Source organism: Sphingomonas sp. OK281, assembly GCF_900115295.1.
Classification (GTDB): domain Bacteria; phylum Pseudomonadota; class Alphaproteobacteria; order Sphingomonadales; family Sphingomonadaceae; genus Sphingomonas.
In genome coordinates this window covers 1,261,743-1,377,085 of sequence record NZ_FOVZ01000001.1, presented here as the reverse complement: position 1 = coordinate 1,377,085, position 115,343 = coordinate 1,261,743, and the positions used below count along the sequence as shown (strand labels likewise).

General features: G+C 64.7%; 85 protein-coding genes and 1 pseudogene (1 of these 86 only partly in view). 39 read left to right on the top strand and 47 right to left on the bottom strand.

Going from position 1 to position 115,343, the window contains the following annotated elements:
* Nucleotides 1–1,760 carry the 5' portion of a TonB-dependent receptor gene (locus BM244_RS06035; RefSeq protein ID WP_093397967.1) on the bottom strand. 1,120 nt of this gene lie to the left of the window's left edge, so the window shows 1,760 of its 2,880 coding nt (coding positions 1–1,760); it begins with the start codon at nt 1,758–1,760; its stop codon lies beyond the left edge, outside the window.
* 284 nt (nt 1,761–2,044) lie between these two features.
* Here BM244_RS06035 and BM244_RS06030 point away from each other — a divergent pair, with 284 nt between their 5' ends.
* Nucleotides 2,045–3,397, top strand: coding sequence for an MFS transporter (locus BM244_RS06030; RefSeq protein ID WP_093397966.1), 1,353 nt, complete (start codon nt 2,045–2,047; stop codon nt 3,395–3,397).
* Complete coding sequence (locus BM244_RS06025) at nt 3,394–5,229, top strand: DUF8034 domain-containing protein (protein WP_093397965.1); 1,836 nt, start codon at nt 3,394–3,396, stop codon at nt 5,227–5,229. The genes BM244_RS06030 and BM244_RS06025 overlap by 4 nt, the downstream gene beginning before the upstream one ends.
* Here BM244_RS06025 and BM244_RS06020 read toward each other — a convergent pair.
* The 12 genes from BM244_RS06020 to BM244_RS05965 form a co-directional block, all read right to left on the bottom strand.
* The gene (locus tag BM244_RS06020) at nt 5,226–6,788 is read right to left on the bottom strand and encodes a carboxylesterase/lipase family protein (protein WP_093397964.1); all 1,563 of its coding nucleotides are present in this window, start codon (nt 6,786–6,788) and stop codon (nt 5,226–5,228) included. The two genes, BM244_RS06025 and BM244_RS06020, sit on opposite strands and share 4 nt — an antisense overlap.
* Entirely contained in the window at nt 6,767–7,657 is an 891-nt protein-coding gene (locus tag BM244_RS06015) for a LysR substrate-binding domain-containing protein (RefSeq protein ID WP_254784287.1), read from the bottom strand. Before BM244_RS06015 ends, BM244_RS06020 begins: the two co-directional genes overlap by 22 nt.
* A 31-nt stretch (nt 7,658–7,688) precedes the next feature.
* Nucleotides 7,689–8,627 (bottom strand): 5-dehydro-4-deoxyglucarate dehydratase, encoded by a 939-nt coding sequence (gene kdgD / locus BM244_RS06010; RefSeq protein ID WP_093397963.1) that lies wholly within the window; start codon nt 8,625–8,627, stop codon nt 7,689–7,691.
* Nucleotides 8,628–8,971: 344 nt separating this feature from the next.
* On the bottom strand, nt 8,972–10,117 hold the full coding sequence (locus BM244_RS06005) for an alpha-hydroxy acid oxidase (RefSeq protein WP_254784315.1): 1,146 nt from the start codon (nt 10,115–10,117) through the stop codon (nt 8,972–8,974).
* A 204-nt stretch (nt 10,118–10,321) separates the two neighbouring features.
* Entirely contained in the window at nt 10,322–11,008 is a 687-nt protein-coding gene (locus BM244_RS06000; protein WP_302847255.1) for a FadR/GntR family transcriptional regulator, read from the bottom strand.
* A 5-nt stretch (nt 11,009–11,013) separates the two neighbouring features.
* Nucleotides 11,014–11,769 carry a helix-turn-helix domain-containing protein gene (locus BM244_RS05995; protein ID WP_093398166.1) on the bottom strand — a complete coding sequence of 252 codons (756 nt, stop codon included), beginning with the start codon at nt 11,767–11,769 and terminating at the stop codon, nt 11,014–11,016.
* A gap of 52 nt (nt 11,770–11,821) precedes the next feature.
* Nucleotides 11,822–13,135, bottom strand: a complete 1,314-nt coding sequence (locus tag BM244_RS05990) for an MFS transporter (RefSeq protein ID WP_254784285.1) — start codon at nt 13,133–13,135, stop codon at nt 11,822–11,824.
* A complete protein-coding gene (locus tag BM244_RS05985) occupies nt 13,135–14,070 on the bottom strand; it encodes an alpha/beta hydrolase (RefSeq protein ID WP_093397960.1) in 936 nt (311 codons plus the stop codon). The genes BM244_RS05990 and BM244_RS05985 overlap by 1 nt, the downstream gene beginning before the upstream one ends.
* Before the next feature lie 31 nt (nt 14,071–14,101).
* Entirely contained in the window at nt 14,102–15,493 is a 1,392-nt protein-coding gene (locus BM244_RS05980) for an FAD-binding oxidoreductase (RefSeq protein WP_254784284.1), read from the bottom strand.
* Between the two features lie 8 nt (nt 15,494–15,501).
* Complete coding sequence (locus tag BM244_RS05975; RefSeq protein ID WP_093397958.1) at nt 15,502–17,688, bottom strand: TonB-dependent receptor; 2,187 nt, start codon at nt 17,686–17,688, stop codon at nt 15,502–15,504.
* 114 nt (nt 17,689–17,802) lie between these two features.
* The gene (locus BM244_RS05970) at nt 17,803–18,564 is read right to left on the bottom strand and encodes an SDR family NAD(P)-dependent oxidoreductase (RefSeq protein ID WP_093398163.1); all 762 of its coding nucleotides are present in this window, start codon (nt 18,562–18,564) and stop codon (nt 17,803–17,805) included.
* Between the two features lie 11 nt (nt 18,565–18,575).
* Complete coding sequence (locus BM244_RS05965; RefSeq protein WP_093398164.1) at nt 18,576–20,069, bottom strand: carboxylesterase/lipase family protein; 1,494 nt, start codon at nt 20,067–20,069, stop codon at nt 18,576–18,578.
* A gap of 155 nt (nt 20,070–20,224) precedes the next feature.
* On the opposite strand from BM244_RS05965, the gene BM244_RS05960 reads away from it, so the two are divergent.
* Entirely contained in the window at nt 20,225–21,091 is an 867-nt protein-coding gene (locus tag BM244_RS05960) for an SGNH/GDSL hydrolase family protein (protein ID WP_175518091.1), read from the top strand.
* Nucleotides 21,092–21,542: 451 nt separating this feature from the next.
* On the top strand, nt 21,543–22,652 hold the full coding sequence (locus BM244_RS23755) for an ABC transporter ATP-binding protein (RefSeq protein ID WP_093397956.1): 1,110 nt from the start codon (nt 21,543–21,545) through the stop codon (nt 22,650–22,652).
* Here the strand turns inward: BM244_RS23755 and BM244_RS05950 are convergent.
* The 3 genes from BM244_RS05950 to BM244_RS05940 are packed head-to-tail and all read right to left on the bottom strand — an operon-like array spanning nt 22,613 to nt 25,607.
* Nucleotides 22,613–23,461, bottom strand: a complete 849-nt coding sequence (locus tag BM244_RS05950; protein WP_175518089.1) for a carbohydrate ABC transporter permease — start codon at nt 23,459–23,461, stop codon at nt 22,613–22,615. The genes BM244_RS23755 and BM244_RS05950 overlap by 40 nt on opposite strands.
* The gene (locus BM244_RS05945; RefSeq protein WP_093397955.1) at nt 23,452–24,333 is read right to left on the bottom strand and encodes a carbohydrate ABC transporter permease; all 882 of its coding nucleotides are present in this window, start codon (nt 24,331–24,333) and stop codon (nt 23,452–23,454) included. The genes BM244_RS05950 and BM244_RS05945 overlap by 10 nt, the downstream gene beginning before the upstream one ends.
* Nucleotides 24,330–25,607: an extracellular solute-binding protein gene (locus tag BM244_RS05940; RefSeq protein ID WP_175518087.1), complete on the bottom strand. Its 1,278-nt coding sequence runs from the start codon at nt 25,605–25,607 to the stop codon at nt 24,330–24,332. Before BM244_RS05940 ends, BM244_RS05945 begins: the two co-directional genes overlap by 4 nt.
* A gap of 171 nt (nt 25,608–25,778) precedes the next feature.
* Here BM244_RS05940 and BM244_RS05935 point away from each other — a divergent pair, with 171 nt between their 5' ends.
* The 3 genes from BM244_RS05935 to BM244_RS05925 all read left to right on the top strand — a co-directional run bounded on the left by BM244_RS05935 (nt 25,779) and on the right by BM244_RS05925 (nt 29,844).
* Nucleotides 25,779–28,700, top strand: coding sequence for a TonB-dependent receptor plug domain-containing protein (locus BM244_RS05935; RefSeq protein WP_093397954.1), 2,922 nt, complete (start codon nt 25,779–25,781; stop codon nt 28,698–28,700).
* 87 nt (nt 28,701–28,787) lie between these two features.
* Nucleotides 28,788–29,207 carry an acyltransferase gene (locus tag BM244_RS05930; protein WP_175518085.1) on the top strand — a complete coding sequence of 140 codons (420 nt, stop codon included), beginning with the start codon at nt 28,788–28,790 and terminating at the stop codon, nt 29,205–29,207.
* A 211-nt stretch (nt 29,208–29,418) separates the two neighbouring features.
* Nucleotides 29,419–29,844 carry a hypothetical protein gene (locus BM244_RS05925; RefSeq protein ID WP_093397952.1) on the top strand — a complete coding sequence of 142 codons (426 nt, stop codon included), beginning with the start codon at nt 29,419–29,421 and terminating at the stop codon, nt 29,842–29,844.
* Nucleotides 29,845–29,998: 154 nt separating this feature from the next.
* Here the strand turns inward: BM244_RS05925 and BM244_RS05920 are convergent, their stop codons facing one another.
* The 4 genes from BM244_RS05920 to BM244_RS05905 form a co-directional block, all read right to left on the bottom strand.
* Complete coding sequence (locus BM244_RS05920; RefSeq protein ID WP_093397951.1) at nt 29,999–30,823, bottom strand: TauD/TfdA dioxygenase family protein; 825 nt, start codon at nt 30,821–30,823, stop codon at nt 29,999–30,001.
* Nucleotides 30,824–30,846: 23 nt separating this feature from the next.
* A complete protein-coding gene (locus BM244_RS05915) occupies nt 30,847–31,275 on the bottom strand; it encodes a DUF2147 domain-containing protein (RefSeq protein ID WP_093397950.1) in 429 nt (142 codons plus the stop codon).
* Between the two features lie 145 nt (nt 31,276–31,420).
* Nucleotides 31,421–32,566: a sensor histidine kinase gene (locus BM244_RS05910; protein ID WP_093397949.1), complete on the bottom strand. Its 1,146-nt coding sequence runs from the start codon at nt 32,564–32,566 to the stop codon at nt 31,421–31,423.
* Nucleotides 32,551–33,246, bottom strand: a complete 696-nt coding sequence (locus BM244_RS05905; RefSeq protein ID WP_093397948.1) for a response regulator — start codon at nt 33,244–33,246, stop codon at nt 32,551–32,553. The genes BM244_RS05910 and BM244_RS05905 overlap by 16 nt, the downstream gene beginning before the upstream one ends.
* Nucleotides 33,247–33,423: 177 nt before the next feature.
* Here BM244_RS05905 and BM244_RS05900 point away from each other — a divergent pair, with 177 nt between their 5' ends.
* The 3 genes from BM244_RS05900 (at nt 33,424) to BM244_RS23020 (ending at nt 35,478) form a co-directional block, all read left to right on the top strand.
* A complete protein-coding gene (locus BM244_RS05900; protein WP_093397947.1) occupies nt 33,424–34,098 on the top strand; it encodes an outer membrane protein in 675 nt (224 codons plus the stop codon).
* An 86-nt stretch (nt 34,099–34,184) separates the two neighbouring features.
* A complete protein-coding gene (locus tag BM244_RS05895) occupies nt 34,185–34,697 on the top strand; it encodes a hypothetical protein (protein WP_093397946.1) in 513 nt (170 codons plus the stop codon).
* 601 nt (nt 34,698–35,298) lie between these two features.
* Nucleotides 35,299–35,478, top strand: coding sequence for a hypothetical protein (locus tag BM244_RS23020; RefSeq protein WP_175518083.1), 180 nt, complete (start codon nt 35,299–35,301; stop codon nt 35,476–35,478).
* A gap of 442 nt (nt 35,479–35,920) precedes the next feature.
* Here the strand turns inward: BM244_RS23020 and BM244_RS05885 are convergent, their stop codons facing one another.
* Nucleotides 35,921–36,817 (bottom strand): BPSS1187 family protein, encoded by an 897-nt coding sequence (locus BM244_RS05885; RefSeq protein ID WP_093397945.1) that lies wholly within the window; start codon nt 36,815–36,817, stop codon nt 35,921–35,923.
* An 86-nt stretch (nt 36,818–36,903) separates the two neighbouring features.
* Entirely contained in the window at nt 36,904–37,362 is a 459-nt protein-coding gene (locus BM244_RS05880; RefSeq protein ID WP_217649088.1) for a hypothetical protein, read from the bottom strand.
* Nucleotides 37,363–37,644: 282 nt separating this feature from the next.
* Here BM244_RS05880 and BM244_RS05875 point away from each other — a divergent pair, with 282 nt between their 5' ends.
* From BM244_RS05875 to BM244_RS22560, 4 genes are all read left to right on the top strand, one after another.
* Nucleotides 37,645–38,343, top strand: coding sequence for a response regulator (locus tag BM244_RS05875; protein ID WP_093397944.1), 699 nt, complete (start codon nt 37,645–37,647; stop codon nt 38,341–38,343).
* 13 nt (nt 38,344–38,356) lie between these two features.
* Nucleotides 38,357–39,721 (top strand): ATP-binding protein, encoded by a 1,365-nt coding sequence (locus tag BM244_RS05870; RefSeq protein ID WP_093397943.1) that lies wholly within the window; start codon nt 38,357–38,359, stop codon nt 39,719–39,721.
* 424 nt (nt 39,722–40,145) lie between these two features.
* On the top strand, nt 40,146–40,940 hold the full coding sequence (locus tag BM244_RS05865; protein WP_139226871.1) for a retropepsin-like aspartic protease family protein: 795 nt from the start codon (nt 40,146–40,148) through the stop codon (nt 40,938–40,940).
* 228 nt (nt 40,941–41,168) lie between these two features.
* Entirely contained in the window at nt 41,169–41,594 is a 426-nt protein-coding gene (locus BM244_RS22560) for a hypothetical protein (protein ID WP_139226870.1), read from the top strand.
* A gap of 63 nt (nt 41,595–41,657) precedes the next feature.
* On the opposite strand, the pseudogene BM244_RS05860 reads toward BM244_RS22560, so the two are convergent.
* Both BM244_RS05860 and BM244_RS05855 read right to left on the bottom strand, forming a co-directional pair.
* Nucleotides 41,658–42,289 (bottom strand): annotated as a pseudogene (locus tag BM244_RS05860) (tyrosine-type recombinase/integrase).
* A gap of 186 nt (nt 42,290–42,475) precedes the next feature.
* Nucleotides 42,476–43,300 (bottom strand): hypothetical protein, encoded by an 825-nt coding sequence (locus BM244_RS05855; protein ID WP_093397942.1) that lies wholly within the window; start codon nt 43,298–43,300, stop codon nt 42,476–42,478.
* Nucleotides 43,301–43,383: 83 nt separating this feature from the next.
* Between BM244_RS05855 and BM244_RS05850 the strand changes: the two genes are divergently transcribed.
* From BM244_RS05850 to BM244_RS05825, 6 genes are read left to right on the top strand one after another with little or no spacing between them, the layout of a single operon-like run.
* The gene (locus BM244_RS05850) at nt 43,384–44,151 is read left to right on the top strand and encodes a DUF4129 domain-containing protein (protein WP_254784283.1); all 768 of its coding nucleotides are present in this window, start codon (nt 43,384–43,386) and stop codon (nt 44,149–44,151) included.
* A complete protein-coding gene (locus BM244_RS05845) occupies nt 44,148–45,362 on the top strand; it encodes a hypothetical protein (protein ID WP_175518081.1) in 1,215 nt (404 codons plus the stop codon). The genes BM244_RS05850 and BM244_RS05845 overlap by 4 nt, the downstream gene beginning before the upstream one ends.
* On the top strand, nt 45,359–46,315 hold the full coding sequence (locus BM244_RS05840) for an AAA family ATPase (RefSeq protein ID WP_093397941.1): 957 nt from the start codon (nt 45,359–45,361) through the stop codon (nt 46,313–46,315). Before BM244_RS05845 ends, BM244_RS05840 begins: the two co-directional genes overlap by 4 nt.
* Entirely contained in the window at nt 46,312–47,622 is a 1,311-nt protein-coding gene (locus tag BM244_RS05835) for a DUF58 domain-containing protein (protein ID WP_093397940.1), read from the top strand. The genes BM244_RS05840 and BM244_RS05835 overlap by 4 nt, the downstream gene beginning before the upstream one ends.
* On the top strand, nt 47,619–48,641 hold the full coding sequence (locus BM244_RS05830; protein WP_093397939.1) for a stage II sporulation protein M: 1,023 nt from the start codon (nt 47,619–47,621) through the stop codon (nt 48,639–48,641). The genes BM244_RS05835 and BM244_RS05830 overlap by 4 nt, the downstream gene beginning before the upstream one ends.
* Nucleotides 48,619–49,482 carry an RDD family protein gene (locus BM244_RS05825; protein WP_093397938.1) on the top strand — a complete coding sequence of 288 codons (864 nt, stop codon included), beginning with the start codon at nt 48,619–48,621 and terminating at the stop codon, nt 49,480–49,482. Before BM244_RS05830 ends, BM244_RS05825 begins: the two co-directional genes overlap by 23 nt.
* 64 nt (nt 49,483–49,546) lie before the next feature.
* On the opposite strand, the gene BM244_RS05820 is transcribed toward BM244_RS05825, so the two are convergent.
* Nucleotides 49,547–50,422, bottom strand: a complete 876-nt coding sequence (locus BM244_RS05820) for an AraC family transcriptional regulator (RefSeq protein WP_093397937.1) — start codon at nt 50,420–50,422, stop codon at nt 49,547–49,549.
* 128 nt (nt 50,423–50,550) lie between these two features.
* On the opposite strand from BM244_RS05820, the gene BM244_RS05815 reads away from it, so the two are divergent.
* A complete protein-coding gene (locus BM244_RS05815) occupies nt 50,551–51,297 on the top strand; it encodes an SDR family oxidoreductase (protein ID WP_093397936.1) in 747 nt (248 codons plus the stop codon).
* Nucleotides 51,298–52,330: 1,033 nt separating this feature from the next.
* Here BM244_RS05815 and BM244_RS05810 read toward each other — a convergent pair.
* The gene (locus tag BM244_RS05810; protein ID WP_093397935.1) at nt 52,331–53,074 is read right to left on the bottom strand and encodes an SDR family NAD(P)-dependent oxidoreductase; all 744 of its coding nucleotides are present in this window, start codon (nt 53,072–53,074) and stop codon (nt 52,331–52,333) included.
* Between the two features lie 86 nt (nt 53,075–53,160).
* On the opposite strand from BM244_RS05810, the gene BM244_RS05805 reads away from it, so the two are divergent.
* The 4 genes from BM244_RS05805 to BM244_RS05790 all read left to right on the top strand — a co-directional run bounded on the left by BM244_RS05805 (nt 53,161) and on the right by BM244_RS05790 (nt 59,338).
* A complete protein-coding gene (locus BM244_RS05805; protein ID WP_217649087.1) occupies nt 53,161–53,712 on the top strand; it encodes a TetR/AcrR family transcriptional regulator in 552 nt (183 codons plus the stop codon).
* Nucleotides 53,713–54,262: 550 nt separating this feature from the next.
* Nucleotides 54,263–56,956 carry a TonB-dependent receptor plug domain-containing protein gene (locus BM244_RS05800; RefSeq protein WP_175518079.1) on the top strand — a complete coding sequence of 898 codons (2,694 nt, stop codon included), beginning with the start codon at nt 54,263–54,265 and terminating at the stop codon, nt 56,954–56,956.
* An 88-nt stretch (nt 56,957–57,044) separates the two neighbouring features.
* Complete coding sequence (locus tag BM244_RS05795) at nt 57,045–57,317, top strand: hypothetical protein (protein WP_093397932.1); 273 nt, start codon at nt 57,045–57,047, stop codon at nt 57,315–57,317.
* An 86-nt stretch (nt 57,318–57,403) separates the two neighbouring features.
* On the top strand, nt 57,404–59,338 hold the full coding sequence (locus BM244_RS05790; protein ID WP_093397931.1) for a glycoside hydrolase family 3 protein: 1,935 nt from the start codon (nt 57,404–57,406) through the stop codon (nt 59,336–59,338).
* Nucleotides 59,339–59,371: 33 nt separating this feature from the next.
* On the opposite strand, the gene BM244_RS05785 is transcribed toward BM244_RS05790, so the two are convergent.
* The 7 genes from BM244_RS05785 to rhmD all read right to left on the bottom strand — a co-directional run bounded on the left by BM244_RS05785 (nt 59,372) and on the right by rhmD (nt 69,006).
* Complete coding sequence (locus tag BM244_RS05785; protein ID WP_217649086.1) at nt 59,372–60,691, bottom strand: glycoside hydrolase family 1 protein; 1,320 nt, start codon at nt 60,689–60,691, stop codon at nt 59,372–59,374.
* Entirely contained in the window at nt 60,688–64,113 is a 3,426-nt protein-coding gene (locus BM244_RS05780) for a glycosyl hydrolase (RefSeq protein WP_093397930.1), read from the bottom strand. The genes BM244_RS05785 and BM244_RS05780 overlap by 4 nt, the downstream gene beginning before the upstream one ends.
* Before the next feature lie 11 nt (nt 64,114–64,124).
* On the bottom strand, nt 64,125–65,213 hold the full coding sequence (gene rhaT, locus BM244_RS05775; RefSeq protein ID WP_093397929.1) for an L-rhamnose/proton symporter RhaT: 1,089 nt from the start codon (nt 65,211–65,213) through the stop codon (nt 64,125–64,127).
* Complete coding sequence (locus BM244_RS05770) at nt 65,206–66,123, bottom strand: amidohydrolase family protein (RefSeq protein ID WP_093397928.1); 918 nt, start codon at nt 66,121–66,123, stop codon at nt 65,206–65,208. Before BM244_RS05770 ends, rhaT begins: the two co-directional genes overlap by 8 nt.
* 84 nt (nt 66,124–66,207) lie before the next feature.
* Nucleotides 66,208–66,957, bottom strand: a complete 750-nt coding sequence (locus BM244_RS05765) for an SDR family NAD(P)-dependent oxidoreductase (protein ID WP_093397927.1) — start codon at nt 66,955–66,957, stop codon at nt 66,208–66,210.
* Complete coding sequence (locus BM244_RS05760) at nt 66,954–67,811, bottom strand: 2,4-didehydro-3-deoxy-L-rhamnonate hydrolase (RefSeq protein ID WP_093397926.1); 858 nt, start codon at nt 67,809–67,811, stop codon at nt 66,954–66,956. The genes BM244_RS05765 and BM244_RS05760 overlap by 4 nt, the downstream gene beginning before the upstream one ends.
* Nucleotides 67,812–67,821: 10 nt before the next feature.
* Nucleotides 67,822–69,006: an L-rhamnonate dehydratase gene (rhmD, locus tag BM244_RS05755; RefSeq protein WP_093397925.1), complete on the bottom strand. Its 1,185-nt coding sequence runs from the start codon at nt 69,004–69,006 to the stop codon at nt 67,822–67,824.
* A 91-nt stretch (nt 69,007–69,097) separates the two neighbouring features.
* Here rhmD and BM244_RS05750 point away from each other — a divergent pair, with 91 nt between their 5' ends.
* The 3 genes from BM244_RS05750 (at nt 69,098) to lldD (ending at nt 71,904) form a co-directional block, all read left to right on the top strand.
* Nucleotides 69,098–69,901 (top strand): IclR family transcriptional regulator, encoded by an 804-nt coding sequence (locus BM244_RS05750; RefSeq protein WP_254784282.1) that lies wholly within the window; start codon nt 69,098–69,100, stop codon nt 69,899–69,901.
* A 10-nt stretch (nt 69,902–69,911) separates the two neighbouring features.
* A complete protein-coding gene (locus BM244_RS05745; RefSeq protein WP_093397923.1) occupies nt 69,912–70,673 on the top strand; it encodes an L-rhamnose 1-dehydrogenase Lra1 in 762 nt (253 codons plus the stop codon).
* Between the two features lie 76 nt (nt 70,674–70,749).
* Nucleotides 70,750–71,904 carry an FMN-dependent L-lactate dehydrogenase LldD gene (gene lldD, locus BM244_RS05740; RefSeq protein ID WP_093397922.1) on the top strand — a complete coding sequence of 385 codons (1,155 nt, stop codon included), beginning with the start codon at nt 70,750–70,752 and terminating at the stop codon, nt 71,902–71,904.
* A gap of 109 nt (nt 71,905–72,013) precedes the next feature.
* Here the strand turns inward: lldD and BM244_RS05735 are convergent, their stop codons facing one another.
* From BM244_RS05735 to BM244_RS05715, 5 genes are all read right to left on the bottom strand, one after another.
* Nucleotides 72,014–72,907, bottom strand: a complete 894-nt coding sequence (locus BM244_RS05735) for an NAD(+)/NADH kinase (RefSeq protein WP_093397921.1) — start codon at nt 72,905–72,907, stop codon at nt 72,014–72,016.
* Between the two features lie 4 nt (nt 72,908–72,911).
* Complete coding sequence (locus BM244_RS05730) at nt 72,912–73,895, bottom strand: SPFH domain-containing protein (RefSeq protein ID WP_093397920.1); 984 nt, start codon at nt 73,893–73,895, stop codon at nt 72,912–72,914.
* A 24-nt stretch (nt 73,896–73,919) separates the two neighbouring features.
* Nucleotides 73,920–74,645, bottom strand: coding sequence for an NUDIX hydrolase (locus tag BM244_RS05725; RefSeq protein WP_093397919.1), 726 nt, complete (start codon nt 74,643–74,645; stop codon nt 73,920–73,922).
* A gap of 153 nt (nt 74,646–74,798) precedes the next feature.
* Nucleotides 74,799–76,157 carry a DUF3999 family protein gene (locus tag BM244_RS05720; RefSeq protein ID WP_093397918.1) on the bottom strand — a complete coding sequence of 453 codons (1,359 nt, stop codon included), beginning with the start codon at nt 76,155–76,157 and terminating at the stop codon, nt 74,799–74,801.
* A complete protein-coding gene (locus tag BM244_RS05715) occupies nt 76,154–79,054 on the bottom strand; it encodes a DUF2339 domain-containing protein (protein ID WP_093398155.1) in 2,901 nt (966 codons plus the stop codon). Before BM244_RS05715 ends, BM244_RS05720 begins: the two co-directional genes overlap by 4 nt.
* Before the next feature lie 410 nt (nt 79,055–79,464).
* Here BM244_RS05715 and BM244_RS05710 point away from each other — a divergent pair, with 410 nt between their 5' ends.
* Together BM244_RS05710 and pbpC are read left to right on the top strand one after the other, a co-directional pair.
* Nucleotides 79,465–85,209 (top strand): alpha-2-macroglobulin family protein, encoded by a 5,745-nt coding sequence (locus BM244_RS05710; protein WP_093397917.1) that lies wholly within the window; start codon nt 79,465–79,467, stop codon nt 85,207–85,209.
* Nucleotides 85,206–87,311, top strand: coding sequence for a penicillin-binding protein 1C (gene pbpC, locus BM244_RS05705; protein ID WP_093397916.1), 2,106 nt, complete (start codon nt 85,206–85,208; stop codon nt 87,309–87,311). The genes BM244_RS05710 and pbpC overlap by 4 nt, the downstream gene beginning before the upstream one ends.
* Nucleotides 87,312–87,534: 223 nt before the next feature.
* Here pbpC and BM244_RS05700 read toward each other — a convergent pair whose 3' ends face one another.
* Together BM244_RS05700 and BM244_RS05695 are read right to left on the bottom strand one after the other, a co-directional pair.
* Entirely contained in the window at nt 87,535–88,731 is a 1,197-nt protein-coding gene (locus BM244_RS05700; RefSeq protein ID WP_093397915.1) for a sensor histidine kinase, read from the bottom strand.
* Entirely contained in the window at nt 88,721–89,953 is a 1,233-nt protein-coding gene (locus tag BM244_RS05695; RefSeq protein ID WP_093397914.1) for a sigma-54-dependent transcriptional regulator, read from the bottom strand. The genes BM244_RS05700 and BM244_RS05695 overlap by 11 nt, the downstream gene beginning before the upstream one ends.
* Before the next feature lie 126 nt (nt 89,954–90,079).
* Between BM244_RS05695 and BM244_RS05690 the strand changes: the two genes are divergently transcribed.
* From BM244_RS05690 to BM244_RS05675, 4 genes are all read left to right on the top strand, one after another.
* Complete coding sequence (locus BM244_RS05690; protein ID WP_254784281.1) at nt 90,080–91,363, top strand: efflux RND transporter periplasmic adaptor subunit; 1,284 nt, start codon at nt 90,080–90,082, stop codon at nt 91,361–91,363.
* A gap of 8 nt (nt 91,364–91,371) precedes the next feature.
* On the top strand, nt 91,372–92,052 hold the full coding sequence (locus BM244_RS05685; protein ID WP_031395714.1) for an ABC transporter ATP-binding protein: 681 nt from the start codon (nt 91,372–91,374) through the stop codon (nt 92,050–92,052).
* 126 nt (nt 92,053–92,178) lie between these two features.
* On the top strand, nt 92,179–94,596 hold the full coding sequence (locus BM244_RS05680) for an ABC transporter permease (protein ID WP_093397913.1): 2,418 nt from the start codon (nt 92,179–92,181) through the stop codon (nt 94,594–94,596).
* Between the two features lie 11 nt (nt 94,597–94,607).
* Nucleotides 94,608–97,013 carry an ABC transporter permease gene (locus BM244_RS05675; protein ID WP_093397912.1) on the top strand — a complete coding sequence of 802 codons (2,406 nt, stop codon included), beginning with the start codon at nt 94,608–94,610 and terminating at the stop codon, nt 97,011–97,013.
* A gap of 292 nt (nt 97,014–97,305) precedes the next feature.
* Here the strand turns inward: BM244_RS05675 and BM244_RS05670 are convergent, their stop codons facing one another.
* Nucleotides 97,306–97,869: a TetR/AcrR family transcriptional regulator gene (locus tag BM244_RS05670; RefSeq protein WP_093397911.1), complete on the bottom strand. Its 564-nt coding sequence runs from the start codon at nt 97,867–97,869 to the stop codon at nt 97,306–97,308.
* A gap of 48 nt (nt 97,870–97,917) precedes the next feature.
* On the opposite strand from BM244_RS05670, the gene BM244_RS05665 reads away from it, so the two are divergent.
* Nucleotides 97,918–98,661, top strand: coding sequence for a glutathione S-transferase (locus BM244_RS05665; RefSeq protein ID WP_254784313.1), 744 nt, complete (start codon nt 97,918–97,920; stop codon nt 98,659–98,661).
* 206 nt (nt 98,662–98,867) lie between these two features.
* Here BM244_RS05665 and BM244_RS05660 read toward each other — a convergent pair whose 3' ends face one another.
* Together BM244_RS05660 and BM244_RS05655 are read right to left on the bottom strand one after the other, a co-directional pair.
* On the bottom strand, nt 98,868–99,761 hold the full coding sequence (locus BM244_RS05660; RefSeq protein WP_093398153.1) for an AraC family transcriptional regulator: 894 nt from the start codon (nt 99,759–99,761) through the stop codon (nt 98,868–98,870).
* Between the two features lie 231 nt (nt 99,762–99,992).
* Nucleotides 99,993–100,607 carry a TetR/AcrR family transcriptional regulator gene (locus tag BM244_RS05655; protein ID WP_093398152.1) on the bottom strand — a complete coding sequence of 205 codons (615 nt, stop codon included), beginning with the start codon at nt 100,605–100,607 and terminating at the stop codon, nt 99,993–99,995.
* 79 nt (nt 100,608–100,686) lie between these two features.
* On the opposite strand from BM244_RS05655, the gene BM244_RS05650 reads away from it, so the two are divergent.
* Nucleotides 100,687–101,622, top strand: coding sequence for an SDR family oxidoreductase (locus BM244_RS05650; protein WP_093397909.1), 936 nt, complete (start codon nt 100,687–100,689; stop codon nt 101,620–101,622).
* Between the two features lie 688 nt (nt 101,623–102,310).
* Here BM244_RS05650 and BM244_RS05645 read toward each other — a convergent pair.
* The gene (locus BM244_RS05645) at nt 102,311–102,736 is read right to left on the bottom strand and encodes a MarR family winged helix-turn-helix transcriptional regulator (RefSeq protein ID WP_254784280.1); all 426 of its coding nucleotides are present in this window, start codon (nt 102,734–102,736) and stop codon (nt 102,311–102,313) included.
* Between the two features lie 113 nt (nt 102,737–102,849).
* On the opposite strand from BM244_RS05645, the gene BM244_RS05640 reads away from it, so the two are divergent.
* A complete protein-coding gene (locus BM244_RS05640) occupies nt 102,850–104,331 on the top strand; it encodes an FAD-dependent oxidoreductase (RefSeq protein WP_093397907.1) in 1,482 nt (493 codons plus the stop codon).
* Between the two features lie 54 nt (nt 104,332–104,385).
* Here BM244_RS05640 and BM244_RS05635 read toward each other — a convergent pair whose 3' ends face one another.
* Complete coding sequence (locus BM244_RS05635) at nt 104,386–105,852, bottom strand: family 43 glycosylhydrolase (RefSeq protein WP_368086052.1); 1,467 nt, start codon at nt 105,850–105,852, stop codon at nt 104,386–104,388.
* 756 nt (nt 105,853–106,608) lie between these two features.
* Here BM244_RS05635 and BM244_RS23015 point away from each other — a divergent pair.
* Nucleotides 106,609–106,929, top strand: coding sequence for a hypothetical protein (locus tag BM244_RS23015; protein WP_175518077.1), 321 nt, complete (start codon nt 106,609–106,611; stop codon nt 106,927–106,929).
* Nucleotides 106,930–107,260: 331 nt separating this feature from the next.
* On the opposite strand, the gene BM244_RS05630 is transcribed toward BM244_RS23015, so the two are convergent.
* Nucleotides 107,261–110,407 carry a DUF3857 domain-containing protein gene (locus tag BM244_RS05630; protein ID WP_093397905.1) on the bottom strand — a complete coding sequence of 1,049 codons (3,147 nt, stop codon included), beginning with the start codon at nt 110,405–110,407 and terminating at the stop codon, nt 107,261–107,263.
* 256 nt (nt 110,408–110,663) lie between these two features.
* Complete coding sequence (locus BM244_RS05625; RefSeq protein WP_093397904.1) at nt 110,664–111,353, bottom strand: YoaK family protein; 690 nt, start codon at nt 111,351–111,353, stop codon at nt 110,664–110,666.
* Between the two features lie 347 nt (nt 111,354–111,700).
* On the opposite strand from BM244_RS05625, the gene BM244_RS05620 reads away from it, so the two are divergent.
* On the top strand, nt 111,701–115,177 hold the full coding sequence (locus BM244_RS05620; protein WP_093397903.1) for a DUF3857 domain-containing transglutaminase family protein: 3,477 nt from the start codon (nt 111,701–111,703) through the stop codon (nt 115,175–115,177).
* The last annotated feature ends 166 nt before the right edge of the window (nt 115,178–115,343 follow it).

The following is a 115,343-nucleotide window of genomic DNA, read 5'->3' as shown; positions in this document are numbered from 1 at the left end:
TAGAGTTCGGCGAACTTGTTGATATCGGGCACGATCCAGGCGGTCGGCGTGCCGTCAGGCGTATCGAGGCCCTTGCCGAAGCCAGAGAAAAGCGTCGTTGCCGCCGCGAGTTGCGCGGGCGTCAGCGTCTGCACAACGGACTCTCCCGACAGGCGCCGCTGCTCGGTCGAGCTGTAGTCGAACCGGCGCCAGTCGACGCCCACCTTCAGCTTCAACAAGGGATTGACGGTCCATTCGGCAAACGTCTTGGCGTTGGTGAAGCTGTTGCTGACGGTCTGCGGGCGGATGCGAACTTCCGACGTGCCGTTGACGAAGGCGAAGGTGTTCGGGTTCGTAAGGTCGACGCCCGGCCTGATGGTCGGAAACCGGGTGCGGAAATCGTAGAAGAAGTTCGGCGTATTGGCGGCATCGATCGTGACGGTCGACTGGATCGGGTTGCTGAACTTCGAGTCCGCATAACCGACGACCGCACCGATCTTGAAGTTCTCGCCGAATTTCTGGTCGAGCGTGCCGGTCACCTGGTAGAAATCGGTGACCAGCTTGTCGTAGCGCGACTGAGTGCGCAGATCGACGTTGTCGAACGTGCCGCTGATGATGTTGTTGTCACCATCGACCACGCCGTCGCGGATGATCGTCTGCGGCTTGCCCGTCCCGGACCGACTAAAGCTGATCGCCTGCAGCTGCGATTCCTTGCGCGTCCCGTCGAGCCGCGAATACAGTGCGTCGAGCGAGATCAGCGTCTTGGGTGTCGGCTGGAACTGGACTGATCCCGCTGCGCCAAGCCGCTTCTGGAAAATGTCGTAGCTTACCAAGCCGGGGATGCGCGGATGGTACAACCCGGTTGCGGGGTTCGGATCGTTGATCTGTGCGAGTGTGTAGCCCGGCAGCCGCGACGCCGCGTTGAACCCGGCATTGAACCCGCCATAGGTCCAGCGGGTGATGTTTGCGCCTTCCTCCTTGATCGCACGCTCTTCGTACGCGACCGACAGCAGCACGCCGAACCGGCCATCGTCCGTGGTCTTGGTGATGAGTCCCGAGATCTTCGGCGTCACCTTCTCGCGCAGATCGTTGTAGCTCGCACTCGCCGAGACGACCGCGGTCGCCTTCTTGTAGTCGAACGGGCGCGACGACTGCAGGTCGACGGTGCCGCCCAGCGAGCCTTCCTCGACATCGGCGGTCGCGGTCTTGCGGACTGCGATGCTGTTGAACAGGTCGGACGAGAAGATGTTGAAATCGAACCCGCGGCCACGGTTCACCCCGCCCGAATTGTCGGTGCCGCCGGTGGTGCCGATCGCTTCCATGCCGTTGATCCGGACGCGCGTGTAATCGGGACCGAGACCGCGAACCGAGATGTTCCGGCCCTCGCCGTTGACGCGGCTGATCGACACGCCGGGGATGCGCTGCAAGGACTCCGCGAGGTTGAGATCGGGGAATTCCGCGATGTCCTCCGCCTTGATCACGTCGACGGTCGCGGTCTGCGTGCGCTTGATGTTGATCGCGCTGTTGAGGCTCGCGCGAAACCCGGTGACGACGATATCGGGCACATCCGCTGCGAGCGGCGCGTCGGTCACGGTCTGCTCGGGCGGCAGGGCGGGGGAGGCGGGAGGCGTGTCGGTATCGGTGGTATTGCCAGCGGCGCGCGCTTCCTTCTGCGCGGTCGTTTCCGGCACGCTCTGGGCGTGGCCCATCGTCGCTAGCGAGCAGGCGACGATCGCGCTCGACATCGCCAACACGGATTTGAAGCTACGGATCCCGGTCATACTCACTCCCCTAACTCCGGCACGATGTGCCCGCTGCCGGCTTCGTTGGAGCCGGTCTGTCGCAATCTGTGTTAGGCCGGGTGCTGTCGCCTAAGCCAATCTCATTCCGACATCGATCGATGCGAACGGTGCACTGATCCGGCATCGGCATCTCGCTCCCGGTATCCGATCAAGTCCCGGCCTGACTGGATCAACCCGTTTTAGGACTTGGACCGTCCGCCTTCCGCTCGATACACCGGACCCGAACACTCGCGCAGATCGAGTGCCGGACAGGAGAGCGAAGCATGACGATCGCCGCAGCAGCCCCCGCTAGAGATGCGGTTGCAGGGGGCGTGGCCGAGCGCCCGACCGCGGTGCGCTACCGCGTGATCGCGCTGATTTTTCTGATCACGTCGATCAACTACGCCGACCGTGCGACCTTCTCGATCGCGGGCTCTGCGGCATCGACCGAGCTCGGGCTGTCGTCGGTGCAGACCGGCTTCATCCTGTCCGCGTTCGCCTGGGCCTATGTCCTCGCGCAGATCCCTGGCGGGCTGCTGCTCGACAAGTTCGGCACCAAGCGCGTCTATGCCGGCGCGATCCTGGCCTGGTCGCTGTTCACGGCCACACAGGGGCTGACCGGCTTGATCGCGGGCGTGTCCGCCGTCGCTATGTTGTTCGCGTTGCGCTTCCTCGTCGGCCTCGCAGAAGCCCCGTCCTTTCCTGGCAATGCCCGCCTTGTCGCCGCCTGGTTTCCCGGCGCCGAGCGGGGCACGGCGTCGGCGATCTTCAATTCGGCGCAGTATTTCTCGCTCGTCGCATTCGCACCGCTGATGGGCTGGCTGGTACACAGCTATGGCTGGCGCGCGGTATTCTGGGTGATGGGCGCGATCGGCCTGATCGCGACTGCGCTGTTCGTCCGCTACATCCACAGCCCGGTCCGCCATCCGAAGATCAACGCCGCCGAACTCGCGCATATCGAGGCTGGCGGCGGGCTGATCCGGATGGAGGACGCCGCCAATCGCCCGCAGGCCTTTTCGTGGACGAACCTGCGCCAGCTGCTCGCGAACCGGATGCTGCTCGGCATCTATCTCGGCCAGTATTGCATCAACGTGCTGACCTATTTCTTCGTCACCTGGTTCCCGATCTACCTCGTGAAGGAGCGCGGGTTGAACATCATGGAGGCCGGCTTTGCCGCCGCCGCACCAGCGCTGTGCGGCTTCGTCGGAGGACTAGTCGGCGGCTACACGTCCGACCTGCTGCTCAAGCGCACCGGCTCGATCGACATCGCGCGGAAGGTGCCGCTGGTGTTCGGGATGCTGCTGGCGACGCTGATCATCGCCTGCGTGTTCGTCGAGGCGGAGTGGCTGGTCGTCACGCTGATGGCGGTCGCGTTCTTCGGAAAGGGCGTCGCGTCGCTCGGCTGGGCGGTGATGTCGGACGTCGCGCCGAAGCAGCTCGCCGGGTTGACCAGCGGGGTGTTCAACATGTTCGGCAACGTCGCCGGGATCGTCACGCCGATCGTCATTGGGTTTATCGTCGGTGCTACGGGCTCGTTTGATTGGGCGCTGGTGTTCGTCGGCGCGCATTGCCTGCTGACGATCTTTTCGTTCCTGGTGATCGTCGGTCCTATCCGCCGTGTCGAGCTGGCCGCATGACCGTCGATCGCCGTACGCTGCTCGGGGGTGCCGCGGCCGCGCTCGCCACATTGCCCACAGCCGCTCGTGCTGCGCCAGCGACGTTGCGGGTTAAAACGCCTATGGCAGCGCCGGAATGGGCAGTCCTGCAACGCCGATTGCTCGCCGCCAATGCCGAAGCCTGCGAAGCGTTCTACGCAAAGTATGTCGACAGTCGCGGCTGGCTGCGCGTGTTCGAGCGCTGGGGTGCGAACGACGGTCCCGACGATGCGGCGGAAGCAACGAACGATTGGGCGATCCTCCACGCGCTGGGCGGTCCCGATCGTATCCGCGACCTGTACGCACGGGCGTGGGAGGGTCACCTCAAGCAGTTCACCGCAGCGCGCACGGTCGACGTGCCGATCGCTCTCAAGGGCATGTATTTCCGCGAGTTTCCCGTCCAGATGGACTGGCAGCATAACGCGGAAGGGCTGACGACCTTCGACATGATGGGGCTGTCCGGCCCGCGCGACCTGAAACTGATCGAGCGCACGCGCCGCTACGCCGATTTCTACACTGGCCGCGATCCGACCACGCGCAACTACGATCCGAAGCTGCGGATCATGCGCAGCCTGATGAACGGGAGCCGCGGGCCGATGCTGCGCCGCGCGACCGAACTCGACTGGGCAGGCGATCCGTTCGCGGCCGGCGAACGCTTCCACATGGAACATGGCGAGACGACCTACGCGCAGACGCTCGCGCATTATGCCGACTATGGCGACGTCGTCGGCGACAATCCGCTCAACCTGCAGGCGACGACGCTAGGGCTCAACGCGTACGCGCTGGGGGCAGGGGATCGATACCGGACCTGGGCGCTCGACTATCTCGACGCGTGGGTCGACCGGGCAAAAGCGAACGGCGACATCATCCCCAGCCGCGTCGGTCTGGACGGTATCGTCCCGCGCGACTGGTGGAGTGGCGTGTATGGCTGGGGCTTCTCGCCGATCGTACCGCAGACCGGCAAGCGCGAGAACCGCAACCGCGTCCCCCGCTCGGTCACCGCGTTCATGACCGGCACGCTGCTGTCCGGCGACCAGCGGTATATCGACGTCTGGCGCCGCCAGACCGCGCGGATCAATGCGCAGGCTAAGACGATAGGTGGTGTCCTGTCGACTCCGACGATGCACGGCGCGGACGGCTGGTATGGCTGGCAGCCCGGTCCGTTCAAGACCAACGGCTTCGAAATCTGGTACATGTCGCAAGCGCCGGCCGATCGCGCGGCTGCCGGCGATCATCCGTGGGTCAGCTTCCTGGAAGGTTCGAACCCGAGCTACGCCGTAACCGCGTTGCGCGCCGACCTGAAGGCGGTCGCCGACCGGGTCGCTGCGCGCGTGTCTGATCCGACAACGCCGGAAACTCGGCTTGCCGACTGGCCGATCGACATCAACCCGGCCAACGTCACCAGCCTCGTCCAACTGATGACCGGCGGCCTGCACATCGCCCGCCCGCCCTGGTCGAAGACCTCGCCAGCGCAAGGCGGCGTCCCGCTCCACTGCCGGCTCCGCTATTTCGATGCGGACCGCAAACGTGCTGGCGTGCCCGAAGACGTCGCTGCGCTGGTGCATACGCTGGGCGACACGACGACCGAGGTGACGCTGGTGAACCTGAGCATTAGCCAGCCGCGGACGGTGGTGGTGCAAGGCGGCGCCTATGCCGAGCACCGGATAGCCGCCGTGACGATCGACGGCCGCACGACCGACGTCGCCGGCGCGGCGTTCACGATCCGGCTCGAGCCCGGCGCCGGTGCGCGCTTGAGCCTGCGCATGCGCCGCTACGCCAACCGCCCGACGCTCACCTTTCCGTGGGACCGCTAGCCGCCAGGCTTGATATACGGCGCGACCGCGAACAGCAGGCGTTCCTCGCGCCGGGGGTCGTCTTCGATCCGCAATGCCCGATCGAAGATCATCGTCGACCGCCGCGCCAGGTCGTAATGCCGCCAGGCCGGCACGCTCGCACAGTTCGGATCGCCGGTCCGCGCCATCGCAATGAACGCATCCGCCATCCTCCCGGCAAGCCGCCGCACTTCGGCGCCGTCACCCGTCCGCGCGCTAGGCTCCCGCGTATTGTCGAACACCAGTCCGATATCGAGCGAATGGAACGCGCCAAGCACGCCGCCTGCTTCCGGCGAAGGAAAGTCGAGCTGATACATCCAGGTCGGCGCACCGATCTTCGCGCGTTCCTCCGCCTGGATCAGATGCCCGGGCCACGACCGACCCGCGGTCGACGCCGCCAGCAGAATCTGCCCCGGCGTCCTATCGGGATAGAGGTCGCGGTAGCGCGCGATGACGTGATCGGGCGCGAGGTCCTTGGTCATCTCCCGCACCAACCGCGCCGGTAGGTTGCCCCAACTCGTGTCGCCGCGCTTCAGGATCTCGCCGATCCACAACCCGGTCTCGTCATGCGTATTGCCGACGATCAGCGGGATATGCGCAGCCTCGCGCGGGGCGTCGGGAAAGAACGGATGACGCGTCAGCACATGGTGATCGAACGTCGAGGTAAAGCTGATCTCGCCCTTGCCCTCGATCGGATCGGTCGTCGCCATCGCCTCGACCAGCCGCTCGATCGGCAGCGCGTTTAGTGCCGCAAAGTCGCCCGCGCCGGCCTTCGCCATGAACGCCCGCGACCGGATCGTCGCGTGGTTCGGCCCCGCCGCCGTAACGTGCTGGCCGCTCATCGTCGCGGCGGCATGGAACAGCGGGCGCGCCTTCGCCATCGCCATCAGCGTCACGATCTTGGCGCCACCACCCGACTGGCCGAACAGCATCACCCGCCCCGGATCGCCGCCGAACGCCGCGATGTTGTCGCGCACCCATTCCAGTGCGAGGACGATGTCGAGATTGCCGACATTGCCCGACTCCGCCGGCCCGCCGAGCTGCGCGAGATACGCGTAGCCGAGCGCCGCCAGCCGGTGGTTCAAGGTAACGACCACGACGTCGCCGCGCCGCACCAGACTGCCGCCATCATACAGCGGATCGGACCCCGACCCGTGCGAATGCGCGCCGCCGTGGATATAGATCATGACCGGCCGTCGCGCTGCGTCGAGCGCCGGCGTCCAGATGTTGAGGAACAGGCAATCCTCGCTGGTCGGCTCAGCCGCCTTGGTCTGGGGCGAGGCCGCGCCGTAGCGCGTCGCGTCGGCAATATCGGTCCACGGCGTCGACGGCACCGCACGCGCAAACCGCCGCGTCCGCGTATCCGCGCCGTAGCGCACCCCGCGAAAGACCACCACGTCGCGGTCGACTGTCCCACGCACCCGCCCGTATCGCGTCGTCGCGACGGGGCTCGCCGGTACGCGCGCCGCGACCAGCGCCGGTGTCGCCGCGAGCCCGGCGAGCACCGCGCGCCGGTCGATCACGCCGCGGTCTCGGCGCACAGTCGCCGCATCGGCTCCAGCGCCGGGTTACTGTTGTCCCGCCGCCACGCCATGTGCAGCTCGACCGGCTTCTCGGGGTCGGTCGCCAGCCGGCGGAACTGCACGTCGTTCATGTGCAGCCCCGATGCGGATTCAGGCACGATCGCTGCGGCCAGCCCCGCATGGACGAGCCCCAGCATCGAATGGATCTGCGTCACGTGCTGGACATAGTGCGGCGACACGCCGGCCGCGTCGAACAGCCCGATAAGCATCTGGTGGAAATACCCCGCGCCCTGCCGCGCATACATGATCAGCGGCAGGCCATCGAAATCACCCAGTTCGAGCACCGCCTTCGCCTGTCGCGGATCCCCTGCGGGCAGCGCGACGACCAGCGGCTCGACCTGTACGCAGACGGTGTCGAACTCGTGACGATCGAGCGGCGGCCGTACGAAGCCGATGTCGATCAGCCCGGTCAGCAACGCATCGACCTGATCGGTCGTCACCATCTCGCGCAGTTCGAGGTCGATATTGGGCAGGCTTGCTCTCGCTTGCGCGACGATCTGCGGCACCAGATTATACCCCGACACGGCGGTGAAGCCGATCGCGACGCGTCCCGCATCGCCCTTCGCCACGCGCCGCGCCGACAGCGCCGCACTCTCCGACAGCCGGACGATCCGCCGCGCCTCGATCAGGAACACGCGACCGGCGGGGGTCAGGCTCACCTGCCGGCTGGTGCGCTCGAGCAGCGTCACGTCGAGGATCCGCTCGAGCAGCTGGATCTGTCGGCTGAGCGGCGATTGCGTCATGTTCAGGCGCTGGGCCGCGCGCCCGAAATGGAGTTCCTCGGCGGCGGCGACGAAGCAGCGAAGCTGGCTCAGTTCGAACATCATCGCCGCACTATCCGTTGGTTTTCGCCCGCTGTCACGCCGCCTTGGCGAGAGCAGCAGGGGCAACCTTCTCGATCAGCACGCGGAGCCGCTCGTCCTCGGCTGCGGACAGATCGGTCAGCGGCGAGCGCACCGGCCCGGCATCGCGCCCGACGACGCGCATGCCCGCCTTGACGATCGACACCGCATAGCCGCGGCCCTGGTTGCGCAGCGTGATGTACGGCAGCACGAAATCGCGGAGCTGGTTCAGCACCTCGATCCGGTCGTCGGCGCGCACGGCCTTGTAGAACGCCAGCGCCCATTCGGGCAGGAAGTTGAAGATCGCCGACGAATAGGTCGTCACGCCCATCGTCAGATACGGCGTCGCGAACGTCTCGGCGGTCGGCAGGCCTCCGATATAGGTCAGCCGGTCGCCCATCCGCGCGTAGACGCGCGTCATCAGCTCGATGTCGCCGACGCCGTCCTTGAAGCCGACGAGGTTGGGATTGCGGTCGCACAGTCCGGCGAGCGTCTCGTCGTCGAGGATCGCATTGTCGCGGTTGTAGACGATCACGCCGAGCCCCGTCGCCTTGCAGACCGCGTCGACATGCGCGGCAAGTCCTTCCTGCTTCGATCCGACCAGATAGGGTGGAAGCAACAACAGGCCGTCCGCGCCGGCCTTCTCCGCATCGCGCGCAATCCCGGTGGCGATCGCGGTGCCGTAGCCGCAGCCCGAGATCACCGGCAGACGCCCGCCGGCTTCGGCCACCGCGGCGCCGACGACCTGCGCGACTTCAGCTGGCGTCAGCGAGAAGAACTCGCCCGTGCCGCCGGCCGCGAACAGGCCGGACAGCTCGTGTTCGAGCATCCATGCGCAATGCTTGCGATACGCGTCCTCGACGAATGCGCCATCGGCATCGAAATGCGTGACGGGAAACGACAGCAATCCGCCACCAAGGCGCTGCGCCATCTCGGTCGGGCTCATGGTCGTCATAACGTGCATCCCCTCGATCGCCTGGTCCGCTTTCGCATGCGGCCGTGTCGGGGATCTTGGTAGGTCGTGCGACCATGCGGGTCCAAACCAAAGGCGCGCTCGATCGATGCGTCTAGTAGCTCAATCTTGGTGGGGCATCACCGTTCCTGCCGCGCCGCACCTAGTAGCATGTGCCTTCGATAGCGATGCTGACACTACTTAACGGTGGAATCGGGATCAGACTACAACCGGCCGCTTTCGAACAGCGTTCGCCGTAACCGGCCATCCGTTCATGCGGTCCAGCACGGGGCTGCGGCAGTACGCTAGGTGCTCAATGGGCGCTTCCTGCCGCAAATCAGCCCCTTCTACGTGCTTGCCGCCGCCTTCGACCAAGCCGGCCCGCTTGTTCGATGGCGGATATGGCGAGGGGATATGGACGCAATGTCGTTGATCCCTGCGAGCGTCAAAGTGCGCTCAAACTCTTGTCTCAGGAGCGTGAGCAAGCGATCGACGCCCTGCTCACCGCCCGCGGCCAAGCCATATAGATACGGGCGCCCGATCGAGCAGGCCGTCGCTCCCAGGGCAAGCGCCTTGACCACGTCCGAGCCCCGCCTGATACCACCGTCACAGATCACGTCCGGTGCGTCGCCAATGGCGTTTCGCACCGCCTCGATCTGATCGATTGGTGCGGGTGCACCGTCCAACTGACGCCCGCCGTGGTTAGAGATCATGACGCCGGTTGCTCCCGAGGTAATCGAGCGACGTGCGTCATCGGGGGTCATCACACCCTTGATCGCAAGCGGCCCGTTCCATTCGCGGGCAAGCCATTCGACCTCGCGCCAGCCAACCGAGCGGTCGAACTGGCCGCCGATATAGTCGAACAAACTCATCGGTCCCGATGACAGCGCATCGACCTTGTGACTGACGTTCGCGAGGTCGAACTTCGACCCGGCGAGCGCTGGGATGGACCAGGAGGGGTGGAGTGCGAAGCTGAGCAACGACCGGAGCGTCAGTTTTGGGGGCAGGGAAAGGCCGCTGACCCGGTCGCGTTCCCGATTGCCGGCGACCGGCGTATCCACTGTCAGGGTAAGTCCGTGGAAGCCCGCATCCCGACAGCGCGCCACGAACTCGGCGGTCAGGCCGCGATCTTTGAAGATATAGATCTGGAAAACCTTCGGCCCGGCAAAGGCTTGCGCGAGATCCTCCAATCGCGTCGTGCCCATCGTCGAGAGGCTGTAAAGAAGGCCGTGACGTGCCGCCGCGCGGGCTACGGCAAGCTCGGCATGACCATGAAACATGCGCGTTAGGCCGGTCGGCGATAGCATGAGCGGCCAGCGCGAAGGTTGCCCGAAGATCTTGGTTTCCGTCCGGATTTCCGACACGTCGTTGAGCACGTCGGGAATCAGTTCGTAGTCCGCGAAGGCAGTGATGTTCCGGCGCAGCGATCTCTCATCGTCCGCGCCGCCATCGATATAGTCGAAGATCGGCCTCGGCAGTCGTCGGCGGGCCATCAGGCGCAAATCGGCGACGTTGTTCGTACGGTCTAATCGCGTCATGTCTAACCCTGAACAGAGTAAGCCTGAAGTCGCTTGCTGCTAGCGGAACGTGCCCACGCAGGCGACGAATCGGTCTTGGCGCTCACCACCAAATGCGACCGTGCCAACGAACACGAGCGGTCCAAACGGGAAGGGCGATCTGTCGTCGGGGTTGCACCCCTAGAGTACGGCGCCGATCGACTGATCGAAATGCGCATCCATCAGGGCGTTTGCCGCGATAGCGTCGCGGTCGCCTATCGCGAACGCGATCTCCACATGGCGCTTTAGCACAATCGATCGCGCTTCTTCCGTGTGGCGAGTTTCCCAAGCTGCCGGTATCGCAATGGTCATCATCGGTTCGAACGATCGGACGACCTGTAGAAACAACGCGTTGCCACTCGCGCGGGCGATCGCCTGATGAAAGACGATGTCGTGGCGGGTTATATCAGCGATGTTGGTTGCGGAGGCCATCGCTTGCGCGGCGGTTCGTATGATGGCGGCGTCGGCGTCGCTGCGGTCGCGAGCGGCGAGTTCGGCAGTGCGTAGCTCGAGCGTTCGGCGGACGTCCCAGACTTCGGCGACCGATACCTGTGCCGTTGCTACCGCATGGTCGATCGAGGTTCCCATCACCGATCCGTCGATCGCGCCTACCCGCGCACGTCGCCCGTTGGCGACGTCGATCAGACGCAGTGCCGCCAGCGCGCCGAACGCCTCGCGCATCACCGCGCGGCTGACGCCAAGCTCGGTAGCAAACTGGCCCTCGCCCGGAAGCGTGTCACCGACCTTCATATCTTGATCGCGCATGTGATCGCGTACGCATCGTACCGCGCGATCAACCAGCGAGCCGCCTTCCTTCGGACGATCCATCATCTTCATGCCGCGAGCTGCAACGCGCGGAGGCGTGTGGGCGGCACGCCAAAGCGGCGCGCGAATGCGCGGGTGAAGCTTGCATTGTTCCGATAGCCGCAGCGATACCCGATCGCAGATACCGGCAAATCGGTCGCCAGCAACATGCCGCGCGCACCAGACAAACGCTTGTCGGAGATCGCGTCAGCGACGCTCGAGCCGAACATCTGGCGGAAGCCGCGGGTGAGCTTTGCGCGATTGAGACCACAGGCACGCGCGACCGTATCGAGCGTCAGTTTTTCCTGCCAGCGATCGTCGATCAGCTGCCGTGCTGCGGCGAGACGGCGCGCGTCGCGTTCGGACAGGTCGCCGGCGCCATCAGCCGATATCAATGCACCCTCGTGCAGGCAGGCGAAGCTAGCACAGAGCAATTCGATGCTCTTGGCGAGGCACAGCGTATCGCGCGCCGGCTCGGGCAACGGGCAATCGCGCAGCGAGAGCACCAGCGTGCGCAGCTCGGTCGGCAGGTGCCATATGGCGCGAGGGCCGGGAAGCGCACCGAAGATACGCTCACACGCAGTCGCGGCGACCGCAAGTACGACAACCGCCTCGTGATCCGATCCGGTAGCGTGGCTCATCGTCGCGGCCGTCCCGTCATCGCCCAGACTGAAGCGAAGGACGACTGCGTCGTCGCTCCATGCATCGGGCGCGATAGGTCCGCGTCCGATGAACGAGAGCATTTCAGGCGAAACGTCGATCCGCCGTTTTGGGGTGGCCGTCATGATCCTCTCCTCCGTTGAGGTTGCGAGCATACTGCACCTTTCTGAAACGTCGTCAATCGCTATCTGATAGGTCTGCGACTGCAGATAGGGGCGCGGTACGAATTGCGATCAGGAATGCAACGACCGACAACAGGCTCGTCGCGACTCCGACGATGGCAAGCGCGGTGCCGAGACGTGCCTCGCCACCAAGCAAGCTGCTAGTCCACGTCACCAGTGATGGGGCAATGCCGAAACCGATCAGGCCAGCGATCGCGATGAACGCGCCGATGCACAAGCCGCGCAGCTCGTTGGGGATGAGGACGGTCAACGCCACCGATGTAATCAACCCCGTCACCGCACCACACAACGTCAGCGTGCCGAGCGCGATCGCAAACCAGGTGACTGTCGGGCCGACCGGAAACAGCGCGGCGGGGACACCGAGCGCGGCGGCAGCTAGCGCGCCGATCAGCAACCCCCCACGGACATCACTCTTCTGCCCGATGTCCGCGGCGAAACCGCCTAGCACCGTGCCAGCGAGTCCGCTGACCAGGATCAAGGCTCCCATCCATCCGGCAAAATCGCCCGGCTGGAGGCCAAAATGGCGCGAAAGCACCGGCGCAGCCCAGACGAGCGCCGCGTTGTCGGCCATCACGACGGCGACCTGACCGACGAATAGGGGGATCAGGAGCCTTCGGCGCGACCAGAGTTCGCCGACCAACACCCCGAACGGTGCCCGAATGCTTGCGGCAACCTCGCGACGTGCCGGCTCGCGGAGCAACAGCAGTGGCACGATCATCACGAGGCTGAGCATGGCCAACACCGCATGCGTGCCCCGCCAAGGAGAAAGCCCTGAGAATACCGGCATCGCGCCGCTGGCAAAACGGCCGAACAGCCACCCGCCGAGCGCGAAAGCGCCTGCGATGCCCGCGATCTTGCCGAGGTTGACGATCAACATTGCGCGGCCGCGTTGGGCAGGGGCGCACAGGTCGGCTGTCAGCGACAACGCCGCGGTCAGTGCGCCTGTCGTGCCGGTCGCGGTCAACACGCGGGCGGCGAACAGCATCACCGTGCCTGTCGCCACCGCAGTCAGTGCTGTGCCAAGTGTCCAGACCAGTGCAAGCCCGATCATCAACCGAACACGATTGACGCGATCGACCAGGATACCGACGGGGATCGAGCACACCACCAGTGCCAGTGCCGCACTTGCCCCTTGGATCAGCGCGAGCATCGTGTCGGTCAGCCGCAACTCGGCTTTTACGCTTTCCTGCACCGTCGCGAACGATCCCATCATCGCAAAGCCAATCGTCATCGCGAGGGTCAGCGCGAGCAGCGACGGCAGAGCGCGGCCGAAACCGGTCGCCGGGGGGGCAGTCATTGGCGTCGTCATCAGCGGAGCGCCCGGCGCAGCGCTTCGATCCGCATCGCCTGCGCGCGGTCGGCGACGCCAGCACCCGGTAGCAGGTCGAAGCCATGGAACGCACCAGGGTGGACGTGGAGCTCGGTCGGGACGCCGGCTGCGATCAAGCGACGCGCATAGGTTATATCCTCATCGACGAAGAGATCGAGCGCGGCTGTCATGATGAACGTTGGCGGCAGTCCAGCGAGATTGGTCGCGCGCGCAGCAGCGGCGTAGGGGGACACGCTGTCGTCGCCGGGCTCATGACCGAGTAGCGCGGTCCAGCCGAACCGGTTGTTGTGCGGTGTCCAGATGAACTCTCCGGCATGCGCGTGCGGTTCGCCCAAGCCGGTGCGATCGTCGATCATCGGATAGGTCAGATGCTGGAAGGCAAGGGCAGGTCCGCCCCGGTCGCGCGACATGAGCGCAAGCGCCGCGGCCAGGCCGCCGCCCGCGCTCTCGCCCATCACGCCGATCCGCGCCACGTCGATACCGAGGTCGTCGGCGTTCGTGACCGTCCAGACCAAACCCGCATAACAATCCTCGATTGCGCCGGGGAAGACCGTTTCGGGCGCCAGCCGGTAGTCGACCGATACGATGACGCAGTTCAGTGCGGCGGCGAGCGGACGATGGACGAACTCCAGTTCCTTGGCGGCGCCACCGACATAGCCGCCGCCATGGATATGATAGATGCAGCCCAGCAGGCCCCTCGTGTCGCGGGGACGGTAGACGTGCAACGAGACGTCAGGCGCGTCAGCGGGCCCCGCAATCCGGTGCCGCTCCAAATCCACACCGCCGTCCGGGGCGGGCGGGAGGGGCAATGCGCGCGCGCGCAGGGCCGCCAGCGACTCTGGCGTGAGCGTTACGGTAGGCCACGCGTCGAGCAGCGGGCGAAGCTCGGGATCGACTAGGGGCAGGCTGGTCATCGAATACTCCGTTGGGTACGTGCGCTACCGGTCACAGCGTGAAGATCTTGCCCGGGTTCATGAGGTTCAGCGGGTCCAGTGCGCGTTTGATCGTGCGCATCAGATCGACCGCATCGCCCAGTTCAGCGACGAGCCAGTCCTGCTTGCCGATGCCAATGCCGTGCTCGCCGGTGCAGGTGCCGTCCATCGCGATTGCCCGTTCGACCAAGCGGCGGTTGATCGCTTCCACCTCCTCGAACTCGTGCGGGGCGGTGGGGTCGATCGAGAAGATCACGTGGAAATTGCCGTCGCCGACATGACCCAGGATCGCAGCGGGGACAGTGCCTGCATCGATGTCGGCGCGCGTTGCCAGGATACACTCGGGCAGGCGGCTGATCGGCACACACACGTCGGTGGTCCAGCCGACCGCGCCAGCCCGCACGTTGACCGCGGCGTAATAGGCCTCGTGTCGCGCCTTCCATAGCTTGGCGCGTTCCTCGGGCTGGTTCGACCATTTGAACGCCCCGCCGCCGTTCGCGTCGGCGAGTGCGGCAACGGTTTCGACCTGTTCGGCGACGCCCGCGGGTGAGCCGTGGAATTCAAAAAACAGCGTCGTGACTTCGGGATATTCGAGTTTGGACCAGCGATTGACCGCCGCCATCTGCTTGTCGTCGAGGATCTCGACGCGAGCGAGCGGTACGCCGCACTGGATCGCCTGGACGACGGTATCGACCGCCCCTTGCAGAGACTCGAACCCGCAGACCGCGGACATGATCTGTTCGGGTATCGGATGGAGGCGCAGGCTGATCTCGGTGATGATGCCTAGCGTGCCCTCGGAGCCGACGAACAGGCGCGTAAGGTCATAGCCCGCAGCCGACTTGCGCGCCCGCGTCGCGGTGCGAATGACGTTGCCGTCCGCCGTCACGACGGTCAGTGCGAGCACTGCCTCGCGCATCGTGCCGTAGCGGACCGCATTGGTGCCGCTCGCGCGGGTCGAGGCCATCCCGCCGATCGTCGCGTTGGCACCGGGATCGATCGGAAAGAACAGCCCGGTGTCACGCAGGTGCGCATTCAGTTCCTCGCGCCGCACGCCCGCCTGGACGACGCAATCGAAATCGTCGGCGTTGATGGCGAGGATCGCGTCCATCCGCGACAGGTTGACGCTTACCCCGCCGAGAACCGCAAGCGCATTGCCCTCGATCGACGTACCCGCGCCGAACGGTACGATCGGCACGCCCGCCGCGGTGCACAGCCGCACGCAGTCGGCGACTTCCTCGGTCGAGGCGGCAAAGACGACCGCGTCGGGCAAGGCCTCGGCGAAATGCGCTTCGCTCGTGCCGTGCTGGCGACGGATGCCCTCGCCCAATGCCAGCGCGTCGCCGAAACGCTGGCGAAGTGCCGCGACGAACGCCTCGTCGAGCGGCGGGCGGGGGGGCGTTGGCATGTGCTTCATCAGAATCGTACCGTGCCACGGATGCCGATACGCCGACGCGGCGATTGGATAGCAAGGTTCGACACGAGGGGGGCCGGCAACCCGGCACGCCGCAGTAGCGAGGCATCGAGATAGGTCTCGATGTACTTCTCGTTGAACAGGTTGGTCGCGAAGGCCGCGACTTCAAGCGGTCCGGCCTGCCACGACACCGATCCATTCACGAGATGATAGGCCTCCAGCACCGGCACCGACGCCGCGTCGAGCGAGCCGCCCGTGCGCTCACCCTTCGCAACGACGTTCGCGTCGAACACGATCGCCTGGTCGCGGTGGAATGGCACGCGTAAGTTGGTGCCGATCGAATAGTTCGCGTCGGGAACGAACAGGATGCGATCGCCCGGATAGGCATAGCCGGTCACCGCGGTGAACTGGCTAGAATCGGTTACCCGGGCATGGAGCAGCGTCGCATTGGCGTAGACGCGCCAGGCATCGCTGACGTTGAACGACAATTCCGCCTCCGCACCATAGCTTTCGACGTTGCCCGAGTTGAGGTTGATCGCCACGAAGCCGACGGGCTGGCCGGTGGCGGGATTGAGAATGGTCGACGGGGCGAGGGCGTTGGCCCCGATGAAGTTCTTGTAGTCGTTGTAGAATGCCGCGACGTTGGCGGTCAGTCGACCGTTGAACGCGCTCGCCTTCGAACCGACTTCGTAGGTCCAGACGCTGTCCCCGCGATAGGTGAGGTTGGGCGCGCCGGGGCCGTTCTGACCGCCGCCACGTACGCCGCGGGCTACCGAGGCATACGTCATGAACTGCGGGTTCCAGCGCTTGGACAGGGTGGCGCGGGGCTGCCACTCGTTCGCCTTGTAGGCGGCTGCAAGGCCGGCGGTCGACGCATCGAGCTTCTGGTGGTCGTAGCGGATCCCCACCGTCAGATCGAGGCCATCGCCGAGCTTGAGGAAGCCGGTGGCGAAACCGGCGATGTTCTCATTCTCCGACGTCGCGGTGCCGGGTACGGTCAGGTTGGCGGGCACCACCGTCGTCGTGGTCGTGGCATCCGTTGTCGAGCGCGCATAGAAGGCACCGACCAGCGTAGAGAAATTCTCGCTCCACTTCGTATCGAAGCGGACCTCGCCGGTGCGGGTCTTTAGCGTGCGGCTGACGGTCGAGCGGAAGAAGTCGATCGGGCTGTAGTCGGCGTCCCCCGCGCCCTTCGTATCACTCTGGTTGTACGCGCCGATTGCGGTGATCGTCGTATTGATGCTGTCGACGTCGAACTCGCCCTTCACATTGGCGGCGTAGTAATCGATCGTGCCCAGGCTGCGCTGGTTGCTGCGGCCGTCGAGCGAATAGTCGCGAGGGCCGCGCACATTGAAATAGGGCGTGGAGCCGCCGAACACGCGGTCGTATCCGCCGTTCACCGTGAAGCGCGCCCAGTTCGCGGGGACGAAGCGGATCGTGCCGTTGATGCTTTTCGTCTCGAGTGGGTTCTGGTCGCCGCCTGCGAGCAGGTTGCGCTGGAAGCCGTCCTCCTTGTGATAGGCCGCCCCGATACGGAACTGGAGCACGTCCTTGACGATCGGCCCCGATATGCTGCCCGACGCGGATGCGTAATTGTCGCCGGTGGCCAGCGCACCGTCAACACGACCCTGCCACTCGTTCGATGGCTGGCGGGTGACGACGTTGATCGCGCCGCCCAGAGTGTTGTTGCCGAACAGAGTTCCTTGTGGTCCACGCAGCACTTCGACGCGGGCGACATCGACCAGCGGCGAATTGAGATAGGTTGTGTTCGGCTGATAGATGCCGTCGATGAAAATGCCGACGCCTGGCTGTACCGTGTCGATCAGCGTAGTGCCGACGCCGCGGATCGACACGAACGCACGACCGACCGAATCCGAATTGATGTTGAGACCCGGCGTATAGGCGGCCACGTCGCGGACGACGACCAGCTGCTGCTGCTTTATCGCGTCACCTGAAATTGCGGTGACGGCGATCGGCACGTCCTGCAACCGTTCTTCACGACGGCGTGCGGTAACGACGATGTCGGAGGCTGCAGGGGCGTTGCCGGCACGCGTATCGACCTGCGGGTCAGCGGGTGTACCCTGATTGCTGGTCTGCGCGCCCTGCGGGTCGACAGTCTGCGCCGCGGCGAGCGCGGGCCACGCTAGGGTAAGTGCGGACGATAGGGCGAGCAGCGAGCGACGATGCATGGAAACCTCTCCGGATATCGGTAGATCGATTCGTCTACCTGTCAGAGAGGTATGCGGCTTTTCAGAGCTGTCCGAAAGGTCCTACGGCTATGCCGATCGGCTCGGGCACTTGGCCTACCAGCAGGAGTAGCCGCCATCGACCGCGACGATACTGCCAGTCATCAGGCTGGCCGCATCGCTCGCAAGGAACTGTACGACAGAGGCGACCTCATACGCTTCGCCAAGCCGCCCCTGCGGCGTGCCGTCGATCCAGCGGCGGTACATCTCGCTGGTCTTGTCGGCAAAGGCGTTGAGCGGGGTTGCGATATAGGTCGGCGCGACCGCGTTGACGCGAACGCCGCGGTCGGCCCATTCGGCTGCGAGGCTTCTCGTCAGTTGGTGCACCGCCGCCTTCGACGCGTTGTAATAGCTTTGCGGCTGCGGCCGATTGACCACGAAGCCCGACATCGATCCGATATTGACGATCGATCCGTTGCCCCGCGCCAGCATGTTGCGTCCGAAAGCGCGTGCGCACCAGAAGGTGCCGTTGAGATTGACGTCGAGGACGTTCAGCCAATGCTCGTCCGCGACATCCTCAGCCGCGGTTTCGCTGCGGGCGATACCAGCGTTATTGACCAGGATGTCGGTATCGCGCACCGCGTCGGCGGCGGCAGTAACTGCGGCTGAGTCCGTCACATCGAGTATGATGCCGGTGACGCCGTAACCTTTGTCTCGCAGGCTTTTCACGCCGCTAGCGAGCAGATCCGGGTCGCGATCGGCGATCGTCACCACGGCGCCGAACTCGGCGAGTGCATCCGCGCAAGCCCAGCCGATGCCCTGTGCGCCGCCGGTGACGAAGGCTTTGCGACCGTCGAGCCGCAGGCGATTGGCGTACATGATCTGCTCCTTCAAGGTAGGAACGGCGCGGCGGGCATGACCGGCTCGAATGTCGCCTCGCCGGCGACGATGCGATAGACTTGACGCGTATTGCGATCGAATGGCGCCCAGGGGAGGGACCCGTCGCGGGCGAAATCGACCCACAGTCGGTGCATGCGGGTCGCGACATCCTGCGGCGGCGCTTCGCCGAGCAATCCGTCGGGACCGGTCGCGCAGGCGAGCGCATCGAAGACGAACGGCACGTCGACCGCATGCGCCGCGCCGAGCTCGCCGCCAAACGCGGGCGAGCGCCATTCGAGTTCGTAGACATGCGTACGGCCGCGATGTTCCTCGGCAAACCGCCGGGCGGGCCAGCGAAAGACTAGGTCCGTCATCGCATCGGTCAGCACACGGCCGCCGGGACGCTTGCCAGCACCATAAGCGTTCAGAACTGCCCACGCCCGCGGCTGCGACTTTCGCAGCACGAACCACGCCAGCAATCGCCCAATCTTGTCGCGGACACCCGATGAAACCAGGTACAGGTTCATTTCCTCGGCATTCGTACCGATCAGCACATCCACGTCCGCGCCCGCGCCGTCGCGGAGCGCATCCAGCGGCGGCACCGGCAACATGTCGTCGCCGTGGACGGGCACGAAGCGGCTGATCCCGAACACCGGCTCGCGCCCGTCCGCCCCACGCAGGTCGATCCGCGCGGTCGGTAACGACACCTTTTCCACTGCGTCGAGCACTGCCTCAGCCGCGACGCTGGCGAACCCGTCACGGGTCGGTGCGACGCCGAGCAGTTTGGCGAGCTTGGTCACCAGCCGCTGCATGACGCCCACGTCACGCGTCATGCCGCCATGTCCGCTTTGAATGATCGCACGGGCGAACAGACCCTTGGCGGCAGGCGAGGTGACGAGGTCGGCGATCGCCATCGCACCCGCCGACTCGCCGAACACAGTGACGTTGGCGTGGTCGCCTCCGAAGCGGTCGATCTCCGCGCGGACCCATTCGAGCGCGGCGACGACGTCGCGCAGGCCGAGATTGGTCGGGACACCCGGGATTGGCAGAAAGCCGTCAATCCCCATGCGATAGTTGATCGCAACGCACACTACGCCGTCGCGCGCGAAGGACGTCCCGTCCTGCACCGGCGCGTCCTTGCTGCCGACGACGAAGCCGCCGCCATGAACAAAAAGCATCACCGGCAGTCCAGTGCGGTCGTCGTCGGGGCGCCAGACATTGAGCGTCAGATAGTCGTCGCCCGGAGTCCAGCCGCTGCCGATCAGCGCCCCGACATTAAGGCCGGGCACCGGCCTGATCCGCTGCGGCGCGTTCGGCCCCGCGTCGGTGGCCGCGCGTACGCCCGTCCACGACGGTGGCGGCGAAGGCGGCGCAAACCGCAAGGCTCCAACGGGCGGCGCTGCATAGGGGATGCCCAAAAAGCGCTGGACGCCCCCGGTCGTGCGTCCTTGGACAGCGCCGGCGGTGACGTGGACGATCGGATCTGGATGTTCACTGACTAACATCGTGTCGATGTACACCGTCCGCGTCTCGTCAAAGCATCCGGTTACTATGCGGCATCGCTCGCATGGTGTGCCCATGCGGTCCGCGCGCAACCAGGCCATTGCCGGCCGCGCGCCGACCTGCGCCGATGGCCGTCCTGCGGCAGGAGAAAGACGGGATGCGTGGACGCAAGCGGAAAGTCGGGCTTTGGTTGCTGGGTGGACTGACAGCGATCATCGCCATCGGCCTGATGATTGTCGTTGCCCAGGGCCGTCGGACCCCGAGCGGCCGGCCGGACTATGTCGCGCTGGGCAGCTCGTTCGCGGCGGGAGCGGGACTAGGCGCCCTTGAACCCGGCAGTCCAACGCTGTGCGCGCGCAGCGTCGACGGCTATCCGCAACAGCTGGCCCGGCTGCGCGCAGTGGCGCTCGTCGACATGAGCTGCGGCGGTGCCGTGACCCGCCATCTGCTACACGGCGGTCAGTATTTCCAGGGGCCTCAGGTCCGGACGATCACGCGCGACACGCGCCTCGTGACGCTGACGATCGGGGGTAACGATGTCGGCTATGTTGCCGACCTGTCGATGCTGGCGGCACGGCATACAAACTCCGTGTTCGGCCGCTTCGTCCGGTGGTTCTGGGACGACCCACGGCAACCCGCCGCGCGTGGCTACGATCGACTGCGCAGTGATCTGATCGCGACGCTCCAAACGATCCATGCCGCGGCCCCACATGCGGTCGTCGTGATAGCGACCTACCCAACCATCCTGCCGCCCTCAGGCACGTGCCCGGTGCTGGGGCTGACTGCCGCCGAAGCCGGCACGATGCGTCAGGTTGGCAATACGCTCGCTGCCGTCACGCGGTCAGCGGCAGAGGCAGGCGGCGCAATCCTGGTCGACATGTACGCGCTTGGGGCGGCCCATAATGCCTGCTCGTCGGTACCATGGGTCCGTGGCTGGACGAACGGTGATATCGCGCCCTTCCATCCGACCCGCATCGGTGCAGCCGCGACGGCTCGCGCGATTGCCTTACAAATCAAGACGTAATGCGGTTCGAGCACCGGCCAATGCCGAATCGAAGCCCGCCAAACAGGAGACAATCCCGCTTAATTCCGCTTCCGAGCCGCAAGCGTGACACAATATCTTTTGTTCACTCGGACTAACGACCCGAGGCAGGGACCGTGAGCCATGTGCCGGACGGCAAAACAGATTGGCGCAACACCAGGCGAGGATTTGACCCTCAGCCACTTCCGACGGTCGGCGAGGCGCGTCGACGCGTTGCGGCTTGGAAATACGATGTCGTTCAAAGTGCCGCCGCGACGCGCGAGCCAAGCGAGCACGGTCTTGTAAGCGGAAGTGATTGTCACAGTATCGTAGGCAGGCGAATGTCCGCGCTTGGGTGTGGTCGACGCGAGGATCCGAGGGTTCCAGATACGGTGACTTTGCCCGCAGCCGAGTCCGCCGCTACCCCAAGGCGCGATAGCTAAAAGGAAATGCGGTGGCGAGCGTTGAAATCTGCGGACTTTTTAAGCGCTTCGGCGACACGACTGTGCTCCAGCCAACCGACCTGACGATCGAGGAGGGCGAGTTCGTCGTGCTCGTCGGGCCGTCGGGTTGCGGCAAGTCGACACTGTTGCGGATGATCGCCGGGCTTGAGGTGCCAAGCGCCGGGAGGGTGGTGATCGGCGAGCGCGACGTGACCGATGCGGCGCCGTCGGATCGCGGGCTGGCGATGGTGTTCCAGTCCTACGCGCTCTACCCGCATCTTACGGTCGCCGAAAATATCGCGTTTCCGTTGAAAGTCGCGAAGGTCGCCAAGCGCGAGATTGCCGAGCGGGTTGCGGAGGTCGCGGCGATGCTCGATCTGTCGGAATTGCTCGACCGGCGGCCGCGTGCATTGTCGGGCGGGCAGCGCCAGCGCGTCTCGATCGCGCGCGCAGTGGTGCGTCGGCCCAAGGTTTTGTTGCTCGATGAGCCGCTGTCGAACCTCGATGCCAACCTGCGCGCGCGGATGCGGCATGAATTTGCTCGGCTGCATCAGCAGCTTGGCGCGACGATGATCTATGTCACGCACGATCAACTGGAGGCGATGACGCTCGCCAATCGCATCGTCGTGATGAGCGAGGGGCGTGTCGAGCAGGTCGGGCCGCCGATCGAGGTGTATCGGCGGCCGGCGAGTCTGGCCGTCGCCGCGGCGATCGGCTCGCCGGGGATGAACCTGCTTGCGGCAACGATCGGGTCGGTCGACGATGGCGGTACGACCATAAGGTTGGCGGGCGGCGAGATGGTGAGGACCAGCACGATCGTGCCGGAGGACGCGGTCGGCGCGGCGGTTACGCTCGGGATTCGGCCCGAACATCTGCATGTCGACGACGCAGGGCCGTTCGTTGGTGCGGTCGAGCTGTTCGAGCGACTTGGGCCGTTGTCGTTCGCGCATCTCGGCGCGCGCGGCGCGGCGGATACGATCGTCGCGCAATTGCCGGGGGATCGTTCGGTTACGCTTGGCGAGCTCCTGCGCGTCGGCGTCGCCCCCGAGGACGCGCATGTGTTCGGCGCCGATGGCCGCGCCTATCCCTTCACGCTGCCGCCGAGCAGCCCGGTCAGATAATAACGCTGCATCGCGAGGAACAGCAGCAGCACCGGCATCGTCGTGACGACCGCGGCCGCCATCATCAGTTCGCCGTCCGCCGAATGCTCGCGCGCGATCGCCGCGACCGCGACCGGTAGTGTGTAGAGATGCTGGTCGGCCAGCACGATCAGCGGCCAGAGGAAGTCGTTCCACGAGCCGAGGAACATGAACAGCGCCAGCGTGACGACGATGGGGGTGAGGAGGGGGAGGACGATCGTCACGAAAATCCGCGCCTCGCTCGCGCCGTCGATCCGGGCCGCGTCGATCATCTCGTCGGGGATCGCGAGCGTCGCCTGCCGCACGAACAGGATCGCGAAGATGCCCGCGAGGCTCGGCAGGATCACGCCGGCATAGCTGTTCACCAAGCCGAGTTGCTTGAAGATCAGGAAAAGCGGCAGCATCGCGACCTGGCCCGGCACGACCAGCGAGGCGATCAGGATCTTCAGCAACCGCTCGCGCCCGCGGAAGCGCAGCTTGGCGAAGGCGTAGCCGGCCGGCACCGTCAGCAGCAGGCCGAGCAAGGTCGAGATCGCGGCGATCGCGACGCTGTTGAACAGTGCCGGGACGATCCGGTAGTCGAACCACGCGCCGTCGATCAGCCGCCGGACGAGTAGCTCGTGGTAATTCTCCAACGACCAATGCGATGGCCAGAGCGGCGTCGGGAGGTTGCTCGACTCGCCGCGCGGCATGAACGAGACGATCACCATGTAGAGCAGCGGCGCTATCGTCACCGCCGTCAGGGCCGCCACCGCGGCATTGGCGAGGATCGCACGGGGTTTCAGAGCCATTCGTAGCGCCTTCCGATCCGCGTCTGGACCATCGTCAGCGCGAGGATCATCAGGAACAGCACGAACGCGACCGCACTCGCTTGCCCCAGATTCCACCATTTGAAGCCCTCGTCGAACATGAAATACAGGATCGTCGTGGTGCTTTGCGCCGGGCCGCCGAGCGTCATCACATAGGGCTCGGCGAAGATCTGGAGGAAGCCCGCGATGCTCATCACCGCGGCGAGCAGCAACGTCGGGCCGATCGCGGGGAGGGTGACGTGGCGGAAGCGGCCCCAGCGACCGGCGCCTTCGAGCCGCGCGGCCTCCATCAGGTCCTGCGGCACCGCGGAGAGCGCGGCGGTGAAGACGATCATGTTGTAGCCGAAGATCTTCCACGTGACGAAGATCAGGATCGCCGGAATCGATGTATGCGGGTTGCCGAGCCAGTCGACCGGCGCCAGGCCGACTAGCGCCAATGCGCGGTTGATGAGGCCCGAGCGCTCGTTGAACAGGAACCGCCACACCACCGCGGTCGCGACGATGCTGGTGACGTAGGGCGCGAACAGCAGCACGCGCCACAGCGGCTTCCACCGCACGGTCACATCGTTCAGCAGCAGCGCGACCGCCAACGACGCCCCGATCGCCATCGGTACGCCGAGCACCGCGAACAGCGCGGTGTTGCCGATCGCCCGCCAGAACAGCGGAGTCGAGAACAGGTCGATGAAATTGCCGAGCCCGACAAAGCGCAGGTTCGTCCAGTCGGCGAGCGCATAGATCGAGTAATCGGTGACCGACAACGCCATCGCCAGCGTAGTCGGCAGGACGAAGACGAGCGCGATGATCGCGAGGACCGGCGCGGAGAAGAGCCAGGCGGCGCGTTCCTGGCGGGTCATGCGCGCTTCCCCGCCTCGACCAGCGCACGGCGTTTGGCGAGCAACTGGTCGACGCGTGTGTCGAGCCCTGCCAGCGCCTGCGCGGTCGTCTGGACGTCCCGCACGACGCGCTCGGCGGCGAACTGGATTTCGAGCTTTATCCGTTCCCACTCGATGACCCTCGGCGCGACAGCGGGAAAGCGCATCTGCTCCTTGAACGGCGCGAGTATCGGCGCACGCAGTTGCGGCGAGGACCACGCGCTCAGGCGAGCGGGAAGATTGCCGATCATGGTCTGGTACCGGAGTTCGCTCGCCGGCGAACTAAGGTGGCGAACCAGCGTCCAGGCTTCGGCCGCGCGCGGCGTCGAGGCGGAAACGCACAGGCTGGTACTCAGGCCCGACACCGCGCCGACACCGTGCGGACCGGCGAGCCGTGCGGTTCCCCAGTGCTCGGCAGGGATTTCGGCGGCGCGGCGATGCAGGTCGAGCAACGTCGTCGGACCGGTCGGCCAGATCGCGAAATAGCCTTGCGCAAACGCCGCGACCGGGTCCTGGATCTCGGTCGAGAGCGCTTTCGGCGCGAGCTTTTCGGCGAAGATCCGGGCGTAATAGGCGAATGCGGTCCGTGCCTCCGGCGTCTGGAAGTTACCGCGCGTATCGTGGTCGCGGAGCATCGTCGCGCCGGTCTGGCCGAGCATCGTCATGAGCATGTCGGGCCAGTTGAGCAGGAGCATGAACACGAAGTCGTCAGGCCGCTGTCGCTTGATCGCACGACCCATGCGGAGCCAGCCGTCCCAATCTTCGGCGGGTTCGGCATAGCCCGCCCTGGCGAGAATGTCGCGGCGGTAGAACTGAACCTGCGGTGCGACCGACCATGGCACTGCAAAGTCTCGACCGCCGACCCTGGTGGCATCGAGCACGCCCGGAAACATGTCCGCGACCAGCGCAGGCGACGGGATCGGGGCGATCGCGCCGATCGTCGCGAACTCCTGGACCCAGCCAGTATACAGCATCAGCACGTCGGGCATCGCGCCGCCGGCCTGCGCGGTCAGCAGCTTTTCATGCGCTGCGGTCGCCGGCAGCGACTGGACGTCGACCGGGATCCCCGTCGCGGCAGTGAAGGCGGGCATGAGCATCGGCGAATAATCGCCTTCGTAGCTCATCGCCCAGAATCTCAGCGGTTCGGGGCCGCGCGGGCCGGTACAGGCCGCCAGGCCGAGCGTCGGCAGGAGTCCCAATGCGGCTCTCCGCGTCCAGTCGTGCGCCTGCTCCCCCATCGCCGGATCGTGGCGCATCACGGCGTTCCGCGCCACCCCCCGCGCGAGACGATAACCGGCGAAATATTGCGCTAGGTTAATGCCTTGGCGGGGTTTGCGCGGGCGACATGCTTGCTCCCCAACGGCCGATGCGCCTAAGCGGGACGCAACGCTGGCGGGGGCCAATGCCGGCGAACAGGGAGAAAAGTCATGCGTATCCTTCGCCGTCGTCATCTGCTGTCCGGCGTCGCGCTGCTTGCCGCAACCTCGGTACAGGCACAGGTCGCCCCGCCGACCACCGATACGCCGACCACCGATACGCCGACCACCGATACGCCGGCATCCGCCGCTGCCGATCCGGCCGCGGACCCTGCTACCGAGATCGTCGTCACCGGGTCACGCATCGCGCGCCCGGATTACGAAGCGCCCAACCCGATCGTCTCGTTTAGTGCCGCCGACCTCCAGAAGTCGGGCAACACCAACGTCACGACCTTCCTCCAGCGTGTGCCGGCGCTCACCAACTCGCGTGACAGCACGCGGACTGCGGGCAACGCGCAGGCGGACGGCAGCTTCGGGCAGGTCGGGCTCAACCTGCTCGACCTGCGCGGGCTTGGCCCCAACCGTACGCTGGTGCTCGTCAATGGCCGCCGCCACGTCGCCGGCCAGCCCGACACCGCGGCGGTCGACATCAACGCGATCCCGACCGACTTGATCGAGCGCGTCGACGTGCTCACCGGCGCCGCCTCCGCCGTGTACGGCGCGGACGGCGTCTCAGGCGTGGTCAACTTCGTGATGAAGCGCGATTTCGACGGCGTCGCAGCGCGCAGCCAGTTCGGCATCTCCGAGCGAGGCGACGCCGCCAACCGCTTCGCCTCGCTGATCGCGGGCCGCAACTTCGCCGATGGCCGCGGCAACCTGACGCTCGCCTACGAGTATAATGCCGACCAGCCGCTCGCGAACGACGGCCGCGCGTATCTCGCCCGCAACGACCGCCAGTATTTCGTCAACCTCGACAATTACGATCCGACGCGCGTCGGCAGCTACAAGATCGGACCGGTGCGCGACCTGCGCTATCCGTACAGCTCGAACCAGGGCATCGTGTATATCGGCGACCAGACATTCCGTGGCGACGGCGCGGTCTATACGCCCGGCCGTTTCCTGCAGAATGATGGCTACTCCGTGGGCGGCGACGATACGCCGGTCGCCGGCTATATCGGCGACATCTTCCCGCGGACGCGCCGCCACGCGGTCAACGCGCTGACGCATTACGACGCCTCGGACGCGTTCAAGATCAGCCTGGAGGGCAAGTTCGTCCAGTCGACCGTGACCAGCTTCGGCGGTTATGGCGGCAATTATCCGGCGACCATCGCGCTCGACAATCCGTACATACCGGCGAGCATCCTCGCCGCCGCGACCGCGGCCGGGCTGTCCTCGGTCGACGTCAACCGCAACAATTTCGATATCCCGCGCCGTGGCGAAGAAGACCGCCGCCGCACCTATCGCGGTGTCGTCGACGTCACCGGCCGCATCTCGGAGCATGCCAGCTACGACGTGTCCTACACCTACGGCCAGACCGACGTCCGCGCGACCAAGCTCAACGACCGCCTGAACGATCGATTCCTGAACGCGCTCGATGCGGTGCGCGGGCCGGGGGGAACGATCGTCTGCCGTTCGGCGGATGCTCGCGCCGCGGGTTGCGTCCCCGTCAATACGTTCGGCGGCAAAACCGTGGACCCGGCCTCGTTCGGCTATTTCCTGAGCAACCCGGCAAGTGATGCGCGTCTTACCCAACACGTCGCCAACGCCTCGCTGAACGGCGACTTCGGGCAGTTCTTCACGCTGCCCGGCGGCCCGGTCGCGTTCGCGGTCGGAGGCGAATATCGCCGTGAATCGAGCAGCTTCCGCCCCGCGCAGGCGATCACCGACAACGCGTTCTACCAATATGACGAATACATCCTGCCGACCCCGTCGAGCGGCCATTTCGATGTCTGGGAAGCGTTCGGTGAGCTCAACGCGCCGATCCTGAAGGACGTGCCGTTCGCCAGCCTGCTCTCGGTCGGTGCCGCCGGACGCTATTCTGATTATTCGACGGTCGGCTCGACCCGCGCCTACCAGTTCAACGGCATCTACGCGCCGATCCGCGAGATCAGCTTCCGCGGCTCGTACGGCCGCTCGGTCCGCGCGCCCAACATCGGCGAGATCTTCCGCCCACAGACCGGCAGCAGCAATTTCTTCTCCGACCCGTGCTACCTCGGCAACCGCACGCTCGGGACGCAGTTCCGCACCGCGAACTGCCAGACGCTGATCACCGGGGCAGGGGGCAATCCCGCCACCTTCACCGCGCAGAACAACCCGAACGCGACGATCTTCATCCCCGGCACGCAGCAGGGCAATCCGGATCTGCGCGCCGAAGTCGCCCGCACCTGGACGGCGGGTGTCGTGGTGCGGCCGATCTCGGGGTTGTCGATCGGGCTCGACTGGTACGACATCCGGTTGCGCGACGCGATCAACACGCCTGACGCGAACACGATCGCCTCGCTGTGCGTCGACCAGCCGACGCTCGACAACGCCTATTGCAACGCGATCGGTCGAGAGCGCGGCACCGGGTTCATCAACGGCTATGTCGTGCAGCCGCAGAACGTCGCGGCGTTCCGCACCGCCGGCGCCGAACTCAACATCGCCTATCGCTTCCGGACGGCGCGTATGGGGGCGTTCGATATCCGTCTGGTCGGCGGCTATCTCGACAAGCTCGAACAGGTCGCCACGCCGGGCGCGATCGCCGAGGACAATGTCGACCAGCCCTTCCGCCCGAAATACACTTTTACCTTCTCGCCGAGCTGGACCGCGGGGGCGCTGACCCTCAGCTACAATCTGCGCTGGCAGGACGGTGTCCGCCGTTTCGCGAAGGCCGACACCGACGCGAACCCGAGCCTCGTCGATCCGCGCTATTTCCGGTACAAGGAACTGTGGCAGCACGACGTGCAGGCGGAGGTCGCCGTCGACCAGCGGTTCTCGTTCTATGGCGGCGTCAACAATCTCGCCGACCAGAAGCCCGACATCGGCTTCGAGACCAACGTGCCGATCTCGCCGGTCGGTCGGTACTTCTACGCGGGCGCGAAGGTTCGCTATTGAGGCGGCTGGGAATTGACCGTTAGGGACGTCTCCCCGAGGCATGCCTGATTGCCGAATTGAGAAAAGACGCCCGTGCTGACCAAAGACATGCTGAGCCTGATCACAATGGAGGAGGGGGCCTTCATCGATCCCAGCTGCACGGTCGTCGATCCGCAGCGGCTGATCCTTCGGAAGGGGGCGTTCGTTGGGCCCGAGGGGCTCATCGACGCCGGCGGTGGCGTCGAGATCGGCGAAGCGGTGCGGATCAGCTACCGGTGCACGATCATATCACTGACCCATCACATTACGCGCTCGGTCTGGCGGCGGGGTGTCGATGGGGACCGACTTCGGCCTGTTCTGATCGAACGTGGCTGCTGGGTAGGCGCCAACGTCACCATTTACCCGGGCGTCATCGTGCGAGAGGGGTGCGTCATCAACGCCGGATCGGTGGTCGCCAAATCTACCGACGCGCACGGGCTCTACTGTCCGCCCTATGCCGTGCGCATCAAGGATCTCGAGTTCGAGTGATGGCCGATCGCGATCGCGATCGCGTCGTCCGAGTTGCCTATCTGTGTTCGATCCGCTTCGAGCCGTACAAGAGCTCATACGGGGCTAAGAGACATCGAATGACCGATCGTGGGTCCATCGCCATCGAGCCCTTGGCTCAAGGCCTAGGATCCGTAGATGTAAGATGGCTGGACGCTCAAGCGCAGCTACATGATCCCGCCGGGAGGTTGGCTTGAACAACAGAGAACAGACCCTTGCCCTGATCGAGACGATCGGAGCTAACCCGCGCGAATGGGGCAGGCATATCGACGCATTGTTTGCGCTGCTCGACACGTTGTCGGGCGATGACTGGTGCGCGGTGAAGCGCTCGGCTTCGCCAAAGGACCGGTACGCCGTCATGATCCAATACCTTGGCCACATCGAGCGAACCTATACCGCCAATGCGCCTGAGGCTGCGCGGACGGTTGAGGGCGGTGTTGCGTTGATCTTGCTCGAAGGATTCGAACTGGATTATCGCGAAACGACGCTGCGGGTGAAGGATTTTGTGAAGACCACCGGTGCGACGGTATCCCAGTTCACCCGTCGGGCGCGCGAATGTGACGTTCCAGCGCTCGAATATACCCGCGGACTCTGTCAGACCTACGGCATAGGCCGGTAACCGGGGCAGGGTAGGCTCTCGGACGACGGGACGTGAACAGGTGGCTGAAGTTGGGGTCCGCAAAGCGGCCTGTGGAAGTCTGAAAGCGGGTCGTCGTCCAATTTGCCACGAAACCTGCTTCGGGAAAAACCGTGCAGATACTTAACATGGGGTATCACGCAAACGGTTCGTCACCCTCAAGCTTCGTGCGAAGCATCATACGACCGCACGTGGAGTCATAGGGTTCGGCACGGTGCATCGTGCCGGTGTTATCCCACATGACGAGGTCACCGGTGTTCCACGCGTGACTGTAGCTGAACTCGTCGCGCGTCGCCCAATCGCGCAGTCCGACCAGGAGCGCGGTGCTGTCCTTCGGGTCGAGCCCGACCACGTTCCGGGCGGTACAGCCGAGGATGAGCGACTTGCGCCCCGAGGCGTGCGTCCACACCAGTGGCAGGTCCTTTTCGCCGAGCGCCTGCATCGTCTTCAGCATGTCGAGGCTGGGTTCGGGGCGGTAGTAGAACAGCGATGCCCAAGGTGCATGGACGACGCGCAGAGGATCGTACTCCGCCTGTCGGCTAGCGGGCAGGGCGTCATAGGCCGCATAGGTGTTGCAGAAACCGGTGTTGCCGCCGCTCGGTGCCGGCACCACGCACGACAGGAGCGAAGCGAGGATCGGCACGTCGCTGTTGGTGCCGTCGATATGCCAGTAGAGCGAACCCTTCAGGAACTCCGCCGTTGCCGGGTTCTGCTTCGCATCGAGCGAGATCTTCGCGGTGGTCCTGCCATCGCTGCCTTCCGACGCCGGGATGCCGAGCGTCCGGGTGAAGGCGATTTGTTCGGCTTCGGTAAAATGGATTTCGGGAAAAATCAGCACGCCACGGGCCTCAAGCAGCGCGCGGATATCCTTGGCGAGATGGCCCGCAAGTAGGTCGATCTTGTCGTTAAACACGCGGCTGGCGATGGCGTCCTTCACGATCTCGGTGCGTAGCGTCGTCATGTCATGCTCCTGCGATGCGGGGGTCAGCGGGCGGGCTGCCACGTCGGTCCACGGCACAGGAATGCGACGCATCCCTCGACCTTCAGCGTGCCGTCGGGGTTGCGGGCGAGCTTCGCCGTGTAGGTCTTGCCGCTGTCGGGATTGTAGATCTTGCCCTTCCAGACCGATCCCGCGTCGGTGAACCCGGTCAGGATGAAGCTGCCTTCGATCGGGTCGCGGCGTTTCGACGGGTCGGGGTTGGCAATGTCGGTGGTCGGCTTGCCGGGTTCGTGCTTGAGGATCTTGACGATCCTGCCGCAGACCGCCGGGCCGCACGGGTCGATCCGCACCAGCGCCTTGCCCTCGTCGGTGATCCAGGTGCCGATCACCGGCGTCGCGGCGATCGCGCCCGATGCCGAGCCGATCAGGAGCGCCGCGAGCGTGCCTGCGCCGAGCGTATGGAATTTCGCCATGATTCTATCTCCCAAGCGCCGCCGCCCAGACTAGCCAAAGCGAGGCGCGCCGTTTGTCGACCGGGACGATCCCGGCGGTCCGTACAAAGCAGTGGGTGATGGAGGCGCGATGGAGCGACGGTGTCGAAACCGCGAACGTGTCAGGTCAGAGCGGTAGCCATACCGAGAAGCACGCACCAGACCGGTCGACGCGGTTCTTCGCCATGATGCGCCCGCCATGCGCCTCGGTGATCTTCGCGGCGAGCGTCAGGCCGACGCCGCTGCCGGGGCGACCGGCCAGCCTGTCGCTGCCGGCGCGCCAGAACGGCATGAACATGCGGGCCTCGTCGTCGATCGCGAAACCGTCGCCCTCATCGGTCACGCTGACGATCGCGTGGCCGGAGGCGGTGAAGACGGCGACATCGATCCGGCTGCGATCGGGGGCGTGCTTGATCGCGTTGGTGAGGATGTTGGTCATCACCTGCATCAACCGGACCGGATCGCCGTGCACCAGCGCCGTTTCGCAAGACTCGACGATGGTGACATCGCGCTCGCTCGCCGATCCTCGGAGATCGCCGACCGCCAGTCCCAGCAACACCGCCAGATCGACCGGGCGCCGGTCGAGATCGAGTTCGCCCGCATCGGCATGCGCGAGCGTCCGCAGATCCTCGACCAGATGCGAGAGGTGCTCGACCTGGCGGAGCAGCCGATCGGCCTCGCCGGTCGCGGGATCGATCACGCCGTCGGCCAGCCCGTGCAGTCGCCCCTTCAGGATCGTCAGCGGGGTGCGCAGTTCGTGCGCGATGCCCGCGGTCAGGACGGTACGTTCGCGTTCGTAGGCGTCGATGTCCGCCGCCATCCGGTTGAAGCTCTCGATCAGTTCGCCAGTTTCGCCCGAGGTGCTGCCGCGCTCCACCCGCACCGACCGGTCTCCCGCGGAGACGCGCGCGGCGGCGTTCGCGACGGCAGTGATCGGCCGGCTGATCCGGCGTGCGAAGACCATCGCAACCCCGCCGCCGACCAGGATCGAGACCAGCGCGATCGTCGCGACGAACCCTAGATCGGTGAGCGCGGGGGCCTTCGCGCCATAGCGATCGAACAGGTCGAAATAGCGATCGCTGCCCTCCTGATGCGTCCGCACCAGCAGCTCCAGCTGCTCGCGTGCCTTGGGCGGCATGTGGTGCGTGGTGACGCTCAACCGGTAATGGACCGCGGCGACATACGCGGCCATGCCGAGCAGCATGGTGATGATCGTCGTCGCCGCGGCGAGCACGACCATCCGCGTGACGATGCGGTTCAGGAGGCGGGCCACAGGCGATATCCCATTCCGCGCACCGGTTCGATCATGTCGATGCAGCCCGCCGCCGCCAGCTTCTGGCGCAGTTTCGACAAATGGCTGTCGACTACGCGATCATAAGCGTCGCTGTCGGGCGACGCCGCCTCGAGCAGTTCGGCGCGCGAGAAGGCGCGGCGCGGCTGGCGTGCCATGTGCGCGAGGATCTCGAACTCGCTCGGGGTCAGCGGGATGCGGACGGGCTCGTCGCCGTCGGCGTTGCGGCAGCTGACGACACGCGCGTCGAGTTCGATCAGCAGCGTGCCGACCGACAGCGTACGCCGGTTGGTCGCGCCCTGCGCCCGACGCAGTACAGCACGGATACGCTCGACGACCTCCGACGGGTTGAACGGCTTCACGACGTAATCGTCCGCGCCGATCCGCAGCGACGACAGCTTGGTCACTTCGTCGTCGTGCGCGGTGATCATGATGACCGGCGTGTCGGCGCGGCGGCGGATCGTGGTGAGCACGTCGAGCCCGTCGCCACCCGGCAGGCCGATGTCGAGCAGCATCAGCACCGGGTTCGACTGGGCATGCGCGCGGATCGCGTCCTGTACGGTGCCCGCCTTCACCACCTCGAAGCCGGCGCGCTCGACATAGGCCGCGAGCAGCTCGGCGATCTCGCGCTCGTCCTCGACGATCAGGATACGGTCGGTCACTCGGTGTTCCTCGGCTCATTCGATTGTCAGGGCTTTTGCCGCGAAGTGTGGACGAACGATGGAGGCGGCGCTCCATCGTTCGTCCATCATACCCACGACGCGTCTTCATCGCCGTCCGCCATCAGCCTGTTCGACCCCGCCAGCTCAAGGCGGGAACCACTCGAAAGGCCTTATCCCATGACTCGTTTCGTTTTCGCCAGCCTGATCGCTCTTGGTGCGGCCGCGTCGCTTTCGTCCGTCGCGCAGGCGCAGGACGAACCCGCCCGCGGCATCTACGCGGTGGCGCGTGCCGGTGCCTCGGTCAATTCCGAGCAGAAGTTCGACGTCGACTCTCTGCCGTCGCAGTTCGACGACAATACCAAGTACAAGACCGGGCTGACCGGCGAGATCGGCGGTGGCTACGACTTCGGCATGTTCCGCGTCGAACAGACGATCGGCTATAACGGCAACAGCCTCAACCTGAAGGACCTCGGTACGGACAATTTGCCGGCGTCGGGTCGCACGCGGTCGTACAATGTCAGCGTGTCGGGCTATGTCGACATCCCGCTCCATGCCGTGTTCGTGCCGTATCTGGGTGGCGGCATCGGCGCGTCCAGGGTGGACGCAAACCTGTCACGGACCGGCGCCAACGGCCTGAGCAGCAGCTATGCCGGCAAGGACTGGGGGATGACCTGGCACGGCGACGCTGGCATCGGCATCAACGTAGCACCCAAGACCACGATCGAGGTCGGCGGCCGGTATTCGCAGACCAGCAAGCTCGCGTTCGACGGTCAGGATGCCGGTGCGGCCACCCGCTACGAACCCAAGCTGCGCACGCTGTCGGGCACGATCGGCGTCCGCCACATCTTCTGATGGCATGAGAGTCTCGCCCCGCTCGCGGTCGAACGCGAGCCGGGGTGTCCGCCGTCGTAAATTCTCCGATTCGAAGGATAAGGCGCATGATGGTGCCCATTCGGCTGGCCTTGACGGGCGCGCGGCTGGTGTCCGTAGCCACGATCCCAAACGCCCATTCCCGCGACGATCGTGCGGCCTCCGAACCCGGTATCCGCGTGACGGTTTCAGGCCTGCGCGACCAAAGAGAGCGGTTGAAGCTGGAGCTTGACCCCGCAGAAGCGACCGACTTCCTTGCCAAGGACGAGGCATTGCTACGGGCGGGAAAAGTGTTTCGCCGGATCGTGACCGCAGTTCCGTCGCTTGCAAGAGACGGAACGCTCTGCGTCAACGTACCGCGACCCGGCCGTGACGCCGTCCTCGGTATTCACGAGCGTAGCGGCAACCCAAGCATCAGCATCGACGATGATCGCGTGAGCCTGCCGGGCAGCGAGCATCTCGGTCGTCGTCACGCACCGTTCGCGCAGGCCGTGGTCACTGCGGGCGACCAGCTTACGGCGGTCGCCGCGCCGATGCAGTATCGGCGCGGCCTTGGCGGCTTCAAGCAGATGCTACAGTGAAGCGCGGGCCGATCGGCGTGAGAACAACGCGATCGTCGCGGCGCGGTCACCGCCAGCGAACAGTGACTGCAGTTTTCGTTTCCGCATCTCTCGTCGCTGCGATCGTCACGGAAAATTGGTTGGCGGAATTATTCAACGATCATTGGATCGCGACGATGCTTATGCTTATCTCCGGTATTGTCACAATTGCGCTCGTCTTGCCATTCGTAACTCGCGCTCGGTAATGAGCATCATATATAATATCGCATCGATGTTAACGAAAGGCAGAAGAGCGACGCGCCAACGGCTGCGGCGAATGACCGATCTAAGTCCTCGTTGATGCCGTCTGATTGAATGTGGCGTATAAAATGTGCGTTGGATTTGGTACAGTGAACTGGTGCAATGAGTATGGAGGATTATTGTACGTTTTGCGCAATCTATACCTCAGTTATCGGCAGGGCCTTCTAGCAAAATTGTTCGGTATTATCTTGGTTGCGCTATTCGGCGTGGGCATTCTTCTGCTAACACAGATGGAACGCGCGATCTCATTGATCGATGCGCGATCGAGATGCCAAGGGATCGGCAACTGGCATACGCCAGCGAAGGTCTCGGGGTACAGGCGATGACCCGCTTGATCAGGTCGTTCGAGCGCCGGGCCCAGATGTGTGCGACCGCCTCGCTCCCGACATGCGGCGCCATTGCCGAGGCGCGCGACGAGAAGATCGTCATGTCGGTACCGCGCTTACGGCGCAGGCGCAGCTGGTTCCCCTCGATCGTCTCGCGGATATGGCGGGGTATCTAACCGCGCCAAGCCTGTCAGGCGTATCGAAACGGCTCCCATCCATTGCTTTTCCCGAAGTCCATTCGGCGCAGCTGGAACGGAAGATGCTCAGGAATTCACGCTGAAGTTGGGTCGGACACCAATCCCGGCGGGTCGTCATCCCGTTCTGCCGGCGCAGCGAGGAGCCCGCTCCGGCGATCTCTCTCCTACTTCGGCGCGTTAGATTAACGATTGGCAGGTGTTGGGAAGGGAGAAAGCATCTGCGAATATCGGCTCATGAATCTTTGTCCGTGAACTTTCCTATACCTTAAGGGCACGGCTGGCGCCTTGTTCGGTTCAGTCGAAACGGCCGGTATCACAACGTCGTTACCATAATCTCGCGATTTCGTGATGGCGGTACTCTGACGGCAAGCGGCGGTTCATTTGGCGTCTACAAGTTAAAACGCGTGCCGTCCTTTCACAATCACGGCTGCCCCTGACGTGCGCTGGCTTCGCCAAACATCGCTCGCCACTGGGAAGCATAGGCAGGCGAGTAGACGGTAGACGCGTGATAGGGATTATTGCCCTGCGCGGCCGGGGGCAGAGCGCCATCGAACACAAGCTGGTGATCTCGAGGGATACGGAGCGCGGTATAGGCGTGCGCGAGGAGTTCGGTGGTATTTTCACGCGCGTGGCGTTCGGCCCACCAGCGCCCCGGCGGCGTTGCCGATCGTTCGAACAACCACGGCGCGGGTTGTCGCCGGGGGCCAAACTCATCCCACGGGCTCGAGAACAACACGACGCGGTTCACGGGAAACCTCTTGGCGATGAACGCCGCCATGCCGGCGCCCTGCGACAGTCCGGATACCACGATCCTCGGCCATAATGGTCTTCCGCCCGGGGCCAGATACCCCGCCCATCCGAGTTCGGGATGCCTGCGATCTAGATAGCGTATCACGGCGGTCAGACGCGACACGATGCTTTCGGCGGGCGGATTCGAAACCGGTCCCGTCCCACCGAACACACGTGCGGTTCGGAACCGCGCGGAACATTGCGGGGGGCGCGGGGGACAGACCTGCGCCACAGCGGGCGTGTTGTTGTACGGCAGATAGAGGACGCGGTACCCTTGGCCTGCAATCGTCCTCATCAGCAGCATCGGCGCGTATTGCCCACCGTTTGTGCCCGGTAGAAACACGACCAACGGCGCATCTCGCGTAGCCGGGCCTCCGTTCAGGACCACGTTCGGGTCGTTGAACCGCTGGATGCGCGGGTCCGCAGCCGACGGCAAAATCCGCTCGACATCGCTCTGTGCCGAAGCGCCGGACGTTGTCAGGATCACGACCAGCGCAGAAACGACCTTGTGGGAAGAATGCTTTTTCACGCTAACACCTCCGATTGCGATGATCGTCGAGGATCGTGGGTGGTGGGATCCTCGACCCTCCAGCCGGTAACAAGCGCGCACATGCCTTACCGGCGCACCAGCTTGAGCATGCCACCATCATACCAGGGCAAGGCTAGCACCCCGCCGGCACCGCGGAAGACCACGGGGTTGTCAGCGGGGCCCCAATTGCCGGATCGGCATTTGATTGCGAAGGTCGTCGGCCGTGGCATGCCGAGCTTGCGAAGTTGCGCGCGCAGTTCTGCCGGCGCTGGTTTGTCGACCCGCATGAACTGTGGGTTCGAGCAGGCATCGTGCGTCGCCTGCGGCCGATCCCAGGCAAGCCGCGCACGGGAAAATGTCAGGCGCTTGCCCATGAAACTCGGATCGTTGTCGGCAAGCGCTTGCACCCCCCCGTCGCCAACCGCGACGCCTGCCACTTGCCAATGGCCAGCGAACGCAGTCACATCGGCCCCCGATTGCCCGGTTGCCGCTTGCACCGCGAGGATCGCGGTCACCGATGCGATGGCCATAACGCGTGCTCTCATCATTCGCTCTTTCCTTGTTGAAGCTCGTCGACGCGGTACATCTCAAGCGCAGTCACGTCGGTCGTATCGGGCGCACGGATCTTGGGGCGTCTGGGATGGTCTTATCATCGCCCCTTTCCAGTACCGTTCCGCTCGAATGTCGCTTGCCGGCATGGTCACTCGTCTCCGAAGTCGATGCAGCGTTTTGAAGCGCGTCTGTATCCGAGGCATGACAAATCAACGACTTATGTAACATTTTGTCACGTGGCTTGCCTTCGGGCGGTCACTGGTCTTCAGTCAGACATGCCCGATCGTCCGATCGTTGCCGTCTGCGAGGACGATGCCGACATCCGTGAACTGCTCGCGGCCTACCTCGCCGCACAGGGCTTTGTCGTGGAGACCGCAACCGATGCCGTGGCACTCGACAGCGTGCTTGCGAACACCAAAGTGTCGCTGGTGGTGCTGGACTGGATGTTACCCGGCGAGAACGGTCTTTCCGTGTGCCGACGCCTGTCCGCCGGCAATGGTCCACCGGTGATCATGCTCACCGCACGGGATGAGGACGGCGATCGCGTTGCTGGACTCGACGGCGGTGCGGACGATTATGTATCCAAGCCGTTCAACCCCCGGGTCTTGCTGTCGCGGATCAACGCTGTCCTGCGGCGTGGCGGTGCTCAGGTGGACGGCGATGTGCTGACGGTTGCCGATCTGACGATCGACCCGGATGCACGGCGGGTCATGCTGAACGAACGTGACGTTGCGTTGACGGCGTCCGAATATGACCTGCTGCTCTGCTTCGTACGGGCGCCGCAACGGGTGTTGTCGCGTGATCAGCTTCTGGATGCCACCCGGGGCCGTACCGCCGACATGTTCGACCGGACGATCGATATGCAGGTGAGCCGGTTGCGCCGTCGATTGGAGGAGTCGGGTAGCGAGGTCGCGGTACTCATTCGCACCGTCCGCAACGCCGGCTACATTCTCGCCGCCTCGACCCGCCGTTGATGACGAGGTGGCAATGAGAGGGCGTTTCGACCTGTTCGGACGGTTGCTGCTGATCCTCGTCGGCAGCGTGCTTCTCCTGGGTGCCACCAGCGTGACGCTCATTCTCGTCCACGACGAACTGCGGCCCCGGCGTCCATCGACCTTTCCCCGCGTTCGGCAGACGGCGGGGCTCATCGACCTCGCGGTCAGGCCGAATGCACCCTCGCGTCAAATTTTGCTGCGGGCGGCCAACGGCTCGGATCTCTCTGCGGTCATTCTGGCCACCCCGCCGCCGTCCGGCAAGTTGCAGCGCGCGCCGAAGCTCACCGCAAAACTGAAGGGGTTCATGAGAACCACCACACCGGTGATGGCTTACACCGATCCACGCTACCGGCCTATTCGCAGAGGCAGCCCGATCGAAGGCTTTCTGGCGCGCGCAATCGCTCGTCTGCCCGACGGCAGCGTGCTGGTGCTGACAACCAACGCGACCGGCGACCAAGAGCGACCGCGCCTGTTCGGCCTACCGGCCAGCCTATGGATGGGGTTTCTCGCGGTTATCGTCGTGCTGCTGGCCTTGTGGCTGACGGCACGCGAGACGCGGCCGCTCCGGGACCTCGTACGCGCGACCGAACGTTTCGACGGGACCGCCGTCACGACCGCCATGACGCTAGTTGGCGCTGCGGACATCCGTCGTACGGCACAAGCCGTGACCGCCATGCAACGACGCGTGATCGACCTGTTGGGAGAGCGATCCTTGATGATCGGGGCCATATCGCACGACCTTCGGACGCTTTTAACGCGCATGCGCCTGCGGGTCGTGGTGCTCGACGACCCGGCGCGCTCGAAGCTTGAAGCTGATCTGGATGGCATGGACGCCATGCTTGCCGACGCGCTCGCCTTCGCGCGGGGCACGACCGGCAGCGTTCGTGACCATGTGGACCTGGCCGACCTGGCAGCCGCAGAGGTGATCGAGCGGGAAATACGCGATGCCGGCCCCGAAATAACGACGGACCTGCATGATGCACCCTGCCTCGGCGATGCCCACGCGTTGCGCCGCGTGATCGCCAATCTTCTCGACAATGCCCGCAAATACGGCCGCGGCCGAATACACCTGTCCGTTACGCGAAGCGACCGAGCGGTCCACCTTGCTGTGGAGGACAATGGTCCTGGAATACCGCTGGATCAGCGCTCTGCAGTCCTCGCGCCTTATCATCGGGGGGACGATCCTCAGCACCGCCGACTTGCAGGATCCGGGCTGGGGTTGGCGATCGTTCAGCAGATCATGCGCGCTCACGGCGGCTTGCTGACGATCTCCGATTCCAAATTGGGTGGTGCGAAGGTTGCGGTGCAGTTGGATTGTGATCGGGCGTCGGGCGACCCGGCTAACCAAAATCACTGACGTCGGGTGACCAAGCCCCGCAATTCACCAAACCGACCGTGTCAATCGGGTGGCGTTCAAACACCTTGGAACAGCCAGCGTGCTTGCCGTATCGTGGCCAACGACTGGCATTCGTTTGCCGTGACGATAAGTCCACACAAACCGGAGTTGGGAATAGGAAATTGGCCGTTGAGTGACCGCTTATGGGTCACCTCGTCGCCGATTCCGGATCAACGACACTTACTCGGTTCGCCGGACCGGATGCTGCTGCAGGGCGAACGGCGCTGAGCGCGGTCCCCTTATCAACCTGTGCAGATACACAAGACGCATCGCGCCCCGGCCGCGCACGCTAACCGGATGTAAACGAACGGACGTTAAAATCTCGTTGATCCTCAGGGACGAATGTCCCTGGACGAGAAAACGAGACGAAAAAACGAGGGAGACGATGGCTACCAGAGCAACCGTCCATGCACCGGCAATCGCGATCGCCCTTGCGTCTGCGCTCGCCGCAACACCCGCAGCCGCCCAGGTCCGCGTCGAGATCGGGGGACAGATGCAGGACGTTCCCGCAAACACCGTGCGCACCGTTACTACGATCAATGGACGTACTCGGGTCGTCGATGCCCTATGGCACGGGGGTGAGGGGACGCCTGGCATGGCGGCGATTACTACTACTGAGACTACGGACGAGGACGGCGAGGGTCACGTGCTGTCGCGGACCATCGTCACGTGCATCGAGCCGCAGCGCGCGACTGTCGCCGTGGTGGCGTACACGCCACCGACCGTACCCCGCATCGAGGTCGATCTCGCCGACCTCGACGAGCCGGTCGCTCTCGCGACGCCACGCGTCCTGCGCATCAATCGCGATCCCTGGGGCGGGCACTTCGTAGCGTCGATGATGATCAACGGCGTACCCATCCGTGCCATCATCGACACCGGGGCGGCCTACAGCATCCTCTCGGCGGAAGACGCGCGCAAGACCGGTGCCGACCGTACCGTGCAGCGCGAGGAGGTGGCGGTCGGTATCGGCGGCTACACCCGGGTCGGCGTAGCGCGCGTCGCATCGGTCGAGATCGGCGGCCAGAGCCTGGGGCGTATGACGATGCGCATCGGCCAGCCCGGCATTCCGTATACGCTGCTCGGACAAACCGAGATCGCGCGCTTGGGACGCGTGACGATTGAGGACGGCATTATGACGATCACTCCGCGCGGGTTGGCGACGCAGCTCGCAATCCGCTAGTTCGGGTTAGAAAAAAGCAAATTCTGCCATAGCTTGGTCACCTGTGGCCAGCCTCGAGGCGTGCCATTCCATAAGCTGTTGTCTGAGCCAGCCTAAGATGAGTGGGTCTTGTTTCTGCGCTCGACGGCCAGCATCTCATTCGCAGTTTTCCGTGTCTCGGCTATCCATTAGGTTAGGAACCAGTGATCAAACTCATGCGCTCCGGGCGCTACCACTGAAGGAACAGCGATGGATGAGTTTGCGCGCATGATGAGTATGGAGGGTGTGCGTCCTCTTGATAACCCGAAGGAAAAATCCCGCCGTGTCGTCACACAGCCGTCTCCGGTCCCGAGCCAACCCTTAGTAGCACCGCTGGAATTGCGGCCAGGGGGCTATGCATGGGCTACAGGAAAACGTGCGCGCACCGCGCTCGAGACGGCGCTGGAGCGCCTTGCCAACGAAATCCGCAGTGGACGGCGTGGCTGGGCAACCGGCATTCTTCAGGATGGTAGGGCGGTCACATTGCCGGCTTCGTCAGGAGCGGCATCGCTGCTGGGCACGGCAGATCGTCAATCGCTGCGCCTTATGATTGTCGGCGGCGACGGCTGGACCTTCGTCATGCATCCGTTGATGGGAGTCGCTACGCTCGATGACGATCCTTCTCAATCCGAATGAACGAGCGTTCGAAGACGGAATGCAGGCGGAGCGGTCCGAATGGCCAGAACGGAGTCGATTGCGTCAGACCTCCGTCCGCTCTGATAGCTCCAACGCGTCTTCGACATCAACGCCAAGGTAGCGCACCGTACTCTCAATCTTCGCATGACCGAGGAGGATCTGCACCGCTCGTAGGTTTCCCGTCGCCTTATAGATGGTCGATGCCTTCGTGCGTCGAAGCGAGTGAGTGCCGCAATCCTCGGCCTGGAGGCCGATACCGATGATCCACTCGCGAACGAGGCGGGCATACTGCCTCGTGCTCATGGGCCCCATATAGTCGTTACGGCTTGGAAAAACGAAGTCGTTCAAGGTGCCGCCGCGACGCTCAAGCCAAGCGAGCAGGGTCTTGCGGGTTGGCTCGATAATTCGGACTGGACCGGGCGTTTGGTCTTCTGCTGCACTACCACGGCGCGATCCCTGATCCGGTCGCCGGCGACTATGTCACCGATGCGCACCTTGACAACGGCGCAGCCGCGCAACTTGCTATCGATCGCAAAGTCGAAAAGCGCTCGGTCCCGGAGGCGCCGGTGTTGGTCAAGCCAAAATCGGATGGGCCAAACTTGCAGAGGTTTGAGGGCGCACTTTGCGCCCCGTACAAGGCCCTCATTCCGGGGGCGGAGTTCATGAAAAGCTGGATCTAACGACGAGTGCCCCATCGCACATCTCCACCGTGTCGAGTTAGCGCTGCAGCGTACATCGGAGAGGGTAAAGCGGCCGTTTCCATTTATGGTTGGCGCCGATGCCGGTGAATGAACGGCCTAGATTGGGAAATCTGTATCAGCAGGGAATGTCCGCAATCGGGTCGTCCGTTCGCTCACAGGCGCCACAGCATACTCGTTGGCTCAGGCGAAGATGTCGGCAAGCCGGTCGGCGTCGGGGCCTTCCTTCCAGTCACGCAGTTCGATGAAGAGCGACGCGCCGACCGTCGTGAACCAGGTCAGCATCACGGTAGTGACGATCGATTGCAGCAATTGGACGACAAACGAAGGCTGCGCCGGCATCGGCATCCGTAACTGGCCGCTGCCCGTGAGGGCGCCCAAGGAGCCATAGCCGGCCACGCTCGCGACACCGATCACCACCGAGGCGAGCAGGTAGATGACGCACGCCAGCAGCAGGATACCGAACACGTGCCACCGCGCGCCCTTGGTCAGGGCGCGGCTACGACCAAAGGCACCGAACACGCCCGGACGCTCCGCTACGATCGCGGGCAGGGATACCGACCACATCACCGCGAGCATGATCCCCGGCACGACGAGGAAGATCGTACCTGCCCATACGCCAAGCAGGAGCAGCAGGTAGACCGCCAATAGCGGCAGGCATCGCGCAACCCCGACCTGCAGCATCTCACGCGGGTTCGCGGGTCTGCCCTGGTCATGCGCGATCGTCGCCTGAACCAGTGCCCCGCTGGCGATCAGCCACAGCAAACCGACGATGATTCCGTAGAGTCCGGCCAGCGCATACAGCCCTTCGCGGACGTTCTGGAACACCGCCGCGCCCAGGCCAATCTGGGCAAGCAGCAGTTGCGGCAACGCTATCAAGGCAAAGCTAGTGCCGAGCGTCGCAAGCGGATTGGCCTTGATGACGTTCGCGCTGCGCCCAAAGACGTTGCCCACGGAAATTCCACGGCTCGTCGCGACGCCCGTCTCGACGGTAGTGTGGCCGGCCATTGTCTTTCCCCCAAAGTCCCTGTTGATGATGGTGGCAAGCGAACTATCCGCTGTCCAGTCGATCCTGTCGCACGAATGGCGGATTGCACCGGTGGCCGATCCGGCTAAGTCTCAGTTCGGGAACAGCGGCGGATCGCTGGGAGGGTGCCATCGGGTTTTCAGGACATGATCCAGCGGCGGCGGCCGATCGGCTGGCTGCGGCCCATGCCGCCTTGCGTGCCGACCCGTCGATCCAGTTCACTCTGACCCGCCCGCCGGTGCCACCCGAGCCACCGGAATGGCTGAAGACGCTGGGACGCTGGCTCGCCGACCTGTTCAGGCCGATCGGGCGGCTGTTGCGGTGGATTTCGAACCTCATGCCCGACGCGCCCTATGCGCGGATCCTGCTGTGGACCCTATTGGTGGGTATCGCGGCGGCAGTGGTCTGGATGGTCGTCGAGCGCATCCGGTCGGGCGAATGGCGTCTTCCCGCGCGACGGCGGCCCGCCAGCCCGACGTCGGACGTCGATCAGGACGATTGGATGCCCGATGCGGCGCCGGCCCGGGCATGGTTGCGCGAGGCGGACCGGCTCGCTGGGGAGGGCAGTCATGCCGAGGCCATCCACTATCTGCTGTTCCATGCGATCGACGACATCGCTCAGCGTCGTCCGGCGCTGCGACGACCGTCGTTGACTAGCCGCGAACTCGCGTCGGCGCCGCTGTTGCCGGCGGCGGTCCGTCCGTTGTTCGCGAGCATCGCCGTGCTGGTCGAGCGCAGCGTGTTCGGCGGACGCCTGGTTACGGACGCGGACTGGCAGACGGCTCGCACGGCTTATGCCGACCTGGCACTGCCCAAGCGGTGGCACGCGTGAGCGAGGTGGGAGTCAGCCGTACGGGGAGTGCGGACCGGGTATTCGCCCCCCTGACGGTGGCCCTGCTGCTGATCATCGGCCTGATCGGTTTCGCTGGCTCGCTGCTGTTGGGGGCCTATGCGCCCGATCTGAACTCGGGGCGGAATGCCGGTTCGCATGCCCTGTCCAACGCTGCGACCGGATATGCCGGTATCGTCGAACTGGCGCGTGCGACCGGGCGCCACCCCCGGGTGCTCCGGGCGGAGGATGGCTGGAAGACCGAAGACCTAGTCATCGCGACGCCGGAGCATGGCGCGGTTGCCATGGGCAAGTTCATGGCGGCGCGACGCGGCCGGGCGACGCTGATCGTGCTGCCGAAATGGGCGACGATCGCGGATGACCAGACGAGCGGCTGGGTGGACGTCGGCGGACTGCTGCCGGCGTTCGACCCCGCCGGCGTCCTCGCCCCTGCGACGGTGCTGAAGGTGACCCGCCGACCGAGCGGCGCGCGCCCGCTGCACCCGGTCCGCTGGGCACCGTCGTCGCTCGCGGTGTCGGCGCCGCGGCCGTTGCGGGCGGTCACCTCGGCGGCGCTGATACCGCTGATCACCGACGATGTGGGGCGGATCGTGTTGGGGCAAATCCGTCGCACCAGTACGTACGTCCTTACGGACCCCGACCTGCTCAACAATCACGGCATTCGTCGGCTGGATCATGCCCGCGCGGCGCTGGACCTGCTCGATTTCGTCAATTCTACCGGCGCGCGCGGCATCGCGTTCGACGTGACGCTGAACGGGCTGGGTCTGGCACGCAGCCCGTTGAAGCTCGCCTTCGAACCGCCGTTCCTCGCGATGACGCTGGCGATCGTCGCGGCGCTGGCGCTGGTCGGATGGCAGGCGCTGGTCCGCTTCGGTGCGGCCCGACCGCGCACGCGGGCGATCGCGTTCGGCAAGACCGCGTTGATCGACAACAGCGCGATGATCGTCCGCAAGGCGGGGCGCGAAGGGATGCTGGGCGGGCGCTATGCCGTGGTGATCCGCGAGCGCGCGCGGACGATCTTCGGCGTTCCCGTTGGACTGACGGACGACGAAGCCGATCGCTATCTCGACAATCTCGGGGGGACAACGCGGTTCAGCACGCTGGTTGCCGACGCGGGTAACGCCGAGCATCGCGCCGACATGCTAGCCGCAGCGCAGGCGCTGTACCGATGGCAACAGGAGAAGACACAGTGACGGTAGAAGAGGTTCAGGCACTCGGGCAGGCGATACGCGCCGAGATCGGCAAGGCCGTGATCGGCCACGACGCCACCGTCGACCTGCTGCTGGTCGCACTGTTCGCCGGCGGGCATATCCTGCTGGAAGGGCCGCCGGGTACGGCCAAGACGTTGCTCGCCCACGCGTTTGCAAAAGCGATCGGGCTGGACTTCGGTCGTATCCAGTTCACGCCGGACCTGATGCCGGGCGATATCATCGGCGCGAATTTGTTCAACTTCCAGACGTCGACGTTCACGCTCACGCGGGGCCCGATCTTCACCGAATTGCTGCTGGCGGACGAGATCAACCGCACCTCGCCCAAGACGCAGGCGGCATTGCTCGAGGCGATGCAGGAGCGCACCGTCACGATCGACGGCGAGAGCCTGGCGCTGAGCAATCGCTTCACCGTCGTCGCGACGCAGAACCCGATCGAACAGCAAGGCGTGTATCCGCTGCCCGAGGCGCAGCTCGACCGGTTCCTGTTCAAGCAGGCCGTGTCCTATCCGACCGCGGAGGAGGAACGCCGGATCGTTGCGGACCATGGCGCGCGGTCGACCGCGATGTCGCCTGCGGACTGGGGCGTCGAGGCGCGCGCCGACGCGGCGACGATCGATGCGGCGGTCAAGGCGGTCGCGAATGTGCGGCTGGTGGACGAGGTCATCGACTATATCGTCGCACTGGTCCGCGGCACGCGGGGCGTGGCCGACCTGGAAAGCGGTGCTTCGCCAAGGGCGGGTGCGATGCTGGCCGGGGCCGCGCGGGCACGGGCGGCATTGGACGGCCGCGACTTCGTTATTCCGGACGACGTCAAGGCACTGGCGCCCGCATTGCTGCGCCACCGGTTGATCCTGTCGCCCGCGGCGGAGATCGGCGGGCGGGCGATCGAGGACGTCGTCGCGCAGATCATCGAGACGATCGAGGCGCCACGTTGATCTATCCGACCCGCATGGCAGTGCTGGCGGCGGCGATCGGCGTGCCGGTCACGCTGCTGGTTGCGATGCTGTTTCCGGCGACCTGGTATGCGGGGCTAGGCTGGCCGCTCGCCGTGCTCACGCTCGTGTTCGCCGATGCGGTGCTCGGCCGTGCAGGGACGAGTGCCATGCTGGTGCTGCCGCGGTCGGCGGCGGTCGGTGTTACCCTGACAGTGCCGATCACGATCGAGGTCGATGCACGTCGAGCTGTAAGCGCGGTGCAGGTGGCGCTGGCGCCCGACCCCTTGCTGGCGTTTGCCGATGCCGCGCCGCTGGACGTCGCGCTGGAGGCGGGTCGGGGAACCGGCACGATCGTGCTGACGCCATTGCGGCGCGGAACGGCGCGGCTCGGTACGATCTGGGTGCGCTGGGCGGGACCGCTTGGTCTGACGTGGCGTCAGGCGCGGATCGACGGGGACCGGAAACTGCCGATCCTGCCCGATATCGAGGCGGTGCGTCGGCAGGGCGCGGAGATGTTCCAGCGCCATGCGGTGCAGGGTCTGTTGGCGCAAAGCGACCGCGGCGACGGTACCGACTTCGACGCGCTGGTCGAGTTCCGATCGGGCGTGGACCGGCGCGCGATCGACTGGAAACAGTCCGCTCGGCATATGAAGCTCTATGCCAAGGAATACCGGACCGAACGCAACAGCCAGATCGTCTTCGCGGTCGACTCCGGCCGGCAGATGTCGGAACCGGTCGGCGGCATCCCGCGTGTCGATCGCGCGGTATCGGCGGCGCTGCTGACCGGGTGGCTTGCCCTGAAGCTGGGTGATCGGGTCGCGCTCCATGCGTTCGATTCCCGTCCGCGCATAGCCGGCGGCTTCATCGGCGGGGCGAGCGCCTTTACCGAGCTTCAGCACCTCGCCGCCGGCATCGACTATAGTGGCGACGAGACCAACTACACCTTTGCACTGACCACTCTGGCTGCGCGGCTGACGCGGCGATCGATGATCGTGCTGTTCACCGAATTCACCGATCCGATTTCCGCCGACTTCATGGTCCAGGCGGTCGCACGCCTGCGCAAGACCCATCTCGTGCTGATCGTCGTCCTGCGCGACGACGAACTGGAGACGATCGTCGACCGTGCGCCCGAACGGGCCGCCGACGTGACCCGCGCGGTGACGGCGGCGGCATTGCTCCGCGATCGGCGGCTGGTGCTGCTGCGGCTGCGCCGGCTGGGCGTCCACGTCATCGAGAGCCCGTACGACCAAGTCGCCGAGCGGTTGGTCGAAGGCTATATCGACCTCAAGCGTAGGAGCCTGTTGTGAGCGCGTTCGTCGATATCGCAGCGCCGCTGCTCAACGCCAGCCGCTTCCGCGCCGCGCATGAGGTGGACTGGAATCGGTTGGAGTACCTCCTCACGCGGATCGAGAAGCGCTCGGTCCGTGTGCTGTCCGACGACGATCTGCTGGCCCTGCCGCTGCTATACCGGTCCACGCTGTCGTCCTTGTCGGTCGCGCGTGAGACGTCGCTCGATCGGGCGCTGATCGCATATCTCGAGCAATTGTGCGCACGCGCCTACTTCCAGCTCTACGGTGTCTCGGATTCGGCGTGGAGAGACCTGGCGCGGTTCTTCACCAAGGGGTGGCCGAGTGCGGTTGCCTCCCTGTGGCGCGAGACGCTGGTCATGGCGTTCCTGACGCTCGCGGGCGCAGTCGCGGCCTATATGCTCGTCCGTGCCGATCCGTCCTGGTATTCAGGGATCGTACCCCAGGGACTGGCGGGCGGCCGCGATCCCGGTGCGTCGGTGGAATCGCTGCGTGCGACGCTGTACCATAGCAAAGACGACGGGCTGGGCGTCTTCGCGAGCTTCCTGTTCGGCCATAACGCACAGATCGCGATCTTCGCCTTCGCACTCGGGTTCGCCTTCGTCGTGCCGACCGCTCTGCTGATCTTCTACAACGGGCTGATGCTGGGCGCGATGATCGCGGTGTTCGCCGGCAAGGGGCTGGGCCCGAACTTCCTGGCCTGGCTGGCGATCCACGGCACGACCGAATTGTTCGCGGTCATGATCGCCGGTGCGGCCGGGATGCGGATCGGCACCGCCATCGCCTTTCCCGGCAGGCAGGAACGGATGGAAGCGGTGGTCGCCGCCGGTCGCACCGCCGCGGTTGCCACGGCGGGCGTCGTGCTGATGCTCGCAGTCGCGGCGATCCTCGAGGGCGTCGGTCGTCAGGTCGTGACCGGCGACGTGACGCGCGTAATCATCGGCGCGGCGATGCTCGCGGCGTGGCTGCTCTATTATTATGGCATCGGGAGGCGTCATGCGTACCGCTCGCCGGACTAGGGCGCCCGTTGCCCGGCGCCGCAGCTTCGTCACGCCCGAGGGTGTCGACCTGCAGCTCGAACTGGGCGGGGCGGGCACGCGCGCTGCGGCGTTTCTGATCGACTTAGTGCTCATGCTGATCGCGCTGGTCGCGGTGACCGCTGCGCTGTTCGCGCTCGATCAGGCCACTCGGGCTGACATCGCCAAGATTCTCTGGCTGATCGGTGCATTCGTGTTGCGCAACGGTTGGTTCGTGCTGTTCGAGATGGGCGGTCGCGGCGCGACGCCGGGCAAGCGGCTGATGAAACTGCGCGTCGTCGCGCGCGATGGTGCGAGGCTGACCGCAGGCGCGGTGCTGGCGCGCAACGCGATGCGCGAGATCGAGGTGTTCCTGCCGCTCTCCTTCCTCGGCGCGCAGGCGGCGGCGGGAACCGCTGATGCGTTCCTGACCATCTTCGCCTTGCTGTGGACCGGCATCTTCCTGTTCTTCCCGCTGTTCAACCGCGACCGGTTGCGCATCGGCGATTTGGTCGCGGGAACCTGGGTGGTGCAGACCGCCGTCCGAACACTCGCTCCCGATCTGACGCCGGCCACCGATCGACCTCGCCGCGTCTTCTCCGATACGGCGTTGGCGCTGTACGGCATCTACGAATTGCAGGCGCTCGAAGACGTGATCCGTGGCGGCGACGACCTCGCCCGTATCACCGTCGCCGCGGCGATCCGGCGTAAGGCGGGCATCGCCGATGATAACGACGATGACGGTTTTCTCGCCGATTACTACGCCGCGCTCTGCGCCAGGCTGGAGGGCGGGCTGCTGGTAGGCCGACGCCGGCTCGACAAGCTCAGCGCCGTAACGCGGTAGAGCAGGCGAGACTGCGCAATCAGCCAGGCCGTTCGCGCGCATACAGGGAAGCTAGGATTGCCGATCAATCCAACCGGCGCGTTCGAATGTCCTGCATCGGCGGTGTGCCGAACATTCGCCGGTACTCCCGGCTGAATTGAGACACGCTCTGGTAACCGACCGAGAAGGCGGCCGAGCTCGCACTCGTCGGTTCGTTCAGGAGCAACCGTCTTGCTTCGTAGAGTCGAAGCGTCTTTTGATATTGGAGTGGAGCCATGCCGGTCGCGGCCTTGAACCCCCGATGAAAGGCGGAGCAGCTCATGCTGACCGTCCGCGCTATGTCCTCCACCCTGAGAGACAAGGAGTAGTGTTCTGCAATCAGGGCAAGCGCCTTTCTGATCTGCGATGTTCCGGGGTCGGCGGTCGTGATCTGCCGCAGGACCGCACCTTGCGGGCCACGCAAGAGGCGATACAGGATTTCTCGCTCCAGCAGCGGAGCCATGATCCCAACCTCCTCGGACCGGTCGATCAGCTGTAGCATCCGGCTCCAGGCATCAAGCAGATCGCGGTCAGCACGATCGACGGCGAACCCTTTCCGCTCAGCTCGGTGTATAGGATCAGGCATGTTGATAGTAAGACTGGAGACGATCTCGGTTTCGATGGCGAGACTGATCGCGAGATAGGGTCGATTTGCACTCGCCTCTGTGATTTTTCCCAGCACCGGGAGATCAAGAGCCGCGGTAAAGGTGTGCCCAGCGCGATAGGTCAGTATCTCATCCCCGATCGACAGCTGCTTTTCGCCCTGCAATATCAGGCTGACAACCGGACGATAGGTTTCCGGCAGCAGGTCGATGCACCGGCTGACCTTGTACAGCCCGACATTCGGCATGGGGGTGGCCGTGAGGCCTTCCTCGCTTTTGCGCGCGACCGTGGCCGCCAGCTCGGCGATAACTTGATCCATGGCTCACACATGTCAGGCCGAACGCCATCGATCAACGGTTTGCCAGAAATAGGCAAAGATCGGGCAGGATCGGGTGCGTCGAACGTACGGCACCACTCTATCTGCAGCCTGACACGCATGGAGGCAGCATGAACACCGTAGGGAACACCATTTTCATCACCGGAGGAAGCTCCGGCATCGGTCAGGCTCTGGCGCATCGTTGGCACGATCTGGGCAACACAGTCATCGTCGCGGGTCGTCGGTGCAGCGCGTTGCAGGAAACGATCGAAGGTCGACCCAGCATGGCGTTCTACGAGTTGGACATCACCGATCCCGACGCGATCGCCACCGTCGCCCGGCGACTGATCGCAGAGCATCCGGACCTCAATGTGCTAGTCAATTGCGCCGGGATTTCAGGGGTGGAGGATCCCACGATCGCCCGCGACCTTTCGCGCACCGAAAGGATGATCGAAACCAATCTTCTGGGGCCGATCCGGATGGTCGACGCGCTCGTCGAGCATCTGAAGGATCGTCCGGCAGCGGCCATCGTCATGGTGTCCTCGGGCACCGGTTTCGTACCATATCCCGGTGCCCCGACCTATTCGGCCAGTAAGGCGGCGCTGCATTCCTACACAGTGTCGTTGCGCGCCCGTCTGCGAAATGTGCCGCAGGTGATCGAGATCATCCCCCCGCAAGTGGCGACCGACCTGCTGGAAGGACTGAAGGACTCCCCATTCAGCGTTCCGCTCGCGAAATTTGCCGACGACGTGATGGCGCAACTCATCGCGCACCCGTCCGCGGACGAGATCGTCGTTGACGAAGTGAAGCCCTTCCGCTTCGCCGAACGGGACGGAAAGGTCGACGAGATTGTGCGCGATATGTTGGCTGGCACCTGAGCTTGGGGGAGGACTGTCGCTGACCTCCGTTGACCTTCGATCGTACCCCCGCAGCGGACCTGAACAAACGACCGAATGTGGGTCTGGCCGGCAGCCGTGGGCAGGGGCCCGTTCGCCCAATGTCGGTCGTTCAGCCGTATATGTACGGTCCTGAATCCCGCCATTCTAGCCGCCAAGGGCGTTTCCCTTTTTCCCATGTCCGGTAGACAATTTCGGGAAAGTTAGATCGGGAACAGATTTCGGGAAAGTGGCCCGTTCAGCGGTCGTGGCAACAACATCAATCTCCGCTTTCCCGTTTAACCTTCCTTTTCGGGAAAACGGATCGGTAGCAAGCGGCCAATTGCTGACAATCGCTCTTAGTGTACAGCCGTAGGAAAGGATTGGAGTGGCAGGCAATGTTCGGAAGCTGGATTACCGTATTCGCTGCTACGACCCTCGTTGCGGGGTCCAGCGGATCAGGGCCTTCCATTGATAGGGCGTCATCTACGATATGTGCATCTGGCTCCCCCCGAGATCAAATCCAGGTCCGCGTATTCCCAATCACCATTCAACGCCGCGTCTTTCCATCGCCTGATGAAATCATTGATCATGGAGGTAGCGCCTCGATGGTTCGACAATTCTGGCGCGTGGCGATGGCCGGCATTTGTGATCCGAATTTGCCAGAAGCTGATGCAAGCTCAGCGAGATTTGAGGCTCGGATCGTCGTCTTTGTAGAAGGCGAAAGGAATCGTAGCCCCCTTCTCCTAGAGTATCCAGACTGGCAGGATACCCCTGCGCCGGTCCGGGCGAGACTTAATGGAAGAACCGTTTTGGTGCCGGCAACGGTCGTTCGCAAACTGCTCGACTATTCTAGAGAAGGTTGGCGAGACTGACTTCGTAAAGTGGTCGCCCGCCTTCTTCCTAGCCCGGACATTCCCAAAATTCGATCCTTTTCGAGAAGGGCGAGACTTGCAAAAAGCGCCGACACCCGGACGTCCGGGTGGGCAATCGCATTCCTAAAAAACGCACGTCCGTTCAGCACGATAATTCCCGGTCAGACCGCGGCGACCCCGCCATCCACGAAGAGCTCATGACCCGCGACGAAGCCGCTTTCTCTCGACGCCAGGAACAGGACGGCACTCGCGACATCTTCGAGGCGCCCCAGGCGCCCCAGTGGAACCCCCTTGATTACCTCTTCTTCAGCGCCCGGTGTCGCGTCGAAATAGTCCCGGATAAGACGCGTTTCGGTGCCCCCCGGCGAAACGACGTTCACGCGGATGCCGCGTTCCTTTAGATCGATGGTCCAGCTGCGTGCAAAGGAGCGAACCGCCGCCTTGCTGGCATTGTAGAGTGACTGGCCCGGATACGCCTTGGATCCAGCGATCGAACCATTGAGGACGATCACGCCCCCTTGCGTCATCAGCGGCAGTGCCTTCTGCACGGTGAACAGCAGACCCTTCACGTTGAGGTCGAACGTCGAATCAAAATCGCTTTCTTCGATCGATTCGAGCGGAAGTGGCTGGTGCATCCCGGCATTGGCGAACACGATATCGACCTTGCCGTGGTCACGCTCGACAGTCTCGTAGAGCGTCGTAAGGTCGGCGAGGTTCGTGACGTCGCCTCGTACGCCGATCGCACCGTGACCGATCTGGATAACCGCCTGATCCAGCAACGTCTGTCGCCGCGCGGTAATGTACACGTGAGCACCCTCTTGCGCGAAGCGCTGCGCGGATGCCAACCCGATGCCGTCACTACCGCCGGTGATTACCACGACCTTGTGTTCGAACCGCTTCGTCATGACATCGAACTTTCAAGCAAGTGGAGGATTGCTCCACTTCCGATATGGAGGCATCCTCCACTTGGCAAGGCAAAGAAGGAATAATCTTGGTTGAGGCTGGCTTACGTGCCGACGCGGAAAGAAACCGCCAACGCATCCTCGTCGCGGCAGAGGAAGCGTTTCTAGAGCGAGGGGCAGGCGTATCGCTCGAGGAGGTGGCCAAGCGAGCGAAGGTTGGCATCGGCACACTCTATCGCCGCTTCCCCACGCGAGAAGCGCTCTTGGCGGCCACCAGCGACGAGCGGTTTACGTCGGTCGCGGAGACGAGCCGTGCGCGAGATGGGGATGGTGATCCCGGAGGCGCGATGCGCCAGTTCCTTGAGGATCTCGCGATGAACACGAGCGTCTATCAAAGCCTTGCTGCTTCGTTAGGGACTGTCATCCAACACGGGACGCCCGGCTGTAACGCGATCACCGCGGAAGGGCAGCGACTGCTTCAACGCGCTCAGGAGGCTGGTATCGTTCGTGGCGACGCCAGCTTCGACGACATCATCTGTGTGGTGAGCGCGATAGCGATCGCGGTCGAAAAAGACAGCGCTCCAAGGCCGCGCATTGCTCATCTGGTAGACCTGCTCCTCAACGGCATGCGCGTGCGTTGACAAGTCCGGTCGCCTGCATGGCCGAATATTCGGATCTGGATAGCGATCAGCGCAGACATGAATGAGTGTCTGGAGTTGGCAGGCGGGGAGGGCGCGCGAATGTCCGGGTATGGGGCCGATCAAGCGGCTCACACCATCGGTTCAACTCATTCGGCAGCCGAATTCCTTGATCCCTCAAACCCAAGACAGGTTTCGACATCAACTCGCCTCTAAGCGCTGCTTCCCGGAAAAAGCAGCGAACGAAGCCCCAGGCAAAGTTTCGCCAAACCGACGTTATTACCACCTTTATCTCACAATGCGGGATGATGATGCAGGTGATGAAAATAACGCTTGCGCAGTTTGAAGGCTCAGGTTAGGCCAAGCTCAGATAGCAAAGACTGTCGTGCTAAATCGCGTTTAGCCAAACATCGGGGAGCGATGCTGTATGAGATGCATTACCTAGACAAGTTGGCTCGCCGAATGGTTTGAGCACTTCCAGTTTCATTACTGAAAAAAATAATACTTCCGCGACGCAGGGATCTGCGCGTGTTCCGAAGACGAGGGGATGTACATGAATACGCGGAAACTGATGGCTACGCTCCTGGCGACTAGCGGTATGGCAATTGCCGTGCCGGCGTTTGCGCAGACTCAGCAGGATGTCCCGGTCAGTGGACCGTCGGTCGACGCGGCACCATCGGCTTCCGCCGCTGATGCGCAGCAAGTCGGTCCCCAGGAGGCTTCCATGCCTGCCGAAGAGGCTGCCGACATCATTGTCACCGGGTCTAGCATTCGCGGTGTCGCGCCCACCGGTTCTTCGCTCGTCAGCGTTACCCGTGCCGACATTGTCGCGACCGGTGCCAGCACGACGACCGAACTACTCCGTACGGTCCCCCAGCTGGGCAGCTTTGGGGGAAGCGGCGCAAACAACGGCCAAAACTCCGCCAATTTCGTCGATCAGCCTGCCATTCACGGCGTCGGCGTGGGCAACGGTGGCGGTGGGCTGACGCTCGTTCTCGTCGACGGACTGCGACTGCCGGGTGCCGGCATCAACCAGACCGCGCCCGACCCCAGTGCCATCCCGCCATCCGCGATCGAGCGTGTCGAGGTCGTGGCGGATGGCGCTTCGTCGATCTACGGTTCGGATGCTGTGGCGGGCGTCGTCAACTTCATCCTGCGCAAGAATGTAGACGGCGTGGAGACGGCAGGACGGGTAGGGTTCGGAGACGGCTACCGCACCTATAATGGCAGCATTCTTGCGGGCAAGAAGTGGGATACGGGCTCGATCCTCGCCGACTACGAATATTCGCAGAACACGTCGGTCAACGGCACCGAGCGCGATTATTTCGGCATGAAGACCTTGTCGACGCTGTGCAGCCCGGCAAACGTTACCGTCAATGGCGTGGTCTACGGTCTGTCTGCGACAGGCGCTCGCGCCGGTGTGCCGAACCAGTGCGACATCAACAAAGCGAACGACCTGTATCCCGCGCAGCATCGTCATCAAGGCCTTGTGTCGATCCGGCAAGAACTGGGCAGCGGGATCGAAGTACATGCACGTACGCTCTACTCTGCACGTGAACTGCGCTCGCGCCAGGCGATCTCCGGCGGTAACGTAGCAAGCGGCGGTTTGAACCTGACGGTGACGGGCGGCCCATTCTATAATGCCGTTGTCGCTTCCGGCGTACCTGCCGGCCCTCAGCAAGTGACGTACAACCCGTCGAACGATCTGGGCGCGACTGTCAAGAACCGCATCTCCACAGAGACATGGTCGACGACCGCAGGCATCGGCGCCGATCTCGGTGGCGGTTGGCGCGGCGCGATCGATCTGAACTACGGACGTGAACGCGACGACATCACGCAGCGCGGTATCGATCAGGCGTTGCTCACCAGTCTTGTGACCGCGGGCACTTACAATCCCTACGGTGTCGGTGCCGCCAACGACCCGGCGCTGGTGCAGCGGGTGGGCAACTACCGCACGCGCTATTTCGGCCAGCAGGAGGTGAAGGAAGCGATCGCGAAGGTCGATGGATCGCTTTTCTCGCTCCCAGGCGGCGCAGTGAAGGCGGCGGTCGGTGGCAGCCTTCGTGAGGAGCGCTTCTACGCGAATACCGATACCGGCCCCGATGGTGGCGCGATCCAGACCGAGGCGCTCGGCAAGCGAAAGAGCTATTCGGCTTATGGCGAATTGTTCGTACCGATCTTCGGCGAGGCGAACGCGACGACCGCGTTCCAGGCGCTCGATGTCTCGCTCTCGGCGCGCTACGATCATTACGATGACGTCGGCGGAACGACGAACCCCAAGATCGGCGTGAATTGGACGCCCGTGCGCGGCCTGGTGCTGCATGGCAGCTACGGCACATCTTTCCACGCGCCGAGCCTTGCCGATGCGGGCACGGCTATCGACACCCGCGTTATCCGCTTCGCGGACTTCACCGGTTCGACCGCGCCCGGCGCGTACTCGATCATTCTGGCGGGCGGGAACAAGCTCGAGCCCGAGACTGCGACGACGTGGTCGTTGGGTGCCGATTTCAAGCCGGCATTCCTGCCTGGCTTCAAGCTCACGGCGACCTATTTCAACATCGACTATAAGAACGTGATCACCTTCCCGGGCTTCAATCCGGTCAGCGAGCCCAACAATCCGCTGTTCGATCCCTATCGCACCTACGCGCCGAGCGTTGCGCAGGTCTTGGCTGCGACCAACGGTATCAGGCATGACGGTCTGTCCTATCCGGACGTCGCCGCGCTGCCGACCGCGATCTACGATCTACGTCGCCAGAACTTCGCGCGCCAGAAGATCGACGGGCTCGACTTTGACGTCGGATATGCGCGCAGCACGTCGGCCGGAGACTTCAACGTCGGCGCTTCGGGTACGTGGCTTTGGGGTTTCGATCAGCAGATCAACGGTAGCGACGTCGTCACGAGCCGCTTGCGGACCGGCTATGCGATCAACTTCAAGGCTCGCGGACGGGTCGCCTATGCAAACGGCCCCGTCGATGGCGCAATCTTCGTCAACTACATCAACAAGTACCGCAACGTCGTCGATAATAGCCGGGTAAAGGCCAATACGACGGTCGATCTTCATCTTGGTCTGAAACTGCCGCTGGGCAACATCGTCGAGGACCCGCAGATCACGGTCGATGTCACCAACCTCTTCGACAAGGACCCACCGTTTTTCTACGACGCCAGCACGTCTGCCTACGGGTTCGATCCAGCGAACGCATCGGCGCTCGGCCGGGTCGTTTCGGTCGGGCTGCGCGGAAAGTTCTAAAGCTCTCCCCTTGGGTGGCGACGGTGTCGCCACCCTTTTTTGCGTCGGCGCGGATTGCGCTACACATTTTGCCTCTCCGGAGACCCGTATGATCCGCTTTGCCAAACCGTTGCTTATCGGAACGGCGGGCCTGGGGCTGGTACTCGGAGGCACAGCGCCGGCGATCGCTCAAACCAACACGACGTATCGTGACGGGGCTGTCGCATCGGATGCCGACGCCCGCGCGAATGCCATCGTGCAGCAGATGACGCTCGGTGAGAAAATCGCGATGGTGCACGGCACTTTCGGCTCTACGATCCTGAAGACGAGCCCGACCGAGAAGCGCAACGGCGCCGGACATGCCGATATCGGTCGGGCATAGCGTCTCTGACATCGCGCTGACCGGCACCGCCGGCGTCAAGGATCGGCGCTGGACTCAATAGCTCATTTTTTCGTTCGAGGTTCGATATGCCCTTCATCTGCTCGACACGGCCGTTGCTCATCCTGTGCGGCGCGTCTGCGCTGGCGATCGCGGCGGGTGTTGCTGCCCGAACTGCCCCGAGCGAGTATCGTGACCTCAACCACAACGGCCGGCTCGACCCCTATGAGGACACCAAGCTACCGGCCGAGCGGCGGGTCGAGGATCTGCTTGCGCGTATGACGCTGGCCGAGAAGGCAGGCACGATGATGCACGGCACCGCACCTGGTATCGGGGACGCGGTCGGGCATTCGAACGGTGGCTACGACCTGGCGAAAGCACGAGCGATCATCGTCGACAACGGCGTCACCAGCCTGATCACGCGTCTGTCGATGGCACCTGCCGACCTCGCCGACCAGAACAACAGGTTGCAGAGGCTCGCCGAGCAGTCGCGGCTCGGCATACCGCTCACCATAAGCACCGATCCACGCAACCATTTCCAGGCCGTATTGGGCGCCAGCACCCGCGGGGGCGGGTTTACGCTCTGGCCCGAGACGCTCGGCCTTGCCGCGCTCGGCGATCCCGGCGTGGTGCGGCAGTTCGGCGACGTCGCGCGGCGTGAATATCGCGCGGTCGGCATACACATGGCTCTGTCGCCGCAGGCCGACCTCGCCAGTGAACCGCGCTGGCCGCGCGGCACAGCGACCTTCGGGTCCGATCCGGTCAAGGTCTCCGCGCTCGTGGGCGCCTATATTCAAGGCTTCCAACACGGCAGTGCGGGTGTCGCGAGGGACGGTGTCGCGACGGTGGTGAAGCACTGGGTCGGCTATGGTGCGGAGCCGCAGGGTTTCGACGCGCATAATTACTATGGCCGCATCGTCCGGCACGATGACGCCAGTTTCGCCCGCCACGTCGCGGCGTTCGACGGCGCGTTCGCCGCGCACGTCGCGGGCGTCATGCCGACCTATCCGATCATCGCCGGGGTCACCCTGAACGGCCGGCCGCTGGAACAGGTCGGAGCAGGTTTCAACCGACAACTGCTCACGGGACTGCTGCGCGGCAACAAGAGATTCAACGGGCTGATCCTGTCGGACTGGGGGATCACCAACGACTGCCCAACCGCATGTTCGGCACCGACGCGCGAGCGACCGCAGACGCCTGCCGCGATTGCAATGCCATGGGGTGTCGAGGCGATGACCAAGGTTGATCGCTTCGCCAAGGCAGTGGACGCTGGAATGGATCAGTTCGGTGGGGTCGATGATCCCGCGCCACTCATTGCCGCGGTGGCCGCTGGCAAGGTGACGCCAGCACGTCTCGACGCGTCCGTCCGGCGAATACTGATGCTGAAATTCGAACAAGGGCTTTTCGACAATCCCTATGTTGACGCGTCAGCGGCAGCGACCACGGTCGGCAATGCCACCGATCTCGCCACGGCCGAAGCGGCTCAAAGAGCGGCACAGGTATTGCTGCAGAACAGGAATGCGCTCATCCCGGTTCGATCGGGGCGCAGGGTCTGGTTGTACGGCGTGGATGCGGCGACCGCACGGGCAGCCGGGCTCGTCGTCGTCGATGATCCGGCGAAGGCCGAGCTCGCGCTGGTCCGAGTGGGCACGCCGTCCGAGAAGCTCCATCCCCATGCCTTCTTCGGAAGCCGGCAGAACGAGGGCAGGCTCGATTTCCATGCTGATGATCCCGGCTATGTCGCCATCTTGAGGGCGACAGCAGTGGTCCCTACGATCGTTGCGGTAGACATGGACCGTCCTGCGATCCTGACCAACATCCGCGACCGCGCTGCGGCTATGCTGACGGTGTTCGGCGCCAGCGATGCAGCGGTGTTGGACGTCGTCACCGGCAAAGCGAGGGCGCGGGGCAGGCTGCCGTTCGAACTGCCGTCCTCGATGGCGTCGGTGGCGCAGCAGAACCCTGCGCGATCCGACGATTCCGCCTCTCCGCTGTTCAAAGCGGGAGCCGGCATCGTCGAGTGAGCGCGGCGCGTATGCCTCGTTTAAGGAAGCGCGTCAGGCGGGCAGGGCGTTGGCTCGCGCGATTGCTGAAAACACGGCAGCGCTCGGTTTCACCGTCCGCACCTGGCTGACGCGATCGACGGCAATCAGTCCGAACTTGGGACCGTAGCCGAAAAGCCATTCGAAATTGTCCATCGCCGACCAGTGCCAATATCCCCGCACGTCGATGCCCGCGGCGACGCACTCTTGCAGGCCAGACAGCGCCTCGGCGATGTAGCGGGCTCGCAATGCATCGTCCTGTGTGCCGATGCCGTTTTCGGTGACGAGTATCGGCGTCCGTGCGACGCTTGCGGCGTAGCGCACCGCCCCAGCCAGCCCGGCTGGATAGTATTCCTGGTCGAGTTGGGTGCGCACAGTTCCCGCAGGCGGCGGGATTGAGCCCTTCGTATCGAAGCGCTCGCGGGTATAGTTCTGCACTCCCACGAAATCGTCACCTCGCGCGAGTTCCAGCCATACGTCATAGCGTTTCGATCGCTCGGCAATGCCCGCTCCCGGTGCGCCAGGCGCGTCCTGGATATCGGACATGGCGAGTGTCAGGCCGACGGGCAGGTTTGGCCGGATCGCCTTTATCGCTCGGCGTGCGGCCACGTGGCACGCACGCACGATCGGCTTCGACCGTGCGCTGTCATCGAAAAGATAGGAGCGGTAGGCTGGGGAACCGCTCGCCTGCTTCGCTGCGTCCAGCATCGGCGCCAGCGCCGTTGCCGGGATGAAGTCCGAGAAGCTGAGATTGGCTTCGTTGAACGTACAGAGCGTGTCGATCAGGTCCCCGCAGTGTCGTACCACCGCCTCGGCATAGGCGGTGAACGCGCCCACGGTCGCCGGGTCCTCGAACCCACCGCGCGCGGCCAGCCACGCAGGCGAGGTGAAGTGATGCAACGTGACCACCGTGTGCAGGCCGTGGCTGCGGCAAACCCGTAGCATGTCGCGATAGTGATCGAGTTGGCGGATGTCGTAGTGCCCGGCGGTCGGCTCGATGCGCGCCCATTCGATCGAGAAGCGATAGCTGCCCAAACCCAATTTCGCGATCGTCGCGATGTCCTGTGGGTAGCGATGATAATGATCGCACGCGGCCCCGGATGGCTCCTTGATGATCGTGCCGGCGACGGTCTCGAGCAGCCACCAGTCGCTGTTCGTGTTGTTCCCCTCGACCTGATGCGCGGCGGTCGCCGTGCCCCAGATGAAGCCCCTGGGGAACGATCGGCGTGGCGCATCGGCGATCGCAGCGTTGATCGGCGCCGTGATCGAGGCGGTCACGGCCATTGCGGAGCCGCCCGCGATCACATTGCGCCGGGTCCACTTGGAGGCGGTCATCGCGCTGCTTCATCCCGGACCGCGATGATACGGACTGGATCGAGCAGTCCGGACGGGGTCAGTGCAGTCGAGGCGGACAACCCCTTGCCGAGCATGGCGAAACCGCCGCCCGATGCGGCATTGGTCCAGGCATGCTGGGTCGCGCCTGGCTGCAGATCGCCGACGAAACGGTTCTGCCAGGTGTTTGCGACCTTGATCTCCAGCCTGTTCTGACCTCGTCGCAGCTGGTCGGTCACATCGAGGCGATAGGGCGGCGCCCACGCTGTTCCCGAAAGGATGCCGTTGATCCGGACCTCCGCGACATCGCCGATATGGCCCAGGTCGAGATACAGGCGCTCGCCCTTGGCGAACCATCCGCCTGAAGCGGTGAAGGATTGGCTATAGGTAGCGACGCCCGAAAAGTAGCGGATTTCCGGATTGGCGTTGGCGGTCCATGATCCAACGCCGGTGGTGATCGGGGCGCCTGTCGGGAATTGCACGCTCCAGTCCCTCGCCAACGTACCGACGGTGCGCATTTGCGGGGGAGGCAAGGTCAGGCCCACGGCGTCGGCCGGCGTGCGGAACAGGACGAATACCGACTCATACGCACCGAGCGTCAGCGGGATTCGCGTCCGTTCGCCCTCGACGGCATAGCTGACGCGTTCCGACTTGCCCGTATCTGCGTGCCATAGCTCGGGCGCATGGCCGGCCGTGCGGAACCACGTCGGTACGGTGGCAGCCCTGTCACTCTGGTTTGTCACGAAATAGAGTTCGCCATCGCCAAGACGACGATGCGCAAAGCGCAGGTCCATCGTCGGATCGGCCGCCGCATAGTCGAAGTCGCGTGCGACCCGTTCCGCGGCAAGCACAGCCGGCACATCGCGTCGCCAATAGACACGCCCCTTGCCGTATGCATTGACGGTCAGCGATCCGCCATCGGTCTGGCCCCAGAGATCGTCGGCGATCGTGCGAATGGCATCGTCGCTGGAGCCGAGGCTCGGCGAGCCCGTCGGCTTGGGGCCGACCAGCACCGCACCCGCCGCGACCATATCGCGCAGCTTCGTGATCATCGGCAGCGTCATCCGATCGAGTGCCTCGGGAAGCACGAGCAGGCGGTAGCGTGCACCGCCGGGAAACGCGACCTGGCCCTGATCCACCGTTGCCAGCCGCAGCAAGGCATCGGCGTTCACATAGTCGAACCCGTGCCCCGGCAGATCGAGCGCGCCGCTCGCGTCGCGATACGGCACCCCCGATGGCGCGCCTTCGCCGTAGAAGTAGAGCACGTCGGCCACCGGCGTTCCTTGTTGCAGCATGTACGAGCTGCGCGAGAGGTAATCGATCCAGGGCTTGGCCAATTCCCCCCAGGTTTCATGACGCGTGAAGACCTGACCGAACGGCCCCAGGGTCAAGCCAGGCTTGTGAATGTCGTCGGGCTGATGCGGCGATGTGTGCAGGACCAGGCGGTTCACACCCATCGCCATGTATTTGTCGACCACCCACTTCAACGACCACGGTGTCGACGTCCATTGCGGCAGCGACGAGGTCAGCGCTTCCGCAGCGACCAACGGCTTGCCATAGACATGGGCCGTCGATCGGGTCTCGATGATGTCGGCTGGGAACTCGTCGCCAACGACGCCCTGGAATGCCGCGGGTTTACCCCCGAATGGCATGGCCCAGAACTCGCCCATCGGAATGTCGGTCTGGCTCTTCGCGAGCATACCGTCGGCTACCGTCGGCCAGGCGGCCCCCGTCGCTTCGCCGTAATACCCCAGCTTGTGCTCCTTGGCGAAGCGCGTGATCGTTCCATAGTGGTTCTCGGCGACAAGATCCGCCAGCGTGCGACGGAAATCCCATAGGAAGGCATCGCTGCGTTCCGCGCTGTCGACGACATGACCGGCCAGCACCGGTAGCATCCGAGTCAGAGCATAGCCGCGACGACGCATGAACTCGTCCGGCATCGGCTCGGTCCAGTTCTCCTGACCGGCTTCCCAACTGTCGGTCAGCAGATACCGGAGGCCACGGTCGCCGACGAGTGGTCCCAAGGTCTTGATGACGGGCGCCATGTACGCGTCGAGGTGGGCTCGGACATGAGTGGCGTTCAGCTTGTCGACTTCCAGCCCGGTGCCCTCTGGCGTGGCAGGATGGTTGACCTCGCCAGTCAGCGACCAGCCGGCCCTCAATATCGTCCAGTTACCGGCGGGTGCCGTCCAGTCGAGTGTGCCGTCTGGGCGCAGTCGGTCGGTCAAATCGAGGATGTCGGCCGATCGGATCGCTGCCGATGACGCGACGTCGGGCGTCCGCACTGCATCGGCATCCGCGATCACACCGAAACCAGCCCGATCCTCGAAGAGATCGACACGTGCGCCTGGCACGAGCGCGAGTTCGGCAAGCGTGATGCCGGGAGCCTGCGGCCAGGGATTGCGCGACACTTCGGCACGGTCGAATACGACGCGGAAATGCCGGGCGGTCGTCGCAGGGAACGCGAAGGTACGCTGCGGCGCGGGGTTGTGCGCCTGCCCGACCAAGGTGCGGATCGAACGCCATGTCGTGCCGTCGTCGCTCGCCTCGACCCGACCTTGCGGCCCATCTGCAAAGCGTCCACCGACCGAGCCGACATAGGTGAGCGCGCGGATCGTCGCCGGCACCGCAAAGTCATAGCGCACCCAGGTCGGCGCGCCGGGCGTGGGCGAGGGAAGGGTGATGCCGTGCTCGGTATCACCATCGACCAGCTTCGAGGTTTCGATCGCAGAAGCATTCGTGGTTATGCTGGGCGCAAGCGAGCCAAGCGACACGTCGCCCCCTGGCGTGCGGAAGGCGAGGACCGCGACGTCACGCGCCAGTACCGGCCCGCCCGTCTGCGGCTTGCCCGTGAAATCATGCTTTGCCATCGCCTGGAACGGTCCGGCATTGGCGGGAAGCGGGACAAGCTTGCCGGGGCGCCGGCCGCCGGCAATCCGCGTCTCGCTCCAAACGAACTTCTTCATGCCCCATTCGGGTTTGACCCAGGGACCACCGGTCTCGCTCCACCCCGGCGCGGCAGCCATCGCGAACTCCAGGCCCAGTCGGTCGGCCTCCGACGCTGCGAACTGCAGATTGCCGAACCATTGTGGGCTCAGCACCGTCACACGCTCGGGCACGATCTTGGGCGCGCCCATGTCTCCGTCGAACATCATGGCCCCGGCGACGCCGATGCGCTTCATCCATTCGAGATCCTTCGTGATCCCGTCGCGCGACACGTTGCCGCTCAGCCAATGCCACCAGACACGAGGGCGCGCCGACTCCGGAGGGGCAAGAAAGCCCTGCCGCAGCGTGTCGCCCGCAGAAGCAGGTGAAGCGGGCAGGGCGACGGGCGTGGGCGACGCCACGTCCTGCGCGCTCGCCGTGCCGGTCAATATCGTCCCTGCGAGCAGCAGGAACACGGGAAGAGAGGAGCGCAGGCGCATGGTTCGTTCCTTCAGGACGCGAGGCTGTTGCCGTAGCCGATGATGACGGTGGCGAGGACGAGCAGGGCGACGCCCGCCCAGACGGTGGCACGAATTCGAGTGGCCGCGTCGCGCCACTCACGCAGGGCAAAGCCCCACAAAGTGCCGAAAATGATGATCGAGGCCATGTGAAGCGTCCATGACGAGAAGCCGAAGCGCCCCATCTGGCTTTCGCCCATCGTGTAGAAGAAGAACTGAAAGTACCAAAGAGTCCCGCCCAGCGCACAGAGCAGGAAGTTGGCTAGCAACGGAGGTCGAGCGCCGTCGATGGTGGCAGTTGCATCGTCCGGCGCTGCACCGAAGCGGCCGACCCATTGGCCCGCCGAACGATTGCGGACGATCAGGATAGTGCACCATACCGCGTTGGTCAGCAGGCCGCCGAACATGACGAGGCACAGCGTGGGCAGGCCCGTCCACAATGGCCCCGTGCCGGCCGCAGCGGACAGCGCCTTTACGGGCTCACCCGCCGCCAGCCCGAAGGCGAAGCAACTCGACATGATGCCCGAGAAGATGGCGACCGCCACGCCCTTGCGGAAGGCGAACTCCGCGATCGTCGCGGCCTTCTGTTCGGCGGGCAGCGACGCATCCTTCCACGCCCCGGCAAGCGCGACGACGATGATGCCCGCAAGCGTCACGAACAGACCGACGAGGATTACGTTTCCGGATACCGTATCGAACAGCTTCGCGCTGAGATCACCTGCGAAGATCGGCGGAATGAGTGTGCCGAAGACCGTCGACAGTCCCAGCACGACCGCCATGCCGAGCGACAGCCCGAGGTAGCGCATCGTGAGGCCGTAGGTCAGTCCGCCGAACCCCCACAGCACGCCGAACGCGACGCACCAGAAGATTGTCATGGGCGGCGTCGCGGCGATGACGCCGAGGAGGTCGTTGGTCATCACGCTTGCGAACAGCCAGGGCGCGAACAACCATGAGAACAGTCCGCCAGTGAGCCAGAAGATCTCCCACGACCAACGGCGCACGCCGCGGTACGGAACGTAGAAGCTCGCGGATGCCAGTCCGCCAAGCCAGTGATAGGCGACGCCGACGAGTGGATTACCCATTGTCGCGATCCTTGAGTTCGAGTCCGAGGCGATAGATGCGATTGGCGTTGCCGCCCCACAGCGCGCGACGTTCGTCCGCCGGAAACGCCGCGAGGATTGCCGCATAGGCGCCCAGGGTCGCGTCGAAACTGCCGAACAACCCGTCGGTCGGAAAGTCGCTGGCCACGCAGGCGCGGTCCGTGCCGAACAGGTCGAGCGCCTCCAGGATCCAGGGACGCGCCTCGTCGGTCGTCCAGGGTCGCTGTACGAACCCGAACCCGGAAATCTTGATCGCGACGTTTGGAAGTTCGGCGAGCTGACGCAAGCCGTTTGCCCAAACTGCGCGTCCGTCCGGATCGCTTATGACGGGCATGCCCAGATGATTGATCACGACTTGCGTGTCGGGCGATCTCGCCAAGGTACGCGCCAGCCCGGCGAACTGTGCGGGATACGCCTGAAGGTCGAACGACAAACCATATTTCGCGAGCAGGGCGAACCCGTGCTGCCACGCCGGGTTGTCGGTCATCTCGCGATCGGTGTAGCTGAGCTGCGGGTTCGCGTGCCAGTTGACGATATGGCGCACGCCGCGGACCCGGCCGTGCGCGCGATGGGTTTCGAGCAGCGGTTCCAACTCGGGATCGTTCAGTGCCGCATAGGCGACGATACCGGCAGGGCCGTCGTCGAGCTGCTCGAGCCAAGTGGTTTCCGCGGCGGCATGTGCGGGGTCGGCTCCTGCCTCGACGTGAACGACGCCAGCGACGTTCCACCGGGCGGCGTCGCGGCGATAATCAGCCGGCAGGTAAGTCTGCGCGATCGCCTCGACCGAGCCGTTCGGGCCGTCGTCCGCAAAGGGCGGTGTCAGCCAGGGGTAACGAAGCCGTGCCAGATCCCAGAAATGGATATGGGCATCGACGAAGGGAATGTTGTGCATGGTGTATCCTCTCCCGGAACGCCCGGTATGCCGGGTCGCGATACGTTTGCTCGGACGGCCGCGCCGTCCTTGGAATGGTACCGTTCAGAAGGTCGTGCGGCCTCCGGACGTATCGAACGTCGATGCGGTCGTGAAACTGCATTCCTCGCTGGCCATGAAGCACACCATCGCAGCGGATTCCTCGATCTCGCCAAGGCGACCCATCGGAATTTTCGACCGCATGTAGTCAACCTGACTTTGCGGAAGCTGGGCAAGGATCGGGCTTTCGAACGTGGCGGGCGTCAGCGCGTTCGCAATCACGCCCTTGCCCGCCAGTTCCTTGCCAAGAGACTTGGTCAGGCCGATCACCGCCGCCTTGGTCGCCGAATAGGCGCTGGCGTTGGGGTTGCCTTCCTTGCCCGCGACCGACGACAGATTGACGATCCGCCCGTAGCCGTTCGTGAGCATCATCGGCACGATCGTCCGGTTGCAGTAGAACAGGCCATTGAGATTGACGCCCACGACCTGAAGCCAGCTGTCGATGGGAAACTCGTGTACCGGAGCGGTCGCGCCCGTGATGCCCGCCGAACAGACGAGAATGTCGACTTTGCCGAGTGCCGCGTGCGTCGCGCGTGCGGCCTCCTCGACCGCAACGAGGTCGGCCACGTCCACGGCCTCGACATGCGTCGCCTGGATTTCGTCGCGTACCGCCGACAGAGCCTCCGCATTCAGGTCCCACAGCGCGACCGTCCCGCCTTCCGCGATGATGCGTGCCGCGACGGCCTTGCCCAGCCCCGAGGCACCGCCCGTGACGATCGCGGTCCGCCCCGCGAACCGACCCGCAAAGACGGTCACGCCGCGGCGCCTGTACGGGGATGCTGCCAGGCGACCACATCCTGCGTCTGCTCGCCGAGCTTGGCGATCGTCAGGTGCATCGTGTCGCCGGGCTTCAGATAGATCGCTTCCGGCTTCTTGCCCTCGCCGACCCCGGGAGGCGTCCCGGTGATGAGCAGGTCGCCGGGTTCGAGCGTTACATACTCGCTGACATAGGCGATCAGTTCGTCGACCGGGAAGATCATCGTCCTGGTGTTGCCCGTCTGCATCCGCACGCCATTGACGTCGAGAGCCATGTCGAGATCCTGCGGACTGCCGACTTCGTCGGGGGTGACCAGCCACGGGCCGACCGGACAGAACGTGTCATGTCCCTTGCCCTTCGACCACTGCGTGCCGCGCTGCTTCTGGTTGAAGCGTTCCGATACGTCGTTCGCAAGGACATAGCCGGCAACATGGTCAAGTGCATCGGCCCGGTCGACATAGCGGCAAGTCTTGCCGATGATCACCCCGAGCTCGACCTCCCAGTCGCCATGCGTTGCCGCCTTGGGCAGCATCACGGCGTCGTTCGGGCCGGTCAGGCTGGACAGCGGCTTCATGAACATCATCGGTTCGGTCGGGATCGGCAGGTTCGATTCAATCGCATGGTCCCGGTAGTTGAGACCGATTGCGACGATCTTGCCGATCCCGGCGATCGGCACGCCGTAGCGAGGCGTGCCTTCGACGAGCGGCAGCGACGCGACGTCGACGGCGCTCAATTGAGCAAGTGCGGCGATCGAGATGTCGGCAACATGCCCCGATAGATCGCGGATCTGGCCGTCATCGTCGACCAGACCCGGCTTCTCGTCGCCCTTGGCGCCGTAACGACAGAATTTCATGGGAAGAACCTCAGTGTGTGTAGGGACGGTTGAGGGGAACGTCGCGGTTGAGCTCGACACCGAACCCAGGCTTGTCGAGCTGGCTGGCCTTGATCCGGCCGTTCACGGGGACGGGCTCGCCGAGCAGCTGCGGCGCGAACATCGGCACCACCTCGGTCGGGCCCGGATGCATCATCAGGAACTCGGCGAACGGCGAATTGTGGCGCGTGATGACGAAGTGGTAGCTGTAGACTGACGAGCCATGCGGCACGACCATCTTGCCCTTGGCATCGGCAAGTGCGCTGATCTTGAGGAGCTCGGTCACGCCGCCGCACCAGCCGACATCGGGCTGAATGATGTCGCAACAGTCCATCTCGAGCAGCATGCGGAAGCCCCAGCGCGTCGCCTCATGTTCGCCGGTGGTAACCAGCATGCCCTTGGGTACGTTGCGCTTCAATTCGGCATAGCCCCAATAGTCGTCTGGGCTGATTGCTTCCTCAATCCATTTCAGGCCGTGCTCGTGGCACGCGATCGCCAGGCGCGTGGCATAATCGACGTCGAGCGCCATCCAGCAATCGTACATCAGCCAGAAGTCGTCGCCGACCTTCGCCCGCATGTCGGCGAGCATCGCGACGTTCTTGTGCAATCCTTCCAGCCCCTCGGCCGGGCCGTGGTGCAGCGGCATCTTGCCGCCGATGAAGCCCAGTTCCTTCGCGACGTCCGGGCGAGCGCCGGTCGCGTAGAACTGCAGCTCGTCGCGGATGGGACCGCCGAGCAGCTGATGCACCGGCTCGCCCCGCAATTTACCTAACAGGTCCCATAGGGCCAGATCGACGCCGGAGATCGCGTTTACGACCAGTCCCTTGCGTCCGTAATACTGCGTCGAGAAGTACATCTGGTCCCAAATCTTCTCGTAGTCGGCAGGATTACGACCTTCCAGAAAGCGCGCGAGATGTTTCTCGACGATGTAGCAGGCGGGCTCCCCGCCGGTCGTGACCGCAAATCCGATCGTGCCGTCGTCAGCTTCGATTTCCACGACCAACGTGCCGAGCACGTTGATCCCGAAGCTGCGTCGTGACTCCCGGTATTCGGGATACCGGCTCATCGGCGTTGCAATATGATCGTCGATCCAGTGCGCACCGGTCTGATCGTGGTAGTCGGCGCCGCCACCGGTCGCAGTGAAGGCTCGCACGTATTTGATCTTTGGTAGCGCCACGGTTCATCCTGCCCTTATTCTGCGTTGTTCCCTATAAGAACCGCAGCACCTATTGCCATATTATGGAATAGTATCCTAGGGAATGAAAATCATGGCGTCAACTGAACCGCTCACGAGTATGGACAAGGAAACCACCGTTGGGGCTGGCAGCCAGACCCTGATGCGCGGTCTCGACGTGATCGAGGCGATTGCACAGGAAGTGCTCGGGCTCCCTGAGCTGGCTGATCGTCTGGCGCTGACCAAGAGCACGACGCATCGCTTGGCGAGTGCGCTGGTGGAGCGCGGCTATCTCGCCTTCACCCCGCGGGCCGGGTATCGGCTTGGCCCGAAGCTGCTCGAACTCGGCGCGTTGGCCCATGTCCAGGCTGACATCATTCAGGTTGCTCGACTTCATTTGGAGGCTCTGTCCGCCTCGACCGAGGATACCGTCCATCTTGGTATCCTCGAGGGCGACCGCGCATTGTATCTCGACAAGATGCCGGGGCGGCGCCGGATAACGATCTCCAGCCGGGTGGGTGATCGACAGCCGCTGACGTCGACCGGACTCGGCAAGGCGTTGATGCTCGATCATCCCCCTAAATACTGGCGAGCGCGTTTCGATGCCGACCAGGCTGAAGGATCGCACCCTGCCGACTGGACGGTTTGGGAGAGCCGGATGCGAAGCTACGTGGAAGCCGGCCGCGCTTTCGATCTCGAAGAGAATGAGGACCAGATCCGCTGCGTTGCGGCGCCGGTTCGCGACGCGAAGGGCGTTATCGTCGGGGCGATCAGCGTCTCGAGTGCCGCGCAGTACATGAGCGACGACCGAATGGGCGAACTGTCGAAAACGGTATCCGATGCAGCCGACGCCGTAAGCCGCGACCTTGGCTGGACCGCCTCGCTACCGAAGAAATAGGGAGAGAGAGATGCTGCTAGTAGGAAAGACCGTACTCGTGACCGGGGCATCGGCTGGGATCGGACGGGCGACCGCGATTGCCGCCGCACGACACGGTGCTGACGTTGCGATCAATTTCCTTGGCAGCGAGGACGAGGCGGCATCGTGCGTGGCGGCGATTACCGCGTTGGGGCGCAAGGCCATCGCGGTGGCGGGCGACGTCGCCGACCCGGCGACCGCGAGCGACTTTGTAACCCGGGCTTCCGAAGCGTTGGGACGGGTCGATGTGTTCGTCAACAATGCCGGCATCTGCCCGTTCCATGCGTTTCTCGACATGCCCGTGGAGACGTTCGAACGAACGATGCGCGTCAATCTACACGGCGCGTATTTCATGGTGCAGGCTGCGGCCAACCAGATGGTGCGTCAGGGGCAGGGGGGTGCGATCGTCGCCGTGTCATCCATCTCCGCGCTCGTCGGAGGTGAGTATCAGACCCATTACACGCCGACCAAGGCTGGCGTGCATTCGCTGATGCAGTCGACGGCAATCGCCCTCGGTCGTCACGGTATTCGGTGTAATTCGGTATTGCCGGGGACGATCCTCACAGACATCAACAAGGATGATCTGGCCGATCCGGAGAAGCGCGCGCGCATGGCGCAGCGGATCCCGCTCGGGAGGCTTGGTGAACCCGACGATATCGCAGGTCCGATCGTGTTCCTTGCGTCCGACCTGGCCCGGTACGTCACCGGCGCGGCGTTGCTGGTGGATGGCGGCGCATTCGTGAACCTGCAATGATCCGGCCGCGTATCATCCGGGGCGTTTTTCGGTCCGCACCGTATTCCTCAACGCATGAATGTCAAAAGGCTCGGTCATGAAGGCAGCTTCCGCGATCGATTATCGCGAACTTGCGCGACGCCGCCTGCCGCACTTTCTGTTCGAGTACATCGACGGCGGGAGCTACGCAGAAGTCACGTTGCGGCGGAACGTCGCTGATCTGGAAGACATTGCGTTGCGACAGCGCGTGCTGACCGACGTCTCGACGCTGGACCTGTCGACGACGCTGTTCGGGCGCAGCCAAAATCTGCCAATCGCATTGGCGCCAATCGGGTTGGCAGGAATGAACGCGCGCCGCGGCGAGGTCCAGGCGGCGCGTGCTGCGCAGACCGCAGGCGTACCATTCTGCCTTTCGACGGTTTCGGCCTGCCCGATAGACGAGGTTGCCGCTGCCACGTCGCAACCCTTCTGGTTCCAGCTTTACATGATCCGCGATCGTGGCTTCATGCGTGATTTGTTGGCTCAGGCGAAAGCAGCCCAATGTTCCGCGCTGGTGTTCACGGTGGACATGCCTGTCCCAGGCTCTCGCTATCGTGACTATCGCTCCGGATTGGCAGGAGCGTCGGGTTTCATGGGCGGCGCCCGACGCGCGGTGCAGTCGCTGCTGCGACCTGCCTGGGCCTATGACGTCGGAATAAGAGGACGGCCACATCAGCTCGGTAACGTCGCGCCCGTTCTTGGCAAGAATACCGGATTGGAAGATTTCTTCGCCTGGATGCGTAATAACTTCGACCCGACGGTTTCCTGGAAGGACCTTGAATTCATTCGGGATATCTGGGACGGCCCGTTGATCATCAAGGGAATATTGGACGTCGAGGACGCACGCGCTGCAGCCGACCTCGGCGCGGACGGGATCGTTGTCTCAAATCACGGCGGGAGGCAGCTCGACGGCGTTCCTTCCACAGCTCGTGCACTGCCACCGATCGCTGACGCGGTGCGCGACCGGTTGACGGTATTGGCCGATGGCGGCGTTAGATCCGGGCTGGACGTTGTTCGGATGCTTGCGCTTGGCGCACACGGCGTGTTGCTCGGGCGAGCGTGGGTTTACGCGTTGGCCGCAGCCGGGGAAGGCGGCGTCGACCACCTGTTGAAGCTTATCGAAGCCGAAATGCGTGTTGCTATGGCGTTGACGAGTTCGACCAGCATCGACCGAATAACGAGACAAACGCTAGTCGGTGATCTTTGCCGGTAGCTTACAAAGCCAAGCTCAGCTGGATCGATGACCTACGAAGATGTGCTTTCGGCGTTCCGGCGGAACAACTCGAGGCGGACCCTATCAACTACCGCTATGTATCCGTCTGTCAGCCGGTAACGAGGTTCAGCGTCTGCGCGGCGGGGCCGAGCGTGACGTTGCGGCCCCAGTCGAAGGCGAGGAAATCCTGTTCGATGCCGTCGGCGAAGATCACGCCGCCATCGTTCATCCGCGACGTTACCGCTAGCGGCGCGGCCGCGAGCTTGCCGGCGCGCAGGCTTGTGCCCGTGGCGATGCTGGGAAATGGCTCGCGCACGAAGAACGCGACCGCGCGCTCCTGCGGATCGAGCGGTAGCGCGTCGTGCGTTGCCTCCATGATCGACCGCGCCCAGCCAGTCGCGCCCGTCCCCGACGCAACGATCAGCCCGCTCGACGAATGGTCCTCGGCACGATCGTCGCAGGCGATGCGATAGCGCGCGGACTGGTGACTGTGATGGCCGACGAACACCTCGTTGAGCGCGAGCAGGCGTTCGCCGCTGTCGAGCCGTGCCTCGACCATCGTCCGCCGCTCGGCTGGCGCCGCGCCCGCGACGCTCGCCGGCAGCAGCCCGGCGAGGCGGGCAAGCGGCACGCGCACCAGCACGCCGTCGTACAGGTCGGGCGCGGGGTTGAGCCCCAGCACCGGCTGGCCGTCGAGATATTTGGCGACGTTGGCGACGAGCCCATCCTGGCCGACGACGACGATCACGTCCTCGGGCCCGAACAGGAACCGGTCGAGGTCGGCGCGCTTGACCTCGGCCTGCCGCCAATCGCCCGGTACCGCCGCACGTCCGGCATGGAGCGTGGCATGCAGCTGGCGGTGGCGATCCTCCAGCACCGCGATGTCCTGCCCGCGCGTTTCCAGAAAGAACTTCGCCTGCCCGCGCGTGGCGTGGCGCGCGAGCAGCAGCTCGTAATCGGTTTCGCGCGTGACGAATACCGCGCGGGGGGCATTGCTCGACATCCGATCAGCCTCGCGGCAGCGTGGCTACGTCGCGACGGAACTCGCCGAGCACGGTGGCCAGCAGGTCGGGCGTGATGTTGAGATGCTCGATCGTATCGAGCTTGCCCGCCAGCTCGCGCGCGGCGAGGCCCAGCATCACCGACGGCGGCAGGTCGCGATAGATCGTCATCCGCGCCTGCTCGGTCTCGGCCTTGGCGCTCTCGACGGTGCGGATCCGCTCCGCCTCGGCGGCGGCTTCGATCTGCTGCGCCTCTGCAAGACCGGTGGCGCGGTTACGGGCATTCTCCGCTTCCTGCGTGATCAACAGCATCTCGCGGCGGGCGAGTTCGGTCTTGTTGGCAAGCTCGTTCTCGGCGATTGCGCGCTCCTTCTCCACGGCCAGTGCGCGCCGCTCGAAGGTCGCCTGGTCGGCCTTTTGCTGCAACCCTTCGAAGGTCGGCGTCTGGAGCGCGCGCTCCAGTTCGCTCGACGGTGCGAGATTGGTAAGGCGGATCGTCGTCACCGCGATGCCGATCTCGGCGAGCGCGGGATCGCCCGCCAGGATCGTCTCGAGCTGGTGGCGCAGCGGCTCCGGCCCGCCATCGAGCAGCGCGCGGACCGGCGCCAGTGCCAGATATTGCAGCGCAGCCTGATTGACGAGGCCGGCAAGCCGCGTTTCGATGCGCTGGATCGGCTCGCTCTTGTAGGCGCCGGTGACCAGGCCGAGGCTGAAGTCGACGCGGGCGGCGAGCAGCTCTGGATCGACGACGTGCCAGGTCAGCGTGCCCTGGATCGCGACCGTCTGGAAATCCTGGCTGCGGCCTTTCACGAACAGCGCCATCTCGCGGTCGTCCATCGGCAGCTCGGCGATGCTGGCGGTTTCGGGGCGGAACCAGAAGACCAGCCCGCGCCCGCTCTGTCGGACCTTGCCGCTGCGATAGCGGATGATGTGATTGCTGGCGTCGCTGCGCAACTGTGCGATGAAGCCGATGTTCTTGATCGATGCCATGATCGTTCTCCTTCTGCTGTCCGGTCAGCCGCCGGTGCGGTGGCGATAGAGTTCGGCGGGGCGGAACGAGGCGCCGCTCTCGCGCTCGCCGGTCGGTTCGAGCCAGCCGCGGTCGAGCATGCGACGACGAAAGGCCGGCTTGTTGAGCTTCGTGCCGAGGATGGCCTCGTGCACGTCCTGGAGCGCGCGCAACGTGAAGCGCTCGGGCAGCAGCGCGAACGCCACGCCTGAATAATCGAGCTTGCCGCGCAGCCGCAGCATCGCCAGCCCGAGCATGTCGGCATGATCGAACGCCAGCGGCAGCGTCTCGCCATCGGCCGAGCGTGCCACCACCGGCCCGCCGGCCTCGCCGCTCCACGGTACCACGAGGTCCGCCAACGCCAAGTCCGGCGCGGCCTTCAGCGCTGCGGCGAAGTCCGCTTGTGGCAGCAGCGCGAAATAGGCGACGCTGATGATCCGGGTGCGGGGATCGCGAGCGACCGCGCCGAACGTATAGAGCTGTTCGATATACGCATCCTGCATCCGTGCCTTGCTCGCGAGCAGCCGGTGCGCGGCCTCGTCGAGGCTCTCGTCGATCGCGACGAAGCCGCCCGGCAGCGCCCATCGGCCAAGATATGGATGATCCTCGCGCTGCATCAGCAACGCGGCAGGCACCCCGTCGATCACGCTCATCAGAACGAGGTCGACCGCGACCGACGGCCGTTCGTACGCCGCGGGATCATAGGCCTGGAGAAATTCCCGTTCGCTCATGCATCACCCATATATGCAGGATACGTCTTACTAATATTCGAACTGTATATATGTCAAGCCCGCGCGCGTCGGGGCAAATACGGCAACGAAGAGGACGGCGTGCCAGGGGATGTCTGGACCCGGCACGCGCGCGCCGGTCCGCGAATGGCGCATCTACGAATTGCTGCTCCCTGGTTGCGCAGCGACACTGCGTTTCCAGAGAACCCATGCCATTGCGGCCAGCAGGGCAGTGGCGGCTAGTAGAAGACCCCACAGGAAGGTCTGGCGCCGTACGGCGGTCGCATCGTGCACCGGTGCAAGCCGCAGCACGAATTCCACAGCGGCGGTGGTGGCCGAGGGTACGGGACCGCCCGACGCCTGGCTCATCAGGGCTCCGGCCGGCAGGTAGACGTCGGGCGCGTTCGCTCGACCGCTTGTCAGGATATAGGGTGGTTTGCCCGCGGCGAGGAACAGGATTGCTCGGGAGGAAAATCCAAGCCGAACAGCGGGTGGTGAGGTGAAGCCGGTCGATCGCTGGTCTGCCTCGATCCGGACCGTGCGATACGCGCGCGCGTTCAGCGCGATACCGCGGGACGGGGTTGCCTCGGCGGTCGCGCGCGCGGCGGTCCCGGAGCCGATCAGCGTCCAAGGCTGTTCACGGTCGTCGCGACCAAAGACGCGAACGGGCACGAGCACGTCGTTGCCGGTCGTGATGATTCCGAGGGTATCGATCACGCTCGCCGACGGCCATTCGAATTCGACCGCGTGGGCGTCGCCGAGCGGCGGCAGCGACGCGGCGATCGACACGCTGGCCGCGGCAGCCGGCTGCATCAGCAGCGCCGCCTTTCGTATCGTCACCGGCGCCAGCAGCCGCGATGCTGCGCGCCATGTGACGCGGAGATAGTCGTGGTCCAGCACCGCGCCGCCGAGCTTGATCGCGATCCCCGCGGTGCCCGCAGTCCGGTAGACGACCTGTTCGCCAAGCGAGCGCCAATCCTGCAGGTCCGCGCTCGCTTCGACGGTGAAGGTCACCGGCTGCGCGCGCGGCACGTCCGCATCGAGCGTCAGCGTGTCCGCGCTTCCCGCGACCGTGCGGGCATCGAGCAGGATGCCGAGCATGATCGCCTCCACCGGCCGGCCGGATGGCGTGCCGTCGACTTGCGCGACACGCGCGTTGCCCGCGCCGTCGAGGCGGAGCGATACGCCGGTGACCGTCAATGCGTCGGCCGCACCCAGGATCGGGAGCGCGGACAGGTCGTAGCGCCTCGCGGGGCCAGCGGCGGCAGCGACGCGTGCGATCGGCATCGGCCGGCCAGCGGCATCGAAGACCCGGATATCCGAGAGAGTCGCGGTCCTTGATGCTGCAAGCACCGCGGCCGGCATCGTCAAGCGCTGCACGGTCGATCCGGGCGCGACGACGATTGGGATCCGGCGGGCATAGGACTGCGGATCATCGTTCGACCCCGCGGGGGCCGCGGCGATCAGCGCCACCACAGCCAGCGCAAGGCCGCCAACTTTACGGATGCTCCTCATGCCGCGACCTTCGCGTCGGCGGGCGGCACCTTGGGCGCCACCTTGGGCGGCAGTGGTGCGAGATAACCGACGACCAGCATCAGCACGCCGACCACGATGAACGCAATGATCCGTGCGCCGCCGCCCGCGGCGTTCAGATCGACCAGCAGCAGCTTGGCCACGGTCAGCGCAAGCAGTCCGGCGCCCACCAGCCACAGGCTCCGCTGTACGCGGCGAGACGCCAGCACCATCAACGCCAGCGCGAGCGACGTCCACAGGATCGCCAGCCCGGTCTGCACGACCACGCTGTCGAGCAGCGCGTCTCCGCTCCACGAGACCCCGAGTATGTGGTGCGCGAACCGCAGCCACACCGTGTTGACCACGACGAAGGCCAGCCCTGCGAGCGCGGCAAGCGTCGCGTTGCCGCGCAGAGCGGCGGATGCGGGCGGCATCGGCACCGCCGCCACGATCGTACGCCGCCAAAGCTCCAGCGCGGCTAGCGACAACCCTAGCGCCAGATCGACCGGGTTGAGCAGCGGCAGATAGGGCAGGGGGGCGGCATTGCCCGACGAGATCACCGCGGTCAGCAGAGCCCCGAGATAGACCAATGCCGCGATCGGGACCGCAGCATACCAGCCATAGGCCTGACCATGCCGATCGAGCGGCCAACGCGTTCCATTTGTCGGTCCTGCGGCGGCGGCCGCCGCCGGATTCCGCATCGCACGTCCCGCCCACATCGTCAGCGCGACTAGCACCGCCGTTATGGCGAAAAGCAGCGTTACTTCCGCCCAGGCGGTGTTCCACAGTCGCGCGTTTTCGATCGCAAACCACAGGCAGTCCGCCAGCATAGCGGTCGCAAACCACACGCCGCCGACATGAATGACGCCAAGCACCATGCGCAACTCGGCACCCTGCTGATCCCGGTCGTTGCGGTACAGCATCCGCAGGTGCAGCGAGATCGCGACGATCCAGAACACGCAATCGGGGATTCGCAGGACATGGCGCCCGCCGCCCGCCGTGGCGACGAACGTCAGCACCAGGGCCATCAACGTCGTGTAGCTGGGCCGGGTTGCGACGCTCCAGCGCCACCGCCGCCCGCCATACTGCGCGGCCCATGCGCTGCCGACGAAGGCGAGCAGCATCAGCAGCGGTTGCAGCCCCGGATCGAACGCCGGCGCGGTCGCGAGACCGGCAGCGCGCGGCGGCATCATGCGCGTGATGTCGGCGAACCATGCAACGCACCAGAAAAGGAAGCCGAACACGAACGCCGGCACAGCCAATGTCGCTTCGTATCCTGCATAGGCTTTCGCCCACCGCGACCCGCTGTGAGACAGCGGCTCGCGCAGCCACCACGCCGTCGCCAACCCTGCCAGCGCGATCAGCATTGCGCCGACAAAGCCTGGATTGGCGAGCGGAATGGCGGAGACATCTCCGGACATCTTGCCAAGGTAGATCAGCGCAGCCACGATCTGGAGCAGGATCCCGAACATTCGCGGCATCCACCGCGCCTGTCGCATCCCGACCCAGAATGCGCCCGCGCCTTCGAGCGCCCATGCGGCCGACGTCCAGCGTGCGCCGAGCGCCAACGGCACCGCCAGCGTGACGAAACCAATGCCGATCGCCAGCATCGCCTCGTTCATCACGCGGAACGTGTCGCGGCGATAGCGCATCGTCCAGGCTGCGACGCCTAGGTACAGCGCCGCAAAACCGATCGCGGCGAACGCGCTGCCGAACGGGCGATCATGGACCAGCCCGACCTGCAATCCGAAACCCGCCAGCGCGGGCCCGAACAGCAACGTCGTATCGACCACATTGCCAAGCCGCCCCGGCGTCGCTCGCGCATAGAGAACCGCGGTCGCGACGTAGATCAGCACCGATGCGATCAGGAAGCCCTGCGCGGCCACGAAGTCGGTCGGTTGATAGCTCGTCGTGCCCCATAATGTCGCCACGCCGAACGTGGCGAAGAAGCCGACCAGGTTGAGCACGCGCCATGCCTGTCGCTGGGCGATGAACAGGATCGCGAGGTTCAGGATGGTATAATAGGCGAACACCGCGACGATGGTGCCGCCGCCGCCCGCGAGCAACAGCGGCACCGCAAAGCCGCCCGCGAACGCGGTGACCGCGAGCGCTTGGGACCGCTGCAGCAACGCGAGCGTGCAGCCGAGTGCGCATACCACGATCATCAGCACGAACGCCGCCACGATCGGGAACAGCGCATACAGCTTGGCAGCGGCGAACAAGGTCAGATAGATCGTGGAGATTCCGCCGCCCTGCAGCGCCAGACCGAAGCCGGGGCGGCTCTCTCGCGTCCGGAAGCCGATCGCGAGCAGGGCGATGCCGATCGCGACGACCAACGCAAGACGCAGTTCGATGGGGAACAGCCCGGCCGAAGCCGCATAGCTTGCGAGAAAAGACAGGCCGACGAACAGGATGATCAGGCCGACACGAACGATCGTGTTGCCACCGAACAACCAATTCTTCGCTGCGGTAACGGCCGCTGTCACGGCAGCATTGACGACGCCCGGTTCTGCGGGGGCTGACGTTGCTGCAAACGCTGGATCGCGGCGAGGAGCCGCGTCGGTTTCGGGCCGTGGCGGCGTAGTCCAGGGACTTCGCGTGGCGACTGGCCCGGTTTCCTCGCCGGCGGCGCGCAATGCCGGTGGCAGGACGCCGTCGGCCGCGGGAGTTTCCTGTGTCGGCACGGCCGATCTTCCGATCTCGACGGGATCGCGCGCGATCAGGCTGTCGATCTGATCCTGCAGTGCCTGGGTCGCCTGCGCCACTTCGATGCGAATACCGCGTCGCAACCCCAAGCCGGCGACGAGGCCGATCAGCCCCCCGATCACAAGTCCGTACGTCTGAAAATCGGTGAAGACCCAGCCGGCCAACGCGCCGACAATCCCTGCCCAAACGATCATCGCCACACGCCCCCGCGCTCGGCATTCCTGCCAAGCTTGGCGTGTACATGCCGCACCTGTACCGATGGGTCTAGCGCGCTCGGGGTAAGACGGCTTGTGCGTTATCGCTTGCGAACAGGCATCATGTGGGGATCGCTACTCTGCCTTGAGCCTTTACCGCAATGCCTACAACGTGAGGGCGAGGATAATGAAGTCCTTGATTCTAGATAGTTTTCGGAAAAACTCGCCGATCGACTTGCAATGAATTTGAACAAAAACCGATCCAATTTGCACGGTCGGTTCGAAAAGCTGCCAATTGGTATGATAGCGGCCGCAAACGGGTCGAGAAGGCTATGCCGATTTTGATCAGCACCGGGTTTCGTCTGGACTAGCGCGTCCCTATCCGTATTCTGTAGGCGGGGAGAGCGGGCATGCGATTTACTAGACTGTGGGCTGCGCTTGCGATCGTCGTTGCCCCGGTTGCCGCGTTCGGCGGCGATACGCCGCACGTCACGCTTGCCACGCCCAACATCTCGGACGGCGCGATCACGCGTTTCACCGTGCGGTTCAGCGACGCGATCGTGCCGCTCGGCGATCCGCGTGCTGCTTCCCCGCTCAAGGTGGAGTGCGCGGTGTCGGGCGAAGGGCGCTGGGTCGATCCGCAGACCTATGTCTGGGACTTCGCGCAAGGCCTGCCCGGCGGCACCCGCTGCACGCTCGCGACGCGCGAGGGACTCAAGAGCGCGGCTGGCTACGGCGTCGACGCGGAGAGCTTCACCGTCGATGCCGGCGGTCCGATCGCCCGCGCGGTGCTGCCCGGCGAAGGCGATATCGAGGAGGACCAGGTGTTCCTGGTCGCCGCGAACATGCTCGCGACCCGTGAATCGATCGCCGCCAACGCCTATTGCGCGGTCGACGGGATCGGCGAGAAGATCGCGGTCGACGTGCTGGCGCCCGATTTGCCCGGCAAGCTGCTCGCCGGGTTGGGCAACAACTACTCGGTCACCAATTTCCTCGAAAGCGCCGGGCTGCCCAAGACGGTCCCCGCCGATACCGCATCGCGCCAGCGCGCGCTGGCCGGCATTACCGCGCTGAAATGCCGCCGCCCCCTGCCGCCGGGCCGCGACATGGCGCTGGTGTGGGGCGCGAACATCGCCAGCGCCGGGGGCAAGCTCGCCGGTGCCGACCAGCGGTTCGACTTCACCGTCCGCAAACCCTTCACCGCGCGCTTCGAATGCTCGCGCGTCAACACTGCGGCCGGCTGTAGCCCGGTCGAGAAGGCGTATCTGCGGTTCTCCGCACCTGTGCCGATGAGCGCGGCGACGCAAGTCCGCTTGACGCTCGCCGACGGTAAGTCGGTCGCGCCGGTGTTCAGCGACGAGGAGAAGACCCGCGCGACGATCGAGCAGGTCACGTTCGCCGCCCCGTTGCCCGTCGCGACGCGTGGGACGGTGGCGATCCCCGCCGACCTCAAGGACGAAAGCGGGCGTATCCTCGCCAACCGCGAACGCTTCCCGCTGGAGGTGAAGTTCGACGAAGCTCCGCCGCTCGTTAAGTTCGCGGCGGACTTCGGCATCCTCGAGGCGAAACAGGGCGGCGTTCTGCCCGTCACCGTCCGCAACGTCGAGCCTTCGCTGCAAGGCCAGACCGCGGGCATCGGCGGCCAGCGGCTGCGCGTGGGGGGCACCGACGGCGAGATCGCCGCGTGGCTGCGGCGCGTCGAGGATGCGGGCAAGACCGACTATCAGACGATCGAGCGCAAGGGGGCCGAGCCGCTCCAGATCAATCATACCGGCGAGAAGCCGCTGCTGTTTGGGAGCGGGGGCGGCGGTGAAGGTGACCCCTTCAAGCTCGACCTGCCGGGCAAGGGCAAGGATTTCGAGGTCGTCGGCCTGCCGCTCGGCAAGCCCGGCTTCTACGTCGTCGAACTCGCCAGCCCGACGCTCGGCCGTGCGCTGCTCGGTCGCGACGTGCCGCGCTACGTCGCGAGCGCCGCGCTCGTCACCGATCTTGCCGTGCATTTCGAATGGGGGCGCGATCGCTCGCTCGCCTGGGTCACGCGGCTGTCGACGGGCAAGCCGGTGGCGAACGCGGTGGTGCAGGTCAGCGACAGTTGTACCGGCAAGCCGCTCGCGCGCGGCGCGACCGACAAGAGCGGCGGGCTGATGGTCGCGCGCGGCCTTCCCGAACCCGAGACCTATGGCAGCTGCAAAGGCGAGGGCTCACCGCATCCGCTGATGATCTCGGCGCGTACTGGCGACGATTTCAGCTTCACGCTGACCGACTGGGGCGAGGGCATCCGGCCGTTTGATTTCGACCTGTCCTACGGCTATTCGGCGGCGACCGACATCATCCACACCGTGTTCGATCGCGCCTTGGTTCGCCAGGGCGAGACGATCCACATGAAGCATATCCTGCGTCGCCCGGACGCGCGCGGGTTCTCGTTGGCGCCGGGCTTTACCGGCACGCTCCGGCTGTCGCATCGCGGCTCCGACACGCAGTTCGAGATGCCCGTGACGATCGGCGCCAACGGTACCGGCGAGACGGTCTGGACCGCTCCGAAGGGCGCACCGATGGGCGATTACGACCTCGTCTTCGTCGTCGGAGACACCACAACCGAATCCACGCAGTCGTTCAAGGTCGACGAATACCGCCTGCCGACGATGCGCGCGAGCGTCACCGGGCCGAAGACCGCACTCGTCAAACCACGCACCGCTCAGCTCGATCTGTTCGCAGGGTATCTCTCGGGCGGCGGTGCCCCCGGCCTGCCGGTCGATGTCCGCATCGGCTGGTTCGCGCATAGTGCGACGCCTGTCGGCTACGACAAGTTCAGCTTCGGCGGCGAACCGATCAGCGAGGGCGTCAAGCCGCTCGACGGCGAAGGGGAGGATGCGAAGACGCCGTTGCCGCCGACCCAGATGTTGCCGGCGACGCTTGGCAGCGACGGCACGCGCCGGATGACGGTCGACATGCCGCAAACGCTGCCCGGCACGACCGATATGCAGGTCGAGATGGATTACCGCGATGCCAATGGCGAGACGCTGACCGCCTCGAAATCGATCCCGATCTACGCCTCGGGGGTGCAGCTCGGCGTCGCGACCGATGGCTGGATGATGCGCGCGGACGATCTGCGCCTGCGCTTCGTCGCGCTCGATACCGATGGCAAGCCGATCAAGGGGCAAAAGCTGTCCGTCGAATTCTACAATCGCCAGATCCTGACCGCGCGGCGGCGGCTGATCGGCGGGTTCTACGCCTATGACAACCGGATGCGGACGACCAAGCTGTCGGCCTCGTGCAGCGCCACCACCGATGCGCAGGGGCTCGCGCAGTGCAAGGCGGATCCGGGCGTCTCGGGCGAGATCTACGCGGTCGTGACCACCACCGATGCCGATGGCAACGTCGCGCGTGCGGTGAAGTCGGTGTGGCTCGCGGGGAACGACGACTGGTGGTTCGGCGGCGACAATGGCGACCGGATGGACGTCGTCCCCGAGAAGCTCGCCTATGCGTCGGGCGAGACCGCGCGGTTCCAGGTACGGATGCCGTTCCGCTCGGCGACCGCGCTGGTCAGCGTCGAGCGCGAGGGCGTGTTGTCGAGCTTCGTGACCGAATTGTCGGGCAAGGACCCGGTGATCGAGGTGCCGATGGACGCCGCCTATGCGCCCGACGTCTATGTCTCGGTGCTGGTCGTGCGCGGTCGCGTCGAGAGCGGGTTCTGGAGCTGGATCCACCGGATCGCGCGGACGCTGGGGCTGTCGGATACGCCGGAGGACGCAGCCGAGCCGACCGCGTTGGTCGACCTCGCCAAGCCCGCTTACCGCCTCGGCATCGCCAAGGTGAAGGTCGGCTGGGAAGGCCATACGCTCGCGGTCGCGGTCAAGGCGGACCGCGAGCGCTATGCGCCGCGGGGCACGGCCAACGTCGCGATCCAGGTGCGGAAGCCCGATGGCAGCCCGGCGCGTGAGGCCGATGTCGCGTTCGCCGCGGTCGACCAGGCGTTGCTGCAACTCGCGCCCAACGACAGCTGGAACATCCTCGACGCTATGATGGGCGATCGCCCGCTGTCCGTCCTGACCGCGACCGCGCAGATGCAGGTCGTCGGCAAACGGCATTATGGCCGCAAGGCACTCGAAGCGGGTGGCGGCGGTGGCGGTGGCGACCTGTCGGGGCTCAACCGCGAGAATTTCCAGCCGGTGCTGCTGTGGAAGGGGCATGTCCCGCTCGATGCGCAAGGGCGCGCGCGCGTCTCCGTGCCGCTGTCGGATGCGCTGTCGTCGTTCAAGCTCGTCGCGATCGCCACCGATGGGGCGCAGGCGTTCGGCACCGGCAGCACCGACATCCGCACCGCGCAGGATCTGTCGCTCTATGCCGGCATGCCGCCGCTGGTCCGCTCGGGCGATTTTTACGGCGCGCGGTTCACGCTGCGCAACGGATCGGATCGCGCGATGACAGTCACGGCGAACGTCGATGTCTTCCCGCGGATCGCGCAGGGCAAGCCGCTGACCGTCACTATTCCTGCTGGTGGTGCGGCACCGGTGGCATGGAACCTCACGGCGCCTGCGGGCGTCGATACGCTGCGCTGGACGGTGCGTGCCAGCAGCAACGACGGCCGCGCGACCGATCAGGTTACGGTGACGCAGGACGTCATCCCGGCGGTGCCGACCGAGATCTGGGCGGCGACGCTCGCTCAGGTCGGCGAGAATACGCTGATCCCGATCGCGCCGCCGATGGGGGCGCTGCCGGGTCGCGGCAGCGTCGACATCCGCCTTGCCGATACGCTGGCGCCGTCGCTCGCCGGGGTCCGCGACTACATGAGCCGCTATCCGTTCAACTGTTTCGAACAGCGGTTGTCGCGGATCGTCGTGCTTGGCGACACGGCGGGCTGGGCGGCGCTGGCGGGCGAGATTCCGACCTATCAGGCGCCCGATGGCCTGCTGCGCTACTTCCCCGGCGACAGCCTGCAGGGGTCGGAGGCGCTGACTGCCTATGTCCTGTCGATGACGGGCGCGGCGAACCTGTCGCTGCCGCCGGTCCAGCGCGCGCGGATGATCGAGGCGATGAAGGCGGTGCTCGACGGGCGCTTGCGACACGAGGATTACGGCGATGTCCGCCTGACCAAGGTCGCGGCGCTGGCGGCGTTGGCGCGGCAGGGCGAGGCGACGGCAGCGATGCTCGGCCAGATCGGCATGACGCCCGCCGAGATGCCGACCGCGAGCCTCGCCGACTATATTACCGCGCTGACGGCGATTCCCGGCGCGTCGACCGAAGCGAAGGCGCAGGCCGAGGCGGTGTTGCGCACCCGCCTCGTGTTCGAGGGCACGCGGCTCGATCTGTCGGACTCGGCCAACGCGTCGTGGTGGCTGATGTCGTCGGCCGACGAGGCGGCGAACAAGGCGACCGCGGCGGTGCTCGGGCGGCCGGGTTGGCAGGACGATGCGCCGCGCCTGATGGTCGGCACGGCGTTGCGCCAGTCGCGCGGGCATTGGGATACGACCACCGCCAACGCCTGGGGTGCGATCGCCGCGCGGCGTTTCGCGCAGGTCTATCCGGCGCAGGCGGTCACGGGGACGACGCTGCTGTCTTACGCAGGGCGTAGCGTCGCGCGTGGCTGGCCGCTGGCGGAACCCGCGCGGACGATATCGTTCCCGCTCGCCGCTGCCGGACCGCTCCGATTGGCGCAGAGCGGCGGGGCGGGGCCGTGGGCGACCGTGTCGATCTCGGCGGCGGTACCGCTGCGGCAGCCGCTGTTCGCCGGCTATCGCCTGACGCGGAAGGTCGACGTCGTGCAGGTGCGTACCGCAGGGCGGCTGACGACGGGCGACGTTCTCCGCGTGACGCTGTCGGTCGAGGCGACCGCCGAGCGCAACTGGGTCGCGATCAGCGATCCGGTGCCCGCCGGCGCGACCGTGATCAGCGATCTCGGCGGCCAGTCGCAACTGCTCCAGCAGGGCGGCGCGGCAGATGGTGAGGGTGGCGGTCCAAGCTACGTCGAACGCGGCCGCGATACGTGGCGCGCCTATTTCGCCTGGCTGCCCAAGGGGACCACCACCGTGACGTACACGGTGCGGCTCAATGGTGCGGGCCGGTTCCAGATGCCGCCAAGCCGGGTCGAGGCGATGTATTCGCCGTCGATCCGCGCCGCGGTGCCGAACCAGACGATGGTCGTCGCGGATCGATGAAGCAGCGCGCGGCGCTTGCCGGACTGCTGGTGCTGATCCTCGCCGCGGTGGGGTTCGACTGGGCGACGTTCCCGCCGCCCCTGCCGGGCTATGCGCAGGTCCGCGCTGCGTGGAAGCCGTCTGAGGCGTGGCTGTACGATCGCCACGGCGTGCTGATCGACAGCGCGCGCGTCAATTTCGCCGCGCGACGGCTGGCGTGGGTACCGCTCGACCAGATCGCCCCGGTCGTGCCCGCCACCGTCGTCGCGGCGGAGGACGCCCGCTTCCGCAGCCACGGCGGCGTCGACTGGCTGGCGATCCTCGGGTCGATCCGGTCGCGGGCGAAGGGCGAGCGGGGCAGGGGTGCGAGTACGCTGTCGATGCAGGTCGCGGCGTTCCTGTCACCGACGCTGGCGATGCCCGGCGCACGCGGTTGGCGCGACAAGCTCCGCCAGATGCGCGCGGCTCGATCGCTCGAGATGACGTGGAGCAAGGACCAGATCCTCGAGGCATACCTGAACCTGGCCCCGTTCCGCGGCGAGGCGCAGGGGATCGGCGCGGCGGCGCTGTCGCTGTTCGGCAAGACCCCCGCGGCGATGGCGCGCGACGACGCGTTGCTGCTGACCGCGCTGTTGCCCGATCCGCAGGCGCCAGCTCCCCGCATCGCCGCGCGGGCTTGCCGATTGGGGGGCGTGGGCGATTGCGCTCGGTTCGCCAGCGAGGCCGCGTCGATGCTCGGCCCGGTGCGGACGCTCGCGCTCAATCCGGGGCTCGCGCCGCATCTCGCCGATCGCCTGCTGACCAAGCCCGGCCTGCGGATCACCACCACGCTCGACGCCGCGCTCCAGCGCACGGTCGCCGCCGCGCTGCGTCGCCAGCTGCTCGGGCTCGGTGGATCGCGCGCGCGCGACGGGTCCGCGGTGGTGATCGACAATGCGACCGGCGACGTCCTCGCCTATGTCGGCGGGATCGGGGGTGCCTCGACCGCGCCGGCGGTCGACGCCGCCAACGCCTATCGCCAGGCCGGGTCGACGCTGAAACCGTTCCTCTACGCGCAGGCGATCGAGCGCGGCTACCTGACCCCGGCGTCGGTGCTCGACGATTCCCCGGTGCAGCTCGATACCGCGTCGGGGCTGTACGTCCCGCAGAATTACGATCGCGGGTTCAAGGGGCGCGTGTCGGTGCGCAGCGCGCTGGCAGGGTCGCTTAACGTGCCCGCGGTGCGGACGCTGCTGCTGGTCGGGGTCGAGCCGTTTCGCGATCGGCTCTGGGATACAGGCTATCGTGGGCTCGTCGAGGACGGCGATTATTATGGGTTCAGCCTCGCGCTCGGATCGGCCGAGGTGACGCTGCTCGAACAGGCTGACGCGTACCGGTCGCTCGCGAATGACGGCCGCTGGTCCCCGCTGCGGCTCACCGCCGATGCGCCCCACGTCGCCGCTCGTCCGGTCACGACGCCAGCCGCCGCCTGGATCGTCGCCGATATGATGGCCGATCCCAACGCCCGCGCCGCCACCTTCGGCCTGGACTCGGCACTGCGCCTACCGTTCTGGACCGCGGTGAAGACGGGCACTTCGAAAGGCATGCGCGACAATTGGTGCGTCGGATTCTCGCGCCGCTACACGGTCGCGGTCTGGGTCGGGAACGTCGAGGGCGATCCGATGCGCGCGGTCTCGGGCACCAGCGGCGCGGCGCCGGTCTGGCGCGACGTGATGCTGGCGCTCGGACGCGACGACGAACGCGGGCCGCCCATGCCCGCCGGCGTCGAACACCGCCGCATTGCGTTTGCCGACGCGATCGAGCAGCCCCGCATCGAATATTTCCTCAGCGGCACCGGCCAGTCGCTGATCGCCGCGGCGCCAGCCACCGCCCGCCGCGCGCGGATCGTCAACCCCGCCTCGGGCAGCGTCTACGCGATCGACCCCGACATCCCCGCCGACCGCCAGCGCCTCGCGATCGAGACCACCGGCGACGTCCGCGCGCACCACGTCTTCCTCGACGATCGCGACCTCGGCCCCGCCGCGCAGCAACTGCTGTTCTTCGCCCCGCCGGGGCGCCACCGGTTGAGCCTCGTCGATCTAGCGGGTCATGCGACGGATCAGGTCATCGTCACGATCCGGTAAGCCTCGGGTAAATCCATGGTGGTTCAGTCTGTATTCTGAGCGCGGCCTCGCTGACGGCCCTGCAAATTACGCGAAGGTCGACTTCGCTGCGTGCGTGTGATCGCGAGACCGGAAGATGAATGAACGGCGGGTTCCGGGATGCGCCTGAGCGGGTGTAAGCGTCCGCATCTGGCTCTTCCGATTTGATTGATGTGTTCAAACATTGGTATTTGCCGACGCCTGTTCAGCTGGTCGGACCGGAGGGCACCGTGCCGTCGAACCGCGTTTTACCGGGTAGAGAATGTGCGAGGCTGAGATCGCCGTCGTGACCGCGGAAGATCTGCCGGGCGAGCGCCAGGCCCACGCCCGTACCCTCCGTCTTGGTGGTGAAGAAGGGGCGGAAGATGTCGGCCTGGTTGTCGGCCGAAATACCGGGGCCGGTGTCCATCATCGTGAACTGGGTTTGGCCGACAAAGGCGGAGACGGTGAGTGTGACCCGTGCATCAGGCGAACTCCGCAACGCCTCGGCCGCGTTCTGCAACACCGCCCAGAGCGCCGCGGTCAACTGATCCGGGTCGGCCAGTATAGTGGCCGGTGCCTCAAGGAGATCGGTCGTAAATGGGATCGTCGGCCATCTCGTTGTAAACAGCGCTGCCAGATCGCTGACGAACCCGGCCACGGGGATGCGCTCCAGCGAGGGAACGGGCAGCCGCGCCAATGCACGGTAGCTTTCGCCGAACCGGTGCAGGCTGGCGGCGCGACGCGCGACGGTCTCGACCGCGTCGCGCACCTTGGGCAGCATCGGGTGCGGATCGTCGAGCATCGCCACTGCGGTCTCGGCGAGCGAGGCGATCGGGGTAAGGGCATTGACGATCTCGTGGCTCAGGACCTGGACGAGTTCGCGCAATGCGGCGGCCTCGGCGGCCTTCAGTTCGGCGTCGATGTCGATCAGCGCGCCGATCCGCGTCATCCGCCCTGCGAGCGCGAGGTCGCCGGTGGCCAGCGCGAAGCTCCGGATGTCGGCGTCCTGCCCGATCTCGATCGTGGCGGTGCGGCCGGGGCGGGTGTCCGCGAGCGCGGAAACGAGCCCCTCGGGCGGATCGGCGACCAGATCGCCTGCGCCGAGCAATCGCCGCGCGGCACGGTTGACGGCGCGCAACCGGCCGTCGTCGAGCGCGACCAAGGGCGCAGGCGACAGATCGAGATAGGCGTTCAGACGGCGCCGTTCCTCGTCTCCGGCAGACGGGGTCGGGATGGGTGGCGCCGGCATCGGCGAGCGCTGACCAGCGTCGACCAGGTCGAGTGCAGCGATCCAGATCACGATCATCGCCGCCAGGAGCGCGGTGGCGTACAGACCGCGTGTGGCCGCAACCGCACCACCGGCGCCGGCCGCAGCTATCACCAGCGCGCGTACCACCGCACGCACCCGGTCAGAGGCCATAGCGTGCCATCCGCCGATAGAGCGCCGCACGGGTCAGTCCAAGCTGTGCGGCAGCGCGGCTGACGTTGAAGGCATGGCGCTCGAGTGCCGCGGTGATTAGCGTTTCCTCGTTGCGCGCGAGCGACAGATCGGGGGCGAGCGATTGCGGCTCCGCGGTGCCGGGTGAACGCAGCAGGTCGCCAATCGCGTAAGTCTCGCCATCGCCGAGCAGCACCGCACGTTCCATCGTCTGGCGCAGGCCGCGGACGTTGTCGGGCCAGCGATCCGCCGCGATCGCCTGCACTGCGTCCACATCGAGTGGTCCGAGCGGCTTGCCGTGACGGTAGGCGAACAGCGCAAGGAAATGACGTGCGAGCAGCACCGCATCGCCCGCGCGATCGACGAGCGGCGGGAGGGCGATTTCGATCGTTCCGACCCGGTCGAGCAAATCTTCGCCGATCGCCCCCCGAACGCCGGTGCGATCCAGTCGCGTGGTCGCGATGACGCGGATGCCGTCGAGCGCTGACAGGAGAACGCCGTTGAGCGCACGAGGCAGGCGGTCGATATGGTCGATCACCAGCAACCCACCAGCGGCCGCCGCCGTTTGCTGGGCGATGACGGCGGCGTCCGCGGCCTCGGCGTCCACCGTGATGAGCGGCAGGCTGGCGTGGGGCGAGGCTTGATGAACCAGTCGGGCGATCAGCGTCTTGCCGGTACCCGCAGCGCCGTGGATCAGGATCGGGGCCGCGGTGGGCGCGACGCGAGCGACCAGGTCGCGGACGCGTGCGATCCCGGCGCTTTCGCCGAGAAGGATGCCGTCATGGACCGGCGGTGTCGCCGCTGTCTCCAGCTTCGCGCGGCGCAGCGCCAGCCCGCGCTCCACCGTGGTCAGCAGGCGCTCGTTGTTCCAGGGCTTGATCACGAAATCGGTCGCGCCGCTGCGCATCGCCCTGACAGCGACCGCAATGCCGCTATGCCCCGTGACGACGATGACGACGGCGCGCGCGTCCGCCGCGATCAGCCGGTCGAGCATCGCGAACCCCTCCTCGCCGGTGGTCCGTCCGCGCGCGAAATTGAGGTCGAGCAGGATGACGTCGATCGGTTCGCCCGCGAGCAGCACCCAGGCCGCCTCCGGGTTCGCCGCGGTCGAGACGCGCATGCCGTGCCGTTCGAGCAGCAGCCGCGCGGCCTTGGCGATGTCGGGATCGTCGTCGATGACCAGGATATGCGATTCGGTTGACATGGCCGTCATAGTGTCCGGAAACGGACAGTTGGTACAGTCGGGTACGCGCTTCAGCCACGGGGCGCAGAATTATGCAGCAATGACAGTAGCTTAGGATCTGGTCGATCCGTCCCGTACACTGTCCGCATGATAGAGACGACCCTGCCTGGAACTGGCGCCGCGATGGACCGGCGTATCGAGCGTCCGCACGCCCGGCGGCGCAAGCTGATCGTGCGCGGTGCGCTTGTACTTTTGGTGGTGGCTGCGGCGGTGCTGCTGTGGGTGCTGATGCCCGGCGCCAATGCGCTGACCGTCGACGCCGCCGCGATCCGCACCGGCGACGTGGTGCGCGCGCCGTTCCGCGATTTCGTGCCGCTCCGCGCAGAGGTCGCGCCCTTGCGCACCGTATTCGTGACCGCGATTTCGGGCGGACAGGTCGCGGACCTTGCCGCCAGTGACGGCGCGATGGTCGCGGCCGGCACCCCCCTCGCGCGGCTGTCCAATCCGTCGCTCGAACTCGACGTGGCCAGCCGTTCGGCGGAGATCGTGGGGCAGTTGAGCGCGATCAGCGGCCAGCGTTTGTCGGTCCAGAACACGCGGCAGGACGGCGCACGCGATCTGGCCGAGGCCCGCAACGCGCTGTCCAAGGCGCGCACGTTGCTCGCGCAGAAGCAGGTGCTGTTCGACCGGGGGATCATCACGCGCGCTGCGATCGATCCGGTGCGCGAGGATGTCGGGTATCAGCGGGCGCGGGTTGCTGCGCTCGATCGCGGGACCGCCGAAGCCGGCGCTACGCTGGCGGATCAGTCCTCCGGCATCGCCGCGACCGCGCGGCAGTTGCGCGAGAGCCTCGCGATGGTCCGCGCGAGCCTTTCCGCGCTGGTGCTGCGTGCGCCCGTCGCGGGACGGCTTACCGCCTTCACGCTGCAGCCCGGGCAGACGCTCAAGGCCGGCGATCCGGTCGGGCAGATCGACTCCGAGGGACAGTGGAAACTGACCGCCGATGTCGATCAATTCTATCTCGGGCGCGTCCGCGCGGGGCTCGTCGCAGTCGCCGATATCGACGGGCGCAGCTATCCGATGTCGGTCATCAAAATCCTGCCGCAGGTGACCGAAGGCCGGTTTCGCGTCGAACTCGGCTTTCGCGGTGTGGCGCCCACGGGGCTGAATCGCGGCCAGACGCTCGACGTGCGGCTCGTATTGGGTGCGGACCGGCCCGCGGTGGTCGCACCGTCGGGCGGCTGGCTCGATGCGGCCGGTACCACCGCGTTCGTGCTCGACGGGAACGCGAAGGCCGTCCGGCGGGCGATCGTCACCGGCCGACGCAATCCCGATCAGGTCGAGATCGTCTCCGGCCTCGCGCCCGGCGAGCGGATCGTGACCACCGCGCTCGGCACCTACACGCCCTTCCAGACCCTCCTCATCCGATAGGATTCGATATGATCCAGTTACAGGACCTCAGCCGCACCTATGCCTCGGACGAAATCGAGACGACGGCGCTCGGCGGCATCGATCTCGCAGTCGAGGCGGGCGAGTTCGTCGCGATCATGGGGCCGTCGGGGTGCGGCAAATCGACGCTGCTCAACATCATCGGCACGATCGACCGGCCCACGGACGGACGGTATCTGTTCGAAGGGGCCGACATCGCGCGCGCGCCCGAAGCCGAACTCGCAAAGCTGCGGCGAGACCGGCTAGGCTTCGTGTTCCAGAGCTTCAACTTGATCGACGAGCTGACGATCGCCGAGAACGTCGCGCTGGGTCTCGCCTATCGCACGATGCCCGCGCGCGAGAAGAAGGACCGCGTCGCGGCGGCGATGGACAGGGTCGGCATCGCGCATCGCCAGCGTCATCACCCGCATCAATTGTCGGGCGGCCAGCAACAGCGTGCCGCGATCGCCCGCGCGATCGTCGGCGAGCCGCGGTTGATCCTCGCCGACGAGCCGACCGGCAACCTCGATACCGAGAACGGCGCGCAGGTGATGGACATCCTCGGCCAGCTGAACGCCGAGGGCGCGACGATCGTGATGGTCACGCACAGCCCGTCGCACGCCGATATCGCCAAGCGCACGGTGCACATGCTCGATGGCCGCATCCTGTCGTCGGCAAGGCGGGCGGCATGATGCGCCGCTCGCTCCAGATGCTCGTGCTGATGCTGCTCGTGATGGTCCTCGTCCGCCATCTCGCCGCGACCACGTCCGGTTCCAAGCCCGGCCCCGATACCGCAAGCGACGCCTGAAGGAACCGCCATGTCCGCGCTCACCAGCCTCTATCGGTCGCTCGCCCATCACCGCTTGTTCGCGCTCCTCAACATCGGTGGATTAGCGCTGGGGATCGCGACGTTCCTCGTGCTGTTCCTCTTCGTTCGGTTCGAGACCGGGTACGACCGCGTATTGCCGCAGCAAGACCAATTGTGGGTGATGGAAGAACGCTATGTGATGCCGGGCTATCCGGCGGACACCAATCCGAACACGATGGGCAGCGAACTCAAGATCCTGCAGGCGGATTACCCGCAGCTGGTCGGGACGCGCTACATGAACATGGCGGCGACGGTGCAGCAGGGCGGGCAGGCGACGGCCGAGGATTTGGGCACGGTTGACCCGAACTTTTTCGATCTCATGCGCTTTCCCGCGGTCGAGGGGAATCCAGCGGCGACGCTCGCCGATCCGAACGGCCTGGTGGTCACGCAGAAGACCGCGCGGAAATATTTCGGGAGCCAGTCGGCGATCGGCCGGACGCTGCAACTGTCGATCGATGGAACGACCTATCCCTACAAGGTCGGGGCGGTGCTGCGCGACATGCCCGACGACGTCACCTTCAAGAGCGAGATGTTCGCGCAAATCTCACGGACTCGCTTCGGCAACGAATGGTGGGAGCACTGGGGCAGCGCGTCGCTGACCACGTTCCTGCGGTTTCCCGATGCGGTGGCAGCGCGGGCGTTCGAGGCGCAATTGCCTGCCTTTCTCGATCGCCACGCCTATGCCGGGGGCAATCTGAAGAAAGGCGAGTATTTCCAGTCGCTGCGGCCGCTGACCGCGATGCATCTGTATAGTCCGGGCGATCGCGCGATCGTCACGACCTTGGGGGCGGTCGGGCTGCTGACGCTGCTGATTGCGATCGTGAACTACGTCAATCTGGCGACCGCACGCGCCGGGTTGCGCGCGCGTGAAGTGGCGATGCGCAAGGTGCTGGGCGGCACGCGGCGGTCGCTCATCCGCCAGTTCTTGGGCGAGGCGTTGGCGACGGTCGCTGTGGCGGCGCTGATCGGGCTCGCGCTGGCCGAGACCGCGCTGCCGTTCGTCAACGCGCTTGGCGGAACGACGCTGGCGATCCGCTACGTCGGATGGGACGGCGTCGTCCTGCCGCTGGTCCTGCTGGTCCTGGGCATAGCACTGGTCGCGGGGCTGTATCCCGCGTTCGTGCTGTCGGGGTTTCGCCCTGCCGCGGTGCTCGCCTCGACGCGCGCGCCCGGTGGTGGGCGTAGCGGCACGAGGCTGCGAAGCGCGCTCGTCGTCGTGCAGTTCGCGATCGCGATCGCATTCGCCATCGCTACCGGCGTCATGCTCAGCCAGACCGAGCATATTCGTGACGCCGATCTCGGGTTTCGTCGCGACGGGTTGATGATCGTCCGCTCGCTGATGACCGGCGGGATCGATTCACCACAGCGCGCGGCGATCCTGCGCAGCCTCGCGGCGGCACCGGGCGTCACCGGCGTCACCGTCGCCAACAATGCCCCGGGCGACCAGAGCACGACCAATTTCTCGGGATACAGCCGCGCAGGCGCGTCGGGCAGCAAGATATCGTTGATGGATGTCGGCACCGGCCGCGACTATTTCCGCGTGTACGGCGCGCGCCTGGTCGCGGGGCGCTTGTTCGACGCCGCGCACGCCGACGACCGCGGCCTGTTGACGCTCGCCGAACGCAAGCGGGCAGGGCCGAACGTGGTGATCAACCGGACGGCGGTGACCGCGCTGGGCTTTGCGTCGCCGGCCGCGGCACTGGGGCAGGCGATCAACGACGGCGAACGGGACTCGATCATTATCGGCATAGTCGACGATCTGCGCTTCAGGAGCCCGCGCGATGCCGTCACCTCGGTCGCCTACACCTACAACACCGTCGATATCCTCTCGCCGTTCGCGGCGGTGCGCTATGCCGGCCGCGATGCGAAGACGATGATGGCGGCACTCGAGGCGGCGTGGAAGCGCGTCGTTCCCGGCGTTCCGTTCGAGGCGCGCTCGGTCGAGGACAATCTGTACCAGCGCTATTACAAGGCGGATGCGCAACGCTCGCGGCTGTTCACGATCGGTGCGGTGCTGGCGATACTGATCGGCTGCATCGGGCTCTACGGCTTGGCGGCGTTCGACACCGCGCGGCGGGTGAAGGAGATCGGCATCCGCAAGACGCTCGGCGCCTCGACCGCCGAGGTGTTGCAGCTGTTGATCGGCCAGTTCCTGCGCCCCGTGATCCTCGCCAACCTCGTCGCGTGGCCGCTCGCCTATGTCGCGATGCAGCGCTGGCTAGGCGGGTTCGACGACCGCATCGCGCTGTCGCCGCTGTTCTTCGTCGGCGCCTCGCTCGCCGCGGTGCTGATCGCGAGCGGCACGGTCTTCGGGCAGGCCTGGCGCGTCGCCCGCGCCGAGCCCGCGCGCGCGCTGCGCCACGAATAGGGGGCCGGTCGATGTCCTCAGCCTTCCTGACGTTGTACCGTTCGCTTACCCGCCATCGGCTATACGCCATCCTCAACATCGGCGGGCTCGCGCTCGGCATCGCGGTGTTCCTGGTACTGATGCTGTTCGTCCGGTTCGAAACCAACTACGACCGCGCGCTGCCGAAATGGGAGCGGGTCTGGACGATCGGGCGTACGATCCAATTCCCAGGCAACCCCGAGGTGCAAATCCCGTCTTCGCCTATACTGTCCGGGCAATTGGCGGCTGCGTTCCCCGATCTCGTCGCGGCGCGGATGACGCCCTACGACACAGCGACGGTGCTGACCGGGAATACGAGCACCACGCGCAAACTGGCATTGGTCGACCGCGATTACTTTCGGATTTTTCCGTTTCCCGTCGTCGAGGGCGATACCGCGAGTGCGATTGCCCGCCCGGATGGTATTGTCGTCACCCAAAGCGTCGCGGAGGCGTATTTTGGCAGAGCAAGCGCCCTTGGACGGACGCTTACGGTTGCGATCGATGGGAAGGCGCGCACCTACCGCGTCGGGGCAGTGATCGCCGACCTGCCGCAGAACCAGACATACGCCAGTGTCCTGTTCGCGGCGATCCCGGCCGAACTCACCGACGATTCCCGATCTACCAGTAATGGTGTCGTAACGTTCCTGGCACTCCCCAATTCCGCGATGGCGGACCGGATCGGAGCATTCATGCGGCGCCATCCCGATCCCGCGTTCAATCCCGACGCGCGTCAATTCCTGAAAGAAGGCATCGTGCCGCTCGCCGGGCGCCATCTTGCCGGCAACGGGGTCGGCACGGTCGTCGCCGTGCTGGGCGGAATGGGGGGCGTCGCGCTGCTGCTGGCGGTGGTCAATTACGTCAATCTGGCGACAGCGCGCGCAGGGTTGAGGGCACGGGAAATTGCGATGCGCAAGGTGGTCGGTGCGACCCGGCGGATGCTGATCGGGCAATTGCTCGGCGAGGCACTGGCGGCCGTGACGCTGGCGGCGTTGATCGGGCTGGCGCTTGCCGAGATTGCGCTGCCGTTCGTCAACGCGATTGGCGGCACCGACTTGTCGATCACCTATTGGGGGGCGGGATCGATCCTGCCGCCGCTCTTCGCCACGATCGTGCTGGTGACGTTGCTAGCAGGGTTCTATCCGGCATTCGTGATATCCCGGTTCCTGCCTGCGGGAGTGCTCGCCGCGGCCCGGACCCCCGGTGGCGATCGCGCGAGCCCAGGACTACGCAAGGCATTGGTGGTGACCCAGTTCGGCATCGCGGTCGCGCTGATGATTGGGACTGCGGTTTTGTTCGCTCAGACGCGGCACGTTCAGCAGGCGGATATCGGCTTCGGGCGAGACGGCCTGATCATGCTGAGCGGTTACGGCGACGCCGCGCTGGATTCGGGGCAACGTGCCCGGCTGCTCGACGCGATGCGCAAGACGCGCGGGGTTGCGGGTATCACGACGAGCGGCGTCGTCCCCGGCGGCGGCACGTTCGCAATCGCTAAGATGAAACGCGCCGGGGCGATCGGCGAGCCGCCGATGATCGTCCAGGCTATGGTCGGCGAGCAGTTCTTCGACACGTACCGAGCCCGTCTGCTGGCCGGTCGGATCTTCGATGCGGATCGGTTCGCGCTGGACGTTGGCAACAGCGGCACCGCGAGCAAGGCCGTTGCGGGCAGGGTAGCGAACATCGTGCTCAACCGTACTGCCGCTCGGCGCTTGGGGTTCGAGCAAGCCGACGAGGCGATTGGCCAGCTCGTTTCGCTCGATAGCACGACGGTAAGGATCGTCGGTGTGGTCGCCGATATGCGCTTCGGGACGCCGCGCGAGCCGGTCGAGGCGTTTGCCTATAGCTATCGGCCTGGCGGTGGCTATCGCGCCGTCGTGGTGATCCGCACCTCGGCCGATCCCGCAACCGTCTTGGGACGTCTGGAAACGACGTGGCGCCGCATCGCGCCAGCGGTTCCGCCAGCGGCCACGACGGTCGACCAGAAACTGTACGATTCCTATTATCGCCAGGACGTCCAGCGGTCGCGGTTGTTTACGGCCGGCGCGGTGCTGGCGGTCGCGATCGGATGCCTCGGGCTCTATGGCCTGGCCGCGTTCGATACGATGCGGCGCGTCAAGGAGATCGGTATCCGCAAGGTGCTGGGGGCCTCGACCAGCGACGTGATGCGACTGCTGCTGGTTCAGTTCCTCAAGCCAGTCCTCCTGGCGAACGTGATCGCGTGGCCGATCGCGTGGTTCGCGATGTCGCAATGGCTGAGCGGGTTCGACGACCGGATTGGGTTATCGCCCGACTATTTCGTGGGTGCCAGCGTGCTGGCGTTCGTCATCGCGACGGCGACGGTTGCCAGCCAGGCATGGCGCGTCGCACGGGCCGAACCCGCGCGGGCGCTGCGCGAGTTCTAGGAGACTGAGGCAGGCGGGCTTGATGCCGGTGCGCAATGGCATGCCCAATTAGCCAACCACCGTGACGCAACCGGTCTGATGGAGGTAAGCGACTGGACGAGGTACAGGTCGAAAGAGTCAGGCTCAGCGCGGCGTGAAGATGAATGAGTGTCTCAAGTTGGGGAGGCGGTAGGGCACCTTGAATGTCCGAGGTATGAGTCGAACCCGCCAACGCGCGAGAAGTACAGCGCCCGAACATGCCAAACATATCGGACCCGCGACTTTTCCACGACACGTAATGCGTGCTTCGCCCCTACATGGGCAGCAGACCCGCATCCTGATAGTTCGCGATAATCTGGTCATACATTGATAAATCAGCGCGGCTCCTTGCCATGAGCTGCGCGCCTGAGACCGCTGCGAAGATGGCGCGCCCGCGTGCTGCAGCGTGGCTTGCGTCCACCAACTTCGCTTCGGTCAGACGGTCGGCGAGCCATGCCACATTTACGTCTGAGAAAGCCTGGATCTCGATCCTGATCGGCTGAGGCAGTTCATCATATTCGGCCGCCATGAAGCTTGCGAGGCACATGCGATTGTCGTTTGTCAGCGCCTTACGGAATGTTTCGGGATAGCGTTTCAGGCAGGCGGCGGGATCGCCGGTCTCGACGGCAAGGGCCTTCAAGGCGTCGGCAATGTCCTCGCGGTAGCGCCTGGCGACCGCGGCGCCGAGATCAGCCTTGCTCGGAAAATGGTAATAGATACTCGCGGCCTTGATACCGACGATGTTGGCGAGGTCGCGAAAATTCAACCCACCATAGCCTCGCGCCTGCGCGACAAGGCGTGCTGCAGCCAAGATGGCGTTTTTGGAATTGGAACTCATCGCTTCGCCTCCCCGGTGCGTCTACCATCCGACAGATAGTCGTTGACGGTGTCCAAGGAAAGGAATAGGCATCCTCTGTCTACCATCTGGCAGGTAGATTACGGAGATAGCGATGTGTTGATGATCTATGACTGGCACGCGGGGCCCTATCCCTCGCGCGTGCGCATTGCTGTCGCCGAACTCGGACTTACCTCGCACATCAACTTCACCTCGGTCGACCTTTGGACGGGTGAGCACAAACGCCCGGACTTTCTCGCAAAGAATTATTCGGGTACGCTGCCCGTCCTCCAGATCGAGGACGGCACGTATCTCGGCGAATGCACGGCGATCACGCAGTATCTGGACGCTCTTGGCGACACCCCGCGGCTGACCGGTACGACGCCGCGCGACCAGGGCATGATCCACATGATGACCAAGCGTGCCGAGATCGAATTTCTCGATGCGATCAGCGTCTATTTCCACCATGCCACGGCCGGCCTGGGACCCGACGTCGAGCTCTATCAGAATGCGGAGTGGGGCCTGCGCATGCGCGACAAGGCGCTACGCGGCGCGCGCTATTTCGACGGGGTCTTGAAGGATCAGCCGTATGTGGCGGGGAACGCCTTCTCGATGGCAGACATCACGGTCATTGCCGGTTTCGTCTTCGCAAAGATCGTCGGGCTGCAGATCCCGACCGAGCTTGTTAGCATTCATGCCTGGCATGCCCGGATGCTGGAACGCCCAAGCGTACAGCACTGGAAAGAGATGCATTTACCCAGCGAAGCAACAAACTCATCGCGGCCGGCGGTCTGATAAGCATAGCGGCTAACGACCCGCGCAGTATCAGCGGGCCGCCAGCACACCTCATGCGTGGCTATCATTCTCAAGGCGCCGCGTATCAGAATGGTTCGATCGCGAAATTGAACGGGCGGCCAAAGTTAGGAGGCGGGGGGGCGAACGCCCGTAACAGGGTCCTCGTTAATGCATGGAACGCACCGGCATCTTCCCATTGGCCGTCGCTATCGCAGCGGGAGGAACACGTCCGTTATTGCTTCATGGGCCGCCACGACCGGGAAGAACTTTTTGCGTTCACAATAGAGCGGGAAGTCCCGAAGTTCTTCGCCGCTTTCGGGCAACCAGTCGCGGTAGAGGTAGAGTGCTGCTGGCTCAAGGTCATCGCCAGCCGTGCCCAACACACGCAGGGCTGCTACTCTGCCGCCAGGAAGGGTTGTGGCTTCTACCCCGTCGTCATTGGGGGCTATCGCATAATTCGTAGCGACGCAGATTTGCATTCTGAACTCAGCCGGCGGGGTGACCCGCGTATCGGTCGGAAAAATACCGTAAATCGGCAAGTCCGGATCAGTAAGGCCATTCGCTTGGCGCCACGCGATGAAGCGCGCCACTGTGGCAGCGATCGTAGCCGGATCGCCAATATGCGTCATGCTCGCCACCGACGTTGATGGCAGCTCGCAAATGGTAACATCGTCGGGTGAAAAGCCGAACATCAACTGACTCCTTGCTTGATGAAAGGTTGAGAATGCCTCGTCTAGTGCGGCCCAGTCTGGGGCTGCGCGAAAGGCCGACGGTGCTTGTCCAAAGCGTTGGCGGAAAGCGCGGGCGAACGCGTCAGGAGCGTCATAGCCCGCTTCCAAGGCGACATCTGTCACGCTCGAGCTGCGCGAGTGGGCCAGACGGTGCGTGGCTCGCTTAAACCGGGCGAGTTGGACGTAGCGGTGTACCGTTAAGCCGAACAACGCCGTGAACTGGCGGTGGAAGTGGTACTTTGAAAACGCCGCGATTTCGCTCAACAGGTCAAGGTCTAGATCGTCGTCGAGGTGCCGATCAATGTGGTCGAGCACGCGCACCATGCGCGCACGGTAACGTTGGGGCGGCTCGACAGGGGCGTTCTTCATGGGTGCTTCGTAGCGCGGCTCGACCAGCGTGTGCTCGACCAATCTTGCTATTCTGCGTGACATACTCGCGCGAACTCGGCAGCGCCGCTCGCCTCACATGAACGGATGTCCGCTACCGGGTAGCGCAGACGATGCTGTAAGAGGTGGACTATGGGTCATGAAGGATTGTCCGTAAGCTGATCGTGCGGGATCCCGGGGAAGCGTGCGGTGACGACGCGCCACCACGCCCGATCACGTTGCGGCGTCGGTGAACTCGGCGGTGACCGCGGTGAATGCGTCTCGGATTACCTCGTGGAAGGGCCGGGCGCCGGCTTCCTGGTTGAACGTCTCGGATGCGAGGCGCATTGCGCCGACGGCAACCATCGCGAGCACTCGGAGCCTGGTCTCGCGCGCGGGCTCCGGCCAACGTTCCCGGAGCGCCGAGAAAAGCGCTTCCTCCTGCTGACGATAGCTCGCCTGCTTGCGGGCCTGCACCGACGCGCTGCCCCGCATCAAACGGTCCAGCGCCAGCATGCCGTCATGCGGGATCGACGCGCAGATGCTCAGCGCGGCGTCACGCACGAGCTCGAAGGGGGAGCCGGCTGGAGATGCCCGGCGGACCTCAGCGGCGAACATCTCACCGACATCACTCTGCAGCGACAGCAAGATGTCGTCCTTGGATTCGAAATAGTGAAAGAACGTTCGGCGCGAGATCCCCGCAGCGGCCGCGATCTCTTCCACGGTGGTCCCGTCGAAGCCCTTCTCGATGAACAGGCACACGCCAGAGTCCGTGATTCGGCGGAGCGTCTCGCGACGCTTACGTTCGCGGACCCCGACTAGTGGGGGTACACCAAGGGAATTGTTCACGAGCAAGCCTCGATAAATTAGTTGCACTGAGTGCAATTAAGATATTACACCGAGTGCAGAGTTTTTGAAAGGCGCAATCATGACCAAGTGGATGCAATCCGACATTCCAATTCAGCAAGGCCGGACAGCGATCGTAACCGGCACCGGGGGGCTGGGGTTCGAAGACGCCCTCGCGTTGGCGCGTGCAGGCGCCTCCGTCGTTGTTGCCGGCCGGAGTGCAGACAAGGGATCCAAAGCGCTGAGCAGGATCCTTGCGTTGGCTCTGTCAGCGCAGGTCCGCTTCGAGCAGCTCGATCTCGCGAGCCTCGCTTCGGTTGCGGCATTCGCTGACCGCATCTCCCAGCGGCACGAGATCATCGACATTCTCATCAACAACGCTGGCGTGATGGTTCCGCCCCGTCGCGAGGTCACCGCCGACGGCTTCGAGCTTCAGCTCGGGACGAACCACCTAGGCCATTTCGCGTTGACCGCCCATCTCCTGCCACTCCTGCGTGAGGGCGCGCGGGTGGTCTCGTTGTCGAGCGTCGCCGCGCGGGCCGGCGTCATCGACTTCGATGATTTGAACTCGGCCTGTAGTTACGCGGCCATGAGAGCATACAGCCAGTCGAAGCTGGCCTGCCTGATGTTCGCGCTGGAGCTGCAGCGGCGCAGCGACGCGATGGGCTGGGGGATCCGCAGCATCGCCTCGCATCCGGGTATCGCGCGGACGGACCTCCTCCGCAACGGACCGGGCCGCCACAGTCCCCACGGGCTGGCGAGAACGCTGCTGCCGTTCCTGTTCCAGCCAGCGAACCGTGGGGCGTTGCCGACGCTCTACGCGGCAACGTCGGCGGACGCCGCCGGTGGCGCCTACTACGGACCGGATGGCATCGCCGAGGTGCGCGGCTATCCGACGCTCGCGAAGCTACCGGCGCAAGCGCTGGATCATGCTGTCGCGGCGCGTCTTTGGCAGGTTTCCGAGGCGCTCACCGGCGTCAGCTTTCCAGACGGGCGTTCGCAGCCGGACGGCGCATAGAGAAGACGATCGACATTTTTGCGGGCCTCGGTCCCATGCATCTGATGAGGAGAAGCCGATGCAGATCGACGGCGCGGTCGTGGCAATCGCGGGGGCGAGCGGCGGGATGGGAGAGGCTTCCTCCCCTACCTTGCGGAGCGGGGCGCGAGGGTAGCGCTGGGTGCCCGGAACGAAGACCGGCTCCGTGGCCTGATCGGGGAGATTACCGGGCAGGGGGATCAGCGGCGCATCGCTCCGTCGACGTACGGCGGCGCGACGACGTCCGCGCGCTGGCGCGGGGGTCACACAGAAAAGGCAATTTCCTGGTGTTATACCGTGCGGAGGCGCTGGTTAATTGATTCGGGGACGCGAGCTCAATCAAAATATCGTGATGCCGACGGCGAATAACTCGTCGATGACGTGATCGGCTCCACCTAATCAAATCAAGATCCATGGCTTGCCTGTGACAGGATGAACCGCCGTCGGTTTGAACGGGCATTCGAAAAGGTCCGAACGCAACGCGTAAAGGTCAGACCCGCGCTAAAAAATGTTGTATTTGAGGGTGTTCGCCGAGATGCGAAGTGTCTCTATGCCAGGTTCGTCGAGGGCGTTACTCGCAGCCTTGGCTCCGATGACGAGATTTGCGTGGTATTGTTTGCCTTTGTCAGAAAATGCTCGGAACGCGAGGATCGGAAGAGCGGCTAGAACCTCAATTGGGTGGGGACGACGCGGGCTTCGCAACCAGACCTTGCGCCAGTTTCTCCAAGAGCTTCGTTAAATCGTCGAATTCTTCGCGACTCCAATCCTCAAACAGCGCGAGCGCCATTGTCTCCCGCGCGCGGTCGACTGCGTCCGTCGCGCATTTCCCCTGCAGTGTGATTCGAGCTTCCTTCACGCGGCGGTCGGTCGCGCCAGAGTGCCTCGTGACGAGACCGAGTTCTTCCAGCCGGGCGATCTGGCGACTGACCGTGGTGTAATCACGCCCGACCCTGCTTGCGAGATCGACGACCCCAATCGGTCCCAGGCGCTCGACCATCACTATGAGCGGGAACAGCGCGCGCTCGAGGCTAAGGCCTGCCGCATCGAGCATCACCGCATCCTGCTCAGGCCGATTGATGACACTGACGATCTCCATCAACGCACGATGCAACGATGGCAAATTCTCAATTATATGTGCATTATGCACTTTGTTTGTTGACACGCTCCGACTCCCTAGTGATATATGCAAAATACACATAGGAGCTGACGATGCAATCTGACCCGAACGTCGATGTCCTGATCGTGGGTGCGGGCGCTGCCGGCCTCACGCTGGCGGTTGATCTGGCACGTCGGGGCGTGACGTTCCGTCTGATCGACAGGCTGGACGGTCCGTTTCAAGGCTCGCGGGGCAAGGGCATCCAACCGCGTACGCTGGAAGTGTTCGAAGACCTTGGCATCGTCGACCGGATCGCTGCGGTTGGCAGTCCATATCCGACGCAGCGCGTCTACGGGATCGACGGAGGCTTCAAGGATGTCCAAGAGTTCAGCAACGTCCCGATGACGGATGCCGAGCCCTATGGGATGCCGCTGCTGGTGCCGCAGTTCCGTACGGAAGCGGTGCTCCGAGACCGGCTCGTCGAGCTAGGCGGCCGGGTCGAGTATGGCGTAGGCTTGGTGAGCGTCGTCGATGACGGAGGCGGGATCGTCGCGGGCGTCGCTGGCTTGGAGGGTAGGCAGACTATCCGCTGTCAGTATCTTATCGGCGCGGACGGTGGTCGCTCATTCATCCGCAGGGCATTGGCCGTCGAGTTTCCGGGAAAGACGCTCGGCGTCCGGGCCATTGTCGCCGATATCGAGATCGATGGCCTTGGCCGCGACGTGTGGCATCGCTTCAACGAAGGTGACATGGCGCGACAGATATCCTTCTGCCCCTTGCCCCATGGCGACGTGTTCCAGTTGCAGGCACCGATCGCGCTCGATGGTGACGTCGACCTGTCCGTCGCGGGCGTGCAGGCATTCATCGACGAACGGCTTCCTACGCCAGCCATCCGCGTACGCGCCGTCCACTGGGCATCGGCCTATGCGATGAATGCACGGCTCGCCGAGCGATACCGGGTCGGCAACATATTCCTCGTCGGCGACGCCGCGCATATCCATCCGCCGACGGGCGGGCAGGGCCTCAACACCAGTGTGCAGGATGCCTATAATCTGGGGTGGAAACTGGCAGCGGTGCTGGCGGGCGCCCCGGAGACGCTGCTCGATACGTACGAAGAGGAGCGCCGACCTATCGCCGCAGCTATGCTGGGACTGGCGACAGGGTTGCTGGACAAGGCGAAGCATGGCGACATGCGTCGCGGACGGGACGTGCGGCAGCTCGATCTCGGCTATCGTGGATCATCGCTTGCCTTCAGAACCAAGCTCGCGGACGGTATCCAGCCGGGCGACCGTATGCCCGACGCGGTTCTGCAGGGTGCTGCCGGGCAGCCGCGCCGCCTGTACGATCTGCTCGCCGGGCCGCACTGGACGATGCTGGCCGCCGGCAATGCGGACGAGCCAGCCCGTCCCGGACTGAACGTCGTGACGATCGGTCGGGAAGGACAACTCCTGAACGGCAACGGCCAACTGGGCCTGGCGACCGGCGAACGACGTCTCATTCGTCCGGACGGCTATGTCGGGGGGCGCTTCAGCGCTGACGAAACAGACGCCATCACCCGCTATCTCGCCCAGGTCCTGCCTCCTCATCGATCGTGATCGAACACCGCAACTCGCTCCCCGCCGCCGGTCGCGGTGGGGAGCGTCTGCGAGCTACCCGCGTGTGTGATACGTCAGCCGCCGGAAGGTGACGTCGCCCGAACCCGAGGCGAACAGCGCGGGGCGGAGGCTGATGAAGCCATCGGCCATGTTGTGATTGTAGCCGGACACCTCGTAAGAGACGACCTTGCGCCAGGGCTTGCTCCCCGAGCGGACGTAGAAGGTGGCGACATTGTCGTCGTTGATGACCCGCATCGACATCTGCCGGCCTTCGGCGGGTCCCGCCGGCGGATACCCCGGCTCGCGGCCGACCTTGTAGGTGTGCAGCCTGGCCTCGTCCGCACCCAGCCCAGCGAAGAGCTTGCCGTCGTAAAACAACAGAAGGCCGCCCTGGGCGGCGCCGCGCAGTTCGATGTCGATCGTCACCTCGTATGCATGGTCGCCGGCGATAAATGCCAGCGGCGACGACGTGGCCGGGCCATCGCCTTGCCCGTTCAAGGTCAACTCACCGGCGGCGATCCGAACACGCTCCAGATAGTCCGGCTGGGGTGAGAAAAATGCCAGGCGCCGACCGAGATCGCCGGGCACGAACGGGCCCGACAGACTCATGCCCGAACCGCCATCGCGCCCGCCGCGGGGCGTTGGCAGCGATGTCGACAAGTCGCCACCCGTCGCGCGTGGCCAGCCATCGGCATCCCAGACGAACGGCTCCAGCAACATCTGCCGCCCGAGCGTGCGGTACCCGTTTTCATAGCCGTGATAGGCCAGCCACCATCCGCCCGAGGGCCCCTGCACCGGAGTGGCATGCCCCCGCGACCACCACGGCTCCGCGGCATTGGCCGTGCGGACGAGAGGATTGCGAGGATCGTTCGTCCACGGGCCATGTATCGAGCGTGATCGGGCGACGATTACCATGTGGCTGGTCGGTGGTCCGGCGGTGCCGCCCTGTCCCGAGAACAGATAATACCAGCTGTTGCGCAACAGGACCTTCGGCCCTTCGAGCGCGGGCGCTTCGATGATCCAGTCCGTGGGTATGGGCCAGCCGTCATAGACCTGTTCGACAGGCCCGTCGCGGCGCAAGCCGTCGTCGCTGATCCGGACGCGTGCGCCGCCGTTCAGGAAGAGATAGCGCTTGCCGTCTTCGCCGACGGCATGGCCGGGATCGATATAGCCCTTGATGCCCATATCGACGGGATCGCTCCATGGTCCGCGCATGGTCTCGGCGTGGACGACGAAGATCTTGCACGGAATCTGAGGGCCTGCCGCGAAGGTCGGATCGGTCGCGTTGAAGATCGGGATGTAGATGACATAGCGCCCGTGGTGCTTGGCGATATCCAGCGCCCACACCGATCCGAGCGGTTTGCTCAGAGCGGCACCGACCGGCGCCCAGTTGACGAGATCGTGGGAGTGCCAGACGATGACTCCAGGATAATAATCGAACGACGAAAATGTCGCCCAATAATCCTCACCGTCCTTCAAGATGTTGGGATCGGGGCGATCGCCTGACAGTACGGGGTTCACGTAACGACCGTTCCGGAGATCCGCTCGACGTTGCCCGTCAGGCCCCGCACGGGATTGTTTTGCAACCTCGGTAACTGGCCGTGATCGCCCCTCCGCGGCAGCGGATCGCTTAGCTTCGTCCGGCGTCGCCAATCCGGCGGCAGATGCGAGGCCTAGCGCCAGGGTATCCCTTCGCGAAGGATCCATTTTCAACTCCGTAGCCACGTTGAACGTCGTGCTTGTGGGCCAGCGTTCCTTCGCTCGCAACCGATCGCGGAAGCGTGGTGGCGGTAATCGTGGCAAGGAACGAGGGGACGTAGCGATCCAGGCCTGGTTGTTCCAATGCTCAACCTGCTCGGGCATTCCAGTCGCTAAGCTGTCTCAGGGCTCGGTGCCCGACATGAACGGGCAACTGAAGTCGGGTAGCAACATCTGCGAGACTGAGCGTTTACTCATGGTCTGGCCGGAAGCTTGGGCGGGAATGCATCAGCCCAATTTTCGCTATTGAAGAGTTGAGGGCGGAGTCGATAAGCCGTCAGTTACTCGGGTCTCTAGGCGGCTAAGCGTTGACCACGACAAAGTCTTCGGTCGCACCCATGTGGCAGCGGAACTGGCTAATCTAATGGCTACTGAAACGGCAAGTCCGCAAGCGTCGACGCTGCGGTACGTCCTTCGCACACCAGCGCTCGATGAACATTTACAAAAGCTCGCGGTTACCGCGTCTCGGCCTTCGGTTCGGGCTGTGGCCTTCGGTGCGCTGATCGACGGCAGGGCTGAATGGCCTTCCAGGACGGCTTGGCTTTGAATCGACAAATCGATCGGATTGTGGCGACGGGAGACGGTCGACCACCGCCCACTGGCAACTACTTCGCCAAGACACGCTTTCATCCAGTTGGGTATCAGCAACAGATCATCCGCAGTGCGCAAAGTGGCGCTGACAGGCATTATTCGACAGCTACTCGAAACGGCGGAGTCTGGCGTTTTGCCTGCACCTTTCACGTCGGATCGATAGCCATCGGTTCAAGGAAAAGCGCAGTTTATTCTGCGTCACATAACAGTTTAGTTGAAATGAGCAGCGAAGGTCTTGCGATAGGCTGAAGTTCTAACGTCGAACATCGCTACTCGTCTCCTGAAATCAGCCTGATCGCTTCCCACTCTTTTTGAGACATTCGCAAGTGGAAATCCGGGCGGCAAAATCGGTCTTATCGCGAACATGAATCAGCGTTCCGAAGTTTGGAAGCGAGGCAAAGGGCATGAACGTCACTTAATGGGTTCTCATGGTATCTGCTCTCCAACGTGCTCGAGGAGTTGTTACAGCGATGTCAATTGGAACTACGCTCAGAATAGTCGCATCTGGCCGCTAATGATCAGGCCGTAGTTATCGCATACCGCTGGCCCCGGCACACTTTGATTATAGCGCGGAGACGGGTTACCACCCCTCGGGTGGAGTTACCCCGTAGCCAACGAAATCGGCTCGGACAGATGCGGTGATTCGTTCAGCGGCCGCAAGGTCCGCTTTCGCGCGGACCTCGTCGCCTTTTTGCGCATAAGCGATGCCGCGACCAAATAACGACGTGGGCAGATAGGGATTGAGGGCTAGCGTTCTACTATAGACGGAAATGGCTTCGTCCAGACGTCCCAACCGGAGCAACACGAAGCCATCGCTGTCGAGATAGCTGGCCTCGTTAGGCGCCTTGGCAAGCAGTTCCGTGCAGTCTTTCAACGCAGATTCAAGCATGATTCCGCTCGTCGCCTTTTGCCAGCAGAGTTCGTTGATGGCCTCGGCGACATTCTTTCTTGTCCTCGCCGCGGCGAAATCACGGTCGGCTGCGGCCATGTCGCCCGAGCGCGCAAATACGATCCCTCGGGCTATCAGAATCGCGACGTTCTCAGGCGCCCTCGCGATCGCTTGGGTATAAAACTTGCTCGCTTTGGCGAAGTCTCCATCACCGGCAGCCAATTCGCCGCTGGCGATCAAAACACCGGCATCCGCAGGCTCAAGGCTAAATGCGGCAGCGATGTCCGCCTGCCGCCCTTTCGGATCGCGGACACCTCTGTGACGCGCACGGTCAAGATAGATCGTTGGATCGGACTTGATTGCCAGCGCGCGCGCATAGTCCGATTCCGCAACTGTCGAGCGGCCCATTTCGGCTTCGTAGTTCGCTCGACGGGTCAGAACATAGGGATTGTCGGGCAGGGCCTCTACCCGAGCGGTCATGTCTGCGATTGCGTGGTCCACGTCGCCCAGCCGAGCATAGGCAGCGGCGCGATGGTCCAAGGAATAATCGTCGCCTGGCTCGCTCTTTAGGGCGGACGTGTAGGCCGCGACCGCATCCGCCGGTCTGTTTTCCACGTCGGCGAGCATACCACGTGCGATGAATGTCTGACCAAACCGGGGGTTGATTGCATCGGACTTGGCGAAATCCGCGCGGGCGCCTGCGTAGTCGCCGGCCTGAACGCGCGTTATCGCGCGATTTGCCCAAGCGTAGACGTTCGTCGGGTCCAACGCCGTCGCCTTGTCATAATCTTTCAGTGCTTCGGCGCGCATGCCACGCCCAAGAAAAACCAGCGCACGGGAGACATAGTCTCCGGACGTGGTTGGTTCGTCTGCACGAGCCGCCGCGAGGTCGGCGTCGGTAGTCGCATACCCCATCGGCTTTTCTACACGCGCAGCCTTTTCGAAAAGCGCCCTGAGAGCAATTTGCGCGGCAGGGGCTGCATCGGCGGGAATTTCCGGCACAGTGCTGCGCTCGGTCTTCTCGATAGCGTATACGTTGTTCTGGATCGTCGCGTGCCGCTTGTAGTGCACGCCGCCGGTGATCTGGTCGATCTCCGTCGCCGTGCTGACGCGGAAGTCGCCTTGTCCTCGGGGCAGCAGGATGGTTTCGCGCGTCCGTTCGAAATAGGGGTAGGGGACGGCGAAGGGCGCGTTCTTGTCGGTGCCTGCGTCCCGGCTGAAGTCTGCTCGATACCCAACGCGCGTTCCGTCCGTCTCGTAATTGTCGCCCGCCCAGTCCATCTTGGCGGTGCCGGTCATCGTCAGTCGCTGCTCGCCCTTTGTCGCATCATAGGTCGCGCCAACGGCTTTGATCTCGATGAAGCTGTACTGATTTTTCCAATATTCCCGCAATGCGTTGTCGCGCGCAACGCCGACGAAATTGGCGAGGTTGGCCCGCAACTGGATGGAATCGTCGCCCCGTACGATCGTCTCGACTGTAGCTGGCGCGGCGCTCGTCAATCCCGAGGTCGCGTCGATACGGATCGTGGTATCGCGTATCGGCGTATCTGCAGGGGCCGGGAGCATTCGGATTAACGTCGCACCGCTCGCGCGTAATGGTAAGCCCCAGCCGAAAGTCGGCACCGTGAGGCGATCCAGGCTGGTGTCGCCGGTCCGCGTTCCGTCGAGCCAGTAAACACGTGCTCCGATCGTTGCGCGGACGAGGACATGGTTGAACAGTCCGACCATGGGAAGCCGTGCGTCCATCCCGTCGCCGACCAGCGCATTGACCATCACCGGTTCGGCCTCGATGTCCATCGCACGGAGCAGTGCGAGCAGTAGCACCGTCTTACCCTTGCAATCGCCAAAGCGACGCGACCAGGTCAACGCGGCATCGGCTGGGACATAGCCACCCATGCCCATCATCAGAGCGACGTAGCGTACGCGGTCCTGCACCAGTGCAAGTGCAGCTTCCGTGCGGGTCTTGGCGTCTGGCGAAGCCTTGATGATCCGTTCCGACTCGGCGCGAAGCAAACCTTGCGCAGGCAATGTTGCCGCCTTGTCATACAGCGGTGCCATCAGCGTGCCGAGATCTGCCCAGGAACCGAAATCCGTGGCCTCGATCATTCGTCCAAGCGCAAAACGAACCGGCGCACCCTTGGGGGGCTGGATAGGCTGGACATCGTCGATGGTGAATTCGACGCCCGCCAGTCCGCCCGCCTTGACCGGTTTGAGCGCCGGTAACCCGCCCACCTGACGCAAGCGGATGGGCAGTGTGGTCGGCCATCGCAGGCGGACATGCGCCCGCCCGATCGTAAAGCCGTTCCATGCGGCGGCGATTTGTTCGGCATGTCCCTGCATCGTCGGGTCGCTCGACGAGACGGATGCGGCGAAATCGACCACGTCGCCGACCTGCAATCCTTCGGGCTGAATGTTGGCGGTCAACACCCCGTCAAGGGTCGCGCTCTCCAAATTCTGTTCGCGTCGCACCACAGTGAAGGTCTGGCCCGCTGCCAGCACGTCGATGATCTGATCGCCACGCCGTATCACCAGCTTGTGGATCGTCAACGTGTCGGTTTCGGGCCGCCAGGGAAAGGAGATGTTGCCCGCAGCCAGGCCCTGCGGCGTTTGGATCTTGAGCGCGATTTCGGTGAAAACGGTCTGGCGACCGCGGTCGAGCGAGATCTGCTGGTCCGACAGAAGAATATGGACCGGCGCGTCATCCGGTTTGGCTCGATCGGCCGGGATCGCGAGCGGCTTCACCCAAGCCGGTGCCGGCGCGATTTCCGGCTTGTCTGCAGCGTGCGCTCGCGCTGTCAGTGCGCCAGTGACGACCAGTGCGAGAACCAGCTTTTTCATATACCCCGCCTATCGTTTTTGGAACGATAGCGGACCGAAGATCAAATGCCAGAGCGAGAACGCTTACGGCGGCTCAAAACCTGAATTATCGGCTACATCTATCTCAATCGACGTCGCCGCTCTTCTTCTAGCCAAACCGGCAAAGCCGCGAGAATGAACAAGCGGCTGGTTTTTGGAATCCCCGAACGGGAATGCACGGCCGAATATGGGTCCAAGAGAACCGGACGATAGCGAAGCGTCGTTGATCCTCAAACCCTCAAACCTTCGAATCGTCCGCTAACAATGCCTGTAGTTTGCGGCGCTCCGCCCGCAAGGGCCCGAGCACTGCCGTGCCTGCCAGCAATAGTGCGGCAAATGCGGTTGCGATCCACAGCGCGTCTAAGCCGAGGATCGGAAACGTTGAGGCGCCTGCGGCCGCGCCCGCGACCAGCCCTAGCCACAACATCAGATAAGGGGCCCAGGCAAAGCGGGGCCCCCCGGCAAGCGAGGTTGCCATATGCTGGCCGAACTTCACGAGCGTGCCCGTCATGTAGGTTACCCCAACACTGACTTCGCCGTCGTGCTGGAACACCGCGTTTGCCGACCCCATAGCGCAGGCCATGAGCAGTGGCGCGCCGATAGTATCTCCTACTAGCGTGGCGGTCTCCGCAGCCAGCGCAAGCTCTAACGTTAGAAGCCCCAAAACCGCCTGCTTACGCCATTGGCCTGCCATCCGCCCAACGGTCGCGCCTATCATCACGCCCGCGACGAACCCTGCAATTAGCGCCCCTGCGAAACGGCTGCCCTGCACGGCGCTAGTGATGCCGACTGCCATACGCGTCGAATTGCCGCTCATAAACGATACGAACAGTCCGCCTAGCTTCAGAAAGCCCAGTGCATCGACAAAACCAGCAAGCGCGGCGAGGCCGATTGCCAGCAGATGGTGGCGCTTTTCATATCTACGCATGGCGTATCATAGGACCAGCGGGGACGAAGGGTAGTCGCTATCGGTGCTCTCATCGCCCTTGAAACTCATCGCGTCCTAAACGTTGGATCTGTAATTCGCCGCATTTGGCGGTAAGCAAATTGATGTCAGTGCTCTAAGGTCCATGACCATTCGACATCGTCTTCGTACATGACCGGATGCTTGAAGTTGGGAACGTCCGGCGTCTTGGGGCATAGTGCGGTGTAGGTAGGGCTGGACCGTGGAATGAACTTGTAAGAGATAAGACGACGTCATAGCACGCAATATCAGCGGGGGCTAAAACAGACGTGTGTATATATTTCAGGTCGCGTTTCGCGGTCACGCTTGTCATGCTGTTCTCCAGCGTTGCGGCGGTAGCCGCCCATAGCAGCGACTCGTCGGATGGTCCGATCAAGCAGTCACCCATTAAGCTGGCCGCAACCAAGGCTGGCACCCTCACACCTGTTGTCGCTGTCGAAGCCAGGGCCGAGTGGGTCCGCGACCGCGCTATCCCTGAAGCCACTGCGGCCCGCGTTGAGCAAGCGCAGAACGGCATCGCCTACCTGCTGACAGACGAGCAATACCGGACAAGGGCGGACGGACATGACGACTGGTTCCGATCGTCGAGCAAGGTCACGAACCGGAGCGGGCTCGAGTCCGCCGGCCAGATTGCAGTGACGTATAACCCGAGCTTCGAGAGCATCGCACTCAATTTCGTCCACCTGATCCGCGACGGCAAGGTGATCGACCTGACTCGCGAGACGCAGTTCCGCGTTGTCGAGCGGGAGAGCGATCTCGACGACGGCATCGTTAGCGGTACGCTGAAGGCGATCGGTAACCTGCGCGATGTCCGGGTCGGCGACATCGTCGATTACGCGACCACCGTGCATACCAGCACACGCCTGTGGCCGAACCATGCCTTCTACCATTTCTCGCAGCGCTATTCGGATCCGCTGGCGGTGCGCGCGATACGGCTCGTCTGGCCGACGGGAATGACGCCGTCCTACAAGGCGATCAACAGCGATATCGCATTCTCCACCAGCAAGACCGCGGAGGGTACCGAGTGGGAGTGGATCGCGCAGGATCCACCGGCTGTGCGCGGAGAGGACGCCGTCCCTCCGACGGCCTTCCAATGGGGGCGCGTCGACGTATCGACGATGAAGGAATGGTCGGAGGTGGCTCGCTGGGCAATCGGGTTATACCAAGGCGACGACAGTCTGCCCGCGAATTTTGCGGCCCGTCTGGACGCGATCGCGGCGGCTTGGCCCAAGCCGGGCGATCGGCTCACCGAGGCGATGCGCTACGTTCAGGACAACGTCCGCTATGTCGGTGAGGAACTGGACGAGGGATCCTATGTCCCACGTCGGCCAAAGATCGTAATCGAGCGAGGCTATGGCGACTGCAAGGACAAGAGCCTGTTGCTGGCGGTCGCCTTGCGGCACTTGGGCATCGATGCCGTACCGGCTCTTGTCACTACTCGGGCTGGCGAGCGCCTGCCCGACCGGCTGCCCTCGGCGCTCGAGTTCGATCATGTAATCGTGCGCGCGGTGATCGACGGCAAGCCGATTTGGGTCGATGCCACGGGTGCGCATCGCGGCGGCCGCGGTGTCACGATCACACCCTCCGACCTCGGTTATGCCCTGCCGATCCGCGCCGGTCAGGTCGCTCTCGAACGGATCGACGGCTTCGGCGAGCGTGCCGGCCGCATGACCGTGCTCGAGCGCTTCACGATCGACGAGGCGGCCTCGGTTGCGTTGACGCTACGGGTCGAAACACGCTTCACCGGCGCGCGTGCCGATACGACGCGTGCAAGCTGGGCTGCGAGCTCGCCCCGGAAGCTCGCTGACGGCAATCTCGACTTCTATCGTCAGCGTTTTCCCGGGCTGATCGAGAGCAGGCCTTTGGAACTGGGTGACGATCGCGACGGCAATGTGCTGACGATGGTCGAGAGCTACACACTGCCGCATGAGGCGTTCGTCAAGGCCAACCTCGGTACGAAGCTGGTGACCCGGGCCTATGCGGTGCAGGGCATTCTGCCGGACCGCCAGGCCAATCCGCGCATGCAGCCGCTCGGGCTGACGGATCATATCGTGAACGATCAGACGATCGAACTGCACATCACCGATCGCGTCCTTGAAGGCTTGGCCGATATCGACACGAGGGCAGGCCCGGTCACGTTTTTCCGCCACACCAGCAAGGTCCCCGATGGCCTGCGCATCGACTACCGGATCACCACCGGAGATCGTTCCGAAGTGACCGCGGCCGAAGCCGGACCGATCTATGGGCTATCGGACCAGCTGAAAGACGAGAACGGGATCGAATTCCATCTCGACAAGGCTGCGCGTTCCTCGGCGACCCCGGTGGGTATCGACGTCGCAACCTGGACGGCAATCAAGGCCGATATGGAGAAGGTCGTCGCGCTCACCCAGAAGGAGGACCAGCCGTCCAGGTTGGAGGCCTTGTCGTTGCTGGCCGTCGCGTTCGCGAAGGTTGCGCATCCGTCCCCGGCGGCTGGCCTGATGGACGGTATAAAGGGCGCGATCCTGGCCGAGTTGCGACGGCCCCAGGTTGCGTTGGCGGCGTTGCGGTCGGCTACTGGGCAATATAACGGCAATCCAACGGTGTATCGTTTGTGGATCGGTTATGAACTCGATCTCGGGACGGGCGAGACCGTCGCGCAGGCGATGCGGCGGACCAGCAAGGTCCAGCCGGAGGTCATCGCCTCGCTCGATCCGCAATATACGCGTCTTGCCCTGCAAAAGGCGCAGGCGCTCCCGGCCGAAAAGCGCGAAGCCGTTCGCGGCGATATTTGCATTGCGCTGGCCGAAGGTGGCTGGCAGCAGGCGCCACGTACCTCTTTCGGCAATGCGATGCTCGGCTGCGCGATCACCGCGCATAGCCTGCGCGGCGAATTGACGGAGGCCCGCGCACTCCTCGCAAAGGCTCCCGCGACCGATACGCTGGTGACTCTGGCGATCGACCGGCGTCACCGCGCGCTGTGGCCCGACGTCGACCGGTTCGGCCAGGATGGTTTTCGCAAGAGCCTGGAGCTGGAATCTGCGCGCGCAACGACCGCAGTCGCTGCAGCGCCCGGGAATTACGAAACGGTGATGACCCGCATGCAAACGTTGCGCGCGCTGGGGCGGTTCGAGGAGGCGCTGGCCGCGGGCAAAGCGCTCGCCAGCGACAAGGCGAAGGTCGAGGTCGCGGGCAGTGACGGGTTCTGGCTCGTCAACGAATATGCCTACGACCTGCGCGCAATCGGACGGATGGATGACGCGATCGCGGCGATCGACTCCGTGCTGTCCCTCGGCACTGATCGCTACCCCGAACTCGTGTCGCTCGCCATCAACCGCGCCGAGATGCTGATCGCCGCGGGCCGCTACCAAGCCGGGCTCGACAGCCTGGCCGAGGTCGAAAAGCACCCCGAGCAAATCAGCGCCTATGGAATGACGTGGATCTGGGCCAATCAGGCGTGCGCGATGCACGGGCTTGGCCGGCCAGACGATGCCGAGGCCATGGAGGTCAAACTCGCCACCAAGCCCTCCGACAATTGGAGCGCGGTGACCGCGGCTGCCACATGCCGGAACGACAGCCAGGCGATCGCCGACCTGCTGATCGCACGTCTGCGGGACGACGACGCGCGATCCGCCGCGATCGGGTTGTTCATCGGCTTCGCCGTGCCCGAGGCGCACACGCCTTCAGAGACCCTCCGTCGCGATGCGCTGACCCGCGCGCGCGCCATGCCGGCCGTGCAGGCAGAATTCGCGAAATACGGCCGGACCATCCGCTACGCCGGGACGATTCAAGGCTGGAACGATTATTGACGGTCCGGACCTGACTGAACGTTCGGAAGGTGGGCGGAGCCTGATATCGATCGCTCGTATGTCGGCGCGTTCCAGAGGCGCCTGGAAAGCGGACGAACCTCGGGGCGGTCAACACGGTCGAGTGTGGTCGCTACCTCGCGAAAAGTTCGTTTTCGGGACGCTGGAG

Coding starts and splice junctions, on each gene's coding strand:
- BM244_RS05715 (WP_093398155.1), bottom strand. CDS start 79,054: ATGATCGTTTGGGCAGGGATTGTCGGCGCGTTGGCCGGCTGGGTCTTC.
- BM244_RS05935 (WP_093397954.1), top strand. CDS start 25,779: ATGCGTATCCTTCGCCGTCGTCATCTGCTGTCCGGCGTCGCGCTGCTT.
- BM244_RS05630 (WP_093397905.1), bottom strand. CDS start 110,407: ATGAAAAAGCTGGTTCTCGCACTGGTCGTCACTGGCGCACTGACAGCG.
- rhaT (WP_093397929.1), bottom strand. CDS start 65,213: ATGGGTAATCCACTCGTCGGCGTCGCCTATCACTGGCTTGGCGGACTG.
- BM244_RS06000 (WP_302847255.1), bottom strand. CDS start 11,008: ATGGATCGTCCGAAGGAAGGCGGCTCGCTGGTTGATCGCGCGGTACGA.
- BM244_RS23020 (WP_175518083.1), top strand. CDS start 35,299: ATGACCCGCTTGATCAGGTCGTTCGAGCGCCGGGCCCAGATGTGTGCG.
- BM244_RS05690 (WP_254784281.1), top strand. CDS start 90,080: ATGATAGAGACGACCCTGCCTGGAACTGGCGCCGCGATGGACCGGCGT.
- BM244_RS05640 (WP_093397907.1), top strand. CDS start 102,850: ATGCAATCTGACCCGAACGTCGATGTCCTGATCGTGGGTGCGGGCGCT.
- BM244_RS05950 (WP_175518089.1), bottom strand. CDS start 23,461: ATGGCTCTGAAACCCCGTGCGATCCTCGCCAATGCCGCGGTGGCGGCC.
- BM244_RS05980 (WP_254784284.1), bottom strand. CDS start 15,493: ATGCCAACGCCCCCCCGCCCGCCGCTCGACGAGGCGTTCGTCGCGGCA.
- BM244_RS05760 (WP_093397926.1), bottom strand. CDS start 67,811: ATGAAATTCTGTCGTTACGGCGCCAAGGGCGACGAGAAGCCGGGTCTG.
- BM244_RS05735 (WP_093397921.1), bottom strand. CDS start 72,907: ATGTCGAGCAATGCCCCCCGCGCGGTATTCGTCACGCGCGAAACCGAT.
- BM244_RS05810 (WP_093397935.1), bottom strand. CDS start 53,074: ATGACGAAGCGGTTCGAACACAAGGTCGTGGTAATCACCGGCGGTAGT.
- BM244_RS05940 (WP_175518087.1), bottom strand. CDS start 25,607: ATGCGCCACGATCCGGCGATGGGGGAGCAGGCGCACGACTGGACGCGG.
- BM244_RS05680 (WP_093397913.1), top strand. CDS start 92,179: ATGTCCGCGCTCACCAGCCTCTATCGGTCGCTCGCCCATCACCGCTTG.
- BM244_RS05820 (WP_093397937.1), bottom strand. CDS start 50,422: ATGGATCAAGTTATCGCCGAGCTGGCGGCCACGGTCGCGCGCAAAAGC.
- BM244_RS06005 (WP_254784315.1), bottom strand. CDS start 10,117: ATGGCCCGCCGACGACTGCCGAGGCCGATCTTCGACTATATCGATGGC.
- BM244_RS05880 (WP_217649088.1), bottom strand. CDS start 37,362: ATGAGAGCACGCGTTATGGCCATCGCATCGGTGACCGCGATCCTCGCG.
- BM244_RS05875 (WP_093397944.1), top strand. CDS start 37,645: ATGCCCGATCGTCCGATCGTTGCCGTCTGCGAGGACGATGCCGACATC.
- BM244_RS05645 (WP_254784280.1), bottom strand. CDS start 102,736: ATGGAGATCGTCAGTGTCATCAATCGGCCTGAGCAGGATGCGGTGATG.
- BM244_RS05895 (WP_093397946.1), top strand. CDS start 34,185: ATGATGGTGCCCATTCGGCTGGCCTTGACGGGCGCGCGGCTGGTGTCC.
- BM244_RS05770 (WP_093397928.1), bottom strand. CDS start 66,123: ATGCACAACATTCCCTTCGTCGATGCCCATATCCATTTCTGGGATCTG.
- BM244_RS05660 (WP_093398153.1), bottom strand. CDS start 99,761: ATGAAGAACGCCCCTGTCGAGCCGCCCCAACGTTACCGTGCGCGCATG.
- lldD (WP_093397922.1), top strand. CDS start 70,750: ATGAAGGCAGCTTCCGCGATCGATTATCGCGAACTTGCGCGACGCCGC.
- BM244_RS05720 (WP_093397918.1), bottom strand. CDS start 76,157: ATGAGGAGCATCCGTAAAGTTGGCGGCCTTGCGCTGGCTGTGGTGGCG.
- BM244_RS05700 (WP_093397915.1), bottom strand. CDS start 88,731: ATGGCCTCTGACCGGGTGCGTGCGGTGGTACGCGCGCTGGTGATAGCT.
- BM244_RS05945 (WP_093397955.1), bottom strand. CDS start 24,333: ATGACCCGCCAGGAACGCGCCGCCTGGCTCTTCTCCGCGCCGGTCCTC.
- BM244_RS05825 (WP_093397938.1), top strand. CDS start 48,619: ATGCGTACCGCTCGCCGGACTAGGGCGCCCGTTGCCCGGCGCCGCAGC.
- BM244_RS23015 (WP_175518077.1), top strand. CDS start 106,609: ATGGCCTTCCAGGACGGCTTGGCTTTGAATCGACAAATCGATCGGATT.
- BM244_RS05795 (WP_093397932.1), top strand. CDS start 57,045: ATGATCCGCTTTGCCAAACCGTTGCTTATCGGAACGGCGGGCCTGGGG.
- BM244_RS05920 (WP_093397951.1), bottom strand. CDS start 30,823: ATGACGACGCTACGCACCGAGATCGTGAAGGACGCCATCGCCAGCCGC.
- BM244_RS05750 (WP_254784282.1), top strand. CDS start 69,098: ATGGCGTCAACTGAACCGCTCACGAGTATGGACAAGGAAACCACCGTT.
- BM244_RS05730 (WP_093397920.1), bottom strand. CDS start 73,895: ATGGCATCGATCAAGAACATCGGCTTCATCGCACAGTTGCGCAGCGAC.
- BM244_RS05675 (WP_093397912.1), top strand. CDS start 94,608: ATGTCCTCAGCCTTCCTGACGTTGTACCGTTCGCTTACCCGCCATCGG.
- BM244_RS05970 (WP_093398163.1), bottom strand. CDS start 18,564: ATGTACGCCAATCGCCTGCGGCTCGACGGTCGCAAAGCCTTCGTCACC.
- BM244_RS05975 (WP_093397958.1), bottom strand. CDS start 17,688: ATGCATCGTCGCTCGCTGCTCGCCCTATCGTCCGCACTTACCCTAGCG.
- BM244_RS05790 (WP_093397931.1), top strand. CDS start 57,404: ATGCCCTTCATCTGCTCGACACGGCCGTTGCTCATCCTGTGCGGCGCG.
- BM244_RS05800 (WP_175518079.1), top strand. CDS start 54,263: ATGAATACGCGGAAACTGATGGCTACGCTCCTGGCGACTAGCGGTATG.
- BM244_RS22560 (WP_139226870.1), top strand. CDS start 41,169: ATGGATGAGTTTGCGCGCATGATGAGTATGGAGGGTGTGCGTCCTCTT.
- BM244_RS06015 (WP_254784287.1), bottom strand. CDS start 7,657: ATGATGTTCGAACTGAGCCAGCTTCGCTGCTTCGTCGCCGCCGCCGAG.
- BM244_RS05915 (WP_093397950.1), bottom strand. CDS start 31,275: ATGGCGAAATTCCATACGCTCGGCGCAGGCACGCTCGCGGCGCTCCTG.
- BM244_RS05930 (WP_175518085.1), top strand. CDS start 28,788: ATGCTGAGCCTGATCACAATGGAGGAGGGGGCCTTCATCGATCCCAGC.
- BM244_RS05985 (WP_093397960.1), bottom strand. CDS start 14,070: ATGACCAGCCTGCCCCTAGTCGATCCCGAGCTTCGCCCGCTGCTCGAC.
- BM244_RS05965 (WP_093398164.1), bottom strand. CDS start 20,069: ATGTTAGTCAGTGAACATCCAGATCCGATCGTCCACGTCACCGCCGGC.
- BM244_RS05855 (WP_093397942.1), bottom strand. CDS start 43,300: ATGGCCGGCCACACTACCGTCGAGACGGGCGTCGCGACGAGCCGTGGA.
- BM244_RS05670 (WP_093397911.1), bottom strand. CDS start 97,869: ATGAGTTCCAATTCCAAAAACGCCATCTTGGCTGCAGCACGCCTTGTC.
- BM244_RS05900 (WP_093397947.1), top strand. CDS start 33,424: ATGACTCGTTTCGTTTTCGCCAGCCTGATCGCTCTTGGTGCGGCCGCG.
- BM244_RS05785 (WP_217649086.1), bottom strand. CDS start 60,691: ATGACCGCCTCCAAGTGGACCCGGCGCAATGTGATCGCGGGCGGCTCC.
- BM244_RS05710 (WP_093397917.1), top strand. CDS start 79,465: ATGCGATTTACTAGACTGTGGGCTGCGCTTGCGATCGTCGTTGCCCCG.
- BM244_RS05865 (WP_139226871.1), top strand. CDS start 40,146: ATGGCTACCAGAGCAACCGTCCATGCACCGGCAATCGCGATCGCCCTT.
- BM244_RS05650 (WP_093397909.1), top strand. CDS start 100,687: ATGACCAAGTGGATGCAATCCGACATTCCAATTCAGCAAGGCCGGACA.
- BM244_RS05695 (WP_093397914.1), bottom strand. CDS start 89,953: ATGTCAACCGAATCGCATATCCTGGTCATCGACGACGATCCCGACATC.
- BM244_RS05780 (WP_093397930.1), bottom strand. CDS start 64,113: ATGCGCCTGCGCTCCTCTCTTCCCGTGTTCCTGCTGCTCGCAGGGACG.
- kdgD (WP_093397963.1), bottom strand. CDS start 8,627: ATGACGACCATGAGCCCGACCGAGATGGCGCAGCGCCTTGGTGGCGGA.
- BM244_RS05725 (WP_093397919.1), bottom strand. CDS start 74,645: ATGAGCGAACGGGAATTTCTCCAGGCCTATGATCCCGCGGCGTACGAA.
- BM244_RS05870 (WP_093397943.1), top strand. CDS start 38,357: ATGAGAGGGCGTTTCGACCTGTTCGGACGGTTGCTGCTGATCCTCGTC.
- BM244_RS05745 (WP_093397923.1), top strand. CDS start 69,912: ATGCTGCTAGTAGGAAAGACCGTACTCGTGACCGGGGCATCGGCTGGG.
- BM244_RS05685 (WP_031395714.1), top strand. CDS start 91,372: ATGATCCAGTTACAGGACCTCAGCCGCACCTATGCCTCGGACGAAATC.
- BM244_RS05990 (WP_254784285.1), bottom strand. CDS start 13,135: ATGACGACGCCAATGACTGCCCCCCCGGCGACCGGTTTCGGCCGCGCT.
- BM244_RS05995 (WP_093398166.1), bottom strand. CDS start 11,769: ATGACGGCCACCCCAAAACGGCGGATCGACGTTTCGCCTGAAATGCTC.
- BM244_RS05625 (WP_093397904.1), bottom strand. CDS start 111,353: ATGCGTAGATATGAAAAGCGCCACCATCTGCTGGCAATCGGCCTCGCC.
- BM244_RS05620 (WP_093397903.1), top strand. CDS start 111,701: ATGCTGTTCTCCAGCGTTGCGGCGGTAGCCGCCCATAGCAGCGACTCG.
- BM244_RS05960 (WP_175518091.1), top strand. CDS start 20,225: ATGCGTGGACGCAAGCGGAAAGTCGGGCTTTGGTTGCTGGGTGGACTG.
- BM244_RS06025 (WP_093397965.1), top strand. CDS start 3,394: ATGACCGTCGATCGCCGTACGCTGCTCGGGGGTGCCGCGGCCGCGCTC.
- BM244_RS06030 (WP_093397966.1), top strand. CDS start 2,045: ATGACGATCGCCGCAGCAGCCCCCGCTAGAGATGCGGTTGCAGGGGGC.
- BM244_RS05815 (WP_093397936.1), top strand. CDS start 50,551: ATGAACACCGTAGGGAACACCATTTTCATCACCGGAGGAAGCTCCGGC.
- pbpC (WP_093397916.1), top strand. CDS start 85,206: ATGAAGCAGCGCGCGGCGCTTGCCGGACTGCTGGTGCTGATCCTCGCC.